This is a genomic window from Streptomyces lucensis JCM 4490, from assembly GCF_014650035.1.
In the GTDB taxonomy this organism is placed as follows: Bacteria; Actinomycetota; Actinomycetes; order Streptomycetales; family Streptomycetaceae; genus Streptomyces; species Streptomyces lucensis.
Genome location: NZ_BMUE01000001.1, coordinates 286,687 through 398,291, shown reverse-complemented (window position 1 = coordinate 398,291; position 111,605 = coordinate 286,687). Strand labels below are relative to the sequence as shown.

Annotated in this window: 112 protein-coding genes, 1 pseudogene and 1 riboswitch (2 of these 114 only partly in view); of the genes and pseudogenes, 51 read left to right on the top strand and 62 right to left on the bottom strand. The window is 71.5% G+C overall.

From position 1 onward, the window contains the following. Both IE177_RS01800 and IE177_RS01795 read right to left on the bottom strand, forming a co-directional pair. Positions 1-732, bottom strand: partial view of a L,D-transpeptidase gene (locus IE177_RS01800; protein ID WP_190012891.1) — the 5' portion only. It extends 531 nt beyond the left edge of the window; 732 of the gene's 1,263 nt are visible here — the first part of the coding sequence; the start codon lies at positions 730-732; its stop codon lies off the left edge, out of view. A gap of 203 nt (positions 733-935) precedes the next feature. Beyond that, on the bottom strand, positions 936-1,277 hold the full coding sequence (locus tag IE177_RS01795) for a hypothetical protein (protein WP_190012890.1): 342 nt from the start codon (positions 1,275-1,277) through the stop codon (positions 936-938). A 109-nt stretch (positions 1,278-1,386) separates the two neighbouring features. On the opposite strand from IE177_RS01795, the gene IE177_RS01790 reads away from it, so the two are divergent. Next, positions 1,387-1,725, top strand: coding sequence for an LAETG motif-containing sortase-dependent surface protein (locus IE177_RS01790; RefSeq protein WP_190012889.1), 339 nt, complete (start codon positions 1,387-1,389; stop codon positions 1,723-1,725). Between the two features lie 42 nt (positions 1,726-1,767). Continuing rightward, positions 1,768-2,550 carry a hypothetical protein gene (locus IE177_RS01785; RefSeq protein ID WP_229815851.1) on the top strand — a complete coding sequence of 261 codons (783 nt, stop codon included), beginning with the start codon at positions 1,768-1,770 and terminating at the stop codon, positions 2,548-2,550. Between the two features lie 55 nt (positions 2,551-2,605). Here IE177_RS01785 and hutH read toward each other — a convergent pair whose 3' ends face one another. From hutH to IE177_RS01770, 3 genes are all read right to left on the bottom strand, one after another. Next, positions 2,606-4,144 carry a histidine ammonia-lyase gene (gene hutH, locus IE177_RS01780; protein ID WP_190013336.1) on the bottom strand — a complete coding sequence of 513 codons (1,539 nt, stop codon included), beginning with the start codon at positions 4,142-4,144 and terminating at the stop codon, positions 2,606-2,608. 88 nt (positions 4,145-4,232) lie between these two features. Further along, positions 4,233-5,375: a GGDEF domain-containing protein gene (locus tag IE177_RS01775; protein WP_190012888.1), complete on the bottom strand. Its 1,143-nt coding sequence runs from the start codon at positions 5,373-5,375 to the stop codon at positions 4,233-4,235. Positions 5,376-5,450: 75 nt separating this feature from the next. Beyond that, positions 5,451-6,245 (bottom strand): enoyl-CoA hydratase/isomerase family protein, encoded by a 795-nt coding sequence (locus tag IE177_RS01770; RefSeq protein WP_190012887.1) that lies wholly within the window; start codon positions 6,243-6,245, stop codon positions 5,451-5,453. A 190-nt stretch (positions 6,246-6,435) separates the two neighbouring features. Here IE177_RS01770 and IE177_RS01765 point away from each other — a divergent pair, with 190 nt between their 5' ends. Continuing rightward, positions 6,436-7,056, top strand: coding sequence for a hypothetical protein (locus IE177_RS01765; RefSeq protein WP_229815850.1), 621 nt, complete (start codon positions 6,436-6,438; stop codon positions 7,054-7,056). Between the two features lie 46 nt (positions 7,057-7,102). Here IE177_RS01765 and IE177_RS01760 read toward each other — a convergent pair whose 3' ends face one another. Together IE177_RS01760 and IE177_RS01755 are read right to left on the bottom strand one after the other, a co-directional pair. Further along, positions 7,103-8,230 carry an adenylate/guanylate cyclase domain-containing protein gene (locus IE177_RS01760; protein WP_190012886.1) on the bottom strand — a complete coding sequence of 376 codons (1,128 nt, stop codon included), beginning with the start codon at positions 8,228-8,230 and terminating at the stop codon, positions 7,103-7,105. A 572-nt stretch (positions 8,231-8,802) separates the two neighbouring features. Then, a complete protein-coding gene (locus IE177_RS01755) occupies positions 8,803-9,669 on the bottom strand; it encodes a biotin--[acetyl-CoA-carboxylase] ligase (protein WP_190012885.1) in 867 nt (288 codons plus the stop codon). Positions 9,670-9,779: 110 nt separating this feature from the next. Here IE177_RS01755 and IE177_RS01750 point away from each other — a divergent pair, with 110 nt between their 5' ends. The 4 genes from IE177_RS01750 to IE177_RS01740 all read left to right on the top strand — a co-directional run bounded on the left by IE177_RS01750 (position 9,780) and on the right by IE177_RS01740 (position 12,519). Further along, on the top strand, positions 9,780-11,393 hold the full coding sequence (locus IE177_RS01750; protein WP_190012884.1) for an acyl-CoA carboxylase subunit beta: 1,614 nt from the start codon (positions 9,780-9,782) through the stop codon (positions 11,391-11,393). A 25-nt stretch (positions 11,394-11,418) separates the two neighbouring features. Further along, positions 11,419-11,628: an acyl-CoA carboxylase epsilon subunit gene (locus IE177_RS01745; RefSeq protein WP_190012883.1), complete on the top strand. Its 210-nt coding sequence runs from the start codon at positions 11,419-11,421 to the stop codon at positions 11,626-11,628. Between the two features lie 112 nt (positions 11,629-11,740). Beyond that, complete coding sequence (gene mmpB, locus IE177_RS35355; RefSeq protein WP_268253150.1) at positions 11,741-11,869, top strand: morphogenic membrane protein MmpB; 129 nt, start codon at positions 11,741-11,743, stop codon at positions 11,867-11,869. A gap of 32 nt (positions 11,870-11,901) precedes the next feature. Further along, positions 11,902-12,519: a Maf family protein gene (locus IE177_RS01740; protein ID WP_190012882.1), complete on the top strand. Its 618-nt coding sequence runs from the start codon at positions 11,902-11,904 to the stop codon at positions 12,517-12,519. Here the strand turns inward: IE177_RS01740 and IE177_RS01735 are convergent. Beyond that, entirely contained in the window at positions 12,491-13,084 is a 594-nt protein-coding gene (locus IE177_RS01735) for a hypothetical protein (protein WP_190012881.1), read from the bottom strand. The genes IE177_RS01740 and IE177_RS01735 overlap by 29 nt on opposite strands. Positions 13,085-13,447: 363 nt before the next feature. Here IE177_RS01735 and IE177_RS01730 point away from each other — a divergent pair, with 363 nt between their 5' ends. After that, positions 13,448-15,223: an acetyl/propionyl/methylcrotonyl-CoA carboxylase subunit alpha gene (locus IE177_RS01730; RefSeq protein ID WP_190012880.1), complete on the top strand. Its 1,776-nt coding sequence runs from the start codon at positions 13,448-13,450 to the stop codon at positions 15,221-15,223. Positions 15,224-15,564: 341 nt separating this feature from the next. On the opposite strand, the gene IE177_RS01725 is transcribed toward IE177_RS01730, so the two are convergent. Then, positions 15,565-16,506: a DeoR/GlpR family DNA-binding transcription regulator gene (locus tag IE177_RS01725; protein ID WP_190012879.1), complete on the bottom strand. Its 942-nt coding sequence runs from the start codon at positions 16,504-16,506 to the stop codon at positions 15,565-15,567. Positions 16,507-16,676: 170 nt separating this feature from the next. Then, the gene (locus IE177_RS01720) at positions 16,677-18,125 is read right to left on the bottom strand and encodes an NAD(P)H-quinone dehydrogenase (protein WP_190012878.1); all 1,449 of its coding nucleotides are present in this window, start codon (positions 18,123-18,125) and stop codon (positions 16,677-16,679) included. A gap of 126 nt (positions 18,126-18,251) precedes the next feature. Between IE177_RS01720 and IE177_RS01715 the strand changes: the two genes are divergently transcribed. From IE177_RS01715 to IE177_RS01705, 3 genes are all read left to right on the top strand, one after another. Continuing rightward, entirely contained in the window at positions 18,252-18,689 is a 438-nt protein-coding gene (locus IE177_RS01715) for a gamma-glutamylcyclotransferase family protein (protein WP_190012877.1), read from the top strand. Positions 18,690-18,824: 135 nt separating this feature from the next. Continuing rightward, positions 18,825-19,649, top strand: a complete 825-nt coding sequence (locus IE177_RS01710; RefSeq protein WP_190012876.1) for a purine-nucleoside phosphorylase — start codon at positions 18,825-18,827, stop codon at positions 19,647-19,649. A 275-nt stretch (positions 19,650-19,924) separates the two neighbouring features. Further along, positions 19,925-21,571: a phospho-sugar mutase gene (locus IE177_RS01705; protein WP_190012875.1), complete on the top strand. Its 1,647-nt coding sequence runs from the start codon at positions 19,925-19,927 to the stop codon at positions 21,569-21,571. A gap of 268 nt (positions 21,572-21,839) precedes the next feature. Here IE177_RS01705 and IE177_RS01700 read toward each other — a convergent pair whose 3' ends face one another. Further along, positions 21,840-22,541: a PH domain-containing protein gene (locus IE177_RS01700; RefSeq protein WP_190012874.1), complete on the bottom strand. Its 702-nt coding sequence runs from the start codon at positions 22,539-22,541 to the stop codon at positions 21,840-21,842. A gap of 137 nt (positions 22,542-22,678) precedes the next feature. On the opposite strand from IE177_RS01700, the gene deoC reads away from it, so the two are divergent. From deoC to IE177_RS01685, 3 genes are read left to right on the top strand one after another with little or no spacing between them, the layout of a single operon-like run. Next, complete coding sequence (gene deoC, locus IE177_RS01695) at positions 22,679-23,638, top strand: deoxyribose-phosphate aldolase (protein ID WP_190013334.1); 960 nt, start codon at positions 22,679-22,681, stop codon at positions 23,636-23,638. A 5-nt stretch (positions 23,639-23,643) separates the two neighbouring features. Next, positions 23,644-25,080: an aldehyde dehydrogenase family protein gene (locus IE177_RS01690; protein WP_190012873.1), complete on the top strand. Its 1,437-nt coding sequence runs from the start codon at positions 23,644-23,646 to the stop codon at positions 25,078-25,080. Continuing rightward, positions 25,073-25,987, top strand: coding sequence for an aldehyde dehydrogenase family protein (locus IE177_RS01685; RefSeq protein ID WP_190012872.1), 915 nt, complete (start codon positions 25,073-25,075; stop codon positions 25,985-25,987). The genes IE177_RS01690 and IE177_RS01685 overlap by 8 nt, the downstream gene beginning before the upstream one ends. Positions 25,988-26,057: 70 nt before the next feature. On the opposite strand, the gene IE177_RS01680 is transcribed toward IE177_RS01685, so the two are convergent. Beyond that, positions 26,058-26,453 carry a hypothetical protein gene (locus tag IE177_RS01680; protein ID WP_190012871.1) on the bottom strand — a complete coding sequence of 132 codons (396 nt, stop codon included), beginning with the start codon at positions 26,451-26,453 and terminating at the stop codon, positions 26,058-26,060. 160 nt (positions 26,454-26,613) lie between these two features. Here IE177_RS01680 and IE177_RS01675 point away from each other — a divergent pair, with 160 nt between their 5' ends. Then, entirely contained in the window at positions 26,614-27,216 is a 603-nt protein-coding gene (locus IE177_RS01675) for a uridine kinase family protein (protein WP_190013333.1), read from the top strand. Positions 27,217-27,443: 227 nt separating this feature from the next. On the opposite strand, the gene IE177_RS01670 is transcribed toward IE177_RS01675, so the two are convergent. Further along, complete coding sequence (locus IE177_RS01670; RefSeq protein ID WP_190012870.1) at positions 27,444-28,217, bottom strand: SigE family RNA polymerase sigma factor; 774 nt, start codon at positions 28,215-28,217, stop codon at positions 27,444-27,446. A gap of 242 nt (positions 28,218-28,459) precedes the next feature. On the opposite strand from IE177_RS01670, the gene afsQ1 reads away from it, so the two are divergent. From afsQ1 to IE177_RS01645, 5 genes are all read left to right on the top strand, one after another. Next, complete coding sequence (gene afsQ1, locus IE177_RS01665) at positions 28,460-29,137, top strand: two-component system response regulator AfsQ1 (protein WP_190012869.1); 678 nt, start codon at positions 28,460-28,462, stop codon at positions 29,135-29,137. Further along, complete coding sequence (locus IE177_RS01660) at positions 29,134-30,726, top strand: ATP-binding protein (RefSeq protein ID WP_190012868.1); 1,593 nt, start codon at positions 29,134-29,136, stop codon at positions 30,724-30,726. The genes afsQ1 and IE177_RS01660 overlap by 4 nt, the downstream gene beginning before the upstream one ends. Continuing rightward, positions 30,723-31,328, top strand: a complete 606-nt coding sequence (locus IE177_RS01655) for a hypothetical protein (RefSeq protein ID WP_190012867.1) — start codon at positions 30,723-30,725, stop codon at positions 31,326-31,328. The genes IE177_RS01660 and IE177_RS01655 overlap by 4 nt, the downstream gene beginning before the upstream one ends. A gap of 260 nt (positions 31,329-31,588) precedes the next feature. Further along, complete coding sequence (locus IE177_RS01650; RefSeq protein WP_190012866.1) at positions 31,589-32,152, top strand: VanZ family protein; 564 nt, start codon at positions 31,589-31,591, stop codon at positions 32,150-32,152. A gap of 111 nt (positions 32,153-32,263) precedes the next feature. Beyond that, on the top strand, positions 32,264-32,464 hold the full coding sequence (locus IE177_RS01645; protein ID WP_190012865.1) for a PspC domain-containing protein: 201 nt from the start codon (positions 32,264-32,266) through the stop codon (positions 32,462-32,464). A 6-nt stretch (positions 32,465-32,470) separates the two neighbouring features. Here the strand turns inward: IE177_RS01645 and IE177_RS01640 are convergent, their stop codons facing one another. After that, positions 32,471-32,851 (bottom strand): ATP-binding protein, encoded by a 381-nt coding sequence (locus tag IE177_RS01640; RefSeq protein ID WP_190012864.1) that lies wholly within the window; start codon positions 32,849-32,851, stop codon positions 32,471-32,473. A gap of 148 nt (positions 32,852-32,999) precedes the next feature. Continuing rightward, complete coding sequence (locus tag IE177_RS01635) at positions 33,000-34,187, bottom strand: adenosine deaminase (RefSeq protein WP_190012863.1); 1,188 nt, start codon at positions 34,185-34,187, stop codon at positions 33,000-33,002. Between the two features lie 133 nt (positions 34,188-34,320). Here IE177_RS01635 and IE177_RS01630 point away from each other — a divergent pair, with 133 nt between their 5' ends. Beyond that, positions 34,321-35,082, top strand: a complete 762-nt coding sequence (locus tag IE177_RS01630) for an alpha/beta hydrolase (protein ID WP_190012862.1) — start codon at positions 34,321-34,323, stop codon at positions 35,080-35,082. A gap of 4 nt (positions 35,083-35,086) precedes the next feature. Here the strand turns inward: IE177_RS01630 and IE177_RS01625 are convergent, their stop codons facing one another. Beyond that, positions 35,087-36,046: a LysR family transcriptional regulator gene (locus tag IE177_RS01625; protein WP_190012861.1), complete on the bottom strand. Its 960-nt coding sequence runs from the start codon at positions 36,044-36,046 to the stop codon at positions 35,087-35,089. 62 nt (positions 36,047-36,108) lie between these two features. Here IE177_RS01625 and IE177_RS01620 point away from each other — a divergent pair, with 62 nt between their 5' ends. Continuing rightward, the gene (locus IE177_RS01620) at positions 36,109-37,398 is read left to right on the top strand and encodes an MFS transporter (RefSeq protein WP_190012860.1); all 1,290 of its coding nucleotides are present in this window, start codon (positions 36,109-36,111) and stop codon (positions 37,396-37,398) included. Positions 37,399-37,541: 143 nt separating this feature from the next. Beyond that, a complete protein-coding gene (locus IE177_RS01615; RefSeq protein WP_190012859.1) occupies positions 37,542-38,555 on the top strand; it encodes a sigma-70 family RNA polymerase sigma factor in 1,014 nt (337 codons plus the stop codon). Here the strand turns inward: IE177_RS01615 and IE177_RS01610 are convergent. Continuing rightward, positions 38,439-38,825: an STAS domain-containing protein gene (locus IE177_RS01610; protein WP_190013332.1), complete on the bottom strand. Its 387-nt coding sequence runs from the start codon at positions 38,823-38,825 to the stop codon at positions 38,439-38,441. The genes IE177_RS01615 and IE177_RS01610 overlap by 117 nt on opposite strands. A gap of 82 nt (positions 38,826-38,907) precedes the next feature. Here IE177_RS01610 and IE177_RS01605 point away from each other — a divergent pair, with 82 nt between their 5' ends. Both IE177_RS01605 and IE177_RS01600 read left to right on the top strand, forming a co-directional pair. Further along, complete coding sequence (locus IE177_RS01605; RefSeq protein WP_190012858.1) at positions 38,908-39,564, top strand: hypothetical protein; 657 nt, start codon at positions 38,908-38,910, stop codon at positions 39,562-39,564. Positions 39,565-39,637: 73 nt separating this feature from the next. Beyond that, positions 39,638-40,558: an AEC family transporter gene (locus IE177_RS01600; protein WP_190012857.1), complete on the top strand. Its 921-nt coding sequence runs from the start codon at positions 39,638-39,640 to the stop codon at positions 40,556-40,558. A gap of 7 nt (positions 40,559-40,565) precedes the next feature. Here the strand turns inward: IE177_RS01600 and IE177_RS01595 are convergent, their stop codons facing one another. From IE177_RS01595 to IE177_RS01560, 8 genes are all read right to left on the bottom strand, one after another. Further along, the gene (locus IE177_RS01595; protein WP_190012856.1) at positions 40,566-41,150 is read right to left on the bottom strand and encodes a Uma2 family endonuclease; all 585 of its coding nucleotides are present in this window, start codon (positions 41,148-41,150) and stop codon (positions 40,566-40,568) included. A 95-nt stretch (positions 41,151-41,245) separates the two neighbouring features. Then, entirely contained in the window at positions 41,246-42,523 is a 1,278-nt protein-coding gene (locus tag IE177_RS01590) for a thymidine phosphorylase (RefSeq protein ID WP_190013331.1), read from the bottom strand. A 76-nt stretch (positions 42,524-42,599) separates the two neighbouring features. Next, on the bottom strand, positions 42,600-43,007 hold the full coding sequence (locus tag IE177_RS01585; protein WP_190012855.1) for a cytidine deaminase: 408 nt from the start codon (positions 43,005-43,007) through the stop codon (positions 42,600-42,602). Then, entirely contained in the window at positions 43,004-44,290 is a 1,287-nt protein-coding gene (locus tag IE177_RS01580; RefSeq protein ID WP_190012854.1) for an ABC transporter permease, read from the bottom strand. Before IE177_RS01580 ends, IE177_RS01585 begins: the two co-directional genes overlap by 4 nt. Continuing rightward, positions 44,290-45,417 carry an ABC transporter permease gene (locus IE177_RS01575; protein WP_190012853.1) on the bottom strand — a complete coding sequence of 376 codons (1,128 nt, stop codon included), beginning with the start codon at positions 45,415-45,417 and terminating at the stop codon, positions 44,290-44,292. Before IE177_RS01575 ends, IE177_RS01580 begins: the two co-directional genes overlap by 1 nt. Further along, the gene (locus IE177_RS01570; protein ID WP_373305014.1) at positions 45,414-46,973 is read right to left on the bottom strand and encodes an ABC transporter ATP-binding protein; all 1,560 of its coding nucleotides are present in this window, start codon (positions 46,971-46,973) and stop codon (positions 45,414-45,416) included. The genes IE177_RS01575 and IE177_RS01570 overlap by 4 nt, the downstream gene beginning before the upstream one ends. A gap of 167 nt (positions 46,974-47,140) precedes the next feature. After that, the gene (locus IE177_RS01565; RefSeq protein WP_190012852.1) at positions 47,141-48,199 is read right to left on the bottom strand and encodes a BMP family lipoprotein; all 1,059 of its coding nucleotides are present in this window, start codon (positions 48,197-48,199) and stop codon (positions 47,141-47,143) included. Between the two features lie 322 nt (positions 48,200-48,521). Then, a complete protein-coding gene (locus tag IE177_RS01560) occupies positions 48,522-49,757 on the bottom strand; it encodes an amidohydrolase (protein WP_190012851.1) in 1,236 nt (411 codons plus the stop codon). Between the two features lie 234 nt (positions 49,758-49,991). Here IE177_RS01560 and IE177_RS01555 point away from each other — a divergent pair, with 234 nt between their 5' ends. After that, positions 49,992-50,651, top strand: coding sequence for a class I SAM-dependent DNA methyltransferase (locus tag IE177_RS01555; RefSeq protein ID WP_190012850.1), 660 nt, complete (start codon positions 49,992-49,994; stop codon positions 50,649-50,651). A gap of 140 nt (positions 50,652-50,791) precedes the next feature. Here the strand turns inward: IE177_RS01555 and IE177_RS01550 are convergent, their stop codons facing one another. After that, positions 50,792-51,526: an alpha/beta fold hydrolase gene (locus IE177_RS01550; RefSeq protein WP_190012849.1), complete on the bottom strand. Its 735-nt coding sequence runs from the start codon at positions 51,524-51,526 to the stop codon at positions 50,792-50,794. Between the two features lie 101 nt (positions 51,527-51,627). Here IE177_RS01550 and IE177_RS01545 point away from each other — a divergent pair, with 101 nt between their 5' ends. Next, a complete protein-coding gene (locus IE177_RS01545) occupies positions 51,628-52,602 on the top strand; it encodes a helix-turn-helix transcriptional regulator (RefSeq protein ID WP_190012848.1) in 975 nt (324 codons plus the stop codon). A 48-nt stretch (positions 52,603-52,650) separates the two neighbouring features. On the opposite strand, the gene IE177_RS01540 is transcribed toward IE177_RS01545, so the two are convergent. Beyond that, complete coding sequence (locus tag IE177_RS01540; protein WP_190012847.1) at positions 52,651-53,064, bottom strand: ATP-binding protein; 414 nt, start codon at positions 53,062-53,064, stop codon at positions 52,651-52,653. Positions 53,065-53,272: 208 nt separating this feature from the next. Here IE177_RS01540 and IE177_RS01535 point away from each other — a divergent pair, with 208 nt between their 5' ends. Together IE177_RS01535 and IE177_RS01530 are read left to right on the top strand one after the other, a co-directional pair. Next, positions 53,273-54,115 (top strand): helix-turn-helix domain-containing protein, encoded by an 843-nt coding sequence (locus tag IE177_RS01535; RefSeq protein WP_190012846.1) that lies wholly within the window; start codon positions 53,273-53,275, stop codon positions 54,113-54,115. Between the two features lie 8 nt (positions 54,116-54,123). Further along, positions 54,124-54,318, top strand: a complete 195-nt coding sequence (locus IE177_RS01530) for a DUF397 domain-containing protein (protein ID WP_190012845.1) — start codon at positions 54,124-54,126, stop codon at positions 54,316-54,318. Between the two features lie 40 nt (positions 54,319-54,358). Here IE177_RS01530 and IE177_RS01525 read toward each other — a convergent pair whose 3' ends face one another. The 7 genes from IE177_RS01525 to IE177_RS01495 form a co-directional block, all read right to left on the bottom strand. Beyond that, the gene (locus tag IE177_RS01525; RefSeq protein WP_229815847.1) at positions 54,359-55,192 is read right to left on the bottom strand and encodes a hypothetical protein; all 834 of its coding nucleotides are present in this window, start codon (positions 55,190-55,192) and stop codon (positions 54,359-54,361) included. Between the two features lie 116 nt (positions 55,193-55,308). Beyond that, entirely contained in the window at positions 55,309-57,144 is a 1,836-nt protein-coding gene (locus tag IE177_RS01520; RefSeq protein WP_190012843.1) for an alpha/beta hydrolase, read from the bottom strand. A 9-nt stretch (positions 57,145-57,153) separates the two neighbouring features. After that, entirely contained in the window at positions 57,154-57,615 is a 462-nt protein-coding gene (locus IE177_RS01515; protein WP_190012842.1) for a hypothetical protein, read from the bottom strand. Between the two features lie 208 nt (positions 57,616-57,823). After that, positions 57,824-58,975: a hypothetical protein gene (locus IE177_RS01510; RefSeq protein ID WP_190012841.1), complete on the bottom strand. Its 1,152-nt coding sequence runs from the start codon at positions 58,973-58,975 to the stop codon at positions 57,824-57,826. Between the two features lie 153 nt (positions 58,976-59,128). After that, positions 59,129-60,067, bottom strand: a complete 939-nt coding sequence (locus IE177_RS01505) for an N-acetylneuraminate synthase family protein (protein WP_190012840.1) — start codon at positions 60,065-60,067, stop codon at positions 59,129-59,131. Between the two features lie 12 nt (positions 60,068-60,079). Then, positions 60,080-61,318 carry an N-acylneuraminate cytidylyltransferase gene (locus tag IE177_RS01500; RefSeq protein WP_190012839.1) on the bottom strand — a complete coding sequence of 413 codons (1,239 nt, stop codon included), beginning with the start codon at positions 61,316-61,318 and terminating at the stop codon, positions 60,080-60,082. Between the two features lie 83 nt (positions 61,319-61,401). Then, positions 61,402-62,712, bottom strand: a complete 1,311-nt coding sequence (locus IE177_RS01495) for a DUF6716 putative glycosyltransferase (protein ID WP_190012838.1) — start codon at positions 62,710-62,712, stop codon at positions 61,402-61,404. Positions 62,713-62,910: 198 nt separating this feature from the next. Here IE177_RS01495 and IE177_RS01490 point away from each other — a divergent pair, with 198 nt between their 5' ends. Both IE177_RS01490 and IE177_RS01485 read left to right on the top strand, forming a co-directional pair. Continuing rightward, positions 62,911-63,888, top strand: a complete 978-nt coding sequence (locus tag IE177_RS01490; RefSeq protein ID WP_190013329.1) for a glycosyltransferase family 2 protein — start codon at positions 62,911-62,913, stop codon at positions 63,886-63,888. Continuing rightward, a complete protein-coding gene (locus IE177_RS01485) occupies positions 63,885-65,219 on the top strand; it encodes a polysialyltransferase family glycosyltransferase (RefSeq protein WP_190012837.1) in 1,335 nt (444 codons plus the stop codon). The genes IE177_RS01490 and IE177_RS01485 overlap by 4 nt, the downstream gene beginning before the upstream one ends. A gap of 138 nt (positions 65,220-65,357) precedes the next feature. Here the strand turns inward: IE177_RS01485 and IE177_RS01480 are convergent. Then, positions 65,358-65,603 (bottom strand): annotated as a pseudogene (locus IE177_RS01480) (LysE family transporter); the annotation flags it as partial. A 20-nt stretch (positions 65,604-65,623) separates the two neighbouring features. On the opposite strand from IE177_RS01480, the gene IE177_RS01475 reads away from it, so the two are divergent. Then, the gene (locus tag IE177_RS01475; protein WP_229815846.1) at positions 65,624-67,201 is read left to right on the top strand and encodes a recombinase family protein; all 1,578 of its coding nucleotides are present in this window, start codon (positions 65,624-65,626) and stop codon (positions 67,199-67,201) included. A 1,061-nt stretch (positions 67,202-68,262) separates the two neighbouring features. Here IE177_RS01475 and IE177_RS01470 read toward each other — a convergent pair. Further along, the gene (locus IE177_RS01470; RefSeq protein WP_190012836.1) at positions 68,263-69,090 is read right to left on the bottom strand and encodes a hypothetical protein; all 828 of its coding nucleotides are present in this window, start codon (positions 69,088-69,090) and stop codon (positions 68,263-68,265) included. A gap of 509 nt (positions 69,091-69,599) precedes the next feature. Further along, positions 69,600-69,923 (bottom strand): hypothetical protein, encoded by a 324-nt coding sequence (locus IE177_RS01465; protein WP_190012835.1) that lies wholly within the window; start codon positions 69,921-69,923, stop codon positions 69,600-69,602. A 44-nt stretch (positions 69,924-69,967) separates the two neighbouring features. Here IE177_RS01465 and IE177_RS01460 point away from each other — a divergent pair, with 44 nt between their 5' ends. Further along, positions 69,968-70,345: a hypothetical protein gene (locus tag IE177_RS01460; protein ID WP_190012834.1), complete on the top strand. Its 378-nt coding sequence runs from the start codon at positions 69,968-69,970 to the stop codon at positions 70,343-70,345. Between the two features lie 833 nt (positions 70,346-71,178). Here IE177_RS01460 and leuE read toward each other — a convergent pair. Together leuE and IE177_RS01450 are read right to left on the bottom strand one after the other, a co-directional pair. Next, the gene (gene leuE, locus IE177_RS01455) at positions 71,179-71,823 is read right to left on the bottom strand and encodes a leucine efflux protein LeuE (RefSeq protein WP_190012833.1); all 645 of its coding nucleotides are present in this window, start codon (positions 71,821-71,823) and stop codon (positions 71,179-71,181) included. A 66-nt stretch (positions 71,824-71,889) separates the two neighbouring features. Continuing rightward, entirely contained in the window at positions 71,890-73,470 is a 1,581-nt protein-coding gene (locus IE177_RS01450) for an acyl-CoA mutase large subunit family protein (protein ID WP_190012832.1), read from the bottom strand. 91 nt (positions 73,471-73,561) lie between these two features. On the opposite strand from IE177_RS01450, the gene IE177_RS01445 reads away from it, so the two are divergent. Then, positions 73,562-74,380, top strand: coding sequence for a L,D-transpeptidase family protein (locus IE177_RS01445; protein ID WP_190012831.1), 819 nt, complete (start codon positions 73,562-73,564; stop codon positions 74,378-74,380). Positions 74,381-74,596: 216 nt separating this feature from the next. Here IE177_RS01445 and IE177_RS01440 read toward each other — a convergent pair whose 3' ends face one another. The 4 genes from IE177_RS01440 to IE177_RS01425 all read right to left on the bottom strand — a co-directional run bounded on the left by IE177_RS01440 (position 74,597) and on the right by IE177_RS01425 (position 78,270). Then, positions 74,597-75,754, bottom strand: coding sequence for a hypothetical protein (locus tag IE177_RS01440; protein ID WP_190012830.1), 1,158 nt, complete (start codon positions 75,752-75,754; stop codon positions 74,597-74,599). Then, complete coding sequence (locus tag IE177_RS01435; RefSeq protein WP_190012829.1) at positions 75,754-76,416, bottom strand: RNA polymerase sigma factor; 663 nt, start codon at positions 76,414-76,416, stop codon at positions 75,754-75,756. The genes IE177_RS01440 and IE177_RS01435 overlap by 1 nt, the downstream gene beginning before the upstream one ends. Before the next feature lie 316 nt (positions 76,417-76,732). Then, positions 76,733-77,536 (bottom strand): hypothetical protein, encoded by an 804-nt coding sequence (locus IE177_RS01430; RefSeq protein WP_190012828.1) that lies wholly within the window; start codon positions 77,534-77,536, stop codon positions 76,733-76,735. A 101-nt stretch (positions 77,537-77,637) separates the two neighbouring features. Further along, entirely contained in the window at positions 77,638-78,270 is a 633-nt protein-coding gene (locus tag IE177_RS01425; RefSeq protein WP_190012827.1) for an RNA polymerase sigma factor, read from the bottom strand. A 217-nt stretch (positions 78,271-78,487) separates the two neighbouring features. Here IE177_RS01425 and IE177_RS01420 point away from each other — a divergent pair, with 217 nt between their 5' ends. After that, positions 78,488-78,913, top strand: coding sequence for a hypothetical protein (locus IE177_RS01420; RefSeq protein ID WP_190012826.1), 426 nt, complete (start codon positions 78,488-78,490; stop codon positions 78,911-78,913). A gap of 83 nt (positions 78,914-78,996) precedes the next feature. On the opposite strand, the gene IE177_RS01415 is transcribed toward IE177_RS01420, so the two are convergent. The 5 genes from IE177_RS01415 to IE177_RS01395 all read right to left on the bottom strand — a co-directional run bounded on the left by IE177_RS01415 (position 78,997) and on the right by IE177_RS01395 (position 83,014). Next, positions 78,997-79,290 carry a YciI family protein gene (locus IE177_RS01415; protein WP_190012825.1) on the bottom strand — a complete coding sequence of 98 codons (294 nt, stop codon included), beginning with the start codon at positions 79,288-79,290 and terminating at the stop codon, positions 78,997-78,999. Between the two features lie 72 nt (positions 79,291-79,362). Beyond that, positions 79,363-79,749 (bottom strand): hypothetical protein, encoded by a 387-nt coding sequence (locus IE177_RS01410; protein WP_190012824.1) that lies wholly within the window; start codon positions 79,747-79,749, stop codon positions 79,363-79,365. Positions 79,750-79,871: 122 nt separating this feature from the next. After that, positions 79,872-80,441 carry a hypothetical protein gene (locus IE177_RS01405; protein WP_190012823.1) on the bottom strand — a complete coding sequence of 190 codons (570 nt, stop codon included), beginning with the start codon at positions 80,439-80,441 and terminating at the stop codon, positions 79,872-79,874. Positions 80,442-80,533: 92 nt separating this feature from the next. Next, a complete protein-coding gene (locus IE177_RS01400; protein WP_190012822.1) occupies positions 80,534-81,250 on the bottom strand; it encodes a DUF4328 domain-containing protein in 717 nt (238 codons plus the stop codon). Between the two features lie 120 nt (positions 81,251-81,370). Beyond that, positions 81,371-83,014 carry a beta-N-acetylhexosaminidase gene (locus tag IE177_RS01395; protein WP_229815845.1) on the bottom strand — a complete coding sequence of 548 codons (1,644 nt, stop codon included), beginning with the start codon at positions 83,012-83,014 and terminating at the stop codon, positions 81,371-81,373. 154 nt (positions 83,015-83,168) lie between these two features. On the opposite strand from IE177_RS01395, the gene IE177_RS01390 reads away from it, so the two are divergent. From IE177_RS01390 to IE177_RS01350, 9 genes are all read left to right on the top strand, one after another. After that, positions 83,169-83,741: a 2-oxo-4-hydroxy-4-carboxy-5-ureidoimidazoline decarboxylase gene (locus IE177_RS01390; RefSeq protein WP_190012820.1), complete on the top strand. Its 573-nt coding sequence runs from the start codon at positions 83,169-83,171 to the stop codon at positions 83,739-83,741. Between the two features lie 191 nt (positions 83,742-83,932). Continuing rightward, the gene (sdhC, locus tag IE177_RS01385) at positions 83,933-84,313 is read left to right on the top strand and encodes a succinate dehydrogenase, cytochrome b556 subunit (RefSeq protein WP_190012819.1); all 381 of its coding nucleotides are present in this window, start codon (positions 83,933-83,935) and stop codon (positions 84,311-84,313) included. 5 nt (positions 84,314-84,318) lie between these two features. Then, a complete protein-coding gene (locus IE177_RS01380) occupies positions 84,319-84,801 on the top strand; it encodes a succinate dehydrogenase hydrophobic membrane anchor subunit (RefSeq protein WP_190012818.1) in 483 nt (160 codons plus the stop codon). Positions 84,802-84,820: 19 nt separating this feature from the next. Further along, entirely contained in the window at positions 84,821-86,575 is a 1,755-nt protein-coding gene (gene sdhA / locus IE177_RS01375) for a succinate dehydrogenase flavoprotein subunit (protein WP_190012817.1), read from the top strand. Further along, positions 86,575-87,354: a succinate dehydrogenase iron-sulfur subunit gene (locus IE177_RS01370; RefSeq protein ID WP_190012816.1), complete on the top strand. Its 780-nt coding sequence runs from the start codon at positions 86,575-86,577 to the stop codon at positions 87,352-87,354. Before sdhA ends, IE177_RS01370 begins: the two co-directional genes overlap by 1 nt. An 88-nt stretch (positions 87,355-87,442) precedes the next feature. Beyond that, positions 87,443-87,853: a VOC family protein gene (locus IE177_RS01365; RefSeq protein WP_190012815.1), complete on the top strand. Its 411-nt coding sequence runs from the start codon at positions 87,443-87,445 to the stop codon at positions 87,851-87,853. A gap of 121 nt (positions 87,854-87,974) precedes the next feature. Next, positions 87,975-88,382 carry a hypothetical protein gene (locus IE177_RS01360; protein ID WP_190012814.1) on the top strand — a complete coding sequence of 136 codons (408 nt, stop codon included), beginning with the start codon at positions 87,975-87,977 and terminating at the stop codon, positions 88,380-88,382. After that, positions 88,379-88,909 carry a thiol-disulfide oxidoreductase DCC family protein gene (locus IE177_RS01355; RefSeq protein ID WP_229815844.1) on the top strand — a complete coding sequence of 177 codons (531 nt, stop codon included), beginning with the start codon at positions 88,379-88,381 and terminating at the stop codon, positions 88,907-88,909. The genes IE177_RS01360 and IE177_RS01355 overlap by 4 nt, the downstream gene beginning before the upstream one ends. A gap of 11 nt (positions 88,910-88,920) precedes the next feature. Then, positions 88,921-89,664 carry a TetR/AcrR family transcriptional regulator gene (locus IE177_RS01350; protein ID WP_190012813.1) on the top strand — a complete coding sequence of 248 codons (744 nt, stop codon included), beginning with the start codon at positions 88,921-88,923 and terminating at the stop codon, positions 89,662-89,664. 30 nt (positions 89,665-89,694) lie between these two features. Here IE177_RS01350 and IE177_RS01345 read toward each other — a convergent pair whose 3' ends face one another. From IE177_RS01345 to IE177_RS01335, 3 genes are all read right to left on the bottom strand, one after another. Beyond that, positions 89,695-91,239, bottom strand: a complete 1,545-nt coding sequence (locus IE177_RS01345; RefSeq protein WP_229815843.1) for an ABC transporter substrate-binding protein — start codon at positions 91,237-91,239, stop codon at positions 89,695-89,697. 232 nt (positions 91,240-91,471) lie between these two features. Then, the gene (locus IE177_RS01340) at positions 91,472-92,839 is read right to left on the bottom strand and encodes a metallophosphoesterase (protein ID WP_190012811.1); all 1,368 of its coding nucleotides are present in this window, start codon (positions 92,837-92,839) and stop codon (positions 91,472-91,474) included. A gap of 16 nt (positions 92,840-92,855) precedes the next feature. Next, the gene (locus tag IE177_RS01335; RefSeq protein ID WP_190012810.1) at positions 92,856-93,095 is read right to left on the bottom strand and encodes an SCO4848 family membrane protein; all 240 of its coding nucleotides are present in this window, start codon (positions 93,093-93,095) and stop codon (positions 92,856-92,858) included. Between the two features lie 172 nt (positions 93,096-93,267). Here IE177_RS01335 and IE177_RS01330 point away from each other — a divergent pair, with 172 nt between their 5' ends. Then, positions 93,268-94,503 carry a D-alanyl-D-alanine carboxypeptidase family protein gene (locus IE177_RS01330; RefSeq protein ID WP_229815842.1) on the top strand — a complete coding sequence of 412 codons (1,236 nt, stop codon included), beginning with the start codon at positions 93,268-93,270 and terminating at the stop codon, positions 94,501-94,503. Here the strand turns inward: IE177_RS01330 and IE177_RS01325 are convergent. Next, positions 94,451-95,359, bottom strand: coding sequence for a YihY/virulence factor BrkB family protein (locus tag IE177_RS01325; protein ID WP_190012808.1), 909 nt, complete (start codon positions 95,357-95,359; stop codon positions 94,451-94,453). The two genes, IE177_RS01330 and IE177_RS01325, sit on opposite strands and share 53 nt — an antisense overlap. A 144-nt stretch (positions 95,360-95,503) precedes the next feature. Between IE177_RS01325 and dprE2 the strand changes: the two genes are divergently transcribed. Next, entirely contained in the window at positions 95,504-96,259 is a 756-nt protein-coding gene (gene dprE2 / locus IE177_RS01320) for a decaprenylphospho-beta-D-erythro-pentofuranosid-2-ulose 2-reductase (RefSeq protein WP_190012807.1), read from the top strand. A 43-nt stretch (positions 96,260-96,302) separates the two neighbouring features. On the opposite strand, the gene IE177_RS01315 is transcribed toward dprE2, so the two are convergent. Continuing rightward, positions 96,303-96,887, bottom strand: coding sequence for a 2'-5' RNA ligase family protein (locus tag IE177_RS01315; RefSeq protein ID WP_190012806.1), 585 nt, complete (start codon positions 96,885-96,887; stop codon positions 96,303-96,305). Between the two features lie 137 nt (positions 96,888-97,024). Continuing rightward, the gene (trpS, locus tag IE177_RS01310; RefSeq protein ID WP_190012805.1) at positions 97,025-98,038 is read right to left on the bottom strand and encodes a tryptophan--tRNA ligase; all 1,014 of its coding nucleotides are present in this window, start codon (positions 98,036-98,038) and stop codon (positions 97,025-97,027) included. Positions 98,039-98,501: 463 nt separating this feature from the next. Between trpS and IE177_RS35675 the strand changes: the two genes are divergently transcribed. After that, on the top strand, positions 98,502-98,831 hold the full coding sequence (locus IE177_RS35675) for a hypothetical protein (RefSeq protein ID WP_373304986.1): 330 nt from the start codon (positions 98,502-98,504) through the stop codon (positions 98,829-98,831). A 9-nt stretch (positions 98,832-98,840) separates the two neighbouring features. Here the strand turns inward: IE177_RS35675 and IE177_RS01300 are convergent, their stop codons facing one another. Further along, positions 98,841-100,292: a glycine hydroxymethyltransferase gene (locus tag IE177_RS01300; RefSeq protein WP_190012804.1), complete on the bottom strand. Its 1,452-nt coding sequence runs from the start codon at positions 100,290-100,292 to the stop codon at positions 98,841-98,843. Positions 100,293-100,325: 33 nt separating this feature from the next. Then, positions 100,326-100,416, bottom strand: a riboswitch (ZMP/ZTP riboswitch). Between the two features lie 93 nt (positions 100,417-100,509). On the opposite strand from IE177_RS01300, the gene rocD reads away from it, so the two are divergent. Next, positions 100,510-101,715 (top strand): ornithine--oxo-acid transaminase, encoded by a 1,206-nt coding sequence (rocD, locus tag IE177_RS01295; RefSeq protein ID WP_190012803.1) that lies wholly within the window; start codon positions 100,510-100,512, stop codon positions 101,713-101,715. A 20-nt stretch (positions 101,716-101,735) separates the two neighbouring features. Here rocD and IE177_RS01290 read toward each other — a convergent pair whose 3' ends face one another. Then, complete coding sequence (locus IE177_RS01290) at positions 101,736-102,920, bottom strand: glutathionylspermidine synthase family protein (RefSeq protein ID WP_190012802.1); 1,185 nt, start codon at positions 102,918-102,920, stop codon at positions 101,736-101,738. A 14-nt stretch (positions 102,921-102,934) separates the two neighbouring features. After that, the gene (locus IE177_RS01285) at positions 102,935-103,285 is read right to left on the bottom strand and encodes a hypothetical protein (protein WP_190012801.1); all 351 of its coding nucleotides are present in this window, start codon (positions 103,283-103,285) and stop codon (positions 102,935-102,937) included. Positions 103,286-103,410: 125 nt separating this feature from the next. On the opposite strand from IE177_RS01285, the gene IE177_RS01280 reads away from it, so the two are divergent. Next, positions 103,411-104,235: a DMT family transporter gene (locus tag IE177_RS01280; protein ID WP_190013326.1), complete on the top strand. Its 825-nt coding sequence runs from the start codon at positions 103,411-103,413 to the stop codon at positions 104,233-104,235. A gap of 42 nt (positions 104,236-104,277) precedes the next feature. Here IE177_RS01280 and pdxR read toward each other — a convergent pair whose 3' ends face one another. Further along, positions 104,278-105,666, bottom strand: coding sequence for a MocR-like pyridoxine biosynthesis transcription factor PdxR (gene pdxR, locus IE177_RS01275; protein WP_190012800.1), 1,389 nt, complete (start codon positions 105,664-105,666; stop codon positions 104,278-104,280). Positions 105,667-105,712: 46 nt separating this feature from the next. Here pdxR and IE177_RS01270 point away from each other — a divergent pair, with 46 nt between their 5' ends. Both IE177_RS01270 and IE177_RS01265 read left to right on the top strand, forming a co-directional pair. Continuing rightward, positions 105,713-106,213, top strand: coding sequence for a carboxymuconolactone decarboxylase family protein (locus IE177_RS01270; RefSeq protein ID WP_190012799.1), 501 nt, complete (start codon positions 105,713-105,715; stop codon positions 106,211-106,213). 26 nt (positions 106,214-106,239) lie between these two features. After that, positions 106,240-106,962: an isocitrate lyase/PEP mutase family protein gene (locus IE177_RS01265; protein ID WP_190012798.1), complete on the top strand. Its 723-nt coding sequence runs from the start codon at positions 106,240-106,242 to the stop codon at positions 106,960-106,962. Between the two features lie 6 nt (positions 106,963-106,968). Here the strand turns inward: IE177_RS01265 and IE177_RS01260 are convergent, their stop codons facing one another. The 4 genes in view from IE177_RS01260 to IE177_RS01245 are tightly spaced (at most 1 nt apart) and all read right to left on the bottom strand, a layout consistent with a single transcriptional unit that may run on beyond the window. Beyond that, a complete protein-coding gene (locus IE177_RS01260) occupies positions 106,969-107,928 on the bottom strand; it encodes an ABC transporter substrate-binding protein (protein WP_190012797.1) in 960 nt (319 codons plus the stop codon). 1 nt (position 107,929) lies between these two features. Next, positions 107,930-109,891, bottom strand: coding sequence for an ABC transporter permease (locus IE177_RS01255; protein ID WP_190012796.1), 1,962 nt, complete (start codon positions 109,889-109,891; stop codon positions 107,930-107,932). Continuing rightward, positions 109,891-111,090: a quaternary amine ABC transporter ATP-binding protein gene (locus IE177_RS01250; RefSeq protein ID WP_190012795.1), complete on the bottom strand. Its 1,200-nt coding sequence runs from the start codon at positions 111,088-111,090 to the stop codon at positions 109,891-109,893. The genes IE177_RS01255 and IE177_RS01250 overlap by 1 nt, the downstream gene beginning before the upstream one ends. Next, positions 111,087-111,605, bottom strand: the final stretch of a protein-coding gene (locus IE177_RS01245) for a GMC family oxidoreductase (protein WP_190012794.1). Its footprint extends 1,014 nt past the window's final position; 519 of the gene's 1,533 nt are visible here — the last part of the coding sequence; its start codon lies off the right edge, out of view; the stop codon is at positions 111,087-111,089. Before IE177_RS01245 ends, IE177_RS01250 begins: the two co-directional genes overlap by 4 nt.

The following is a 111,605-nucleotide window of genomic DNA, read 5'->3' as shown; positions in this document are numbered from 1 at the left end:
CTGCTGCACGCCGTAGACGCCGTTCGCGCCCTGGACGCCGTCCAGGTTCAGCTTCAGCGTGACGGTGGAGTTCGCCTTCCAGTACGTCTCCGGGCGGAAGTCGATGCGGTTGGCGTTGAACCAGTGGCCCACGACCTCCTGACCGCTGCTGGAGGAGACCGTGATGCCCTTCTGGACGGCGGCCTTGTTGGTGATCGCCTTGTCGAAGCTGATCGACACCGGCATGCCGACACCCACGGTGGAGCCGTTCTCGGGCGTGAAGTTGCCTATGAAGCTGTTGGCCGGGGCGACCGTGGTGAACGAGGCGTTCTCGTGCGCGATCCGGCCGGCTGAGTCCTTCGCCTCGGCGGAGACCTTGTAGGTGGTCGAGCGCTCCAGCTGGGCGCTGGGCTTCCAGCTGGTCTTGTCCGCGGACAGCGCGCCGGAGACGGCCTTGCCGTCGGCGGTGGTCATGGAGACGTCGGTCAGCGTGCCCTTGGTGACCCTGACCGCGGCCGAGTTGTTGATGGAGGCGTTGTTCGAGCCGTCCTTCGGCGTGATCGCGATCTGCGCCTCGGAGGACTTCTCGGCCGCCGCCTCGTCGGCCTTGGCCTGCGAGGTGTCGCCGCTGCCGTCCGCCTTGGCGTCGCCGCCGCCGGAACAGCCCGTGAGCACGAGCACACCACCGAGCAGTGCGGACGCGACCGCCAGGCCCCTGCGCCGCTTCCTGTCCGTCATCAATCGCTTCTCCATCGTCGCGCGTCCACGAAACGCCGAAGGTCCCTGTTCGGAACCTTCCACGCTACGGACCATTCGTCCCTTTTCACATGGCTCGCCGTGTGGGGCTTCCCACGTCCGCCCCGGGCAGGGCGGTGTGCGAGCGCCCCATGCGCCCCCTGGGACGACGAAGCCCCGGACGGCGGTTGCCGTCCGGGATCATGGGTGCCCCGGGACGCTCAGCCGATGCCGTCCTCTTCGTCGTCCTGCCCATCATCCTCGCCCAGGTCCCACTCGGGTGAGTCGGGGTCGTAGTCGATCCGTTCGCTGGACCAGGACGCCTGCTGGAGTTCCACGCCGGGCACCTCGTTGACCAGGTCGAACGGGTCGACGAGGTAGGCGAGGGCCTCCGCGGTGTCTTCCGTCACAGCGCTCTCGGCCTGGGCCCGTTCCTCCTGCGGGAGCTCCGTGTCGGCGGCGAGGCGGCGCAGCGCGGCCTTGGTCACCTCGTCCTCGTCCTCCACCTCGAGGACCAGCTCGACGCGAAGCCGTACAAAACGTGATGTCTCTTCAGTGCTCATGGCGCGAGCGTACGACTGAAACCTCCCGTGACTTTCCTGTGACCCTCGCCTTTCACTAACATCGCCCCACACGGCCAATTCACCAGCGTCACAAGGGGATCGATATTCCGTGTCATCCGCTCGCCGCCCGCTGCTGACCGCCACCGCCGCGGGCACTCTGCTCTGCGCGCTGTGGTTCGTCCCGTCCGCACACGCCTCGCAGGACTCCTCGGCGAGCGGTACGACGGCGGGATCCGTCACGTCGTACTCCCCGGGGCCCGTCACCCAGCAGGCCAGAGCGGTGTCGGCGGTGAGCGCCGAGGGCGCGCAGGAGGCGGCGGACGGCACCGAACTCGCCGACACGGGCAGCCCCGACACCACGCCGTACATCGTGGGCGGCACCCTCTTCCTCGCGGTGGGCGCCGGTTTCGTGGTGTATTCGGTACGCCGCGAGCGCCTGGGGTTTTAATCGACCTTGACTAATCTTTGACAGCCCGCACATAGTTCGCGCATGAAGAGATCATCGGGTGTGCGGCTGTGCGCCACCGCAGCTGTGAGCGCACTGTCGCTCGCCCTTGTCACGGGCTGTTCCGGCACTGGGTCGAAGGACTCCGCGGACGGCACGAACGCGGCGAAGCCCGCCGCGAAGGCGCTGAGCGCCGCGGAGTTGAAGAAGCTGATCATCGCTCAGGGCGACGTGCCCGGGCACAAGGTGGGCCCCGTCGAAGGCGGCCTCCCCAGCAAGGACAAGGTCAAGGCGGACGACGCCCAGTGCGACCCGCTGGTGCGGGCCCTCACCGGCATCGCGCCCGGCGGCCCGGCGGCGACCACCAGCCGTATGGCCACGGAGAAGCCCCCCACCGCCCACGCCACGTCCGAGGACGACCTGGCCGACGGCAAGTTCGAGGACGCGCTCAAGAAGTCCATGGACCTCGACGTCACCGTCGTCACCCTCGCCTCGTACGACGGGGACGGCGCCGAGCAGGCCCTGAAGTCGCTGTCCGGCGCGGTGAAGGCGTGCGCGAACGGCTTCTCGGGCGAGCAGGACGGCGAGAAGGGCAAGTTCACCAAGGTCACCGAGGAGAAGTCCTCGGGCACCGGTGACGAGTCGGTCGCCTACACCGCGACCAACGACGCGGGCAAGGACGGCGCCCTGCCGCTGCACGGCGAGGCCGTCCGGCACGGCAACACCCTCGCCGTGTACACCACCATCAACATCGGCGCCATGATGGGCAAGAAGGCCTACACGGTCTCCGCCCCGGTCATCAAGGCCCAGACGACCAAGCTGAAGTGACGCGGAGAGGGGGCGCCGTCCGGCCGGACGGCGCCCCCTCCTGCCGTGCCGCCGTCTACCGCAGCGGGCCGGTGACCGACTCCGCGGCGGCCACGAGGTGCCCGCCGCGCACGAACGCGTCGGCGGCGGCCAGGTCCGGCGCGAGGAACCGGTCGGGGCCGGGGCCCCGCACACCGGCCGCGCGCACGGCCTCGATGACGGCCCGCGAGGCCGGCGCCGGGGTGAGGCCCTCGCGCAGCTCGACGGCGCGGGTCGCGGCGTACAGCTCGACGGCGATGATCCGGGTGAGGTTGTCCACGGCGGTGCGCAGCTTGCGCGCGGCCGACCAGCCCATGGACACGTGGTCCTCCTGCATGGCGGAGGACGGGATCGAGTCCGCGGAGGCGGGCACGGCGAGCCGCTTCATCTCGCTGACCAGCGCGGCCTGCGTGTACTGGGCGATCATCAGGCCGGAGTCGACGCCCGCGTCGTCGGCGAGGAACGGCGGCAGGCCGTGGCTGCGGTTCTTGTCCAGCAGCCGGTCGGTGCGGCGCTCGGCGATGGAGCCGAGGTCGGCGGCGGCGATGGCGAGGAAGTCCAGCACGTAGGCCACGGGCGCGCCGTGGAAGTTGCCGTTGGACTCCACACGCCCGTCGGGCAGTACGACCGGGTTGTCGACGGCGGAGGCCAGCTCGCGCTCGGCGACCAGGCGTGCGTGCGCGAGGGTGTCACGGCCGGCGCCGGCGACCTGCGGGGCGCAGCGCACCGAGTAGGCGTCCTGGACGCGGGGCGCGTCGTCCTGGTGGTGCCCGGTGAGGCCGGAGCCCTTGAGCACGGCGAGCATGTTTGCGGCGCTGGCGCCCTGCCCCGGGTGGGGCCGGATGGCGTGCAGTTCGGGGGCGAGGACCTTGTCCGTGCCGAGCAGTCCCTCCAGGCTGAGGGCGGCGGTGATGTCGGCGGACTTGTACAGGGTGTCCAGGTCGGCGAGGGCCATGACCAGCATGCCGAGCATGCCGTCGGTGCCGTTGAGGAGGGCGAGCCCCTCCTTCTCGCGCAGTTCGACGGGGGTGATCCCGTGCTCGGCGAGCAGTTCGCCGGCGGGCCGCACCCGGCCGTCGGGGCCCTCGGCCTCCCCCTCCCCCATGAGGGCGAGGGCGCAGTGGGACAGCGGGGCCAGGTCACCGGAGCAGCCGAGCGAGCCGTACTCGTGGACGACCGGGGTGATCCCGGCGTTGAGCACGTCGGCCATGGTCTGGGCGACCTCGGGCCGGACGCCGGTGTGCCCGGAGCAGACGGTCTTCAGCCGCAGGAACATCAGGGCGCGTACGACCTCGCGCTCCACGCGGGGGCCCATCCCGGCGGCGTGCGAGCGGACGATGTTGCGCTGCAGCTGGGCGCGCAGGTCCTGGCTGATGTGCCGGGTCGCCAGGGCTCCGAAGCCGGTGGAGACGCCGTAGACCGGGTCGGGCTTGGCCGCCAGCGCGTCCACGATCTCCCGGGCCGCCGCGAGGGCAGCCACCGCCTGTGCCGACAGCTCGATGCGGGCACCGCCGCGCGCCACGGCGAGAACGTCGGACGCCGTGACACCGGACGTCCCCACCACCACAGTGTGCATATCCATATTCAGGAGCGTACGCATTGAATGCGGTGATGTCACTAGTGGGGAGCGGCAGCGCCCCTTACCCCTCGGTGTGGGCTTCACCTCACGGGCGGCGCCCCCGGAAACGGCGGCGTTCGGCCCGGGAGGGGGGCGGCTGGTCGGCCAGTCGTACCACGGGGTCGTCCGGGCCCTCCCGGCCCGCCACCACCGGCCGGTTCGCGCGTTCGGCCTTGGCCCGGTACTGCGCGGCGTCCGCCAGCCGGAACAGCCGGCGCGCGTCCCGGACCGGCCCGATCGGGTCCTCGGTCGAGGCGACCCCGCAGGCGACGCCCTCCCCGGGCTCCAGCTCGGCGGCCCTGCGGCACAGTTCGTCGGCCGACTTCACCACGTCGTCGGCGGGCGGACCGGCCGCGAGCAGGCAGAACTCGTCCCCACCGAGCCGCGCGACCAGCGCGCCCGGCACCATCGCCCCGCACAGCGACAGCACCGAGCCGAAGCGCTCCAGCAGACGGTCGCCGACGGCGTGCCCGAGCGTGTCGTTGACCCGCTTGAGGCCGTTGAGGTCGCAGACCACCAGACTGACCACCACGCCCTGTGCGCGGTGGAGTTCGACGGCCTCCTCCAGGCGTATGTCCACCGCACGGCGGTTGGCGAGTCCGGTGAGGGCGTCGGTGTACGCGAGGCGGCGGGCCTCCTCCAGGCGTTCGGTCTGTGCGAGGCCCGCGGCGACTACGGCGGCCAGCACGGTGGCGAAGTCGGCGTCGGCCCGCCCGAACACGGGCCGCCCGGCCGCGCGGGCCACGTACAGCTCGCCCCAGGCCCGTCCGTGCAGCACCACGGGGGCGACGACGCAGCAGCCACGGCCCCTGCGGCGCAGGGCGGCGACACGCTGGTGGATGTAGCCGGGGTCGCCGGCGGCCGCCCCGTCGGCGGTCTCCACCCAGGCGTTCGGGCCCCGTCCGCCGGCCCACCGCTCGTGCAAGAACTCGGTGATCTCCGGGAACATGTGCACCGGGTAGGCCTCGGCCTCGGGAAACTCCTCCTCGTCCGGCGCGCGGTACCCCACGTTCGCGAGGACCCGCAGCCGGCCCAGTTCACGTTCCCACACGGACAGTGCCGCGAAGCTGCCGTCCAGCGCCCGGCAGGCACCGAGCGCCGCGGCCCGCCACGACTCCCGCGGGGTGTGCGCCGCCGCCATGCCCTGCGCCAGCGCCACCACAGCGGCGAGCCGGTCGTCCTCACCCATTACTCCAGGTTAGGGAGGAATGGGCGGATAAGAGACATGGGTGCGGCGATCAGGTGGCGCGAACGCGCGCTCCCGCTACTCCCCCGGCCACTCGGGCTTCCGCTTCTCGTTGAACGCCGCGACCCCCTCCGCACGGTCCCCCGAGAACGCCACCGACCGCCACGCCGCGTCCTCGACCTCCAGCCCGGCCCGCAGGTCCAGCCCGTGCCCCAGCCGCAGCGCCCGCTTGGCGGCGCGCAGGCCGACCGGCGAGTTCCCGGCGATCCGGGCGGCCAGCTCCAGCGCCTCCTCCCGGTCCCGGCCCGCCTCGACCAACCGGTCCACCAGCCCGAGCCCGGCCGCCTCCGCCGCCTCCAGCCGCCGCGCGGTGAAGATCAGCTCGGCGGCGCGCGCCGCACCGACCCGCCGCGGCAGCAGCTGCGTACCGCCGCCGCCCGGGATCACCCCCACCGACACCTCCGGCAGCCCCAGCACGGCCGTGCCGTCGGCCACGATCAGGTCGCAGGACAGGGCCAGCTCGAACCCGCCGCCCAGCGCGAACCCGTGCACCGCGGCGATCGTCGGCATCGGAAGCTCCAGCACCCCGGTGTACGCCCCGCGGGCCACCGGCCGCTGCCGCACCAGGTCGGCGTCGCTGAAGGAGTTGCGTTCCTTCAGGTCGGCCCCGACGCAGAACGCCCGCTCGTGGGAGGAGGTCAGGACGACCACGCGCGCGTCCCGGTCGGCGGCGAGCGCCGTGCAGGCCGCCGCGATCGAGCGGGCCATCTCCGTCGAGACGGCGTTCATGGCCTTGGGCCGGTCCAGCACCAGCTCCGCAACGTGTCCGTGCCGCCGTACCAGCACGAACTCGCCGAACCGCTCCTCGCTCATGACGCCCTCCGGTTAACGCGGGTTAACTCACTGTCGGCCTGATCATCGCAGCCGTACCCGCTCGCGTGAAGTCCGGGGGGCTACGCCCGTTCGAGTGACATCCCGGCTTTCTGCACGCACACCGCCCACAGCAGCGCATAGCGTGCGCTCCGCCATGGCGCGCCCCGGGCGCGCGGCCGGGAGGGAACCCATGACGACACCGATACGCGCGCAGTCCCGTACGGCACAGGGGCGCGAGCCGGGCGGCGGGGGCATATCCGTCCTGCGGCGCGGGCGGCACCGCAAGCCCCGTCCCCGCAAGGCGCTGCTCGCCGCCGGCGGTCTCGCCCTCGCCGCCGGGGTGCTCGGCCTGGTCCGGGTCGCCCCGGAGCCGGGCGCCGGCGCCCCGGGCACGGCGCGGGCGGAGCCCCGCCCGGACGCGGGCGGCGTCCCGGGCGGCTCGGCGGACACCGCCGCCACCGTCACGGACGCCCCGAGCGCGCCGCCCTCGGCGACCACCCCCATGGGCGGCGGCGGTTCCGCGCCGGCCGGCACCGGGGAACCGGCCCCCACCGACCGGGACACCGCCGCGGATGCCCCGTCCGGCGAGCCGCCCGCCGCACCGACCGCCATTCCGACCGGGGCCGGGACCCCCTCGGCACCGCGCGCCACACCGCGGCCCTCGACGACGCCCTCCACCCCGCGTCCGGCACCGGCGACTCCCACGCCCACGCCCACTCCGGGCCACGGCACGGCGGAGCCCGACCCGGGAGGGGTGTGCCTGCCGGTCATCGGCCTGTGCGTGGACGTGCTCGGGGTGCCTGAGCGGTAGGCGAAGTGGTCAGTGCGCGGTCAGGACCGGCCGTCCCGGCGTGCGGTCAGGACTGGCCGTCCCGGCGTGCGAGCAGCCACGGCTCGACCACGCCGAGGCCGCGCACCGGGCGCTGCCACATCGGCTGGAGCGCGAAGCGGTACACCGGCGGCTCCTCGCCCTCCTTCTCGGCGGCCGCGGCTGCCTCCGCCGCCTCCGCCTCGGACGCGGGCGCCTCACCGGTGCGGATCAGCTCCTCCGCGAAGGCGCTGTCCACCAGGACGGCGTCCCGGGGCGCTATGGAGGTCAGCCGGGAGGCCAGGTTCACCGTCGTGCCGAACACATCGCCCATCCGGGTGGTCACCGTGCCGAACGCCATGCCGACCCGCAGCTCCGGCATCGTCTCGTCGTTCGCCATCGTCTCGACCAGCCGCAGCGCGATGTCCGCGGCGATGCCGGCGTCGTCCGCCGCGTACAGCACCTCGTCACCGAGGGTCTTGATGAGCCGCCCGCCGCGCGCGGCCACCAGGTCGGCGGCGGTCGTCTCGAAGGCCTCGACGAGTTCGCCGAGTTCCTCCTCCTCCATGCGGCGGGTCAACCGGGTGAAGCCGACCAGGTCGGCGAAGCCGACGGCGAGCCGACGGTCGACCATCTCCTCGTCGTCGCCGGTCTGCACGACCCGGCCGGCGGAGGCGGCGAGCTGGCGCCGCCACACGTAGACGAGGAACTCCTCCAGCTCGGGCAGGAGCAGCTCGACGATCGGGTACGTCACCTCGGTGCGGGTCATGCCCGGCTCCGGGGGCTCGGTCAGGCCCTCCAGGAAGGAATCGATCTGCCATTCCGCCAACCGGGCGGTGGTCTGCCCCGTGGACCGGGCGACCTGCACCGCCATGGCCTCGCTGAGCAGCCCCGCCTCGACCAGGCCGGCGAGCCGCCGCAGGGCCAGTACGTCGGCCTCGGTGAGCGCCTTGGCCTGCCCGATGTCGGCGAAGCCCATGGCCCGCCAGAAGCGGGAGGCCAGCTCCATGGAGACGCCGGCACTGCGGGCCGCCTGGAAGGGGGTGTAGCGGCGCTCGGCGCCCAGAATGAGCTGTTCGAGGCGCAGGGCGAGCGGGTCTTCGCCGGTGTCGGCCGCGGCCTCCGGGTCCACCCGGCCGTCCGCGTCCGCGCCGGAGCCCGTGTCGTCGACGGTCACGCCTGCTGCCCTTCCGATCTGCCACGGTCAGGTATCGACCGGCCTCAACTCTACGGCAGGTGTGCGCCAGCTCACTCCGTCGGGCCGGGCCGGCTGCCGGTCACCTCGCCCGGGCGCGCCACCATCGCAGCCGGTCACGCAGTTCCCCGCGCCCCTTCAAGCGCGTAGCCGCGGGCAGTCGTGCCGCTGGGGGCGGCACGGGTGGGCACGGCGGCACCCCGCACGCGCGGGCGAGCGACCCCACCACCGCCCCTGTCCGGCGCGTCGTGGCGTATCGCGCAGTTCCCCGCGCGTAGCCGCGGGCAGTCGTGCCGCTGGGGCGGCACGGGTGGGCGCGGCGGCACCCCGCACGCGCGGGCGAGCGACCCCACCACCGCCGCCCCTGTCCGGCGCGGCACCGTCGTGGCCGGTCGCGCAGTTCCCCGCGCCCCTGAGGGGTTGCAGTACCGCCTGCTGACACGCCCCGCGCACGCCCGCGCCCCTGAGGGGTTGCGGGGCCGCCTGCTGACACGCCCGCGGGCGCCCCGCCCCCGGGGGATCGCAGTTCCGCCTGCCGCCCCGCACCGCCCCGCCTACGCCGGCCTCAGGTGCACGATGTCGCCCGCGCCCACCGGCTCCTGCACGCCCTCCTCCGTCGCGATGACCAGCCGCCCGTCACCGTCCACGGCGACCGCCTCGCCCACGACCGACCGGTCCCCCGGCAGTTCCGCCCGCACCACCCGGCCGAGCGTCGCGCACCCCGCCGCGTACGTCTCCTGCAGCCCGCTGGCGCCGGGGTCGCCCCCCGCCGCCCGCCACCGCCCGTACCAGTCCTCCAGCGACCGCAGCACGGCCCGCAGCAGCGGGTCGCGGTCCGTGCCCCGCGCTCCGGCCAGCGCCAGCGAACCCGCCTGCGGCACCGGCAGTTCGTCCGCCCGCAGCGTGACGTTGACGCCGACACCGATGACGATCCCGTTGCCGCCCGCCCGCTCGGCCAGGATGCCGCCCGCCTTGCGTTCCTCCCCGCCGACGGTCACCAGCAGGTCGTTCGGCCATTTGAGTGCCGTGTCGACGCCAGCGGCCCGGGACAGGCCGGTCGCCACCGCCACCCCGGTCAGCAGCGGCAGCCACCCCCAGCGGGCCACCGGCACCTCGGCCGGGTCGAGCAGCACGGAGAAGAACAGGCCCGAGCGCGGCGGCGCCGTCCACCGGCGGTCCAGGCGGCCCCGGCCCGACGTCTGCTCCTCGGCCACCAGCACCGCGCCCTCCGCCGCCTTGCCGGCGGCGGCCAGCGCGACCAGGTCGTTGTTGGTGGAGCCGGTGCGCCCGGTCACCTCCAGGGACGACCACAGCCCGCCCTCGCGCACCAGCGCCCGCCGCAGCGCGGTCGCGTTCAGGGGCGGGCGGTCGAGGTCGGACCAGCGGCTGCCGTTGTCGTCTGCTGCATCTCGGGGCGTCATGCAAGCCACCCTAGGTGTGGTAAACGACGCAGTGCTGATCGGTAGGCCCGCCACTACTCTACGGATGAGTAACCGTCCCCCCTTTTGAGCAGGCAGGGAGCCGTATCCCGATGTCCGAGCCGGAAGAGCGTCACGAGATCCAAGGGATCGACATCCACACGACCGCGGGCAAACTCGCGGATCTCCAGCGCCGCATCCACGAAGCGACGCACGCCGGCTCGGAACGCGCCGTCGAGAAGCAGCACGCGAAGGGCAAGCTGACGGCCCGTGAGCGGATCGAACTGCTGCTGGACGAGGGTTCGTTCGTAGAGCTGGACGAGTTCGCCCGACACCGCTCCACCAACTTCGGGCTGGAGAGGAACCGCCCGTACGGCGACGGCGTCGTCACCGGGTACGGCACGGTGGACGGCCGGCCCGTCGCCGTGTTCTCGCAGGACTTCACCGTCTTCGGCGGCGCGCTCGGCGAGGTCTACGGGCAGAAGATCGTCAAGGTGATGGACTTCGCGCTGAAGACCGGCTGCCCCGTCGTCGGCATCAACGACTCCGGTGGCGCGCGGATCCAGGAGGGCGTCGCCTCCCTCGGCGCATACGGCGAGATCTTCCGCCGCAACACCCACGCCTCCGGCGTGATCCCGCAGATCAGCCTGGTCGTCGGGCCGTGTGCGGGCGGTGCCGTCTACTCCCCGGCGATCACCGACTTCACGGTCATGGTCGACCAGACGTCGCACATGTTCATCACCGGCCCGGACGTCATCAAGACCGTCACCGGCGAGGACGTCGGCTTCGAGGAGCTGGGAGGCGCGCGCACCCACAACTCGGCCTCCGGTGTGGCGCACCACATGGCCGGGGACGAGAAGGACGCCATCGAGTACGTCAAGCAGCTGCTGTCGTACCTGCCGTCCAACAACCTCTCCGAGGCGCCGGTCTTCCCGGAGGACGCGGACCTCTCCGTCAGCGCCGAGGACCTGGAGCTGGACACGCTCGTCCCGGACAGCGCGAACCAGCCGTACGACATCCGCACGGTCATCGAGCACGTCCTGGACGACGCCGAGTTCTTCGAGACCCAGGCGCTGTTCGCGCCGAACATCGTCACCGGCTTCGGCCGGGTCGAGGGCCACCCGGTCGGCGTGGTCGCCAACCAGCCGATGCAGTTCGCCGGCTGCCTCGACATCGACGCCTCCGAGAAGGCGGCCCGTTTCGTGCGGACCTGCGACGCCTTCAACGTCCCGGTGCTCACCTTCGTGGACGTGCCCGGCTTCCTGCCCGGCGTCGGCCAGGAGCACACCGGCATCATCCGCCGCGGCGCCAAGCTGATCTACGCCTACGCCGAGGCCACCGTCCCGCTGATCACCGTGATCACCCGCAAGGCGTTCGGCGGCGCCTACGACGTCATGGGCTCCAAGCACCTGGGCGCCGACCTCAACCTGGCCTGGCCGACCGCCCAGATCGCCGTGATGGGCGCCCAGGGCGCGGTCAACATCCTGCACCGCCGCACCCTCGCCGAGGCGGAGGCGAGCGGGGAGGACGTCGAGGCCGTGCGGGCCCGGCTCATCCAGGAGTACGAGGACACCCTCCTCAACCCCTACGTCGCGGCCGAGCGCGGCTACATCGACGCGGTGATCATGCCGTCCGACACCCGTGCCCACATCGTCCGCGGCCTGCGTCAGCTGCGCACGAAGCGGGAATCCCTGCCGCCGAAGAAGCACGGGAACATCCCCCTGTAGGCCGGTGCGAGCGTAAGGAGCCGTCATGACGATCAAGGTCGTACGAGGCAATCCGACCCCGGAGGAGCTGGCCGCCGCCCTGGCGGTGGTCCGAGCCCGCGCCGCGGTGGCGGCGGCCCTGCCGTCCGGCGCGGAGGGCCCGAAGGACGCGTGGGCCGACCCGTCCCGCATCGCCTCGGCGCGTGTGCCGCGTCCGGGCCCGGCGTCCTGGACCCGGACCTTCTGGCCGAGCTGAGGGCGGCCCGGGCCGCGGGTGCCGGAAACCGCGCAGGTCGGGGCGGTACCGGGCGCCGACTTGAGTACCCGTACTCAGGCGCCCGGGCCGCGGCCCGGCGCACGCTGGGACCATGCTGTGGTCAGACCCCGAGAACGAGCCGCCCGACGAACTGCGCGAGATGCAGGACATGCTGCGGCGGCTCGGTGTCTTCATGGCTCTGGCGATGGTGCTGGCGATGGTCGTGATCGGTCTGAGGTGAGTCCACCGGCACCACGCGTCTAACCTGAACGCATGACCGCTGAGCGCCACAGGCGACTTGTGCTCGCCTCCCAGTCCCCCGCCCGGCTCGGCCTGCTCCGGCAGGCCGGCTTCGCGCCCGAGGTGATCGTGAGCGGGGTCGACGAGGACGCCGTCTCCGCGCCCACCCCGGCCGAGCTGGCGCTCGCGCTGGCCGAGGCGAAGGCCTCGGTGGTGGCGGCGAAGCCGGAGGTGCAGGGCGCCCTGGTGATCGGCTGCGACTCGGTGCTGGAGCTGGACGGACAGGCGCTCGGCAAGCCCGCCGACGCCGAGGAGGCCACCGCCCGCTGGAAGGCGATGCGCGGACGCGCCGGAGTGCTCCAGACGGGTCACTGCGTCTGGGACACGGAGGCCAAGCGGTACGTCTCGGCGACCGCCTCCACCGTCGTCCGTTTCGGCGAGCCCAGTGACCAGGAGATCGCCGCCTACGTGGCCTCCGGCGAACCGCTCCACGTCGCCGGGGCGTTCACCCTGGACGGCCGTTCGGCGCCGTTCATCGAGGGCATCGACGGCGACCACGGCAACGTGATCGGCATCAGCCTGCCCTTGGTGCGCAAGCTCCTCGCGGAACTGGGTGTAGGCATCACGGAGTTGTGGGCGCCGACCCGGTGACCTGGGCGGGGGCGGGGTCCTGCGGCTCCGCCTCCCCGTCCCGCGGCGCGCCGCGCTGCTCCGGTATCTGCACCGGCCCCGGCGCGGTGGCCGGAGCGGCCTCGGGCCCGGCCTGTGCCCGCGGGTCACCGCCCTCGCCGGCCCCGCCCCCGCCGGCCGCCTGCTCCGGGCCGTCCGCGCGGTCGTAGGTCATCAGCAGCAGGACGATGAGCGCGAGCACCACCACCATGAACGCGAAGGCGTTCCAGCCGATCAGACCCCAGGCGAAGGCGCCCAGCAGGCCGTGCACCACGGCCGCGCTGATGAGCAGGACGCGGCCGAAGCCCGCCGGGGCCCGGTTGCGGATCCCGACCAGCAGGGCCACCAGGGCGCACAGGGCGAAGTAGAGGCCGAAGACGACGCCGCCGACCTTCGAGGACGTCGACATGACGTCCGGGTCGAGGCCGGCCAGGGACATCTTCTGCCGGTCCACGACCATGCCGAGGAACCAGTTCACCGCGGCGATGCCGAACGCCTCGGCGAGCAGGACGACCGCCACGATCCACGCCACCGGTCTGCGCACCACCGGTCCCCACCCACTTCCAGCCAGCGTTCTGTTACCCCAGGTACGTTCGAGCCATCGCGAACGCTACTAACGGGTATACGCGGGGACAAGGGTTCGTGCGGCGGCAAAGAATCATTGGGCCATTCGTAGGGACTCGACAAAGAAACTGAGTGGGCCGCAGCACGCCACTACAGAGACCTTGACCACATGAGGGGGCTAGGGTTTCCCGGAGGAGTCCTGCGTACTGCGGTGCGACAAGGACTTTCGCGGGTCGAGCGGGCCTCGAATCACGCTCCGTGTGGGCAAGCTCACCATTGGGGACGGGTCGAAGTGTCGTGTCGGCAGTCCCTAAACTCGGCTTGTTTCAAGGAGGGAGCCTCAATCGTGCGCAAGGTGCTCATCGCCAACCGTGGCGAAATCGCTGTCCGCGTGGCCCGGGCCTGCCGGGACGCCGGGATCGCGAGCGTGGCCGTCTACGCCGACCCGGACCGGGACGCTCTGCATGTCCGCGCCGCGGATGAGGCGTTCGCCCTGGGCGGTGACACTCCGGCCACCAGTTATCTGGACTTCGAGAAGGTGCTGAACGCGGCCCGGGAGTCCGGCGCGGACGCCGTCCATCCGGGTTACGGCTTCCTCTCGGAGAACGCCGACTTCGCCCAGGCGGTCCTGGACGCGGGCCTGATCTGGATCGGCCCGCCCCCGCAGGCCATCCGCGACCTGGGTGACAAGGTCGCGGCCCGGCACATCGCCCAGCGTGCCGGCGCCCCGCTGGTGGCCGGCACGCCCGATCCGGTGAGCGGTGCAGAGGAGGTCGTCGCCTTCGCGCAGGAGCACGGCCTGCCCATCGCCATCAAGGCCGCCTTCGGCGGCGGCGGCCGCGGCCTGAAGGTCGCCCGCACCCTCGAAGAGGTCCCGGAGCTGTACGACTCCGCGGTGCGCGAGGCGGTCGCCGCCTTCGGCCGCGGCGAGTGCTTCGTGGAGCGCTACCTGGACCGTCCGCGGCACGTGGAGACCCAGTGCCTGGCGGACAAGCACGGCAACGTGGTCGTCGTCTCCACCCGTGACTGCTCGCTGCAGCGCCGCCACCAGAAGCTGGTGGAGGAGGCTCCGGCGCCGTTCCTGTCCGACGAGCAGGTCGCCGAGCTGTACCGCGCCTCGAAGGCCATCCTGAAGGAGGCCGGCTACGAGGGCGCCGGCACCTGTGAGTTCCTGGTCGGCCAGGACGGCACGATCTCCTTCCTCGAGGTGAACACCCGCCTCCAGGTGGAGCACCCGGTGACCGAGGAGGTCGCCGGCATCGACCTGGTGCGCGAGATGTTCCGCATCGCCGACGGCGAGGAGCTGGGTTACGACGACCCGACGCTGCGCGGTCACTCGTTCGAGTTCCGCATCAACGGCGAGGACCCGGGCCGCAACTTCCTCCCCGCCCCCGGCACGGTCACGAAGTTCGACGCGCCGTCCGGCCCCGGTGTCCGTCTGGACGCGGGCGTGGAGGCCGGCTCGGTGATCGGCCCGGCGTGGGACTCGCTGCTGGCCAAGCTGATCGTGACGGGCCGCACCCGCAAGGAGGCCCTGGAGCGGGCCGCCCGTGCGCTGGACGAGTTCCAGGTCGAGGGCATGGCCACGGCCATCCCCTTCCACCGCGTGGTGGTCAGGGACCCGGCGTTCGCGCCGGAGCTGACCGGCACGACGGATCCGTTCACGGTCCACACCCGCTGGATCGAGACCGAGTTCGTCAACGAGATCAAGCCGTTCGCCGCCCCCGCCGACACCGAGGCGGACGAGGACGCGGGCACCCGCGAGACGGTCGTCGTCGAGGTGGGCGGCAAGCGCCTCGAGGTCTCCCTGCCGGCCTCGCTCGGCATGTCCCTGGCCCGCACCGGCCTCGCGGCGGGCGCCAAGCCCAAGCGCCGCGCGGCGAAGAAGTCCGGCCCCGTCGCCTCCGGCGACACCCTCGCCTCGCCGATGCAGGGCACGATCGTGAAGATCGCGGTCGAGGAGGGCCAGGAGGTCCAGGAGGGCGACCTGATCGTCGTCCTGGAGGCCATGAAGATGGAGCAGCCGCTGAACGCGCACAAGGCCGGCACCATCAAGGGCCTGTCCGCCGAGGTCGGCGCGTCCGTCACGTCGGGCGCGGCGATCTGCGAGATCAAGGACTGACGCCCACCACAGGGCAACGACGCCCGGCAGGCCTCCAGGCCTGCCGGGCGTCACCGTTCACGGGGAACGCAGGGGCGCGGGCTGCGCGACCAGCCAACTCGAACTGGTCCCACCCAGGGGCGCGGGCTGCGCGACCAGCCACAACACACCCGCGGCAAACCGACGGCCCCCCGCCCCACGGCGAGATGGCACCATCCCCCCAGCCGCCCAACGCCACCACATAGCCGACCCGACCCCAGCCAACCCAGGGGCGCGGGGAACTGCGCGACCAGCCACAACGCACCCGCGGCGAACCACGAACCCCAGACCCCACGGCGACAAGGCCCCGTCCCCCCAGCGGCCTAGCGCCGCCGCAGGTCCGCCACCCGCCCCCGCTCGGCCCCGCTCGGCTGCTCCCCCATGACCCCGCGCAGCCCACTCCCACCGGGCACCCCCCGCCGAGGCCCCGGCAAGGGAGACCGCTGGCGCGCCGTGGGCCCCGGATCACCCCCCGGGCTCCCGTTCGCCCCGGGGACGGCGATCTGCACCCCCTGGTCGGCGAGGGCCTGCAGCTCGGTGGCGGCACGGTCGTCGTGCGCGGGCGGCTCGTCGGTGACCAGGCGGGTGATGAGATCCGTCGGCACCGTCTGGAACATCGTGTCCATGCCCAGCTTGGAGTGGTCGGCGAGGACCACGACCTCCGCGGCGGCCTGCACCAGCGCCCGGTCGACGGACGCCGAGAGCATGTTGGACGTGGACAGCCCGCGCTCGGCGGTGAGCCCGCTCCCGGACAGGAAGGCCTTGGACACGCGCAGCCCCTGCAGGGACTGTTCGGCGCCGGAGCCGACGAGGGCGTAGTTGGAGCCGCGCAGGGTGCCGCCGGTCATCACGACCTCCACCCGGTTGGCGTGGGCCAGCGCCTGTGCCACCAGCAGCGAGTTGGTGACGACGGTCAGTCCGGGCACCCGCGCGAGCCGGCGGGCCAGCTCCTGCGTCGTGGTGCCCGCGCCGACCACGATGGCCTCGCCCTCTTCGACGAGCCCCGCGGCGAGGTCGGCGATGGCCGTCTTCTCGGCGGTCGCGAGATGAGACTTCTGCGGAAAGCCGGACTCCCGCGTGAACCCGCCCGGCAGTACCGCACCGCCGTGCCGGCGGTCGAGGAGTCCTTCTGCCTCCAGTGCGCGCACGTCCCGCCGTACGGTCACTTCGGAGGTCTGGACGACGCGGGCGAGTTCACGGAGCGACACGGCACCGTTCGCTCGCACCATTTCGAGGATCAATTGGCGACGTTCAGCAGCGAACACGAAACTGACAGTAACCCCAGCGACCGTCTGCTTTCAGCAGTTTGCGCCGAATAACAGATGTTGTTCGCATGGCAGGGCGCGAGGTGGTATAGGGCCTAGCCGCCCTGACTATGCCGCACGCACACGCCGCGACTCCCCGTGACCAGCGGGGAGCCGGGCGAGGGACCGGGCTAGGCCTCGGCGCTCGCCTTGCGGGTGTGCAGCTGGCGGGCGACCTCGGCGATCGACCCGGACAGGGACGGGTACACGGTGAAGGCGTTCGCGATCTGCTCGACCGTCAGATTGTTGTCGACGGCGATCGAGATGGGGTGGATCAGTTCCGAGGCGCGGGGCGCGACGACCACACCGCCGACGACGATCCCGGTGCCCGGACGGCAGAAGATCTTCACGAAGCCGTCCCGGATGCCCTGCATCTTGGCGCGCGGGTTGCGCAGCAGCGGCAGTTTCACGACCCGGGCGTCGATCTTGCCCCCGTCCACGTCCGCCTGCGAGTAGCCGACGGTGGCGATCTCGGGGTCGGTGAAGACGTTGGAGGAGACCGTCTTCAGGTTGAGCGGGGCCACCGCGTCGCCGAGGAAGTGGTACATGGCGATGCGCCCCTGCATGGCGGCGACGGACGCGAGCGCGAAGACACCGGTCACGTCGCCGGCCGCGTAGACGCCGGGAGCGGTCGTGCGGGACACCTTGTCGGTCCAGATGTGACCCGACTCGCGCAGCCTGACGCCGGCCTCCTCCAGGCCGAGGCCCGCGCTGTTCGGGATGGCGCCGACGGCCATGAGGCAGTGCGAGCCGGTGATGACGCGCCCGTCGGCCAGGGTGACCTCCACCCGGTCGCCGACCCGCTTGGCGGACTGCGCGCGGGAGCGGGCCATCACGTTCATGCCGCGGCGCCGGAAGACGTCCTCCAGGACGGCGGCGGCGTCGGGGTCCTCGCCGGGCAGCACGCGGTCGCGCGAGGACACGAGGGTGACCTTGGACCCGAGCGCCTGGTAGGCGCCGGCGAACTCGGCACCGGTCACACCGGAGCCGACCACGATCAGCTCCTCCGGCAACTCGGTGAGGTCGTAGACCTGGGTCCAGTTGAGGATGCGCTCGCCGTCGGGCTGGGCGTCGGGCAGCTCGCGCGGGTGACCGCCGGTGGCGATGAGGACGGCGTCGGCGGTGAGGGTCTCCTCGGTGCCGTCGGCGGCGGTGACGACGACCTTGCGGGAACCGTCGAGGGCCTGCATGCCGTCCAGCCGGCCGCGGCCGCGCATGACCCGGGCGCCGGCCCGTGTGACGGACGCGGTGATGTCGTGCGACTGCGCGAGCGCCAGCCGCTTCACCCGGCGGTTGACCTTGCCGAGGTCCACGCCGACCACCCGGGCCGCCTGCTCCAGCGGCGGGGTGTCGTCGGCGACGATGATCCCCAGCTCCTCGTAGGAGGAGTCGAAGGTGGTCATCACCTCGGCCGTGGCGATGAGGGTCTTCGACGGCACGCAGTCGGTCAGTACCGACGCTCCGCCCAGACCGTCGCAGTCGACGACGGTCACCTCCGCGCCGAGCTGAGCGGCGACCAGCGCCGCTTCGTATCCGCCTGGTCCGCCACCGATGATCACGATCCGAGTCACGTACCCCATTGTCCCGCACCCTTCAAGGTGCTACTGCCCGGGGGGCGCACCGAAGGGGCACGGGTGACACCCGTGGGACCGGAGTGACCTTCTGGGGCCGGAGTGACCCGCGTGTCACTGCCGTACCCTTCCCCCATGGCGCTCTATGCCGCGTACGCCGGCAACCTCGACGCGCGGCTGATGTCCCGCCGCGCCCCGCACTCCCCGCTGCGCGCCACCGGCTGGCTGAACGGCTGGCGGCTGACCTTCGGCGGCGAGCAGCTGGGCTGGGAGGGCGCGCTCGCGACGATCGTGGAGGACCCGCCGGCACAGGTCTTCGTGGGCCTGTACGACATCGCACCCATGGACGAGGAGTCGCTCGACCGGTGGGAGGGCGTGGGCCTCGGCATCTACCGGCGCGTGCGGGTGCGCGTGCACACCCTGGACGGCGAGGAGCCGGCCTGGGCGTACGTCCTCAACGGCTACGAGGGCGGCCTGCCCTCGGCCCGGTACCTGGGCGAGGTCGCCGACGCGGCGGAGTCCGCGGGGGCGCCGCACGACTACGTGATGGAACTGCGCAAGCGCCCCTGCTGAGCGGATCCCTGCCCCCTCCGCCGCGGCTTTCCCGCCCTTGTGCCCACCCTCAGCGGAATACGACAAGACAACGATCTCATTCACGTGTGACTTGTCATCTACGCGCGTAGGCGAGAACCGGCTACCCTCATCGGCGTGAACGCATCTCTTCTTCCGGACGACATCCAGGGCGACCCCTACGCCGCCGCCGACGCCGCCGCCGCGCGCCTGCGCGAACTCACCGGCGCCGAGACCCACGACGTCGCCCTGGTGATGGGCTCCGGCTGGGCCCCGGCCGTCGACGCACTGGGCGCACCCGACGCCGAGTTCCAGGTCACCGAGCTGCCCGGCTTCCCGCCGCCGGCCGTGGAGGGCCACGGCGGCAAGGTCCGCTCGTACTCCTTCGGTGACAAGCGCGCCCTGGTCTTCCTGGGCCGCACCCACTACTACGAGGGCCGTGGTGTCGCCGCCGTCGCCCACGGCGTACGCACCGCCGTCGCCGCCGGCTGCAAGACCGTGGTCCTCACCAACGGCTGCGGCGGCCTGCGCGAGGGCATGCGCCCCGGCCAGCCCGTCCTGATCAGCGACCACATCAACCTGACGGCCACGTCCCCGATCGTCGGCGCCAACTTCGTCGACCTGACGGACCTGTACTCGCCGCGCCTGCGCGCCCTGTGCAAGGAGATCGACTCCTCCCTGGAGGAGGGCGTCTACGCGCAGTTCCCCGGCCCGCACTACGAGACCCCGGCCGAGATCCGCATGGCCCGCGTCATCGGCGCGGACCTGGTCGGCATGTCCACGGTCCTGGAGGCGATCGCCGCCCGCGAGGCCGGCGCCGAGGTGCTGGGCATCTCCCTGGTCACCAACCTGGCCGCGGGCATGACCGGCGAGCCCCTCAACCACGAGGAGGTCCTCCAGGCTGGCCGCGACTCGGCGGCGCGGATGGGCCAGCTGCTGGCGCAGGTGCTGGGCCGGATCTGAGCCGGCCGCGCTCCGGCGGACCGGCCGGGCCGCCGCCGCGGGACGCTCCGGCCGGCCGGGCCCCCGCCGCCTCGCGTTCCCGTCGCCCGTCCGGACCCCCGCCCTCGCGTCCCCGTCGCCCGCCCTCAGGACCGGTGCGTGACGACGGGGCACGTGAGCCGGGCGTGGCGCCGCCGTCGTACGGGCCGGGCGCGGATGCTGTCCGCACAGGTGCGATCCCGCACGGGCGGAACCCCGGGCGGGACCAGGCAAACACAGGAGAGGTTGATCCCAAGGTGCACGACGATCTCATCGCCCGGGCGCGCGTATGGCTCGCCGAGGACCCCGACACGGAGACCCGTGCCGAACTCGCCGGGCTGATCGACGCCGGTGACGTGAAGGAGCTGTCGGCCCGCTTCTCGGGCACCCTGCAGTTCGGCACCGCCGGCCTGCGCGGCGAACTCGGCGCCGGCCCGATGCGCATGAACCGCGGCGTCGTCATCCGCGCCGCCGCCGGCCTCGCCGCGTACCTGAAGAAGAACGGCACCCCCCACGGGGGCCAGGACGCCGGTCTGGTCGTCATCGGCTACGACGCCCGCCACAAGTCCGCCGACTTCGCCCGGGACACCGCCGCCGTGATGACCGGCGCCGGACTGCGCGCGGCGGTGCTCCCGCGGCCCCTGCCCACCCCCGTGCTGGCCTTCGCCATAAGGCACCTGGGCGCGGTCGCGGGCGTGGAGGTCACCGCCAGCCACAACCCGCCCCGCGACAACGGCTACAAGGTCTACCTCGGCGACGGCTCCCAGATCGTCCCGCCCGCCGACGCGGGGATCGCCGCCGAGATCGACGCGATCGCCTCCCTGCACGACGTGCCGCGCCCGGACGCCGGCTGGGAGACCCTGGACGACGCCGTCCTGGATGCCTACCTCGCCCGTACGGACGCTGTCCTGGCAGCGGGCTCCCCGCGGACGGCCCGCACCGTCTACACGGCGATGCACGGCGTCGGCAGGGACGTGCTGCTGGCCGCCTTCGCCCGCGCGGGCTTCCCCGAGCCGGTGCTGGTGGCCGAGCAGGCCGACCCGGACCCGGACTTCCCGACGGTCGCCTTCCCCAACCCGGAGGAGCCGGGCGCGATGGACCTGGCGTTCGCCCGGGCCCGCGCCACCCGCCCGGACCTGGTCATCGCCAACGACCCGGACGCGGACCGCTGCGCGGTGGCGGTGCCGGACGGCGGCGACTGGCGGATGCTGCGCGGCGACGAGGTCGGGTCCCTGCTCGCCGCCCATCTGGTGCGGCGCGGTGTCAGCGGCACCTTCGCGGAGTCGATCGTCTCCTCCTCCCTGCTCGGCCGGATCGCCGGGAAGGCGGGCCTGCCGTACGAGGAGACGCTGACCGGCTTCAAGTGGATCGCCCGCGTCGACGGCCTGCGCTACGGCTACGAGGAGGCCCTCGGCTACTGCGTGGACCCCGAGGGCGTGCGCGACAAGGACGGCATCACGGCCGCCCTGCTGATCACGGAACTCGCCTCGGAGCTCAAGGAGGAGGGCCGTACCCTCCTCGACCTGCTGGACGACCTCGCCGTCGAGCACGGCCTGCACGCGACCGACCAGCTGTCGGTCCGGGTGCAGGACCTGTCGCTCATCGCGGACGCCATGCGCCGCCTGCGCGAGCGGCCGCCGGCCGAGCTGGCCGGGCTGCCCGTCACCCGCGCCGAGGACCTCACCCGGGGCACGGACCGGCTGCCGCCCACCGACGGCCTGCGCTACACCCTGGACGGCGCCCGCGTCATCGTCCGCCCGAGCGGCACCGAGCCCAAACTCAAGTGCTACCTGGAGGTCGTCGTGCCGGTCGCGCACCGCGCCGGCCTCCCGTCCGCCCGCACCCGCGCGACCGAGCTGCTGACCGCCATCAAGCACGACCTGTCGACGGCCGCCGGCATCTGAATCCCACCGGGGTGCCCCGCCCGGGGGCGCCCCGGACCAGGCCGCAGCGACCGCCTACCCGCACGTACGAAGTACCGCCGCGCCCACCCTGCAGCCCCAGCGACACGACTGCCCGCGGCTGGGGTGCGGGGCGCCCCAGGACCTGACAGCCGACGGCACCACACCCCCCTCGGGGGCGCGAGGAAGTGCACGACCAGCCACAACGGCGCCGCACCCGAACCAGGCCGCAACGGCCACCCACCCGCACGTGCGGGGGCACCGCCGACGCTCAGCCCGTCGCCAGCAGGATCGCCAGCAGGATCGCGCCCGCCACCGCCGGTGCGGCGACCTCGTACGCCCAGCGGACCGTCGGCTCGCCCTGGGCCGTCTCCGCGTCGCCGCGCCGCTCCAGGAGTTCACGCAGGTCGTCCATGACCCGGTCGCCCTCCGCCCGGGCCGGTCCGACGTCCGCGCCACGCAGGCCGAACCCGCCGAAGCCGAGGCCGCTGGAGCCGAGGCCTCCGGTGCGTCCGCCCGGCGTCACGCCGCGGGCCGCGTCCACCGCCGCCCGTTCCTGCCGGCGCGTCGCCTTCTTGCGGGCCCGCAGCGAGACGGGGACGGCCCACAGCTGGTACTTGGTGCCGGACCTGGCGACGACCTCGTTGGAGTAGCCGGAGCGCAGGGCGCCGATCTGGCCCCAGGGCAGTGTGATCACCCGGAAGGGGTTGCGGATGCGCAGCCGGTCCTCGTTGGCGAAGACGGCCGGGCGCAGTGTGAAGGCCACCACCAGCGGCACCGCCAGGATCATCCCGGCGAGCGCCAGCCACGGGGTGCGGCCGTGGCCCTTGAAGAGCGCGTCGAAGCCCAGCCAGCCGACGACCACGAGCAGCAGCACACCGCCCGCCAGCGCCATGGGAGCGCGGTAGATGCGGTCCTTGGCGGGTGACGCCGGAGGCTGTGACGCGGGAGACGGGTGGTCCGGGGTGGTCATGGGTCCGATTCTGCCCGACACCGGCGGCGGTGCCCCCGGGTACCCCGCAACCGGCGCTCATCCGTGATCTGCGGAGGTGCGATGAGCGGCCGGGGGTGTACAGCCGCTACGCGCGTAGATATGCTCGTCTGGTGACCATGCCCACTACCGCACCCACAGCTCACGCTCTCGCCGACGTCACCGCGTCCGACAGCACGCTGCGCCGCTTCCTGCACGGGCTGCCCGGCGTCGACGCGGTCGGCCTGGAGGCGCGCGCCGCGTCTCTCGGCACCCGTTCCATCAAGACCACCGCGAAGGCGTACGCCATCGACCTCGCCATCTCGATGGTCGACCTGACGACGCTGGAAGGCGCGGACACCCCGGGCAAGGTCCGGGCGCTCGGCGCCAAGGCGGTCCGTCCCGACCCGACCGACCGCACCACCCCGGCCACCGCCGCCGTCTGCGTCTACCCCGACATGGTGGCCGTCGCCAAGGAGGCCGTCGCCGGCTCCGGTGTGAAGGTCGCCTCGGTCGCCACCGCCTTCCCGGCCGGACGCGCCGCCCTGGAGGTGAAGCTGGCCGACGTGCGCGACGCCGTCGCCGCCGGCGCCGACGAGATCGACATGGTGATCGACCGGGGCGCGTTCCTCGCCGGCAAGTACCTCAAGGTGTACGACGAGATCGTCGCCGTGAAGGAGGCCTGCGGCACGAGCGCCCGGCTGAAGGTCATCTTCGAGACCGGCGAGCTGTCGACGTACGACAACATCCGCCGCGCCTCCTGGCTCGGCATGCTGGCCGGCGCCGACTTCATCAAGACCTCCACCGGCAAGGTCGCCGTCAACGCCACCCCGGCGAACACCCTGCTGATGCTGGAGGCGGTGCGCGACTTCCGCGCCCAGACCGGCGTCCAGGTCGGCGTGAAGCCCGCCGGCGGCATCCGCACCACCAAGGACGCCGTCAAGTTCCTCGTCCTGGTCAACGAGACCGCCGGCGCGGACTGGCTGGACAACCACTGGTTCCGCTTCGGCGCCTCCTCGCTCCTGAACGACCTGCTGATGCAGCGGCAGAAGCTGGCCACCGGCCGCTACTCCGGCCCCGACTACGTGACGGTGGACTGATCCTCATGGCTTCCGTATTCGAGTACGCCCCGGCGCCCGAGTCCCGCTCGGTCGTCGACATCGCCCCCTCCTACGGCCTGTTCATCGACGGCGAGTTCGTCGAGGCGGCCGACGGCAAGGTCTTCAAGACGGTCAGCCCGTCGACCGAGGAGGTCCTCTCCGAGGTCGCGCAGGCCGGCGCCGAGGACGTCGAGCGCGCGGTGAAGGCCGCCCGCAAGGCGTTCGGGAAGTGGTCGGCGCTGCCCGGTTCCGAGCGCGCCAAGTACCTGTTCCGCATCGCCCGGATCATCCAGGAGCGCAGCCGCGAGCTGGCCGTCCTGGAGACGCTGGACAACGGCAAGCCGATCAAGGAGACCCGCGACGCCGACCTGCCGCTGGTCGCCGCGCACTTCTTCTACTACGCGGGCTGGGCCGACAAGCTGGACCACGCCGGTTTCGGCGCCGATCCGAAGCCCCTCGGCGTCGCCGGCCAGGTCATCCCCTGGAACTTCCCGCTGCTGATGCTGGCGTGGAAGATCGCCCCGGCCCTCGCGACCGGCAACACGGTCGTGCTGAAGCCGGCGGAGACCACGCCCCTGTCGGCGCTCTTCTTCGCGGACATCTGCCGTCAGGCGGGCCTGCCCAAGGGCGTCGTCAACATCCTTCCCGGCTACGGCGACGCGGGCGCCGCGCTCGTCGCGCACCCGGACGTGAACAAGGTCGCCTTCACCGGCTCCACGGCCGTCGGCAAGGAGATCGCCCGCACGGTCGCGGGCACGAGGAAGAAGCTCACCCTCGAACTGGGCGGCAAGGGCGCGAACATCGTCTTCGACGACGCGCCGATCGACCAGGCCGTCGAGGGCATCGTGACCGGCATCTTCTTCAACCAGGGCCAGGTCTGCTGCGCCGGTTCCCGCCTTCTGGTCCAGGAGTCGGTCCAGGACGAGCTGCTGGACTCCCTCAAGCGCCGCCTGTCCACCCTGCGCCTCGGTGACCCGCTGGACAAGAACACCGACATCGGCGCGATCAACTCCGCCGAGCAGCTGGCCCGGATCACCGCGCTCACCGAGCGCGGCGAGGCGGAGGGCGCCGAGCGCTGGTCCCCGGCCTGCGAACTGCCCTCCTCCGGTTACTGGTTCGCCCCGACGCTCTTCACGAACGTCACCCAGGCGCACACCATCGCCCGCGACGAGATCTTCGGCCCGGTGCTGTCGGTCCTCACCTTCCGCACGCCCGACGAGGCGGTCGCCAAGGCCAACAACACCCAGTACGGCCTGTCGGCGGGCATCTGGACCGAGAAGGGCTCGCGGATCCTGGCCGTCGCGAACAAGCTGCGCGCCGGTGTCGTCTGGTCCAACACGTTCAACAAGTTCGACCCGACCTCGCCGTTCGGCGGCTACAAGGAGTCGGGCTTCGGCCGCGAGGGCGGCCGCCACGGCCTGGAGGCGTACCTCGATGTCTGATGAGCAGCGGCTTTCCGTCTTCAAGACCTACAAGCTGTACGTGGGCGGCAAGTTCCCGCGTTCCGAGAGCGGCCGGGTGTACGAGGTGACGGCTAGGACGTCAGCCGCTGAGGCGGCGGGCAAGGGCAAGTGGCTGGCCAACGCGCCGCAGTCGTCCCGCAAGGACGCCCGTGACGCGGTGGTCGCCGCGCGCAAGGCGTTCGGCGGCTGGTCGGGCGCGACCGCCTACAACCGCGGCCAGGTCCTCTACCGCGTCGCGGAGATGCTGGAGGGCCGCCGCGAGCAGTTCGTGCGCGAGGTGGCCGACGCGGAGGGCCTGTCGAAGTCCAAGGCGGCCGCGGTCGTGGACGCCGCGATCGACCGCTGGGTCTGGTACGCGGGCTGGACGGACAAGATCGCCCAGGTGATCGGCGGCGCCAACCCGGTCGCGGGCCCGTTCTTCAACCTGTCCTCGCCCGAGCCGACCGGCGTGGTCGCCGTCCTCGCCCCGCAGGAGTCGTCCTTCCTGGGCCTCGTCTCGGTCGTCGCCCCGGTGATCGCCACCGGCAACACGGCCGTCGTGGTGGCCTCCGAGAAGGCCCCGCTGCCGGCCCTGTCCCTGGGCGAGGTGCTGGCCACCTCCGACGTGCCGGGCGGCGTGGTCAACATCCTGTCCGGCCGTACGGCGGAGATCGCCGCGCCGCTGGCCGCGCACCAGGACGTCAACGCGATCGACCTCGCGGGCGCCGACGAGACGCTGGCGAAGGAACTGGAGATCGCGGCGGCGGACAACCTCAAGCGCGTTCTGCGTCCACAGGCTGTGGATTACTTCCGGACGCCGGACACCGACCGGATGACGGCGTTCCTGGAGACGAAGACCGTGTGGCACCCGACGGGGTCGCTGGGAGCGTCCGGGTCGTCGTACTGACCCGTCTCGCACGCGAAGGGCGCGGGGACGTCCCCGCGCCCTTCGCGTGCGCCGTACCGCCGGCGGCCCGTCAGCGGCCCACCGCGGTGAGGGCCTGACCGGCCACCGGCACGCTCCCCACGGACTCCGCCTGCGCCACGGGCCCCGTCAGCATCCGCGAGCCGACCGGCTTGAAGTCGCCCACCTGCGTACCCACTCCGTTGTCGAGGGGATCCACACCGGTGCCCGCGAGCGGGTTCGGCTTGAGTCCGGCCACCGTGCCGGTCGCGTGTCCCACCGAGCCGGTCAGGGCCCGCACGCCCGACTGGGCGTCGACGCCGCCGGCGTCCAGCGGCCGCTGGTCCGGCGCCGGCACCGAGTGGGCCGACGCCGTGGCCGCCCCCGCGCCGAGGGCCGCTCCGGCGGCCGCAAGGGCGATCAGGGCGCGCCGCGCGGCCGGGTGCGTGGAGAGGGTGTGTCGGGCCATCGATGGTGCCACCTTCTGGTGCGCAGGGTGATGAGTACAGCACACAGGGTAGTTGAGTCGCGAGTCACGCTCAAAAGCCGACCCGCGGGGTCGGCAGGGGGCCCGCCATGCGTCAAACTGGTGTTCCGTGAGCCTCCTTACCCCGTCCCCCGCCCGTGTCGTGCTGCTGTGCGGCCCCTCGGGCTCGGGCAAGTCCCTCGTCGCCGCCCGCTCCGGGCTTCCCGTCCTGCGTCTGGACGACTTCTACAAGGAGGCCTGCGATCCGACTCTGCCCCTGGTGGAGGGCAGTTCGGACATCGACTGGGACCACCCCGCGTCGTGGGACGCCGAGGTCGCGGTCGAGGCCATCACCCGGCTGTGCGCGACCAGGTCGGCGCCGGTGCCGGTGTACGACCTCTCGCTGAGCGCCCGTACCGGCGAGGACACGCTGGACATCGGCCGGACGCCGCTGTTCATCGCCGAGGGCGTCTTCGCCGCGGAGATCGTCGGACGCTGCCGGGAGCTGGGGGTGCTCGCGGACGCGCTCTGCCTGACCCGCGGGCCGGTGACCACCTTCCGGCGGCGCTTCCTGCGGGACCTGAAGGAGGGCCGCAAGTCGGTGCCGTTCCTGCTGCGCCGCGGCTGGCGGCTGATGCGCGCGGAACGCTCGATCGTGGCCCGCCAGGTGTCGCTGGGCGCACACCCCTGCGACCGGGACGAGGCGCTGGGCCGGCTGGCGGCAGCGACGGCGGGCCGGCAGGCGCGCCACGAGACGGTGGCCTGACGGCGGCCTGACGGCGGACGCGGGTGCGCCCGCTGACGAGGGCGTGCTCACGGACGGTCGCGTGGCCGCCGTCCGGACATGCGAAACGGGACTGGCCGGACCCCCCGGTCCTCCAGTCCCGCTCCTCTTGCTCCCCCGTGCTGTTCCCCCGTGTCCCCCCGTTTTCCCCGTTCTCCCCCGTGGGACCGCCCCCCAGCGGTCCCCGTCCTCCCCCGTCCCCCCTGACCTCAGGCGACCAGTTCGCCGAAGGCGTTCTCCTCGTCACGGCCGAAGCTGAGGACCTCGTCCTCACGCAGCCGGCGCAGCGAGCGCCAGATGCTGGACTTCACCGTGCCGACGCTGATGCCGAGGATGTCCGCGATCTCCGGGTCCGTGCGGCCCTCGTAGTAGCGCAGGACCAGCATGGTGCGCTGCAGTTCGGGCAGCCGGGCCAGCGCCTGCCACAGGACCGCGCGCAGCTCGGTGCCGCGCATCGCGTCCGTCTCGCCGGGCGTCTCCGGAAGTTCCTCGGTCGGGTACTCGTTGAGCTTGCGGCGCCGCCAGGCGCTGATGTGCAGGTTCGTCATGGTGCGGCGGAGGTAGCCGCCCACGGCCGCCTTGTCGCTGATCCGCTCCCAGGCCCGGTACGTCGAGAACAGCGCGCTCTGCAGCAGGTCCTCGGCCTCGAAGCGGTCACCGGTCAGGTGGTAGGCGGTGGCGTACAGGGAGGCGCGGCGCTCCTGGACGTAGGCGGTGAACTCCGCCTCCGTCAGCGAGGGGCGCTCCCCCGAGTCCTCCCTGTACGCGGTTCCCCCGTGCGTGTCCCCCGTGCGGGCGTCAACCACCGTCATGTAGGCGCTGTGCTGACGCCCGGCACCGCGGGCGCACCCCCGTCCTCCCCCACGCTCGAACGCGCTCGCGCGGGAGGTGCCCCCATCGGCACCGGACTTCTCCGAACCCCGGTGCACGTCGTGCAGACGCGTGACCACTGCGCTGGTGCTGATGCTGTGCAGCGTGTTCATCTCGCGCTCCCCGTGGTGGACTTCCGGTGATTCGGTCGTGCTCCGGGCCGATTTCCGGATCACCGCCGGCCCGTGTCCAAAAGACTGCCGGGATCACTTCATCGCCGTGTCCGTCGACTGTCACAGACCTGTCACAGGGGCCCGGCACACGCCTGTCACACTGGGCACACAGGTGGTGGCGGTACGCGGGGATCGGTCCCACAGGTCGTCCGGCGCCCCCTCCATGGGCCAGAATGAGCCCCGTGCCTTCCCTGTTGCTGATCGAGGACGACGACGCCATCCGCACGGCCCTGGAGCTCTCCCTGACGCGCCAGGGACACCGGGTGGCCACCGCTGCCAGCGGCGAGGACGGTCTGAAGCTGCTGCGCGAGCAGCGGCCGGACCTGATCGTGCTGGACGTCATGCTGCCCGGCATCGACGGGTTCGAGGTGTGCCGGCGCATCCGGCGCACCGACCAGCTGCCGATCATCCTGCTGACCGCGCGCAGCGACGACATCGACGTGGTGGTCGGGCTGGAGTCCGGCGCCGACGACTATGTGGTCAAGCCGGTGCAGGGGCGGGTGCTGGACGCCCGGATCCGGGCCGTGCTGCGGCGCGGGGAGCGGGAGTCCAGCGACTCGGCGACGTTCGGCAGCCTGGTCATCGACCGTTCGGCGATGACCGTGACGAAGAACGGCGAGGACCTGCAGCTGACCCCGACCGAGCTGCGGCTGCTGCTGGAACTGAGCCGGCGGCCCGGTCAGGCCCTGTCCCGGCAGCAGCTGCTGCGGCTGGTCTGGGAGCACGACTACCTGGGCGACTCCCGCCTGGTGGACGCGTGCGTGCAGCGGCTGCGCGCCAAGGTGGAGGACGTCCCCTCGTCCCCGACGCTGATCCGTACCGTCCGTGGTGTCGGCTACCGCCTGGACACTCCTCAGTGACCGACACGCGAGGGGGGCTGCGCGGCTGGGCCGTGGGGCGCAGGGGAAGTCTGTCGCGGCTCAGGTTCACCAGCCTGCGGCTGCGGCTGGTGCTGGTCTTCGCGCTGGTCGCGCTCACCGCCGCGGTGTCGGCGTCGGGCATCGCCTACTGGCTCAACCGGGAGGCCGTGCTCACCCGCGCCCAGGACGCGGTGCTGCGCGACTTCCGGCAGGAGATGCAGAACCGCGTGGGGGCGCTGCCCGAACACCCCACGCAGGACGCGCTGCAGCGCGCCGCGGGCCAGATGGCCGCCGGCGGCCAGCACTTCAGCGTGCTGCTGGTCGGGCAGGACGCGGACGGCAAGACGGTGTACGGCAGTTCGGGCGGCATCAACGGCTTCCAGCTGGAGGACGTGCCGAAGTCGCTGCGCGCGGCCGTGAACAAGCGGCAGAAGGTGACCGACTCCAACGAGGACCCGTACCACCTCTACTGGCAGCGGGTCACGGACCACGACACGCCCTATCTGGTGGCCGGCACGCGGGTGATCGGCGGCGGGCCGACGGGCTACATGGCGAAGTCCCTGGAGCCGGAGGCCAAGGACCTCAACTCGCTGGCCTGGTCGCTGGGCATCGCCACCGGTCTGGCGCTGATCGGTGCCGCGCTGCTCGCGCAGGCCGCCGCGACGACCGTGCTGAAGCCGGTGCACCGGCTGGGCGTGGCCGCCCGGCGACTGGGCGAGGGCAGGCTCGACACCCGGCTGCGGGTGTCCGGCACGGACGAACTCGCCGATCTGTCGCGGACGTTCAACAACGCGGCCGAGGCGCTGGAGCAACGGGTCGCGGAGATGGCCGCCCGGGACGAGGCCTCGCGCCGGTTCGTGGCCGACATGTCGCACGAGCTGCGGACCCCGCTGACCGCCATCACCGCCGTCACGGAGGTGCTGGAGGAGGAGCTGGAGTCGGAGGCCGGCGGCATCGACCCCATGGTCGAGCCCGCGGTCCGGCTCGTGGTCAGCGAGACCCGGCGGCTGAACGACCTGGTCGAGAACCTGATGGAGGTCACCCGCTTCGACGCGGGCACGGCCCGGCTGGTCCTCGACGACGTCGACCTCGCCGACCAGATCACCGCCTGCATCGACGCCCGCGCCTGGCTGGACGCGGTCGAACTGGACACCGAGCGCGGCGTCCACGCCCTGCTGGACCCGCGCCGCCTGGACGTCATACTCGCCAACCTGATCGGCAACGCGCTCAAGCACGGCGGATCGCCGGTGCGCGTGTCGGTGCGGGAGGCGGAGGACGAAGTGGTGATCCGGGTCCGCGACCACGGCCCCGGCATCCCCGAGGACGTCCTCCCGCACGTCTTCGACCGCTTCTACAAGGCGAGCGCCTCCCGGCCACGCTCCGAGGGCAGCGGTCTCGGCCTTTCCATCGCCCTGGAGAACGCCCACATCCACGGCGGTGAGATCACCGCCGAGAACTCCCCGGACGGCGGCGCGGTGTTCACGCTGCGCCTGCCACGGGACGCCTCGCGGCTGACCGAGGAGGCGGCGCAGGGCGAGGGCGGCAGGAGCGGTGACGGTGACGGTGGTTCTGGAAAGGAGGGGTCATGACCGTACGACGCCTGATGCTGGCCCTGCCCCTTCTGGGCGTGCTGCTCACCGGCTGTGGCATCCGGGCCACGGAGGTGCCGACCGACTTCGGGGCGGCGCCCTCCCGCGTGCCGTGCTCGCTGGCCGGCCCCGACCTGTCGACACAGTCCGCGCACGGAGTGCCCGTGCAGGTCTTCCTGCTGTGCCGGGCGTCCCTGGTGGCCGTCGACCGGACCGTGCGCGTGCCGGAGGGCACCCCGGACGCCCGGCGCCGGGTGATCGTGGCGCAGGGGCTGCTGGACCAGCTGGCCGCGGCGCCGTCGGCCTCGGAGAAGGCGGCGGGGTACGCGACGTACGTGCCGGGCGGCCTGAGCGTGTCCGGGCCCGGCGGGCACGACCCCGAGGACGCGCTCCGGCTGAGCGCCGCCCCGAGCCGGCTCAGCTCGTACGCCCTCGCGCAGCTGGTGTGCACCCTGTCCGACTCGGCGGCCACCGAGGGGGACGGGTCGGTGATCCTGGGCGGCCCCGGCGGTCTGCCGCTGCGCCGCTACGACTGCACCGACGACGTCCGCAACGCTCCGGGCTCTACGCAGCCGCCGTCGAGCCCGGTCTCTGCCGTGTAGGGCTCGGCCGACGCCGTTGCCCGTAGGGCCGCCCTTCGTCCGCGGGCCGGTCGTGACCGGTCGCGCAGTTCCCCGCGCCCCTGGGGAGTTGCGGGAACCGGCGCCTGTACGCCGCCGCAGCCGCGGGCAGTCGTGCCGCTGGGGCGGCACGGGTGGGCGCGGCGGCACCCGGTGAGCGCCGGTGAGCGAGAAGGGCCCCAGATCCGCCGAGGAAAGTTCCACGCGGAACCGATCGGGCCCGGCACCGCGTCTACGGGGGCGTGCAGCGTCAAGGCTCCATCGGCGGCAGCGCCGCGATCCGCATACGTGTGACAGGAGGTGTCCTCCTCGTCGCACACCTGGCCCTCGTCGCCTGGCTGACGCTGCGACCCCTGGACGTCCCCTGGGTGATGCCCCCCAACCTGCGCCCCCTGGCCGGCATCCGCGCCGACCTGGCGCTGGGCTGGCCGCGGGCGGTCAGACCCCTCGGCGAGGGACTCGCGCTCCTCGCGCCGCTGGGCATCCTGCTGCCCATGGCGCACGGCAGACTCACCGTCTCCCCGCTCGCCTCCCTCCTCAGGTCCGCGGCCACCGGCGCCCTGCTCTCGCTGGGCATCGCACTCCTGCAGACCGGTGTGCCGGGCCGGGTCGTGGACATCGACTCCCTGCTGCTGAACACCCTCGGGGTGATCGTGGCCCACCTCGCCGTCGTGCCGGCCGCCCGCGCGAGACTGCGACGGCTGGAAGCGGCCGAGGACGGCACGGCCGGACAGCCCCTCACCCTGCACGGGGAGTTGTCTCAGGGTCGCACCCCGACGATTCCCAGGGTGGGGATCGCCCCGTAGAGCGACGCTTCGTCCCCTTCGTCTCCGTACCGTGGAAGACAGCTGGGGACGCCGTCCGGGCGGCCCCGACCACCGGCCCGTGACCGGGCCGGCGACCACGGAGGAGCCGTCATGACCGCCCTTGCCCGCCCCACCCACGGCCGCGTGATCGGCGGAGTGTGCGCCGCGCTGGCCCGGCGCTTCGGCACTTCGGCGACCACGATGCGCGTGATCTTCCTGGTGTCCTGCCTGCTGCCGGGCCCGCAGTTCCTGCTCTACATAGCGCTGTGGATCCTGCTGCCCGCCGAGGACAAGGCCCGCACCGCCTGGTGAGCGGTGTCAGCCGACCGGGACGCCGTTCACCGCCACGCCCTGCGTGGGCAGACCGTGCACCGGGAGCCCGCCGAGGAGACCGGCGACCGGGGCCGTCGGGCCCTGCGCGAGGACGCTTCCGACGGCCGGCTGCGCCGCGGCGAGATCCCTGGCGGCCGGCATCGCGGTGGCGACACCGGGCTCGGCCATCGACCCGACCTGCTGCGGCGTGCCGTCGCCGGACAGCGTGCCGGCGACCTGCTGGGCGGGCAGCGCGTCGGTGACGGTGCCGAGGGTCTGCGCGGCGTCCGGGACGGCCGGGGCCGCGCTGGCCATGCCCGCCCCGGCGGCGGCGAAGGCGGCACCGAGGGCGGCGACACCGAGGGTCTTGGCAGCAGACTGCTTCATTGTGGATGCGTCCTTGAATGCGGAGACGGAGATCGAACGATCTGAGCGGTCCCCGACCGTAAACACGCCGGACCACCCGCCGCAAACACCGAAATGCGGACGCCCTGTGAAAGCGTGTCCGCGTTCCGCGCCGGGGCGGGCTCCGCGTCTAGGCGTGCGGATCAGCGAAGCCGCTGGTGGTGGCCGTCTGCTGGAACAGCCATTCGGACTTCAGCTCCGCGTATCCGGGTTTGATGACGTCATTGATCATCGCGAGCCGTTCATCGAAAGGAATGAACGCCGACTTCATTCCATTGACGGTGAACCATTGCAGGTCGTCGAGCGTGTAACCGAATGCCTCGACGAGGTGCTCGAATTCCCGGCTCATGGTGGTGTCCGACATCAGCCGGTTGTCGGTGCTCACGGTGGCCCGGAAGTGCAGCCGGCGCAGCAGCCCGATCGGGTGCTCGGCGTAGGAGGACGCGGCCCCGGTCTGGAGGTTGGAGGTGGGGCACAGCTCCAGCGGGATCCGCTTGTCGCGGACGTACGACGCCAGCCTGCCGAGCTTCACCGAGCCGTCCTCGCGGACCTCGATGTCGTCGATGATCCGCACCCCGTGCCCGAGCCGGTCGGCCCCGCACCACTGCAGCGCCTGCCAGATGGACGGCAGGCCGAACGCCTCGCCCGCGTGGATGGTGAAGTGGAAGTTCGCGCGCTTGAGGTACTCGAAGGCGTCGAGGTGCCGGGTGGGCGGGTGGCCCGCCTCGGCCCCGGCGATGTCGAAGCCCACCACGCCGGAGTCCCGGTAGCGGTTGGCGAGTTCGGCGATCTCCAGTGAGCGGGCGGCGTGCCGCATCGCCGTCAGCAGCGCGCCGACCCGGATGCGGTGGCCGTTTCGCCGGGCGAGCCGTTCGCCCTGCCGGAACCCCTCGTCGACGGCCTCGACCACCTGCTCCAGGGTCAGGCCGCGTTCGAGGTGCTGCTCCGGCGCGTACCGCACCTCGGCGTAGACCACCCCGTCCGCGGCGAGGTCCTCGGCGCACTCGCGGGCGACCCGGACGAGCGCCTCGCGGGTCTGCATCACGCCGACGGTGTGCCTGAAGGTCTCCAGGTACCGTTCCAGCGAGCCGGAGTCGGCGGCCTCGTGGAACCACACGCCCAGCTTGCCGGGATCGGTCTCGGGGAGTTCCGGGTAGCCCGTCTCGCGGGCGAGCTCGACGACGGTGCCCGGGCGGAGACCGCCGTCGAGATGATCGTGCAGCAGAACCTTGGGCGCGCGGCGGATCTGGTCCGGCGTCGGAACGTGCGCCGGCACGGTCGCCGGGACGGGCCCGGTCGGTGCAGTCTGGCTCGTCATCTCCGCACTCTAACGCCTACGCGCGTAGAGAACCCGGAGGACGCGACGCTCACTCCCGGCACTTTTCCGTCGATACGCAATGGTGACCGCACGTACGGGTTTCGTACGCCGCGCCTTCTGACACTGTTCTGCCATGGGACAGCAAGCGGCGCCGGTCCGAACGGCCGGTCTGGGGAAGGCAGTCGGCCCGGCGCCGACGGCGGTCAGCGGAGCGGTGCTGCTGCTCCCCGGCGGGGCGGAGGTCTCCGCGCGCCGGCCGTCCCCCGTATGGGTGACGGTCTTCGTCCGCTCCCTGAGCCGCGCGCTCGCCCGCGCGGGCCGCGCCGAGGGCCTGGCCGTGCACCCCGTCCGCTACCGGTACCGGGGCTGGAACGGGAACCAGGCGCACCCGGCGGCGGACGCGGAGTGGGCGGCCGACGAGGTCGTGCGGCGGTACGGGGACGTGCCGGTCTGCCTGGTGGGGTTCGGCATGGGCGGGCGGGCGGCGCTGCGGGCCGGCGGGCACGAGGCGGTCGACTCCGTGGTCGCGCTGGCCCCCTGTCTGCCGGAGGAGGACGTGGCCGCCCCCGCCGAGCCGGTCAGGCAGCTGGCGGGGCGCAGGGTGCTGATCGTGCACGGCACGAACGACGAACGCAGCGACCCCGAGCTCTCGTTCAGGTACGCGGAGCGGGCGAAGAAGGCCAACCGGGAGGTCTGCCGGTTCGAAGTGCACTCCGACGGACACGCGTTGCACGGGCACCGGCACGAGGTGACCGCCCTGGCGGTCGACTTCGTCATGGGCGCCCTGTTCGGGCACGCGGTGTCGCGGCCGGTGGAGGACGCGCTCGCCGCCCCGCCGCCGATCGGGCTGCGGATGCCGCTGGCCGCCGGATTCGGGAAGTCGTTGCGGCGGTAGGCCCTCAGGGGAGCAGGCTCCCCCTCCTGGAGAGCAGGAACTTCTTGAAGGCGGCCACCGGCGGGGTGTCCGGCCGGTCGGCCAGCCAGGCGACGCCGATCTCGCGCGCGGCCCTGGGGGCCGTGACCGTCAGTTCCACCACGCCCGGTCTGGGAACGGTCGGCGGAGGCAGGAGGGCGACTCCGAGGCCGGCCGCGACCAGGCCCCGCAGGGTCTCCGCCTCCTCGCCCTCGAAGGCGACGTTCGGCCGGAACCCCGCCTGCCGGCACAGGTCGTCCGTGATGCGCCGCAGGCCGTAGCCCGGCTCGAGGGTGACGAAGGTTTCCTCGGACGCCTCGGCCAGCCGGATGCGGCGGCGGACCGCCAGGGGGTGGTCGGCGGGGACGACCAGGCGCAGCTTCTGCTCGTCCAGGCGGCGGGCGACCAGGTCGGGCGCGTCGGGGACCGGGGAGGTCAGGCACAGGTCCAGCTCGCCCGCCCGCAGCCCCTCCAGCATCGCCTCGCCGTAGTTCTGCACCAGGCTGAAGCGGACGCGCGGATGGTCGGCGCGGAAGGCGTGCAGCAGGCCCGGTACGGTCTCGGCGCCCATGGTGTGCAGGAAGCCGAAGGCGACCTTGCCGGTGGCCGGGTCGGCGTCCGCGCGGACCTCCTCGGCGGCGCGGTCGATCTCGGCGAGGGCGCGCTCGACGGAGGCGAGGAAGGTGCGGCCGGCGGTGGTGAGGGAGACCGTGCGGCCGTGGCGCGCGAACAGGTCGACGCCCAGGTCCTGCTCCAGGCGGGCCATCGCGCGGGACAGGGTGGACTGGGGGACGTTCATCTCCCGGGCGGCCCGGGTGACGTGCTCGGTGCGGGCCACGCCGGCGAAGTACGTGAGGCGCGGCGCGAGCAGCATCGACGTCTCGCCCATGTCTTTCATGTCACTGGACGGTGACAGCCGCGGCTGTGACCTCTGCTCATGCGCCATGGGAACGATTATGACGATTCCATGCATTGGACGGATGAGTGGGCCGTGCCTACGGTCGAGGCATGTCTCCCGCCAGTACCGGGGCGTCCACCGCCGTGGACGCCGTCATGTCCGTCCCCTCCTCCGGCTCCCCGGCCGACACCCGGATGACTCCGGGCGCCCCCGGCTACCGCCGGATGAGTCTCGCCCTCTTCCTCGCCGGTGTCGCGACCTTCGCCCTCCTCTACTCCACGCAGGCCCTGCTGCCGCTGATCTCGGGCGAGTTCGGGGTGGCGGCGAGCGAGGCGAGCTGGACGGTGGCGGCCGCGACCGGCGGACTGGCCCTGTTCGTGCTGCCCATGAGCGCCCTGTCGGAGCGCTTCGGCCGCCGCGCGGTGATGACCGGCTCGCTGGCCGTCGCGGTCACGGTCGGGATGCTGGTGCCCTTCGCGCCGTCGATCGGCGTGCTGGTGGTGCTGCGGGCGGTGCAGGGTGCGGCCCTGGCCGGGCTGCCGGCCTCGGCCCAGGCGTACCTCGCCGAGGAGGTCCGGCCGAAGGCGCTGGTCACGGCGATCGGGCTGTTCGTCGCGGGCAACAGCGTGGGCGGCATGAGCGGCCGGGTGATCACCGGCTGGGTGGCCCAGGAATGGGGCTGGCGGGTCTCGGTGGGGGTGATCGGCGCGATCGCGGTGGCGTGCGCGGTGGCGTTCCGGCTGCTGCTGCCGGCCCCGCGGCACTTCGAGGCGGGCTCGCTCCGGCCGCGCGTGCTGCTCGGCACGGTCCGCGGCCACCTCTCCGACCCGCTGCTGCGCCGCCTCTACGCGATCGGCGCGCTGTTCATGACGGTGTTCGGCGGCGTGTACACGGTGATCGGCTACCGCCTGACCGGGGCCCCGTTCGGGCTGCCGCAGGGCATCGTCGGCTCGATCTTCCTGGTGTACCTGGTGGGCACGGTGTCGGCCTCCGCGGCGGGCCGCCTGGTGGGCCGCCTCGGCCGCCGGGGCGCGCTGTACCTGGCGGGCGGCACGACGGCGGCGGGCCTGCTGCTCTCCCTGGCCGACACCCTCCCGCTGGTCCTGCTGGGCCTGGTGCTGATCACCGCCGGGTTCTTCGCCGGGCACGCGGTCGCCTCCTCGGCGGTCAGCAAGACGGCCACGCGCGGCCGTGCCCAGGCCTCGGCGCTCTACCAGTCCGCCTACTACATCGGCTCCAGCGCCGGCAGCACGGTCGGCGCGATCGCCTTCCACGCGAGCGGCTGGGCGGGCACGGTCACCGTCGGCGTCCTCGCCGTCCTCGGCGTCGTCACGATCACCGTCCTCGGCACGCGCGCGGCCCGGGTGGCGGCCCGGCGGGAACCGGCCGCGGCGCACTGACGATCCCGTCGCGCCCATGCCGCACACGCCCCCCGAGCTGGGCCTTCGCCCGCTCGGGGGGCCGTTGTCAGCGGGCTGCGGTAGCTTCCGGAGTGCTGGGCGCGAAGGCGCGCTGACACTGAGGCCGCAGGGGTGGGTGGACGATGGGCGACAGCACGGCGACGGCGGATCTCGACGTCGCACTGGAGAAGCACCGGACCGAACTGACCGGGTACTGCTACCGGATGCTCGGCTCGTCCTCCGAGGCCGAGGACGCGGTGCAGGACACCCTCGTGCGTGCCTGGCGGAGCCACGACCGGTTCGAGGGCCGGTCCTCCCTGCGCTCCTGGCTGTACCGGATCGCGACGAACGTGTGCCTGGACATGCTGTCGGCCGGGAACAAGCGGGCGCGTCCGATGGACCTCACCGAGTCGACGCCGCTCGCCCGGGCGGCCCTCGCCCCCCGCCCGGACAGCACGTGGCTGGAGCCGATGCCGGACGCGCGCGTGCTGCCGACGGTCGGTGACCCGGCGGAGGCGGCGGTCGCCAAGGAGTCGGTCCGGCTGGCGTTCATGGCGGCCCTGCAGCAGCTTCCGCCCAAGCAGCGGGCGGTGCTGATCCTGCGGGAGGTGCTGGCCTGGAGGGCGAGCGAGGTCGCCGAACTGCTGGACACGACGGTGGCTTCGGTCAACAGCGCGCTGCAGCGGGCCCGGGCGACGCTCGCCGAGCGCCGGGAGTCGGGACCCGAGGGCGCGGTCTCCGACCCGCTGGACGAGGAGCAGCGCAAGCTGCTGGAGCGCTACGTCGCGGCGTTCGAAGACTACGACATGACCGCGCTGACGGCGTTGCTGCACGAGGACGCGGTCATGACGATGCCGCCGTTCGACCTGTGGCTGCGCGGCACGGCCGACATCACGGGATTCATGACCACCCTGGGCGCCTCCTGCGCCGGCTCCCGTCTGCTGCCCGTCCACGCCAACGGTCTGCCGGGGTTCGCCCACTACAAGCCGGACGAGGACAACGGCGGCTTCACCCCCTGGGCGGTGCAGATCCTGGAGATCTCACAGGGCCGCATCACCGGTTTCCACTGCTTCCTCGACACCAGGCGCTGGTTCCCCCTCTTCGACCTGCCCCTCCACCTCGAACCGGAGGCCGACGAGGCCGAGCAGGGACGGTAGCGCCGGATCGGGGTCCCGCAGCCGGATCCGTCCGCCGGCCCGGCGGGCGGTCAGCGCGAGCCGGGCGAGCAGGTCCACGGCGCCGAGCCCGGGCGGCCCGAGGCCGGCCGCGTCGCAGACGACGATGCCGGCCCCGCTCCCCTCCAGCAGCGTCCGTACGGCGTCGCACAGCGCGGCCACCTGGTCCCGGGCGACGGGACCGGGCAGCACGAGCACGGGCGGTGTCCTGGCATCCACGTGCGGTAGACCGGCGCGGCGGGCGGAACTCATCGGGCGGGGCGGGGGCGTTGAGTACGTCCGCTGAGTAGGAGCGCTCATGTCCGCACCGGCGGGCGGCGGCAGGATGCCGGTCATGACACGAGCAGCGCCCGCCCCGACCGCTCCGCGGCCCTACGGCAAGGTCCGCGCCTTCTGTGCCCTGGCACTGGCCGTGACCGCCCTCGCCGCCGTCGGCCTCTGGCTGAAGTGGGCCTGGGAGGGCGACTCCTTCCCGGTCGCCGACCCGGCCGTGACCGCCGACCGGCTGGACGGCCGCGCCGGGGAGGTCTACGACGCGCTCGGACTGCCGGACGCCCACCTGGACCGGGAGTGGCCGGGCAGCGGCGTGGAGGCCGAGGAGGACTGTTACTGGACCAGCGGGCTGAGCCATCTCGGCGACCAGCTCAGCGACTCGCCCCCGCACGTGAAGGGGGTCGTCACCGTCCGCACCGAGTGGGCCCTGAAGGGGATCACGGCCGAGGCCGGGCAGTCGGCGCTGCGGCGGGCCCGGACCCGGCTGGAGCGGCAGGGCTGGGACGCGACCACGTCCACGGCGGCCGGCAAAGTCGTCTCGCTGGAGGCGACCCCGCCCGGCGGCGGTGCGACCGTACACGTCAGGACGTACCCGCGAGGCCGTCTCGAAGTGTTCGCCACCGCGGGCTGCACCCGCCTCCCCGAAGGCGTCACCACCGACACCCTCGGCCGGGTCGACCTCCCGCCCCAGCGGCTGCCGGGACGACTGCGCGGTTGACGCGGGCCGCGGGGCACGGGTCCGGCGAAGATCACATTGACCGGCTCGCGCCCTCCCCCGGAGGGTGGTCCCCGTGCAGGGGGTGCTTAGCGGGTTCGCGGTGATCGCGGTCGTCATCGGTGTGGGCTACGTGCTCGGGCGGCGCGGGACGCTCGGCGAGCAGGGCGGCGAGGTGCTGACGAGGCTGGCCTTCACCGTGGCCGGTCCCGCGCTGCTGTTCACCACCCTGGCGAAGGCCGACCTGACGCTGCTGTTCTCCAGCCGCCTGCTGGTGACGGCGCTGAGCACCGGCGCGGTGGCCGGGGTCTTCGTCGCGGTGGGCACCGTACGGCACTGGGGTGTGGGCCGCACCACGATCGGCGCCCTGTGCGCCGGTTACGTCAACTCGGGCAACCTGGGCATCCCGATCGCGGCGTACGTCCTCGGGGACGCGTCCCTGGTGGCACCGGTGCTGCTGTTCCAGGTCGTGCTGGTCACGCCGGTCGCACTCACGATCCTCGACCTGTCGGGCGCCGGCGAGAAGGGCACGGTGTGGCAGCGGCTGCTCACCCCACTGCGCAACCCCATCGCGGTCGGCTCCCTGTCGGGCGTGGTGGTGTCGGCGGCCGGTCTGCGGCTTCCCGGTCCGCTGCTGAACCCGCTCACCCTGATCGGCAACATGTCCGTACCGGCCGCCCTGCTGGTCTTCGGCATGGCCCTGCACGGCAGTACGGCCCCCGGCCGGGGACGGGACCGCCACCCGGTCCTGCTGGCGGTGGCGCTGAAGTCACTGGGCCAGCCCGCGGTCGCCTGGGTCCTGGCCGCGCCCCTCTTCGGCCTCCACGGCGCACCCCTGCTGGACGTGGTGGTCACCTCGGCGCTCCCGGCCGCCCAGAACCTGTTCACCTACGCCAGCCGCTACCGCGTCGCCGAGTCCCTGGCCCGCGAGTCGGTCCTGCTGTCGACGGTGGTCTCGGTGCCGGTGCTGGTGGGGGTGGCGGCGGTGCTCGGGTGACGCGTGATCAGCCGACGGGGAACTCGCCGGTGTCGATCGTCACGCCGAACGGCTCGGGCAGCCTGATGGGATCACCGAACTTCACCGCGCTCAGGACCCGGTAGACGTCTCCCTTGGGTTCCCCGTAGAGCGTCGCCGTGGGGCCTCCGGGGGCCCAGGGGTCGATGAGGAGATACAGCGGGATCCCGGCGGTGGCGTAGGCGGCGGGCTTGCTGACGCGGTCGTGGCGGGCGTTGGACTTGGACGTCACCTCGACGACGAGTTCGGCGAGGGCGGCGGGGATGTGGGTGTCCGATTCTGCGCACTCGGGCAACGGAACGACCACAAGGTCCGGGATGAGCATTCCCAGTCGAGAGGGCACGGCGATGCCCAGTGTCTGATAAATCCCCCAGTCGTCGGGGATCACAGAGTAGAGGCGACGCTGAATTCGCTCCGCGATGACGTTGTGGCGGAATGCCGGAGCAGGTGACACGGTGACGATCCCCTCGATGATCTCCACCTTGCTGCCCTCGGGCCAGTCCATCTCCTCCCAGAACCGGACGAGGTCGTCCCAGCTCTGCTCGGGGTCCTGGCTCACGGTGAGTGCGCTCATGGCGGTCTCCTATCGGTGCGTCACCGATCCCAGCATGCCGAACGGGACCGGTGGGGGTCCACCGGTCCCGTTCACCCGATCGAGGAAACCGCAGGTCAGGCGATACGTTCCAGCACAACCGGCGTGGCCTTGAAGCCGGTTCCCTCCGCCTCGATGTCGTAGGCGCCCTGGACCGCCTGGAGGGCGTACTCGAAGCGCTCGGGGGTGTCGGTGTGCAGGGTCAGCAGGGGCTGGCCCTCCGTCACCGGGTCGCCCGGCTTGGCGTGCATCTCGACGCCCGCCGCCGCCTGCACCGGGTCCTCCTTGCGGGCGCGGCCGGCGCCCAGGCGCCAGGCGGCGACGCCGATGTCGTAGGCGTCGAGCCGGGTCAGCACGCCGGAGGACGGGGCCGTGATGACGTGCTGCTCCCGGGACGTGGGCAGCGCCGCGTCCGGGTCGCCGCCCTGGGCCGCGATCATCCGGCGCCACACGTCCATCGCCGAGCCGTCGGCCAGCGCCTTCGCCGGGTCGGCGTCCTTGATGCCGGCCGCGTCGAGCATCTCGCGGGCGAGGGCGATCGTCAGCTCGACCACGTCCGCCGGGCCGCCGCCCGCCAGGACCTCCACCGACTCGCGGATCTCCAGGGCGTTGCCCGCGGTGAGGCCGAGCGGGGTGGACATGTCGGTCAGCAGCGCGACGGTCTTCACGCCGTGGTCCGTGCCGAGGCCGACCATGGTCGACGCCAGTTCACGGGCGTCCTCGATCGTCTTCATGAAGGCGCCGGTGCCGACCTTCACGTCCAGGACCAGGGAGCCGGTGCCCTCGGCGATCTTCTTCGACATGATCGAGGACGCGATCAGCGGGATCGCCTCGACCGTGCCGGTGACGTCGCGCAGGGCGTAGAGCTTCTTGTCGGCGGGGGCCAGGCCGTCGCCCGCCGCGCAGATCACCGCGCCCGTGGTGTCGAGGACGTCCAGCATCTCCTCGTTGGAGAGCAGGGCGCGCCAGCCGGGGATCGACTCCAGCTTGTCCAGGGTGCCGCCGGTGTGGCCGAGGCCCCGGCCGGAGAGCTGCGGGACGGCCGCGCCGCAGGCCGCGACGAGCGGGGCCAGCGGCAGGGTGATCTTGTCGCCGACGCCGCCGGTGGAGTGCTTGTCGGCCGTCGGGCGGGACAGCGCCGAGAAGTCCATGCGCTCGCCGGAGGCGATCATGGCCGCCGTCCAGCGGGCGATCTCGCGGCGGTTCATGCCGTTGAGCAGGATCGCCATGGCGAGCGCGGACATCTGCTCGTCGGCGACCTCGCCACGGGTGTACGCGTCGATGACCCAGTCGATCTGCTCGTCGGTCAGCTCGCCGCGGTCCCGCTTGGTGCGGATGACGGAGATGGCGTCCATGGCCATGGCTATGGCTTCCTTCCGAAGGTGCGAAGTGCACGGCCCCCCTGAGCGGGTCAGGGGGGCCGTACGGGAGTTACTTGGTGAGATGGCCCGGGCCGAAGGCCTGGGGCAGCATCTCGGAGAGCGTCAGTACGCCCTCGGGCGTGTCCAGCAGCAGGCCGGGGCCGCCGAACTCGTACAGCAGCTGGCGGCAGCGGCCGCACGGCACGAGCAGGGCGCCCTCGCCGTCCACGCAGGTGAAGTGCGTCAGGCGGCCGCCGCCCGTGCGCTGCAGCTGGGAGACCAGCCCGCACTCGGCGCACAGACCGAGGCCGTAGGAGGCGTTCTCGACGTTGCAGCCGGAGACCGTGCGCCCGTCGTCGACCAGGGCGGCCGCGCCGACCCGGTACTTCGAGTAGGGGACGTAGGCGTGGGTCATGGCCTCCCGGGCCTCGGCGCGCAGCGGCTCCCAGTCGAAGCCGGCGTCCGGGCGCGCCGTCACTTGCCCTGTCCCTTCCGGTAGCGCATGCCGTCCGCCTTCGGCATCCGCAGGCGCTGCGCGGACAGCGACAGCACGAGCAGCGTGACGACGTACGGGGTGGCGCCCACGAAGTCGCTCGGGACCTCGTCGGTGAGCAGGTACCAGGCCAGCACGAGCCCGCCCACGATGAGGCTGATCGCGCCCTGCCAGACGGCGGTGCGGTACAGCTTCCAGCCGGCGAGGACCACGAGCAGGACGACCAGCAGGAGCAGCAGCGCGTGCACGGTCGTGCCGCCGTTGCGCAGCTGGAGCGCGTCGGAGTAGCCGAACAGGCCCGCACCCATGGCGAGACCGCCCGGACGCCAGTTGCCGAAGATCATCGCCGCGAGGCCGATGTAGCCGCGGCCGCCGGTCTGGCCCTCCAGGTAGGTGTGGGAGGTGACCAGCGCGAGGAAGGCGCCGCCGAGACCGGCGAGGCCGCCGGAGACGGCCACGGCCGCGTACTTGTAGCGGTAGACGTCGACGCCCAGGGACTCGGCGGCGGTCGGGTTCTCACCGCAGGACCGCAGCCGCAGGCCGAACGGCGTGCGCCACAGCAGCCACCAGCTGGCGACGAACAGCACCACGGCCAGGATCGTGATCACCGACAGGTTGGTGATCAGGCCGCCGACGATGCCGGCGAGGTCGGAGACCAGGAACCAGTGGTGCTTCTCCAGCGAGGAGAGGCCGTCCGAGAGACCGGGGACGGTGACGTGGGGCAGCGAGTCCACCGGCGGGGACTGCTTGGGGTTGCCGCCCGCCTCCGCGGGCTTGCCGTCGGCGAAGAACAGCTTGGCGAGGTACTGGGTGGTACCGAGCGCGAGCAGGTTGACCGCGACGCCGGAGACGATGTGGTCGACACCGAAGGTGATGGTGGCGACGGCGTGCACCAGGCCGCCGAGGACACCGAAGCCGATGCCGCACAGCAGGCCGAGCCAGGGGCTGGACTGCCAGCCGATCCAGCCGGCGCCGAAGGTGCCGAGGATCATCATGCCTTCGAGGCCGATGTTGACCACGCCGGCCCGCTCGGACCACAGGCCGGCGAGACCCGCGAGGCCGATCGGCACGGCGAGGCCGAGGGCGGCGCCGACCTGTCCGGCGGAGTCGAGCTGGTTGGCGCCGGTGATCACGCGGACCGCCGCCAGGAGCAGCAGGGCGCCCGCGACGATCATGAGGACCTGGCCGGTGGAGCGGCCGGAGCGCTGCGGCGCGCCCGCCGCCTTGGGGGCCGCCGGCGGCGGCGCGTCGGTCATCGTGGCAGTCATCACGCCACCTCCTGCTTCTTCGTCGCGGCGGCGGCCTGGGCGGCGAGTTCGGCGCCGACCTTCTGCTGCTGGCGCTTCAGGCCGTAGCGGCGCACGACCTCGTAGGCAATGACGACGCACAGGACGATGACGCCCTGGATGACGCCGAGGATTTCCTTGTCGTAACCCTGGAATTCCAGGTGGTTCGTGGTGCGCTCCAGGAAGCCCCAGAGCAGGGCGCCGAGCGCGATGCCGATCGGGTTGTTGCGGCCGAGCAGCGCGATGGCGATACCGGTGAAGCCGATACCCGCCGGGAAGTCGTTGCTGAACTGGTGGCTGTCGTTGAGCAGGGTCGGCATGCCGATCAGGCCGGCCACCGCACCCGAGATGATCATGCTGGTGGCGACCATCTTCTTCACCGACACGCCGCTCGCGCTCGCGGCGCTCTCGGACTGGCCGACGGTGCGCAGGTCGAAGCCGAAGCGGGTGCGGCCGAGGACGAACCAGTACGCGATGCCGACGAGCACGGCGACGACGACGAAGCCCCACAGCACACCGGCCGGGCCGGTGTCGAAGCTGAAGAAGTACGAGGACGCCGGCAGCGGCTTGGTGGAGACGAGGGTGCCCGCCTGGTCCAGCTGGCCGAGCTTCCCGGGCTGGAGCAGGTAGGCGATGATCGCGGTGGCGATCGAGTTCAGCATGATCGTCGAGATGACCTCGCTGACGCCCCGGGTCACCTTGAGGATGCCGGCGATGGCCGCCCACAGGGCACCGGTCGCCATCGCGCACAGGATGATCAGCGGGATGGCGATCCAGCCGGGCGCGGTGAGCGCCCCGCCGAGGACGGCGGCGATGAACGCGGCGAGCCGGTACTGGCCGTCGACGCCGATGTTGAACAGGTTCATGCGGAAGCCGATGGCCACCGCGACACCCGCCAGGTAGTACGTCGTCGCCTTGTTCAGGATGTAGACCTGGCTGTCGCTGGCGAAGCCGTACGTCACCATGTCGCTGAACGCGTCGCCGGGGTTCTTGCCGGTCGCGAGGATCACCAGGGCGGTGACGACGAGCGCGGCGACGACCGCCAGCAGCGGCGCGGCGATGCCGAGGAGCAGCCGCTCCTTGTCGATGCGTTGGGTCAGCTTCTTCATCGCTCGTCGTCCTCTGTGCTCTCCAGGTGGCCGGTGGCCGCACCCGTCATGGCGGAGCCCAGCTCCTCGGGGGTGATCGTGGCGGGGTCGGCGTCGGCGACCAGGCGGCCGCGGTACATCACCCGCAGAGTGTCGGAGAGCCCGATCAGCTCGTCCAGGTCGGCCGAGATCAGCAGCACGGCAAGGCCCTCGCGGCGGGCCTGGCGGATGTGGTCCCAGATCGCGGCCTGTGCGCCGACGTCCACACCGCGGGTGGGGTGGGCGGCGATGAGCAGCTTGGGCTCGTGGCTCATCTCGCGGCCGACGATCAGCTTCTGCTGGTTGCCGCCGGACAGCGAGGCAGCGGTCACGTCGATACCGGGGGTGCGGACGTCGTAGGCCTCGACGATGCGCTGGGTGTCGGCGCGGGCGCCCTTGAGGTCGAGCAGTCCGCCGCGCGAGTTGGGCTTCTCGGTGACGTGGCCGAGGATGCGGTTCTCCCAGAGCGGCGCTTCCAGCAGCAGGCCGTGGCGGTGGCGGTCCTCGGGGATGTAGCCGATGCCGGACTCGCGGCGGTCGCGGGTGGGGGTGTGGGAGATGTCGGCGCCGTCGAGGGTGACGACGCCGGCGTCGGGCCGGCGCATGCCCATGATCGCCTCGACCAGCTCGGACTGGCCGTTGCCCTCCACACCGGCGATGCCGAGGACCTCGCCCTTGTGGATGGTGAAGGAGATCTCGTCCAGGATGATCCGCTCGACGCCGTCGAGGTCGGTCTGCGACAGGTGCACACCGTCCAGCTGGAGCATCGGGACGTCCGTGACGGTGGACTCCTCGGTCTCCGGCGTGGGCAGCTCGCTGCCGACCATCAGCTCGGCGAGCTGCTTGGGGGTGGTGCCCCGCGGCTCGACCGTGCCGACGGTGGTGCCGCGCCGGATGACGGTGATCTCGTCGGCGACGGACAGCACCTCGCCCAGCTTGTGGGAGATGAAGATGACGGTGAGGCCCTCGGCCTTCAGCTCGCGCAGGTTGTCGAAGAGCGCGTCGACCTCCTGCGGCACGAGCACGGCGGTCGGCTCGTCCAGGATGAGGGTCCTGGCGCCGCGGTAGAGGACCTTGAGGATCTCCACGCGCTGGCGGTCGGCGACGCCGAGCTCCTCCACGAGGACGTCGGGCCGGATGCCCAGGCCGTACGCGTCGGAGATCTCCCTGATCTTCGTGCGCGCCTTGCCGCCGATGCCGTACAGCTTCTCCGCGCCGAGGACGACGTTCTCGAGGACGGTGAGGTTGTCGGCGAGCATGAAGTGCTGGTGCACCATGCCGATGCCGCGGGCGATGGCGTCACCGGGGTTGTGGAAGGTGACCTGTTCGCCGTTGACCGTGATGGTGCCCTCGTCCGGCTGCTGCATGCCGTAGAGGATCTTCATCAGGGTCGACTTGCCGGCGCCGTTCTCGCCGCAGAGGGCGTGTACGGTGCCCGTGCGGACCGTGATGTCGATGTCGCGGTTGGCGACGACGCCGGGGAAACGCTTGGTGATGCCGCGCAGTTCGACGGCAGCGGGAGGGCTGGACGCGTTGATGGCGCACTCTCCTCGGGGAAAAGGGGATGCGGGGAGGGGGCAGGCGTCGGCGACGCTAGCGCGGCAACTCAATGCTACACGCGTAGAGTTGACACATTGTTATGGCTCGGCGGGGAGCTGCGGAAGCCGCTCCCGCGCCGAGCCCAGGTCCGACGGGACCCGTCAGGTCACGGGGTGGTCTTGACCTTGACGGAGCCGTCGACGATCTTCTTCTTCGCCGCGTCCAGCTTGCCCTGGATGTCGTCGATGAAGCCGCCGCTGGTGGACAGCGAGACGCCGTCCTTGCTGAGCGAGTAGCTGTTGGTGCCGGTCAGCGGCTTGCCGCCGTGGACGGACTTGACGAAGTCGTAGACACCGAGGTCGACGTTCTTGACCATCGAGGTCAGGATCGAGTTCTTGTACTTGGCCAGACCCGGGATGCTGTACTGGTCCGAGTCGACGCCGATGGCCCAGGCGCCCTTCTTGCCGTTGACGGCCTCGATCGCACCGTTGCCGGAGGAGCCGGCCGCGGAGTAGATCACGTCGGCGCCGTTGTCCAGCATGCCGGCCGCGGCCTCCTTGCCCTTGTCGGGGCTGGCGAAGCCGGAGGTGTCCGAGCCGTGGCTCAGGTACTGGGTGTCGACCTTGATCTTCGGGTTGGTGTCCTTGACGCCCTGGACGTAGCCCGCCTCGAACTTCTTGATCAGCGGGACGTCGACACCGCCGATGAAGCCGACGTGCTTCGTCTTGGACTTCAGCGCGGCGGCGACGCCGGCCAGGTAGGAGCCCTGCTCCTCGGTGAAGGTGATGCTGTCGACGTTCTTGGCGTCCACCACCGAGTCGACGATGCCGAAGTTGGTCTTCGGGTACTTCGCCGCGACCTTGCCCATCGAGGCGGCGTAGGCGTAGCCGACACCGATGATCGGGTTGTACCCGGCCTCGGCCAGGTCGGACAGGCGCTGCTCGCGGTCGGCCTCGGTGTCCGAGGTCTTCGCGGTCAGCTCCTTGATCTCGCCGCCGAACTCCTTCTTGGCCTTGTCGGCACCGCGGGCGGCGGAGTCGTTGAAGGAGCGGTCGCCACGACCGCCGACGTCGAAGGCGAGACCGATCTTGACGCCCTTGCCGCCACCCGAGGAGGAGGGCGAGCTGGACTCGTTGTCGGAGGAGGTGCTGCCACAGGCAGTGGCAGTCACGGCGAGAGCTGCGGTCGCGATACACGCAGCGGAAAGCTTGGCTACCCGGCGCACGGGAGGCTCCTTCACCTGACCTGAGCGCCGTGTCGGCGCTTGATGTGAGCACCATGTCAGTGCCTCAGCCGAGGCGCCCCCATTGGCGTCGGCTTCGCGGCATCGTAACGCGCGTAGATGTCGCAAAAAACCCTCTCGCGACTCCGTTATCGATTCGAGGCAAACACCATCTGAACTCGGACTCCGAGCCCTCTCACGGCGATGTTGCACACCGTGTGCGAATGGCTTGCGACTGTGTTGCGCCGGCCGGTGAAAGGGTGCACGCGCGAGGGTCCCGCCCGGCGCGGGAGGCCCGCGCCGGGGTCCACACCCGAGTGCTCCGTCACCTCTCCGTCGCGTCCGCCTCCAGGAAGGCGGCCGCGGTGAACATCTCCACGCCGACCGTGATCGCACTCTCGTCCGCGTCGAAGTCACCCTGGTGCAGGTCGCGCACCGTGCGGTCGCCGGGCCGGCGCACTCCGAGGCGGGCCATCGCGCCGGGCACCTCCTCCAGGTACCAGGAGAAGTCCTCGCCGCCGAGGCTCTGCTCCGTGCTCTCCACGGAGCCCATGCCCCGCCGGGCGACCATGGCCCGGCGCAGCAGCTCGGTGGACTCCCGGTCGTTGACCACGGGCGGCACGCCGCGCATGTAGTTGATCTCCGACTTGGCGCGGTGCAGCGTGGCGACCTCGTCGATGGCCGCGTGCACGATGTCGGGGGCGTCCCGCCAGGCGTTGATGTCCAGGCAGCGCACGGTGCCGGACAGCTCGGCGTGCTGCGGGACGACGTTGGGCGCGTGGCCGGACTCGATCCGGCCCCAGGTCACGGCGAGTCCGGCGCGGGTGTCGACGCGCCGGGCGACGAGCGCGGGCACGTCGATGGCGACGCGGGCGGCGGCGGTGACCAGGTCGGTGGTCAGGTGGGGGCGGGCGGTGTGCCCGCCGGGCCCGTCCAGGGCGATCTCCAGACGGTCGCAGGCGCTGGTGATCGGCCCGTGCCGCAGCCCGACCTTCCCGGCGTCCACCCTGGGGTCGCAGTGCACGGCGAGGATCCGGCCGACGCCCTCGAGCGCCCCGTCGGCGATGGCCCCGATGGCCCCGCCGGGCAGCACCTCCTCGGCGGGCTGGAAGATCAGCCGGACCGGCCGGGACAGCAGCCCCTTGGCGTGCAGGTCGGCGAGGACCAGCCCGGTGCCGAGCACGACGGTCGTGTGGACGTCGTGACCGCACGCGTGCGCACGGTCGGGCACGGTCGACCGGTAGGGGCAGTCCGTCTTCATGTCGGGGATGGGCAGGGCGTCGATGTCCGCCCGCAGCGCCAGCATCGGCACGGCCGGGCGCTCACCCTCCGCGATCCCGATGTCACAGACGAGTCCGGTCCCGATGGCGAGGACGCGGGGCTTGAGCCCGGCCCGCTCCAGCCGCTCCTTGATCGCGGCGGTCGTACGGAACTCCTGGTTGCCCAGCTCTGGGTGCATGTGCAAGTCGCGGCGGAAGGCGACGAGTTCGGCGTGCAGGGACTCGCTCAGCGCGCCGGGGAGCACATCCCCCGCGAGGCCGGCCTCGGACTCTAGGGACATCAATTGCTTCACCCTCTGAAGGGTAGGACGCCCGGCTGGTCAACTACCCCTCGATCAACAAAAGTTCAGCCCGTTAGGGGAAGAAATTCTGACCGGCGGACGCATGGCGGCGGACTCTGATGGGTAAAACCTCTGTTTCCTCACTCCACGCATACCACGCATCACCGCCCTCACGCGCGCCGTGTCCGGGAACCGGACGCCGAAACGACCCCCCTGCCGGTAGGGTCCGCAGCCGTGAGCGACTCATCGGCGGACTTCCTGCAGACCACCCGCGCCTCCTACGACGCGATCGCCAAGGACTACGCGGCCCGCTTTCCGACCGGCCTCACCCACCCCCTGGACCGCACGCTGGTCATCGCCTTCGCCGACCTGGTCACGGCGAACGGCACGGCACCCGTGGCCGACCTGGGCAGCGGCCCCGGCGACGTCACCGCACTGCTCCACGAGAGGGGCGTACCGGCCTTCGGGGTGGACGTCTCCCCCACCATGGTGGCCCTGGCCCGTGAAACCCACCCCGGCCTGCGCTTCCACGTCGGCACGATGACGTCCCTGGACCTCCCCGACGCCACGCTGGGCGGCATCCTCGCCCTGTACTCCACGATCCACGTCCCCGACGACCACCTCCCGACAGCCTTCGCCGAGTTCCACCGCACGCTGCTCCCGGGCGCCCCCGTCCTCCTGTCCTTCCAGTCCGGCACGGAACCGGGCCGCCTCCACCTGTCCGAACGCTTCGGCCACGAGATCGCCCTCGACTACCACTGGCGCACGCCGGACCAGATGAGGGCGCTGCTCACGGCCGCGTCCCTGGAACCGGTGGCCACGCTCCTGCGCGAACCCCAGGACACGGAAACCCGCCCCCGCGCATTCCTCCTGTACCGCAAGCCACTGCCCTGACGGCTCCTCCCCGCCCCGAGACACAACTGGCAGACCGGGGCCCACACCCCCACCTCGACCAGCCAGCTCATCGAGCCCCCGGGCCCAAACCCACCAATCACCTCTCGCGACCGGACCGTGCCTCTCGCGAGCCGGCGCGATCAGGAGACGGCCGTGTCGAGAACGCCGGCGAGTTCGGCGGGCGCGGACAGCATCGGCCAGTGCCCGGTGAGCAGGTCGAAGCGCCGCCACGGCGGCTGGTTCACGAAGGCCAGCATCGGCACCCCGGCATCCAGCAGTCCCGTGAAGTCGTGGCAGGCGACCAGGACACGGTCCACACCGCTGCCGGGCTCGACCGGGCCGGCCAGGCGCTGGGTGTAGGTACCGAACGGCTGAGGGGTGGCACGCGCGCGCAGAACGGCCCGCTGGTCCTCGTCGAGCCCGTCGAGGCTGCTGGACAAGCCCAGGAACTCGAAGGACGGCATCGGCAGCCGCCACCCGTCGCCGGAAGCGGAAACCTGCTGGCGCAGCTGGTCCGCCGCCTGCGGTGGCATGAGGTCGAGCATGCACATGCCCGCGGCGAACGGGGCGCTGTCCACGTAGACCACGCGCTCCAGCCGGTCACCGAGACGTCCGGCCGCCCCAGTGACGGGGGCAGCCGCGTAGCTGTGGGCGACCAGCGTGACGTCGCGCAGATCGTTCCGCTCGACGAATCCGGTGATGTCCGCGATGTGCGTGTCCAGGTCCGTCCGGGGTCCGCCCCGATCGGTGAGCTCGGCCAGGCCCGTGAGGGTCAGCGGCAGCGCCGTGTGGCCGCGCTCCCGCAGCGCACGGGCCGTGTCTTCCCAGGCCCATGCCCCGAGCCAGGCGCCGGGAACCAGTACGTAAGTGGCCATGTGGTCGGTCTCCCCAGAAGTACCAGAAGTGCCAGAACTAGGTGCTGCGGGGAGCGTAGGGTCGATACAGGACAGAATCCGCCCTGATATATCGAGTGATCATGTCGCATCCTCTGACCCGCGTGCTGACCCTGCTGGAACTGCTCCAGTCCAACGCCCAGCTCACCGGGGCGGAGCTGGCCGACCGCCTGGACACCGACGTGCGCACGGTGCGCCGGTACACCGCCCACCTGCGGGAACTGGGCATCCCCGTCCAGGCGGAGCGGGGCCGCTACGGCGGCTACCGGCTGGCCCGCGGTTACCGGATGCCGCCCTTGGTCCTCACCAACGACGAGGCTCTCGCCGTCGTCCTCGGCCTGCTCGCGGCGGAACGTCTGGGCATGGGCACGGCCGCGCCGGCCACTGCCGGTGCCCTGGCCAAGATCGAGCGGGTCCTGCCGCACGCACTGCGCGAACCGCTCGCCGCCATGCGGGAAACCCTGTCGTTCACCGCCGGCGCCGTGACCGGGCAGGCCCCCGGAACCGGCGTCCTGCTCTCCCTGGCGCAGGCTTCCCGCTCCCGGACGACCGTCGGCATCAGCCACCGGTCCTGGCGCGAGGAACACACCGAACGCGACGTCGACCCCTACGGCGTCGTCTTCCACACCGGCCGCTGGTACGTCGTCGGCCACGACCACCTCCGCGACGGCCTGCGTACCTTCCGCATCGACCGCATCGCCTCCGTCACCTCCCGGGCCGGCGGCTTCACCACACCCGACGGCTTCGACCCCGTGGCCCACCTGACCTCGACCCTGGCCCAGGGGCCCTATCGCTGGCAGGTCGAGGTCACCATCCAAGGCCCCCTCGGTGAGATCACCCGCCGGCTGCCGCGCTCCGCGGCGACCCTCACCGCCCGGCCCGACGGCGTCCTCATGCGCGCGAGGGCGGAACGGCTGGACGGCATGGCACACCTGCTGGCCTCCCTGGAATGGCCCTTCACCATCCACCGCCCCGACGAACTACGGCAGTCGCTCAAGGACCTGGCCGCCCGGCTGGCCGCGACCGCGGACCGAGCACCGGGAGGACCCCCACGCTAACGGCACGCGGCCGCCATCGCGCTCACTCCCTGCCTGCGCCGCGTGCCGCTATCCCGCCGCGAGCTCGCACCACACGAACTTCCCCCGGTCCCCGAAACGCGCCGACGGCTGCCAGCCCCACCCATCGGCACATGCCCTCACCAACCCCAGACCTCGCCCTCCCTCCTCCAACCCGACGGACTGCCCCCATCCCGGCGACGGAGGCGGCGGTGCCGGGTCCGTGTCCCACGCCCCGATCCACACCACCCCCTCCCGGGACCGGCGCACCCTCAGCGCCGCCGGCCCCTTCGTGTGCCGCACGGCGTTCGACACCAGCTCCGTCGCAAGCAGCTCCGCCGTGTCCACGAGGCCGATCAACCCGTGCATCGTGAGGATGAGGCGCAGGGTGCGACGGCACACGGTCACCGCTCTGAGGTCGTTGGGGATGTAGAGGTTGTAGTCCCAGGGCTCGTTTTCGGGCATGCGAAATCGACTCCGTCGGTGTTGGGGTGAGGGAGATGCGCAAGCGGTGGCTTCACCGCAGCCGTCGTGGCACGACGGAGCAACGCACTCCCGCTACGTGTGCATCACGTCACCGACGGTAGGGATAAACATTTATGTTTGGCAAGCCGGTCCCGTAACCTGACACTCGAACGAGTCGCGCGCACCGGCGCGTTGGGAGGACCAGTCGATGGCACTGAGGGCCGAGCCGACAGCACGTCAGGTGCGCTTGGCAGTCGAGTTGCGCAGACTGCGCGACGCGGCGGGCCTGACGGCCAGGGAGGCGGCAACGCTCCTCGACGTGAGTGCTCCGCAGATCAGCCAGATCGAGTCAGGCCTCGCGGGCGTGAGCGAGAAGCGGCTGCGCCGCCTCGTCTCGAACTACTCGTGCACGGACGACGCACTGATCGACGCCCTGGTAGCCATGGCGACCGACCGCACACGTGGCTGGTGGGAGGAGTACCGGGAGCTGTTGCCCACCCCGTTTCTCGATCTCGCCGAGCTGGAACACCACGCGACCTTCCTGCGAGAGGTCCAGTTCCTCTTCGTTCCCGGCCCCCTCCAGACGGAGGATTATGCACGCGCCGTCTTCTCGTACCGGGTTCCCGAGTTGCCCGCCGAAGACATCGAACTGCGGGTACGCCACAGGATGCAGCGCAAGGCAGCTGTCGCAGGGACCCCGTACGAGGTGATCGTCCACGAGGCGGCGCTGCGCATCATGGTCGGCGACCGGAACGCCTCGCGAGTCCAACTCGCACACATTCTGGAACGTTCGGCGGAGCAGCACGCCACCGTGCGCGTCATCCCCATGCGCCTTGAGGGATTCGCAGGCGCCGCAAGCGCCATGACGTACGCCGGAGGAGCCGTCTCAAAGCTGGACACCGTCGTACGCGACGGACCTCATGGAGCGGCGTTCATCGACTCCGAAGCCCAGCTGGTCGCCTATCGAACACTCTTTCATAAAGTGGAGGCCGCGTCGCTCGACCCCGAGCGCTCGCGCGACCTCATCCACAGGCTGGCGAAAGAGCTGTGAGGCATCCCATGGAGACGCCCGACAATTGGCGGAAGTCGTCCTACTCAGGGCCTGGCGACGGCGACTCCTGCGTGGAGATCGCGAACTCACCCACCCACATAGCCATACGCGACTCCAAGGACCGATCCGCGGGCATCCTCACCTTCCCAGCCGCGGTCTTCGCCCCCTTCATCGCATCTCTGAGACTTGACCAGCGCCCCTGAACGACCTGAGCCGATCGACGCCCGCCGCACGATCGCGACGTCACGCCGTCGTGACACCGGGGCCCACGACGGGAGTCGTCACTCCAACCCGCAGCGTGCCATCAACGGACGGCGCCAGTTGGGACACCGTCCCGTCTGCCGCGTTCCGGGCCAGGAGTGCGGGAGCACCAGTCGCCGTCGGGACATGGCGTACCGCCCAGCCGGCGCTCTCGAAGTAGGCCTGCGCCCGCTCCAGCGCCTGAACCGTCTTGTCGCTCCCCGCTGGCTGGGTCGACCAGGCGTGGTGGGCGTAGGTGTCTCCACCCTCCTGGTAGGTGGCGAGGCCCTCTCCCTCCCTCGCCGGTGCATGTTGCAACCGGAGTACGTCATAGATGCGGCTGGAGTGGCCGAGCGCCCGTCGCTCGGCCTGCTCATCTGCGGGAAGGGGAACACGCTGAAAGGAGGCCGGGTCGGCCGAGGAGGCAGCACTCGGCGTGAAACAAGGTGAGGTCACACCGATAGAGGCAAGGCCTTCACCCTTTTCCTTGTCCACAACACCGGTGATGGCGTCCATCCAGAAGTCGTCGCGATCAGTACGCATGCTCACCGTGGGGAAAGGATCGGACCAGTCGGCGTCTGATGACTGGAACTTGTAACCCTTCTTCACCCAGGCGTCCCGCGCTTGCCGCACCAGGTTCTTGGCCTGAGTGCCCGGTACGCCGGTGAGCTGGTATGTGAGGCTGACCTGTTGACGCCCGCCAGAGCTGTGGTCGTCCGCAAGGCAGGCTCCAACAGGTACAGGACCGACCCGTTTGAGAGTCGGCTTCGGCGACATGCCATCCACCGCCTGCCGAATGATCTGCTCGGCGCGTTTCATTGCTTGCTGCTCATCCATGGCACCCTGCTTCGACGTAGTCGTACTCGTTCCGCCCTCGTCCTGATTCGACCCGCAAGCAACTACCGCGCCTGTGGTGATCAGCATTGCGGCAACCGATACCGCTCTACCCAGTTTCACGGCTTTCCTCCGGTTACGATCTTCGCCATGTTGTTCAAGGAGTCTCCCTCCCAGTACTGGGAGTGCGCAGGCATCAACCCATCCGAGAGCGGCAACTTCCCATCGGCAACGTGGAAGGTCTGACCGCCAAACTCGTCCGATGTCGGATCATTGCCGTACATGACCGAATGGTCGTTGAAAAGGCGCCAGTATGCCATCGGGTTCAGGGGTGCCAGTGTTCCGGAGGGCGGCGGAGCGAGATTAACCAGATCGTTCTTGGCAGTGGCCGCCCAGACGCGGTCGGATCCGATGTTCAAGTCCTTGGCGTGTCCGACGCCCACGCCAGGGCTGCCCACGAGGATGGCGTTGTCGACGGGCAGGTCGGGGTGGTCCCGCATGGTTTCACCGGCGACAAGGGTGCCATAGCTGTGTCCCAATAGCGTGGAGTTGACCGATCCCTGATGAGAGGTATCGATTCCCGTCAGAAACTCAGTCAGTGGCTCACGGGCAGCATCAGCGTACTTGGCATCCGTCGCGTCACCGAGGAGGCTCTGTGGGGCGTCATACCCGAGCCATGCGATCGATGCGGTGGAGTGCGCGGGGTCCATGCGTTCCGCTTTTACTTGAAGCGCTAAGGCATGATTAATGTCGCCGTCGATGCCATTCAGAGTGGAACCGGTTCCAGGCACATAGGTGACCACGTTGTCCGCGGTGTCAGGATTGCCGATCGACACGATGGCATGCCCCCGGTTCCTGGTGTCGAACCCGAGCAGATAGGGCCGGGTTTCTTCGCCAGTACTGGTGTCGAAACGCTGCTGGATCGCCTCCATGCCGTCGAGCCCTCCGCGCGCGCCTTTCCGTGCCTTCTCCCAGTCCTTCCACTCCTGGCTTTCGACCATCGCGCCCTTCACCTCGGTGCCCGTTAGCGGATTGATGTAGGGCGTGTACCGCTTGGGTTCGGGATGGTCCTTCAACCAGGCGTCGTAGTCCAGTTGCGCCTCGGAGCGTGCCTCATCGAGCACTGTACGGTTGGCTTGGTCCCGTGCGGCGGCCGGAAGTCCGTCCATCGCGCCGATCGAGTCCGGATGCACGGCCAGGTAGTCCGACTGTTGCTCCGGAGTGAGCCCCTTCCACCAAGCCGCATTGCCCTTTGGGCTGCCGTCCTTCGGTGGATGCGGCAGGGAGCCGAGGTAGCCCTTGCTTGCGGTGCGGACACCATCGGTGTCGGACTTGACGTCCGTCCAGTCCCGAGCGGATACCACCAGGTCGTCGTCGGCCTTGAGCGCACGCAGTTTCGGTGCCCACTTGTGGTCGGCTTCCTCGGCCTCCTGCAGTGCGTCGCCGATGCGGTTCGCCAAGTCCTGGGCCTTGCCGAAATTCGGATTGGGGTGCATGTTGGCCGCCGTGCGTTCCAGCGACGCCGAGGTCGGGTTCGTCGGGCTGGTCCCCGGCGGCATGGTGCCGCCCTCTGGTGCTTTGCCGTCGACTTCCTTGCCGCCCGCCGGGTAGGTGACCGATCCATCCGTGCCCACGGTGCAACTGGCCGCGTGTGCGTCCGCCAGCGCTGCCTCCAACTTCCGCTTCGCGGCACCCATGTCGAAGGCGAATCCATTCAGCGCGGTGCTGGCCAGAGCGCACTCTGTCTGAACGTAGTGGAAGTTCTTGGACAGCTTTCGAAGTTCTCCGAGAACCGCCTTCGCTGCCTCACCCCTGAGCTGATTGCGAATTCCGGCAGAGATCTGGTTATCTACCGCGTCCATGGACGAGCCAGCCATATCGCTTATGGCCCGGTACCCGTCAGCCGCTTCCTCGTACTCGGACGGCTTGAAATCCTTCAGCGTCGCGATATCCATGACCACCGATCACTTGCCCTTCGAGTGGCCGCCGAGCGGATCGGTGTCCTGATATTTGATGCTGATTTTGTCCAGTTGAGCCTTGACGTCCGAGTCGAGCATCCAGAACTCATGCCCCGACCGCTCCATCAGACCGCCCAGGTCACCGCAACGGCCGCTCACATCATGGACGTACCTTCTCCAGGAGTCGAATAACTCCTTCTGCGCCGTTGCCGACTGTAATCCGGTCGTATCACCCAGGCCCGACTGCCCTTCCTCCAGCTTTGTCAGCGCCTTGCCGATGTCGTCCTTCAGCCCTTTGGTGTCCCCACCGGCCTTAATCCACGCCTGCTTCTTGGACTTCAACTGTGGCGAGAGTCCACCGCCGGATGAAGATCCCCCCGGATCGGCCGGGATGCTGTTGAGCCGCATCTGAGTGGAGGCACGCGCCGCCGCATCCGCCTTAAGCTGTTCCCACTCTGCCCAGGACATGCCTGATTCCCTCCCCGTATCCCCGTTGCCGGCAGCCCGGCCGACGCGGCATGGTCCGTGCACACGTCGTGAAGCAGAAAAGACCCTATCTGGAGGGAACTTACGGGCTCTGCATTCCGGCCACATCCGTACCCGCCGCCACAGTGGCTGAGTATCCGTACTCATGCCGGCGGCAGTGAGGCACCGGTGTGTGGTCGCCGTGCGCCCGTTACGCCAGCGCCGCCACCGACGTCAGCCGGTGTACGTCCCGTGCCGTTCCCGTCACCCCGGACAGGAAGCCCTGGGCGCGGGGTGACGCCGTTTCCGTCAGCCAGGACGGGTCGATGTCGCAGACCGCCACGCGGACTCCAGTGCCGGCCAGGGCCAGGGGGAGGGTGTGGACGACCGTGGAGGGGAAGCTGAGGATCGTGCGTCCGATCGGGCCGCGGCGGGCGATGAGTTCCAGCGGGAGGTCCGGGCGGACTATCTCCAGGCCGGTCTCGGCGGCCAGGCGGTGGAGCTTGTCGGTGCTCTCGCGGCGGTGGGCGAAGTACCGGGTCGTGCCGTGGACCTCGGCCAGGCCGCGGACGGCCTCCAGGTAGCGGTCGCCGTCGACGACCCCGGTCTCCACCAGGGACGTGCCGACCATGTCCGCGCCCTTGGTGATGCGCGGGGGTCCGAAGCGGGAGCGGGTCCAGGCGAAGTCGTTGGCGGTGACCGTGACGCCGTCCGGGGTCTCCGTCACCGGCATGGAGGAGAAGACCTCCACCCGGCGGCCCTCGGCCGGGGTGAGGCGGCGGCGGGCCGAGGCGGAGACCGGGGCGAAGAGCAGGTCAAGCGGGCCGCGGCGGCCGCCCTTGCGGTGCCAGCGGACCAGGCGTTCGCCGCGGGCCAGCTGGGCGACGAACTCCATCGTCGCCGTGCCGTCGTCGACCACGACCAGGTCGCGGGCGCGGGTGATGGTCAGCAGCAGCTGTACGTAGCGGGAGAACGGGTCCCCCATGACGATCCGGTCGGCGCGGCGCAGCGAGCCGGCCAGGCCGCCGATCGTGTGGAAGGGCGCGGTGGTGCCACCCCGCGCCTCCTCCCAGCGCACCCGGTGCCCCTCGTCCCGGGCCAGGTCGGCCATGCGGCGCAGCTGGCCCCGGGTCATGGGGTCGGTCGGGGACAGGACGACGACCGTGAGCTCCGCGCCTGCCGGTGGCGTCCCACCGGCCACCGTCCGCCGTTTCTGGGCGGGCACGGACGGCAGGGCGTCCGGCCGCGCGCCCTGCAGGCCGTGCAGGTGCGCCCACTCCAGCACGTTGAGCAGCTGGACCGGGCTCTCCACGAAGGCGAGCGTGCGGGGAGGGTGGCCGGTGTGACCGGCGCGGGGGCTCATCGGCGTACGACCGTCCCGTCGTAGGGCATTCCGTCGGGCATTGCGTCGAGCGGTGCGTCGAGTAGTGCGGTATGGAGTTCGGTGCGTGATTCGTCAGCGGACCGGCGGGCCGGCGGGCCGGCGGGCCGGCGGGCCGCCCGACGGTCCGGTCGGTCAGACCGCGACCGGCTCGCCCGCGGCCGCCGCGATCTCCTCCTCGGCGACGACGCCGGTGACGCGGCGCAGCTTCTTCATCGGGCCCATCTCGGAGTCGTAGACCTTCTTCACGCCGTCACCGAGGGAGGCCTCGATGGTGCGGATGTCCCGGACCAGGCGGGTGAGGCCCTGCGGCTCCACCGAAGCGGCCTGGTCGGAGCCCCACATGGCGCGGTCGAGGGTGATGTGGCGCTCGACGAACACCGCGCCCAGCGCGACCGCCGCGAGGGTGGTCTGCAGGCCGGTCTCGTGGCCGGAGTAGCCGATCGGGACGTTCGGGTACTCCTTCTCCAGCGTGTTGATCACGCGGAGGTTCAGCTCCTCGGCCTTGGCCGGGTAGGTGGAGGTGGCGTGGCACATGAGGATGTTGTCCGAGCCGAGGACCTCGACCGCGTGGCGGATCTGGCGCGGGGTGGACATGCCCGTGGAGAGGATGACCGAGCGGCCCGTGGCGCGCAGGGCGCGCAGCAGCTCGTCGTCCGTGAGGGAGGCGGAGGCCACCTTGTGGGCGGGGAGGTCGAACTTCTCCAGGAAGGCGACGGCCTCGGTGTCCCACGGAGAGGCGAACCAGTCGATTCCCTTCTCCTTGCAGTACTCGTCGATCCGGCGGTACTCGTCCTCGCCGAACTCCACGCGGTGGCGGTAGTCGATGTAGGTCATCCGGCCCCAGGGGGTGTCGCGCTCGATGTCCCACTGGTCGCGCGGGGTGCAGATCTCCGGGGTGCGCTTCTGGAACTTCACGGCGTCGCAGCCGGCCTCGGCGGCCACGTCGATCAGCTTGAGGGCGTTCTCCAGCTCACCGTTGTGGTTGATGCCGATCTCGCCGCAGACGTAGACGGGGCGGCCGGGGCCGACCTCGCGGGAACCGAACTGGCGCAGACGGGAGTTGGTGCTCATCAGGAGATGTCCTTACTTGGGGAGGGAATCGAGAGAGGGGCCGAGGATCCAGCTGGCGATCTCTCGGATCGCGCCGTCACCGCCGGGGACGGTGGTGACCGCGCGTGCGGCGCCGCGTACGACGTCGTGGGCGCTCGCGACCGCCACGGGCCAGCCGACGAGGGCGAAGCACGGGAGGTCGTTGACGTCGTTGCCGACGTAGAGCACGCGCTCCGGCGCGATGCCCTGCTCCTCGCACCACTGCTTGAGGGCGAGGTCCTTGCGGTCGACGCCGTGCAGCACCGGGAGCCTGAGCTTGCGAGCGCGGGCGGCGACCACCGGGTTCTGTTCCGTGGACAGGATCAGCATCCGCAGGCCGCTCCTGCGGAGGGCCGCGATGCCGAGTCCGTCGCCGCGGTGCACTGAGACGAACTCCCGTCCGTCGGAGTCGATCAGCACCCGGTCGTCGGTCTGGGTGCCGTCGAAGTCGAGGACTACGGCGTCGACGTCGTCGTAGGCCGGGAGGGCGCCGGGGCGGTCCGCGTCGAAGAGCGGAGCGAGGGCCCGGGCACGGGCCAGGTCGTGCGGATCGTCGATCTCCAGCACACGGGCCGGGTCGGTGCGGACCGGCTCGGTGCGGCCGAAGAAGCGGTGCCGGTGCTCACGGAAGCCGGCCGCGTCCATCGCGTAGGCGGCACCGGTCTCCAGCAGGTCCTGGGGGCGGTCCTGGCGGCGGGGGCGGAAGGACTTGTCGTGGTTGACGCCGTAGCCGCCGGCGGACGGCGCGAGGTCGTCGCTCCCGTCCCGCCAGAGGAAGCCGTGGAAGGGGGCGACCGTCAGCGCGCTGTCCGCGCCGTGCTCGATCACCGCTGCCGTGACCCCGTCTATGTCCTCGCGGAGGATGAACGGGCTGGTGCACTGCACCAGCAGCACCACGTCGACAGCGGTGCCGTGCAGGGCCTCGTGGGCGTCCATGGCGTGCAGGACCGCGGCCTCCGAGGTCGCCGTGTCACCGGCGATGGCGGCCGGCCGCAGCACGACCTCGGCCCCGGCCTCCCGCGCGGCGGCCGCGATGGCCTGGTCGTCGGTGGAGACGACGACGTCGGTCACCAGCCGGGACGCCCGGCACTCGCGTACCGCGCGCGCCACCAGCGGGACGCCGCCCACGGGTGCGAGGTTCTTCGCGGGTACGCCCTTGGAGCCGCCGCGGGCGGGGATCACCGCCAGCACCCGGCGCACCGAAGCACCGTGGCCGGCTTCCGGGTCGGACATGGGTTCCACTCCTTGGGGTCGGTTCACGGCTCGCCCGTCCGCCTTCGTCTCGTTCACGGCTCGCCCGTCCACCTGGCTCTGGTTCACAGCTCGCCCATCCGCCGGATCACCGGGGCGACCCGCTGCACGCCGTGCCGGTAGGCGCCGCGCGCGGCGCGGCGCACGATCTGGCGGACGGGGCCGGGCGCCTTGTCGGCGGCGGGCGCGCCGGGCAGCGGGGCGCCGTCCGGGCCGAGGTGGTGGCGGGCGAGGATGCCGGGCAGGTAGCCGGGCGCTGTCCGGGGGGTGTAGTAGGGGTCGAGGGGAGGCAGGCCGCCGGGGCGGTCCAGCAGCACGGCGATGCGGTCGCGGGCGGTGTCGAACGCGGTGGCGTACGACCCGTCGGCGGCGACGCCCTGCCGGGCCACCCACTCCTCGTCCGGCACCGGGCGGTGCCCGGCGTCCAGCTGGTCCCAGGAGGCGAGGCACCCGGAGCCGGTGAAATGGTGGTTGCCGAGCGCCTCGCGCACACCGAGGTCGGTCAGGACGACCGTCGGGACCCGCCGGTGCAGGGCCTCCAGGGCGGCCGTGGAGCTGACCGTGACCAGCAGGTCGGTGCGGTCGAGCACCTCGCCCATGTGCCCGTACACGAGGCGGAAGTTGGGCGGCGCGTCCATGCCCTGGACCAGCTTCTGGTACGGCAGTTCCTCGATGTGCGTGGTGTGCTCGCCGGGCTTGGAGCGCAGCTTGAGCAGCACCTCGCGCCCGGGGTGCCGGCGGGCGTGCCCGATCAGCCGGTCGAGCAGGTACGCGCGGTCCCTGCGGCTGTCCGGGACGGACGGCTGGGCGGCGAACACCACGGTGTAGGGGTCGTGTTCGCCGGTGTACGCCTCCCCGCCCAGGAAGGGCAGGGCGACCTCGGTCACCGCGGAGGCGTCGGCGCCCACCCCCTCGTACACGGCCCGGAACCGGTCCGCGTCGTGCCGGGAGTTGGCGAGGACGAGGTCCGCGCCGTGCCGCAGCAGCAGCCCGTCGGCGAGCTTCTCGTAGACGACGCCGACGTAGCCGGTGACGACGACGGGCCGCCTGCCCGAGGCCCAGGCGTTGCGCAGCCCGTGCAGCATCGCCTGGACCCCGCCGCCGACCAGGGCGAGGACGAGGACGTCGTACGACGTCGTGCTCATCTCGCGCAGGAACTCGACGCCGGTGACCTCGCGCAGGGAGTCCGCCGGGACGCCGACTTCCTGGAGCTGGCGGGGTGTCGGGGTGGCGCGTCCCCGCAGGAGGTAGCCGTCGAGCCGTACTCCGGCAGCCGCGGGGGCGAGGCGGCGCGCGGTGAGCGCGCCCCACTTCCACCGGGTGTCGGAGTCCGCGAGGACGGCGATCCGCAGGGACTTCGTTGCACTTGCTGGCACGCCGAAGACGCTAGGAAGCGATTCCTAGGTTCCGCCCAACCGGAATGCAACAAACGGTTAACAGCACACCGCCGGATGGCGAATCGGGTCGCGATCGCAAGCGAAAAAGGCCTGGTTCACAGCTTCGCCACGTGCCGTTCACCCGGCATCAAGCAAGGCGTCAAGACTAATGACGGGCTTCGCCCTAACGTCCGTGACGTGGTCAAGCTCTCCGTCATCGTGCCGTTCTACAACGTCCGGCAATACGCGCCCGACACGCTCAGGAGCCTGCAGGCGAACGCGCGTGAGGACTTCGAATTCATTCTCGTCGACGACTGTTCCCGCGACGGAACGGCAGACATTCTCGCGCGCGCGGAGCGCGAGCTGCCGGGCGCGGTCCTCGTCCGGCACGAACAGAACGGAGGACTGGCGACCGCGCGCAACACCGGTATCGACCGGGCGCGCGGCCGGTACCTCACGTTCCTGGACGGCGACGACTGGACCGCCCCGGGCTACTACGGGCGGCTGGTCGCGGCCATGGAGGGTCTGGACTGCGACTTCCTGCGCACCGACCATGTGCAGTGCACGGCGCGCGCCCGCAGCGTGCACCGGGTGCCCGTCGGCCGGCGGGACACGGTGCTGAACCCGCGTGAGGCGATACTTCCCGCGGACCGCTCGACCTCCGTGGACTACGCCTTCGCCTGGGCGGGCGTCTACCACCGCCGGCTGGTCGAAAAGGGGCTGCTGCACTTCACCGACGGGCTCCGCACCGCCGAGGACCGTCCCTGGATCTGGAAGCTGCACCGCGAGGCGGAATCCTTCGCCGTGGTCAGCCTGCTCGGAGTTTTCTACCGGCGCGGGGTGGCCTCGTCACTCACCCAGATCGGCGATGTGCGGCAGCTCGATTTCATTCGCGCATTCGACCAGGTCATCGCGGAAACCGCCCGGGATCACGAGGCAGCCCTGCTGTTGCCGAAGGCGGTCCGTACCTATTGCGCGATCATTTCCCATCATCTGGGTTCCATCGAAAGGTTCGAGCCGGCTGTGGCAAGGCAATTGAGGTCCCTGAGTGCCGCCGCCCTGCGGCGCATGCCGCAGGACGTGCTGAACGAGGCGCTGGACTCCATGGACGTCCAGCGGGCGACCCGGCTGCGCCGGCTGCGCCGCCGTACGACCGCCACGGGGGCCGCCGCGTGACCACCCAGATCTTCCAGGCGTCGACGCTGTACGGCACGGCCACGCTCGCCGCCGCCCTGGACTCCGGTTGTTTCCGTCCGGCCGACCGGCGGATCCTGCTCGTCTGCAACAACTCGGTCACCCCGGAGACGTCGCCGGGCCTGGACGCGATGCCCGGCTTCGAGCGGCTGCGTGACCGGTTCGACGACGTGGTGTCGTACAACGCGGCGATCTTCCCGTTCCACCCGGGCGGCTGGGCCCCCCGCAGGGACGATCTGCCGCTGTGGGAACGGTATCTGCGCCACGAGTGGCGACTGGGCGATGACGACGTTGAGCTGGCCGTGGAGTCCATCCAGGTCAATCCGTCGCTCAGTCTCGCGCAGATCTTCACCGGCGCTCCGGTCACCGTGTACGCCGACGGCCTGATGAGCTACGGCCCCACCCGCAACAAGATCGACCCCTTGGTCGGCACCCGGGTGGACCGGGTGCTTCACCTGGACCTGCTGCCGGGTCTGAAGCCGCTGCTGCTCACCGAGTTCTCCGTACCCGGCGAGATCGTCCCGACGCCCGCCTTCACCAAGGCACTCGCGGAACTCGCCGCGGTCGGCGACGAGCTGCCGGCGCTGGAGGAGCCCGCGCTGCTGCTCGGCCAGTACCTCTCCGCCCTCGGCATCCTCTCCGTCGAGCAGGAGGAGGAGCTGCATGTGCGGATGCTCAGGGGGGCGGCAGATCTCGGTCACCGCACCGTGGTGTTCAAACCGCACCCGTCCGCGCCGGCCCACTTCGCCCAGTCGCTGGAGAGGGAGGCGGAGGCGCTGGAGGTCGAGCTGACCGTGCTGGACACACCAGTGCTGGCGGAGGTGCTGTACCAGCGGATGCGTCCCGCGCTGGTCGTGGGCTGCTTCTCCACCGCGCTGCTCACGGCCACGGCGCTGTACGGTCTGCCGGTCGCCCGGGTCGGCACCGATCTGCTGCTGGAGCGGTTGACGCCGTTCGAGAACAGCAACCGCGTCCCGGTCACCATCGTCGACGCCCTGCTGCCCGATCTGGGTGACCGCGCCGCGGTCACCGGGCAGCGCCGGGGCATGGACGTGGAGGCGCTGGGCGCGCTGTTGTCCGCGCTGGGCTTCGCGATGCAGCCGAAGATCCTGCCGGGGCTGCGCGCGCAGGCCGAAAGCTATCTGGCGAGGAACCTGGACGACCGGGTCCTGCGCTACTTCAAGCGCAGGCGTCTGACCGCGCTCGCGCTTCCCGGCGGGGTGCCGGTTCAGCTGGCGTTCATTCCGCGCAACGCGACTGTCCGCCGGGTGGCCCGCAAGGCCCGCAGCCTGCGCCGGGGCGTACGCCGCTGATCGCCCGTCTCAATCCCCGTCGTCCACGGGCCCACTCGTCGCGGGCCCACTCGCCACGGGCCCACTCGTCACGGACCTGCCCCCGCCGTTCGCCACAGGCCCGTCACCCCTGCGGGAGTCGTCCGGCTGCGCACCGGGTTACGCGCTGGCCAGCGACAGCTTCACCGCGAACCCCAGGAACAGTGCGCCCGCCGCCGAGGTGGCCGTCGCCGACAGCCGCTTGCGGCGGCGGAAGGCGGCGGCGAGGCGGGTGCCGCCGAATATCAGGGCGCTGAGGTAGAGCACGCTGGCGAGCTGGGCGAACGCGCCGAGGACCACGAAGGACAGGGCCGGGTAGGCGTAGCCCGGGTCGACGAACTGCATGAAGAAGGCGCCAAAATCCAACTGCCTGTACGCTCGCGCCCGTGATCGCTACGAAGGCTGCTCCCGAGTGGACCGCCGAGGAACTGGCAGAGCTGGCCGAACTTCAGGCCAGGAACGAGGCGCTTCCGGAGGCCGCGCCCCGTGGACTCCTGTCGGTGCGACTGTCGATCCTCACGGAGGACACCACCAGCCCAGCGCGACAGGAACTTGACCTTCGCCGCCATGCCATCCGAGAGGGCGTCAGGGTTGTCGGCGTGGCCAGGGACCTCGGAGTGTCTGCGACCAAGAAGGCGCCCTGGGAACGGAAGGAACTCGGGGACTGGCTCAACAATCGCATACCAGAGTTTGACCTCATCCTGTTCTGGAAGTTGGACCGGTTCATCAGGCGCATTTCTGACCTGCACGAAGTCATCAAGTGGTGCGAGAAGTTCGGAAAGAACCTAATCTCCCTGAATGACACGCTGGACTTGTCATCTCCCGTGGCTCAGGCCATGGTGACGTTCGTTGCGGCAGTCGCAGAGATTGAAGCCGCCAACACTAAGACCCGCGTTTCATCCCACTGGGAATACACTAAGCAGCAGGACCAATGGCGTATTGGTAAGCCATCCTATGGCTACAAGACTGCCAAGGTGGGCGGGAAAATCCGCCTAGTACAAGATCCCAGGCAGGCACGGGCAGTGCGCTACATGTACCAAGCCGCAATGCGAGGGGTTCCGGCAAACCGAATTGCCAAGGTCCTAGATAGAGCCAAGGTTCCGACCTACAGCAACGGGAAATGGAACAACCAGCAGATTCTCAGAACTCTTAGGAATCCTGCCGTTAAGGGGGTTCGCACCGAAGGAGGCACGAAAGCGACTACCTACAAGTCTACGCCGGTCCTAGACAGGAAGGGCCTGGAAATCAGGGTCACGGATGAACCGATCCTGACTGATGAAGAATTCGAGGGCGTACAAGCAGCACTTGCCACCCGCTCGAAGAACAAGCGTCATCATGAGAAGAACCGCCGCCCCACCAGGTTTCTCGGCGTCATGAAACACGAATGCGGAAGAAACGTTAACGAAACGAACAACTACAAAACGCTTTCTACTGGAGAAGTGAAAGAGTACCGATATTTGCGGTGCCCCGAGTGCCGGAAGCCCGGATTCGTAACACCCGATCCTGAGCATGTGTACTCAGCTCTGGCGCAGGCCGTCTTTCAGGCCCTGGGTGATTTCGAGGTGATCCGGCGAGAGTACGCCCGAGGCGACGAGAACAGGCGCGAGCGGAAGCGACTGGAAGATTCCATCGCCTACTACATGTCTGGGCTGGAGCCTGGCGGAAGGTTCGATAAGGCCGGATTCATTCGCGAGAAGGCAGAGACCACGCTAGACGCTCTCATGATCGAATTGACGAAGATCGACCCGGAGTCCACGAAAGATAGGTGGATCTACGAAGGCACCGGCATGACCTACAGCCAACATTGGAAGGCCGGTGGCGTAGAGGCCATGGAGAAGGATCTACTGAGCGCCGGAATAACTTTCGAACTTGGGAAACAGGACGATGGGGAACTGTTGGGGCGGTTGATCATTCCGCACGATGTCGAGCAGCGACTGATCAGGATGGACAACAACTGGAGTTGACCACACCGGCGCACCCCGTGAAAAAAATGCCCCCTCTGGACGGAGGGGGCATTATTCATGTCAACTCTAGGAAGGGTAGATCACATCAGCAACGACTCTCCAGTTACCGTCCTGATCCTGGATCAGGGTTACAACACGCATATTCCCCCCGTCGTTGCGGTCAGCGGCGCCGAGGCCGTGTGCCGGGCGCTGGTAGCGAAGAAAGTTTGCGGTGCTACCCCCTGGCGAAATCAAAGGGAACCGTTTAAACGCCTCTACTTGAATCAGCCAGGGATAGTGCGGTAAATCTGAGCCGCGCACCCGCGCCACACGCCCTCACGACTCGGAGGCACCCCCCAAGGTGAGCACCCGCATAGATCACGACCTTTGGCGCCGATGCATAGCCCACGACCCGCGCATCCGACAGAACACCTTCGCCGTGGGAATGGCCTTCTAGATGTTCGGTGACTACACGGACGGGACGGACGTGTTCCCGTCCACGGCGACCATTGCCGAGATCGTCGGGCTATCCAACGCGACGAAGGTGCACCCGCACCGCAGGAAGCTCGTCGAGTGCGGCTACCTCGCCGACACTGGCGCCCGTTCCGGCGCCGATACCGTCGTCTACTGCCTCACTGCGCCGGTCGAAGTGGTTGCGGCCGTCAAGGCCGGGCGGGAAGGCCGCTCGCGCAAGCTTCAGAAGGGCTCTCAGAGAGCCGCTACCTTTCCTGCCGACCAGTCGGACCAGAGGCCGGCAGAACGGTCTTCTACGGCCCTTACGGGGCCAATTGAACTAACCTTGGACCAGAAGACTTGGTTCCTCGGCGGTGGTGACCCGAATTCCTGGCCGTGGGGTGTACCTCTTCGAGTACACCTGCCTTGGCCGAAGAATGTAAGAGATAGACAGGCAGCCTGGCGGAGCCTGTCTCTGGCCTAGGCCGGTAGCTCGAAGCTGCGGAGCATGGCTGAGAGCTGAAGAACAAGACTCCTTCGATACTCGGAGTCTCTGTAGCCAAGGGCATAGCGACGACTCCCTCGCGGGAGTCGAAGTGGCTGAATTTAGTTGATCGAGGTGTAGCGCTCTACCGCTTCAACGACCAGATGCCGAAGCTGTCTGCCGCTGCAAAGCACGAAGTAGGTAGCGTATTTTCATGCTTCTGCTGAGCACGAACCATGCAGAGACCTAGAGTATGCCCGGATCTTTGCAGCTCGTCGTTTTGTTCACGCTGCTTCGCGTTGTCGGTCATCGTGTTCCCAAAAACAATGAGAGTGGACATCATGGAAACCGCCAGAACGAAAACTGCAGCAGCGGGAAGCCGAACGCCCTTCCTGTTTGGATCTGTGGTGGGTACGTTTCTGGGGGAAACCCCAGAAAGGGGCGCGATGAAGCGAAATTTGGACTCATCCCCGGGTCCGTCAACAATCACCGAGAAAGACACTTCTTGTCTTCCTACCAGGAGGCTCGGTGCAATCAGCAACCGGTCTTGGCTCGGCGAAATCGACCAACTGGGTGCGGCGCTAGTGTCAGGTGCATTGTCGACACCTTTGACCTCAATGATCTTCGAGTCAAGCTTTACTTCAATCGACGCGCCTCCGTGAAACGAATCAGCGGTGATATCTTTTTTGCCCGCATTTCGAATGAAGAAGTCGATGATGCGGGGCTCCGTGAGCGCGCTACCGCTGTGGGAGACGGCGAGGGCGCTAGCGCCAGACGCCGCTTCGAGAAGTGCCGTGTTCTTTCGCCACTGAAACTCCAGCTGCTGTTTGGGGTTTGAGTATCTGTGACTTAGCCACGCCCCCACCACGGCGCCAACCAGAGTTGTTACAGCACCAACAAAGACGGTCCAAAAGGTTGCTGATTCGAGAAGGGATGCGGCCATGAAGGCCGCCTTGGCGTCGTTCTTGATCACTCTCAGCCCCCGACATGTGTCCCACCTGTGGCACCAAGCCTAGGGCTACGGCGCTGGGTACGGGGCCAGTTGGCCAACCTCGGACCACCAAGGCTGACTAGCCCGCTGACCCCTACGTTCTGGACCACTGACCACAGCACGCCATGCCTCGACGACGCCCCCTTGGAGAGGGGGACTTCGAAACTTTCCGGGGCCCGTTCCGGGCACCCGCGCCCTTCCCTTCGCTTGAACGCGCGGGGGTTAGCTCGGATTGGTGGGAATGGGGCCGTGTCCTCACGTACCCCTGCGCATCCTTATGGATGACCGGGTGTCACGACGCGTTGGGTCGTCGGGGTTGACTAGTACTGGGTTAGGTGTGTGGTTTCAAGTCGCATAACGGGTCTATAGCTAGTGAAGGAAAGAACTTCGGTTCCCAGAGTGCGCTACGTGGAACAAGCCGAGACTCGCCGCAGGTCCCGTAATTCGCCGTTCTAAGACCGGTATTCGTTCCGCCCTGATCTAGGCCGCCCTCACCCATTCGGGTGTCCGGCGGTTTTCGCATGGCCGCTACCCGGCCCGGACCCAAAGAAGGAAAAATGACCACTGTTGAGACCTACGAGAAGCAGGCTAAGGCTGCGCTCGAAGAGCGAGCGCAGCTCATCGCCGACCTTCGCACCGTTGAAGCCGATAGCAGGATGACTGCGGCCGAGAAGCGAGAGCGTGACGAGAATATCGACCGTGACGTTATGCGGCTGGAGGCCGAGGCCCGAGACGCTGTTGAGCGTGGCGAGCGTGAGGCCGAGGTTCGGTCCCTGCTCAAGCGTTCCGGTGCTCCGGGCTTCCTGACTGCTCATCCGTCCTGGACGACTCGGACGGTTGGCGCGGACTCATACCGTCCATGAACGAGTACCGGACGCTGATCGCTGAGGGCACCCCCGGTGCTGGCGGCTACACGGTGCCGAGCAACGTTTCCGCTCAGTACATCGACGCGCTGAAGGCTCAAAGCACGTTCTTTCGTGCTCTCCCTGCCGGAAACGTTCTCTCCTTCGATACGGACGCTCTGAGCATCCCTCAGCTTGTTGAGTCCGATGGTGAGGACTACACGGGCCGCCATGGCCGTGTGATCCCGAGCGACGGCCAGGCCGAGGTTCACCCCAGTCGAGTGTGCGTGTGGCTCCGCCTCGAGGGCGAAGAGCGGGGCCTTGAGTGGCTAGCCGAGATCGAGGATCTAGAACCGCCCCGAGGGGCCACCGCGGAACCCGTAGAAGGCCCGTAGAGACGACGGATGCCCCCGGGCACCCAAGGGTGCCGGGGGGTTCGTCTTGCCCGTGTGAGGCAGGGCGTGTAAACGCTTCGTCGAGCGGCGTTACGGCGTCTTACGTCGCGTGTGACCAGTCGCCACAACGGTCGTGCCGGGCTGAAGCTTCAGCCAGTCCTCATACAGGTCGATAGCACGGGCGACGGCTTCCGTCGTCGTCTCAGCGTCCGTCACACGCATGATGTGGGACAGGGCGGCGTCTATGGCCGGCGTCTTACGGACGGACAGGGTGCGAGACATAAGTCTCCTAAGGAAACACGTTCGTTGTGGGACGCGCTTACGCCTGGACGGTGGCGAAGCGGCGACGGGAACCCCGGACGGTTCCGGCGGATCAACGCTGGCGAATCTGCTCGATCAGGGAAGCCGCTTCAGTGGCCACGCCGACCGAGGGCCGCTCGCCATCGGCGGACCGCTCTACGTCCGCACACTGGCCGCAGATGCCCTGAGACTGGCCGAGGGGCAGAGGGCGCCCGCACTCGCCGCATTCGGCCCGTACGGCGACGGCAGGGGCCGCAGGATCGGCCACGCGGCAACGCCAATATTCGCGTGGCCGGGTATACCGAGGGTCAGGACGCCTCGGGGCTACGCACGGCCCTCACGGTGAGTGGCTGCCGCTTCCGCCTACTGGGCGTGCTGACGAGGGCAGAGAACGGGGTGGCCTTGGAGGGCTCCTGAGACTCCTTCGGCAACCTCTCAGGCAGGCCGAGGGCTCCTAGCGCCTCGCGCTGCTCCTGGAGGCTCATGCGGGCGAACAGGGCCGCAGCATCGTCAAGGTGAGACACGCCAGCCCCCTACACGCTTGCCAGAGACAGCTTGACGGCGAACCCCAGGAAGAGCGCCCCGGCGGCCGAGGTGGCCCCTGCGCTGAGCGTCCTCCGCCGACGGAACGCAGCAGCTAGACGAGACCCGCCGAAGATGAGCGCAGACAGGTACAACACGCTTGCCAACTGGGCGAGTACGCCTAGAGTCACGAACCCCACGACTGGGTTGGACTCTGACACGAACTGCACGAAGAAGGCGACGAAGAACAGGATCGCCTTGGGGTTGAACAGGCTGACCACGAAGGCCCGGCGGAAGGGGCGCTCGTCGGTCGCGCGGGCGGGCTCGACGGCCTCGGCGGTCCTGTCCCGCCGGGTGCGCCACATCCCCCACGCGGCCCGCATCATGCCGATCGCGAGCCAGGTCAGGTATCCGGCCCCGGCGTACTTCACGATCCCGAACAGCAGGGCGTTGGCCTGGAGCAGCGAGGCCACCCCGGCGGCGGACAGCGTCATCAGCACGGTGTCCCCGCACCACACCCCGGCGGCGGCGGTGTACCCGGCGCGCACACCTCGGCGTGCGGCCACGGAGAGGACGTAGAGGGAGTTGGGACCGGGCAGCAGGACGATGAGGACGAGTCCCGCCAGGTAGGTGGGGAGATCGATGACGCCGAACATGGCAAGGAGTGTCGCACGGGGGTACGACACCGCGGCCGGGGATTTCGGAGGACGGGACGGTCCCGCTCAGAACGCGTCCGACGGCACGTACCTCCCCCACACGTCCCGGAGGGCGTCGCAGACCTCGCCCACCGTCGCCCGGGCCCGCAGGGCCTCCTTCATGGGGGGAAGGACGTTGTCCGTGCCCTGCGCCGCCTTCCGCAGTGCGTCCAGGGCCGTGTCCACCGCGGCCCGGTCGCGTCCGGCCCGGAGTTCGGCCAGCCGCCGCGCCTGCCGGGCCTCGATCGCCGGGTCCACGCGGAGCGGCTCGTACGGTTCCTCCTCGTCCAGCCGGAAGCGGTTGACGCCCACGACCACCCGGTCGCCGGAGTCCGTCTCCTGGGCGATGCGGTACGCGTTCCGCTCGATCTCGGCCTTCTGGAAGCCCCGCTCGATGGCGGCCTCCGCCCCGCCCATGTCCTCGACCCTGCGCATCAGGTCCAGCGCGGCCTCCTCGACGTCGTCCGTCATCCGCTCGACCGCGTAGCTGCCGGCGAAGGGGTCCACCGTCGCCGTCACGTCCGTCTCGTGGGCGAGGACCTGCTGTGTCCGCAGTGCCAGCCGCGCGCTCTTGTCCGTGGGCAGCGCGATCGCCTCGTCGAAGGAGTTGGTGTGCAGGGACTGGGTGCCGCCGAACACCGCGCCCAGGGCCTGCACGGCGACCCGGACGAGGTTGACCTCCGGCTGCTGCGCGGTCAGTTGGACGCCCGCCGTCTGGGTGTGGAAGCGCAGCATCCAGGACCTGGGGTCGCGCGCCCCGAAGTCCTCCCTCATCACGCGCGCCCAGATGCGGCGGGCCGCCCGGAACTTGGCGACCTCCTCCAGCAGCGTCGTGCGGGCCACGAAGAAGAACGACAGCCGCGGGGCGAAGTCGTCCACGTCCATGCCCGCCGCCAGCGCCGTGCGGACGTACTCGACGCCGTCGGCGAGCGTGAAGGCGATCTCCTGGGCGGGGGAGGCGCCCGCTTCCGCCATGTGGTAGCCGGAGATCGAGATCGTGTTCCACTTCGGGATCTCGGCGGTGCAGTACTCGAAGATGTCGGCGGTCAGCCGCAGGGAGGGCTTCGGCGGGAAGATGTAGGTACCCCGGGCGATGTACTCCTTGAGGACGTCGTTCTGGATCGTGCCGGTCAGGCGGTCCGCGGGCACCCCCTGCTCCTCCGCCACCAGCTGGTACAGCAGCAGGAGCAGGGCGGCGGGCGCGTTGATCGTCATCGACGTCGAGACCTTGTCCAGCGGGATGCCGTCGAACAGCACCCGCATGTCCTCGATGGAGTCGATCGCCACGCCGACCTTGCCGACCTCGCCGTGCGCGAGGGGCGCGTCGGAGTCGTGGCCCATCTGGGTGGGCAGGTCGAAGGCGACGGACAGACCCGTGGTGCCGTGGGCGATCAGCCGGCGGTAGCGGGCGTTGGACTCGGCCGCCGTGCCGAACCCGGCGTACTGGCGCATGGTCCAGGGGCGGCCCGTGTACATGGTCGGGTACACCCCGCGGGTGTACGGGTACGCCCCCGGTCCGCCCAGCTTCCCGGCCGGGTCCCAGCCGGTCAGGTCGTCCGGCCCGTAGACCGGCTCGATCGGCAGGCCCGACTCCGACTGACGCGCCATGGATGCCTCCGCAGTACGTTCCCGTGCGTTTCGCTCCCCCCTCACCATGCCCCGGAGTTCGACGGCGGTCACGCGGGGAAGCATCCTCCGCATGAGGATCCCGGGGAGACCCGCAGCCGCACTCGCCTCGGCCGCCGCTCTCGCGGCCCTCTGCGGCTGCACCGTGCAGCCCACGGACGCCGACGGCAAGCGCGGACTGCCGGTGCACGTCCAGCTGCCGTCGGGCCGCAGCACCCAGCCCGGCCGGACGGCGCCGGGCACGCCCGCGACGCCGGCGTCGGGCATCCTGTGGTCGCGCGGCGACAGCGGGCCGGGCGTGCGGGAACTCCAGGCGCGGCTGCGCCAGGTGGAGTGGCTGTTCGACGGGCCGACGGGCTCGTACGACGATCTGACCGAGCGGGCCGTCAAGGGCTTCCAGGGGAAGCGCGGGCTGCCGCCGACCGGTGAGACGGACGCCGTGACCTGGCGGCGGCTGCTGGCGATGACACGTCCGCCGGGCAAGTGGGAGCTGTACCTGATGGGCGGTCAGCCGGCCGCCGCCCCCGATCCGCGCTGTCTGACCGGGCGGGTGCTGTGCATCAGCAAGACGAGCCGGACGCTGCGCTGGATGGTCGGCGGACGGACGCTGTCGACCGTGGCCGTGCGCTTCGGCACGCAGTACTCCCCCACCCGCGAAGGTGTGTTCCACATCTACTGGAAGTCACGGCACCATGTGTCGACCCTCTACGACTCGCCGATGCCGTACGCGATGTTCTTCAGTGGCGGCCAGGCGGTGCACTTCTCGTACGACTTCGCGGCGCGCGGTTACGCCGGGGGCTCGCACGGGTGTGTGAACGTCCGGGACGAGGCGGCGATCGCCGCGCTGTTCGCCCAGGCGCGGATCGGCGACAAGGTCGTCGTGTACCGGTGAGGCGGAAGTGCTGCGGGGCGCGGGCGGGACCGGGGGAACGTGTCCCGCCCGCGCCAGGTGCACGAGCCGTGGGTACGGGGGGAACCCCGGCTCAGTGCGACAGCCGATGACCAGTCGGCTCACTTATTACTGCGTCGCGGGCTCCGGAAACGTCACACCTGCCGCGGAAAAATCTTCGCGCCTTACAAAAGCGCAGGTCACAGCGGTCTGTGCAGTTCAGAGGGCGGTGTACCTCGGGCTCACCGACGGGACCGGCCGGGGGTGGCCCGGACGGCCGGCGGGCGTCGGGGCGTAGGCCGAGGGTGAGGACGCGGGTGCGGCGCCCCTGCGGTGCCGGTCCTTGCCGGCGCCCCGGTCCTTGCCGGGGTCCCGGTCCCTGCCGGGGTCCCGGTCCCTGCCGCCGCCGTGGTGCCTGCCGGGGTTGCCGTCGTCGTCGCCCTGGCCGTTGCCCTTCTCGCCGCCCTTGCCGTTCCCCTTGCCCTTGCCCCCGGCGTCGTTCCCGGTGCCGCCGGTGTCCCCCTCGCCGGTACCGCCGTTCGTGGCGCCGGAGACGGTGCTTCCGACGGTCAGGAAGACCTTGCAGTACTTGCCGACGCGCGACGGGCCGCCCGCCAGGTGCTCCAGCGCGCGCCTGCGGCCGGCGTCCAGTTCCCTGCCGTCCCGGATGACGCGGCACGCCGCGGCGACGTCGTTCCAGCCGCCGCCGGGGGTCGCCGAGGGGGCGTGGGAGCCGGTGGTGGCGCTCGTGTCCGTGTCGTCGTCGCCCGGTGCGAGGGCCCCCGCGGAGGCGCTGCCGGGAGCCGGGTCCGTGCCACCGCCCGGCGTGCCGGTGCCGGGCGTCGCCCGCGGGGACGCGGAGGCCACCGGCCGTCTGGAGGATCCCTCGGTGACGGAAACGGTGGGGCCGGGGCGGTCGTTCCGGAACGGGGTGGGCAGCATCCCGCTGCCCGCCGCCACGGCGACCCCGCCGAGCGTGCCCGCGGCCACGGCGGCCGCGAGGGCGAACCGCACCGGCCGGGCCCAGCGGGGGCGGACGGCGATTCCGCTACGGGCGGCGGCGCCGATGCGCACCAGACCGGCGTCGGCGTGGCGGGCGGGCGCGGCGGAGCGCCGGCCCGCGGTGCCGCCGGCGAGGGCGGCGGTGGCGGGCTCGGCCCCGGCGGCCTCGCGGGCCTTGCGGAACGCGGCCAGAGCGGCCTGCTCGCCGGGGAGTTCGCCGGCGCCGGGGGCCGCCTGCGAAGACAGCTCGCCGAGCGTCTGCGACAGGCGTTCCGCCTGGTCACGGGCGTCGGCGTCGACGGCTTCCAACGGCTCCCCGCGCAACAGGCGTTCCGCCGTCTCACGATTCAGCCACTTGTACTGCTCGTCGGCCATCACATGTCCTTCTGCGTCCGCGCACGCGTATGCGTCACAGTTGCGGACGTCACCGCGCGGCGGCGCGGTTCTCGCTGGGGCGGCAGCGCGTCGAGCCCGGTCGTCGATTCCGGATCGGCGCCGAGCAGCTCCGCGAGCCGTTTCAGGCCCCGGTGGGCGGCGGTGCGTACGGCACCCGCGCGTTTGCCGAGCGTCTCGGCGGCGGTCTTGGCGTCCAGGCCCACCACCACGCGCAGGACGACCGCCTCGGCCTGGTCCTGCGGGAGCCGGGCGATGAGGGAGAGGGTGCTGCCGGTGGCCAGGGACTCGATCGCCTCGCCGGCCGTGTCGGACTCCGCGGCCCGGCCGGTCAGCTCCGTCTCGTCGCCGCCTATGGCCGGGCGCCGGCCGCGCATGCGTATGTGGTCCAGGGCGCGGTTGCGGGCGATCCGGGCGGCCCAGCCGCGGAACCGGTCGGCGTCGCCGCTGAACCGGTCGAGGTCCCGGGCGATCTGCAGCCAGGCCTCGGACGTCACGTCCTCGGCGTCCGGATCCCCGACCAGCGTGCGCACGTACCCGAGCAGCCGGGGATGCACCGCGCGGTACACCGTACGGAACGCGGTCTCATCACCGTTCTGTGCTGCACGTACTGCGGCGGTCAGCTCCGCGTCGTCCCCCAGCACCGCACTCCCTCTACGCCTGTCATTCGGTCCGGCGCGAATGGCACGTTACGGCGTGAAACAGCTCGACGTCCATGTTTGTGAAAGATGCAACTAACTCGTGACCGGGTAGGGATGTGCGCAGGGTGAGGGCCGATCGTGGCGGGGTGTGACAGAAAACGCACTCACGGCGCTGTAGGGAGTACGGGCCCGCACGCGGCCTGTGAGCGCGACGGCCGGGGCCTCTCCTGTGGGGGGTGGCGGCCCCGGCCGTTGCCCTGACGCCCGGTCACGGGCGCCGGAGGTCACTTCTTCCCGGGGGCCTCGCCGGACCCGGAGGTCACTTCTTCCCGGCGGCCCCGCCGCCCGCCCTGCCGCTGCCGCCGGCCTTGCCCGCCTCACCAGTGTTGCCAGCGTTACCGGTGCTGCCCGCGTTGCCTGTGTTGCTGTTGCCGCTGTTGCCGTTGTTGCCGCTCTCGCCCGTCTTGCCTTCGCCGCCCGTGCTGCCCGTGCCCGGCCCGTGCGTGGGCGTGGTCCGCGCGGCGCAGTAGGCGGCGACCTCGTCCTCGCCGCCCGCGGCCGTGACGAGCCGCTGCCAGGCCGTGGCGTCCAGCGCCGTGCCCCGGCCCCCGACCCGCTCGTAGGCCCGGCAGTGGGCCAGGGTGTCCCGGGCGGTGGCCGGGTGCCCGGGGCGTGACGGGCGGGCGCCGGGCGTGGTGGGGGCCGACTCGGTGTCCGGCTGCCGCGGGGCGCTCACCGCGGGGCGGGCCGCTCGCCGCTCACCGCCGTCGGCGTGCTTCTGCGGTCCGTCGGAGCCGACCGCCGCGAAGGCGACGCCGCCCAGCGTGAGGCTCGCGAGGACGACGGAGAGCGTGATCCTGGGCGGCAGTGCCGCCCGGCGCCCCGGCCGCCAGTCGTCCCGGCGCCGGGTCCGCGTGCGGAGCGCCCCGGAGTCCCGGGCGGCGCGGAAGGCGGCCACGGCGCGCTCCTCGGCCGTGCGGTCGACACCGCCGGGCCGGAGCACGGCGGCGACAGCGGCCTCGAACCCGGCGTCCCCGTCGGCGTCCTCCGGTCCTTCGAGCACGCCGCCAGGGTGCGCGTGCCGGCGCCCGGGCAGCCCGTCGCCGCTGTGCCGTTCGCCCATGTCCGTTCCCGTTCCTGGCCCGCCGTGCCCGGCCCCTCGGCTCCGTCGCGGGCCGCGGCCCACCGTTGTCATGGACGTATACGGCCGGTGGCCGTCGCCGTTCATTCCGACTCCCCCAGCGTGCGGGGGCCGTCATCCGTCACACCGGCGTCCGCCGTGCCCGCGGCGCCCAGCTGGCGGGCGAGGCGCTTCAGCCCGCGGTACGCGGCCGTGCGGACCGCGCCGGGGCGCTTGCCGAGGACCCGGGCGACGGCGGGGCCGTCGAGGCCGACGACCACCCGCAGCAGGACGGCCTCGGCCTGGTCGCGCGGCAGTGCGCGGACCAGTTCCAGGGCGCGCTCGGTCGAGAGGGACTCGAGCGCCTGCTCGTGGGTGCTGTGCGGCCCCGGCAGATCGAGCACGTCCTGTTCCAGCGTGGTCGACCGCGGCCGTATCCGCTGTCTGCGCAGCAGGTCCAGCGCCCGGTGCCGGGCGATGGTCGCGGTCCAGCCGCGGAAGCCGGCGCCGTCCCCCCGGAACCTGCCGAGGTCGCGGGCTATCTCCAGCCAGGCGTCGGCGGCCACGTCCTCCGCCTCCTCGCCGACCAGGCCCCGCAGGTAGCCGAGCAGGCCCGGCTGCACGATCCGGTAGGCCACCGCGAAGGCGGTCTCGTCACCGTCCTGGGCCCGCGCGACGGCCGCGCCCAGTTCCCCGTCGCGTGCCCGCAAGCGACGGGACTCCCCTCCCTGGCCCAAGACAGTCCTCGTTCATGCCGGGTTCGTGGCCACCACGATCGGCGCGTCCCCGGCGGGGGACACACTCCCGCCACGGCCACGCCGTCCAAGGTCATCAGCGCCGGACCGCACGGAAATGTCACAGTCCCGGCGGCCCGACGACCACCGGCGCGACTGTCGGTGCCGCCCCCTAGGCTGCCCCCGCACCGACCGGAGAGCACGGAGGGAAGGCATCCGCATGGGTGGCAATGGCTGGACGCAGACGGGCCCCTACCAGCGTGACCTGGAGGCGGCCTTCCGCCGCGCCCAGGAGGCGGAACTGGCACAGGACGACCACGGATTCGGCCCGGGCCGGACGGTGGAGGAGCTGTGGCTGGACCCGGCCTGGCACGAGTACATCTTCACCGGGGGCACCGGCTCGGTCCTGGACTTCCCGGCGATGACCGACCCGTCGGACACCGACGACGGCCCCTTCATGCGTCCGCTTTCGGAGGCCGAGATCCGCGCCTTCGCGCCCGACGGACGCCCCACCTACGCCGACTGGGACGAAGCGCTGGACTCCGAGCGGCTGGACTTCCCGGACCGCGCGCAGGGCAGGTGCACGGTGCTCTACACGGACGGCGAGCCGACGCACATCGGCTACTGGGGCGTCACGGCGGACTAGGCCGACGCACATCGGCTACTGGGGCGTCACGGCGGGCCAGGCCGTGACGCCCGGCGAGCGGTGCCGGAGCCGGCGGCACCCGTTCATCCCGGGGACTTGAGGTCCTCGAGACCGGGCGCGACCAGCAGGGGCGTGAACTCCACGACGCTGTGCGCGGCGACGCCGCTGCGGAGGTACGGGTCGGTGGCGAGCAGACGGCCGAGTTCCTCGGCGGGCATCGGCGGAACGAGGTACACGCCGCCGGCCAGGGGCACCTGGCGCCCGGCCACCAGGAGCAACCGCCGCGACATGAGGTCGTTCAGCCAGTCGCCGTGCGCCGGCCTCCACCGGTCCACTTCGTCCAGCGGTGCCGTGTAGGTCACTGTCACGAGGAACATGCCCGGACCGTAGTGGAACGCCCATGCCCGCCGCGATCCCATTTCGCGGCCCGGCCGCGTGCGTCGGCGCTCTCAGCCGCGGGCGGTCGCGTCCCGGCACAGCAGGCGCAGTGAGCCCTGGCCGCCGAAGCAGCGGCGGGCCTCGTCGATGGGATCCCACAGCCGGCCGTCCGGGGTGCGCACCCAGTGCTCGCCGCCGGTCGCCCACCACTCGGCACCGGTCTCGCGGACGAGGACCTCGCCGGCGTAGGCCCCGAGGCCGCGCAGCACGTGCTCCACCGCCACGTACGGCGGCCCCTCCCGGCTTATCTCCTCGATCATCCGGTCGACGCGCCACAGGCTGCGCGCCGAGTAGTCGAGCCGTACCCGCGCGCCCTCGCGCATGGTCGCGACCGCGTCCGCCGCCCACCGCACGGGCTTCGCCGCGGCGTGCGGCCTGGTCTCCTGGTGTGCTGTCACGTACTGGGCTGTCACATAAGGAAGAGCGGGCCGGGCGGGCCATCCGTCACCGGGATCCGAAACGTTTCACCGACTGTCGCAGGACCGGCGCACCTCCACCGCACGACGCTCACACGGCGAACTCACTCACCCGGTGCGCCGGTGCCACGGGCCCGGCGGGAGACCACCGCGCGCAGGACCCGGCGGCCCTCGACCGAGACGTCCAGGGCCCGGCGCAGGCCCTGTGCGCCGTGTTCGGCGAGCAGTTCCAGGACGGTGATCTGACGGCGCAGCTCGGCGGCGACGAGCGGGGACTGCTCCGCGCCGCCCCCCGTACGGCCGGCCGCCACGCCGGACGCGTCGTCCGTGCCGTCGGCCGCGGGGTCGAGCAGCCGGTGGATGCGCAGGGAGGCGAGCGAGCAGGCGTCGGCCCACTGCCGCAGCGCGTCGGCGGTGCGCTCGGCCGGGGCCTCGTCCAGCATGCGCCGGGCCAGCTGTGCGGCCTCGTCCTCGGCGGGCTGCGCGGAGCCGAGGGCGGCACGGGCCTTCTCCAGGCCGGCGTCCCACCCGGAGCCGTCGGCGAGGTTCGCCCAGAGGGGGCGCAGCAGTTCGTCGTCGCCGCCCAGCAGGGGCAGGCACCGATCCAAACAAGCCAGCCCGCCGGCGGCCAGCCCGCGCTCGTCGGCCTGCTCGATCAGTTCCACCAGGCTCATGAAAGCCTCCCTCGCCAGGGCGCCGCCCGGTACGGAGCCCGCACTCTCCCTTACTGCGTGCGACGGCGCGGGAGTGTCACAGCCGGAACGTTTCAGCCAAAAGCCGGAGTCAGCAGCTCGCCCGAGAGGACCTTGCGGTTCTGCAGCCGGGTCATGTGCACGACGACCACGGCGGCGAGGACGGCGGCCGCGATGTCGAGGCCGTCGGAGAACAGCATGAGCCGCGAGGCGTCGCGCAGTTCGGCCGGCGTGCCGGCATGGTCGTACTGCGTGTACGCGGCCCGGCCGACGAGGAGGCTGCCGATCCACACCGACCACCAGGCGTTGACCGGCGCGTGCCCGCCCCGCGCGCCCCAGGGAGCGCTGGCCTCCCAGCAGTCCAGGACGATCCGGCGCGGGAACCAGAGGTTCACCACGGGGCAGAACCAGCCGCCGATCACCCAGCCGCGCTTCATGCTGTGGCGGGAGGCGTCGAACACCTCGGCGTTCACCCGCACCCGCCACAGCCAGCACAGGTAGACGACGGCCGTGGCCACCAGCGCGGCCCCCTGGGCGACACCGGCCGTGGCGTAGAGCGTGTCGGCGCGGTCGGCCCGGTGAGCCAGGTCGGCGTCGAGGGCGCCGTCGGCGGCGTCACCGGCGACGCTCATCACCAGGAAGTCGGCGAAGCAGGCGAACAGGTCGGTGGCGACGACCAGCCCGAGCAGTACGGCGGTGGCGCGGCCGAGCCCGGCCGGTGAACGCAGCCAGGCACCGGAGGGCGCGGGTTGCGGCGGTGCGGGCATGGGCGCGGGCATGGGTGAAGTCATGCTGAGGTTCCCCCGGGACTCACGGTGACGGCAGGCGTGCGGCCTCCCCGGCCGGACACGCGAAACACCGGAACATACGGTCCCGGACCGTCGCACGTCCATTCCGCTCCCGGCGGCCGCTCAGCCCAGCCGGTCCGCCAGCTTCCGGAACTCGGCCCAGGTGAGCGCGGGCCGCCCCGGGTCCCAGAGCTTCTGCACGGTGGCCCGCAGCGGCATCCGGATGCCGGCGGCGACCTGCGCCTCGGTCTGGGCGTTGGGGAAGTCGCTCCACACCGCGAACGAGCCGCCGGGGATCTGGCCGTCGTAGCGCGCCGGCACGGCGGTCGTGCCGCGCAGCACGCGCGGGTTCCACTGCTCGTAGATGCGCTGTCCCGTCGGGTAGACGAAGGTCTGCGGCTGGCCGAGCACGTAGTAGAGGAACTCGTCGTTGTAGTTGAGCACCTTCCGGCCCGCGCCCAGGTACTCGGCCGGCTGCCGGGCGCCGATCTCCTTGCCGGTCCAGTAGGCGACCCGCAGGTCCTTGGCGGGCTGCACGGAGGTGCCCCGGAAGAAGCCGTCGTTCCACGCCCGCACGGTCCTGCCGTGGGCGCGGACGGTGGCGGCGCGGTCGTTGAGCCAGCCGGTGGTGAGGTCGGCGACGGTGGCACCGGCGCCGAACCGCTGCCGGGCGGTGGCGGCCAGCTGCGGGTACGAGGCCTGCGGGTTCTTCACGGTCAGCGCCTGGTACTCGTCGCCGCCCAGGTGCCACTGGCTGCCGGGGAAGAGCCCCGCGTACTCGTTCAGCAGGTCGTCCACGAGCTTGGCGGAGGCGTCCTTGGAGATGTCGACGGCGCCCCTGGTGGCGACCCCGCTCGCGTTGCGCAGCTGCAGGTCGGGGTGGGCGGCGATGACGGCGCCCAGGTGCCCGGGCGAGTCGATCTCCGGCACCACGGTGATGTGCCGGCTGTTCGCCAGGTCGACGATCCTCTTGACCTGCGCCTTGGTCAGGTGGTCCCGGGAGACGATCTCCGGGTGGCTGCTGGACTCGATCCGGAAGGCCTGGTCGTCGGAGAAGTGCAGCCCCAGCTCGTTGAACTTCAGGTCCCCCAGTTCGCGTATGCGGTCCTCGATCCATGACTCGCTGTACGGCTTGCGCGCGATGTCCAGCATGAAGCCGCGCACCGGCTTGGCCGGGCCGTCCCGGACGACCCCCTCCGGCGCCGTACCGCCTCCGTGGACCTCCTGCTTCAGCGTGCGGGTGCCGTAGAAGACCCCCGCCTCGCCGGGGCCGCTGATGTCGACCCGCCCACCGCGGACGGTCATGGTGTACGACTCGCGGTCCCCGCCGCCGCCGAGCGCGAGCCGCACGTCGCCGGCCCGTACGTCCTTCTTCTGCCCCGCGTAGGCCAGCCCCAGCTCCTTGGCGACCAGCCGCCCCTCGTCGGCCAGTCCCGCGTCGGCCACCACCACCCGCTCGCCGCCGCGCGGCTTCCAGCCGGGGCCGCGGGCCGCGGTGTGGGTCCGCACCGCGGGTATCGTGCGCGGCGCCTGCGACAGCGGGTAGGACCGGCTCGGACTGGGGCTCGGGGTCTGCGCGGCCGGCCCTCCGGAGACGTGGCGGGACGCCTCGGCGGACGACTGCCGCGCCGGTCCGCCGCCCCCGTCGGCCGAGGCCCATACGGCGACGCCCGTGCCGAGCGCCACCGTCCCGGCGAACGCGGCGGCCACCACCGCCCGCTTCCGTATCCCCTGCTGTGCCGAGCCCCGGCGCCTGTGCTGGTTCACCCTGCCAACGTACGACCACCGCCCGGCCGACCCGTCATCCGAACGTTCCGAAACTCTGCCGTTCGGGTGAAATTCACGCATCGCACGTACACACAGTGATCACTATCGATAACCTGGCGACACATCCTTCACGGCATCCCCTGCCACACCACCTGTGACGCGAGGACCCACGCTGCCCGCCCACCGTCTCCCCTGCCTGCCCAGGCCCCTCGACGCCTTCAACGCCGCCGCCGGCGACGAGGCCCGCGCCCTGCTGCTGACCTGCATGCGCAGCCGGCGCTGGGCCCGCCGGATGGCCGACCACCGCCCCTACCCCGACCTGGACGCCCTGCTGGCCGCCGCGGACGAGGCGGCGTACGACCTGCCCCCGGCCGACCTCTCGGAGGCCCTCGCGGGCGAGTCGTTCCCCGAGCTGCCCTACGGGACGTACTTCGCGGCCCACACGGCGCTGAGCGCGGCACACGCCGCGTACGAGGCCCGCTTCGGGCACGCGTTCGTCATCTATCTGGGCGACGTCCACCCGGACGAGGCGATCGACCGCATCCTCGAGGGAATCCGGTCCCGGCTGGCGAACGATCCCGAGGAGGAGCGGGTGACGGCGGCGGACGAACTGCGGCGCCTCGCGAAAGGGCGGCTGACCGCGTTCCTGAGCGGCGCGAGGCCCCCGAAACCGGCGGCTTCCCCACGGGGCGCGGCCGGTCGCGATGCGCCCGTACGCCGGGCGTAACCGGACGAACCGCCCCGGCAGCCGCTCCGGCTAGCCCGTCCGGTGCCAATTTGATCACACAAGGTAGGCCCCCCGTAAACCTCGCCGGGGCGGCTCGATACGATGCTGAGGGCCGGTGGACCGTACCCGGCCGGGCCCGACCGACAGTGAAGCCGGCGCGGCCCTAGTCCCCGCTCCCGGAGGGTTCTTCCGTGCCGGCTGGAACGCTGTACCGCGGCCGGGAAGGAATGTGGTCCTGGGTGGCTCACCGAGTCACCGGCGTCCTCATCTTCTTCTTCCTGTTCGTTCACGTGCTGGACACCGCTCTCGTGCGTGTCTCCCCCGAGGACTACGACAAGGTCGTAGCCACGTACAAGACGCCGATCGTCGCGCTGCTGGAGTACGGCCTCGTCGCCGCCATCCTCTTCCACGCGCTCAACGGCCTGCGCGTCATCGCCGTCGACTTCTGGTCGCAGGGCCCGCGCTACCAGAAGCAGATGTTCTGGGCCGTGATGGGTGTCTGGGTCGTCCTGATGGCCGGCGCGGTCTACCCCGTGCTCGGTCACGCCGCTCGTGTCCTGTTCGGGAGCTGACGCCGATGTCCACGACTGAAACCGCCGCGTCCGGCGTGGGCCCCGTCGAGGGCGCCCCCGTCTACGGCGTCGACAACCCCGCCCCGCTGATCGAGGCGCCGCGCAAGCGCACCAAGAAGTCCCCGAAGTCCACCCGGGGCAACTTCGAGCTGGCCGCCTGGCTGTTCATGCGCCTGTCCGGCATCGTGCTGGTCGTCCTCGTCATCGGCCACCTGCTGATCCAGCTGGTGCTCGACGGCGGCGTCTCCAAGATCGGCTTCGCCTTCGTGGCCGGCCGCTGGGCGTCCCCGTTCTGGCAGGTCTGGGACCTGCTGATGCTGTGGCTCGCGATGCTGCACGGCGCCAACGGTCTGCGCACGGTCATCAACGACTACGCCGAGCGCCCGAACAGCCGCCTGTGGCTGAAGGCCCTGCTCTACACGGCCACGGTGTTCACCATCCTGCTCGGCACGCTGGTGATCTTCACCTTCGACCCGAACATCCGCTAGGCACGGGGCTGCGAGAATCATGAAGATCCACAAGTACGACACCGTCATCGTCGGCGCCGGCGGCGCGGGCATGCGCGCCGCGATCGAGGCGACGAAGCGCAGCCGCACCGCGGTCCTGACCAAGCTCTACCCCACCCGCTCCCACACGGGCGCCGCGCAGGGCGGCATGGCCGCCGCGCTGGCCAACGTGGAGGAGGACAACTGGGAGTGGCACACCTTCGACACGGTCAAGGGCGGTGACTACCTGGTCGACCAGGACGCCGCCGAGATCCTGGCGAAGGAGGCCATCGACGCCGTCCTCGACCTGGAGAAGATGGGTCTGCCGTTCAACCGGACCCCGAACGGCACCATCGACCAGCGCCGCTTCGGCGGCCACTCCCGCAACCACGGTGAGGCCCCGGTCCGCCGCTCCTGCTACGCGGCCGACCGCACCGGCCACATGATCCTCCAGACGCTGTACCAGAACTGCGTCAAGGAGGGCGTGGAGTTCTTCAACGAGTTCTACGTCCTGGACCAGCTGGTCACCGAGGTCGACGGCGTCAAGAAGTCGGCCGGTGTCGTGGCGTACGAGCTGGCGACCGGTGAGATCCACATCTTCCAGGCGAAGGCCGTGATCTACGCCTCCGGCGGCACCGGCAAGTTCTTCAAGGTGACGTCGAACGCCCACACGCTGACCGGTGACGGCCAGGCGGCGGTCTACCGGCGCGGGCTCCCGCTGGAGGACATGGAGTTCTTCCAGTTCCACCCGACCGGCATCTGGCGCATGGGCATCCTGCTGACGGAGGGCGCCCGCGGTGAGGGCGGCATCCTGCGCAACAAGGACGGCGAGCGCTTCATGGAGAAGTACGCGCCGGTCATGAAGGACCTGGCGTCCCGTGACGTCGTCTCGCGCTCCATCTACACGGAGATCCGCGAGGGCCGCGGCTGCGGTCCCGAGGGCGACCACGTCTACCTGGACCTCACCCACCTGCCGCCGGAGCAGCTGGACGCCAAGCTGCCGGACATCACCGAGTTCGCGCGCACCTACCTGGGTATCGAGCCGTACACGGACCCGATCCCGATCCAGCCGACCGCGCACTACGCGATGGGCGGCATCCCGACGAACGTCGAGGGTGAGGTCCTGTCGGACAACACCACCGTCGTCCCGGGCCTGTACGCGGCCGGCGAGGTCGCCTGCGTCTCCGTGCACGGCGCCAACCGCCTGGGCACCAACTCGCTGCTGGACATCAACGTCTTCGGCCGCCGCGCGGGCATCGCCGCCGCCGAGTACGCCCACAAGGCGGACTTCGTGGAGCTGCCGGAGAACCCGGAGGCGTTCGTCGTCGAGCAGATCGAGCGGCTGCGCACCTCCACCGGCAACGAGCGGGTGGCCACGCTCCGCCGCGAGCTGCAGGAGACCATGGACGCGAACGTCATGGTGTTCCGCACCGAGCAGACGATCAAGACGGCGGTCGAGAAGATCGCCGAGCTTCGGGAGCGCTACAGGAACGTGGCGATCCAGGACAAGGGCAAGCGCTTCAACACGGACCTCCTGGAGGCGATCGAGCTGGGCAACCTGCTCGACCTGGCCGAGGTCATGGCGGTCTCGGCCCTCGCCCGCAAGGAGTCCCGCGGCGGTCACTACCGCGAGGACTACCCGAACCGCGACGACGTCAACTTCATGCGCCACACCATGGCGTACCGCGAGGTCGGCGCCGACGGCTCGGAAACCGTCCGTCTCGACTACAAGCCGGTCGTCCAGACCCGCTACCAGCCGATGGAGCGTAAGTACTGATGGCTACCCCTGTTCTGGACAAGGCGGACGCGGCCGGCCGGCCCGAGCCCGGTTTCGCCGACTCCCCCTACATCACCGTCACCTTCCGGATCCGCCGCTTCAACCCGGAGGTCTCGGCCGAGGCGGCCTGGGAAGACTTCCAGCTGGAGATCGACCCCAAGGAGCGCGTCCTCGACGGTCTGCACAAGATCAAGTGGGACATCGACGGCACCCTGACCTTCCGCCGTTCCTGCGCCCACGGCATCTGCGGCTCCGACGCCATGCGGATCAACGGCAAGAACCGCCTGGCGTGCAAGACGCTGATCAAGGACATCAACCCCGAGAAGCCGATCACGGTCGAGCCCATCAAGGGCCTCACGGTCCTGAAGGACCTGGTCGTGGACATGGAGCCGTTCTTCCAGGCGTACCGGGACGTCATGCCGTTCCTGGTCACCAAGGAGACGAACGAGCCGACGCGCGAGCGTCTGCAGTCCGCCGAGGACCGCGAGCGCTTCGACGACACGACGAAGTGCATCCTCTGCGCGGCGTGCACGTCCTCCTGCCCGGTGTTCTGGAACGACGGCCAGTACTTCGGTCCGGCCGCGATCGTGAACGCCCACCGCTTCATCTTCGACAGCCGTGACGAGGCGGGCGAGCAGCGTCTGGAGATCCTCAACGACCGCGACGGCGTGTGGCGCTGCCGCACGACCTTCAACTGCACGGACGCCTGCCCGCGCGGTATCGAGGTCACGAAGGCGATCCAGGAGGTCAAGCGAGCGCTGATCACGCGCCGCTACTGATCCCCGGCGAACGCACGAAGGAGCCCCACCGGAATCCGTTCCGGTGGGGCTCCTCGCTTCCGGGGAGACCAGCTCCTAATCTGACGACATGTCAGACGAAGAGTCGTACGAACTGCTCGGCTTCGACAATGTGCTGCTCCCCGTCGGCGACCTCGCCGAGGCGGTCGGCTTCTACGAGCGGGCCGGGTTCACCGTTGGGTTCCGCTTCGACGAGGCCGGTATCGCGCTGCTGAAGGTCGGCGGGGAGACGCCCGGCATCCTGCTGCGCACCGAGGAGGCGCTGGGGCACCGGACGCCGCCCTGGCCCTCGCCCCGCGTCTGGCTGGAGGTGCCGGACGCGCGGGTGGCGGCGCGGGAGCTGGCCGCCGCCGGGATCGAGCCGATCGACGAGGTGGTCCAGGGGGCCACCGGCTGGGCCGTGGAGATCGCCGACCCGTGGGGGAACGTCCTCGGCCTCACGGACTACACCAAGCGCCCGGAGCTGGGCCGCAGGAACTGAGGCTCCGCCCAGGCCGTGCGCCCGCTCCCGGGATGCGTCCACCCTTGAGTTGAACACGTTCAAAAAGAGGTCTACAGTCATCCCTGTCAGCGTTTTGAACGCGTTCAAGAAGGGGTGGGGCATGGACCGCACCGTCATCGCCTACGTCATCTACCTGGTCGTGAGCATCGCTCTGACCGTCTGGGTGGCCCGCACGCTCAGCCACAACGGCCGGATCTTCCTCGCCGACGTCCTGCACGGCAACGAGAAGCTCGCGGATGCCGTCAACCACCTCCTGGTGGTCGGCTTCTACCTCGTCAACCTCGGCTTCGTGGCGCTCTACCTGAGCGACGACGAGACGATCGAGAACACCCGCGGCATCTTCGAGGCCCTGTCGACCAAGCTGGGTGTGGTCCTGCTGGTGCTCGGCGTGATGCACCTGGGCAACGTGTACGTGCTCAACAAGATCCGCCGGCGCGGAGTGATGGAGCGGGAGCAGCTGCCCCCGGTCACCCCGCAGGAGTGGGTCGCCCCGACGGCCGGCGCGTGACCGCCGTGGCCATCGTGTCCACCGCCCAGGGCCGGGTCGCCGCGAGCGCCCCGGTCCGCGGGCTGACCGTCCTGTACGACGCCGAGTGCGCCCTGTGCACCCACCTGCGCGGCTGGCTGGCACGGCAGCCGCAGCTGGTGCCGCTGACCCTGGTCCCGGCGGGCTCGGCCGAGGCGCGCGCCCGCTTCCCGGGACTCGACCACGCCGCCACCCTCGACGAGGTCACCGCCGTCGGCGACTCCGGGCAGGTCTACCGGGGCTCCCGCGCCTGGATCGTCGTCCTGTGGGCGCTGCGCGAGCACCGCCCGCTCGCCCACCGGCTGTGCACCCCCGCCGGCGCGAAGCTGGCCCGGGGCGCGGTGCTGGCCGCGGCGAAGTGGCGGGGCGCGCAGTGGCAGGGGCAGCGGGGGAACGGGCAGTGGGGCGGCGGGTCGTACCGGCGCGCCGACGGATGGTCGTACCACCCGTGGAGCGGCTGGACGTTCGGGCCGCCGTCCTGCTCCGACGGCGCCTGCGACAGTCGTTAGGCTCTTCTACCGTGCCCGCGAAGAACGACGGCCCCGAGGCGGCCGGCCCCCAGAGCAGCAAGTCCGAGCAGACCCGCGCGCTGATCCTGGAGACCGCGATGCGGTTGTTCCAGGAGCGTGGGTACGACAAGACGACCATGCGGGCCATCGCCAAGGAGGCCGGGGTCTCCGTGGGCAACGCCTACTACTACTTCGAGGGCAAGGAACACCTGATCCAGGGCTTCTACGACCGGATCGCCGCCGAGCACCGGGCGGCGGTCCGGGAGGTCCTGGACCGCGAGAGCGACCTGGAGGCGCGGCTCGCGGGCGTGCTGACCGCGTGGCTGGACGTCGCCAGGCCGTACCACGAGTTCGCCGTGCAGTTCTTCAAGAACGCGGCCGATCCCGACAGCCCGCTCAGCCCCTTCTCACCGGAGAGCGAGCACGCTCGCGAGCTGGCCATCAGCGTCCACCGGGAGGTGCTGGCCGGCTCCAGATCCAAGGTGGCGCCCGAACTGCGGGACATCCTGCCGGAGTTGATGTGGCTGTCGCAGATGGGCCTGGTCCTGTACTGGATCTTCGACCGCACGGAGGGCCGGGAGCGCAGCTACCGGCTGGCCCGGCGCGGAGCCCGGCTCACCGCGCGCGGCGTCTCCCTGGCCCGCTTCCGCGTCCTGCGCCCACTGGTCCTGGAGGTCCACGAGCTGTTCACGGACTTCCTGCCGGGCATGACGAAGGTCCTGCCGGATCCGGGACGCGGCGGCCGGACGCCCTGACGGCCTCCGGCGCCCGGCCCCGGCGGTCAGTCAGATCCACTCCAGCCGCCACAGGCGGAACACGCCCGTGCCGTCCGACAGGTACTGGCCGCCGCCCACGTCCTCGGTGGAGACCACGTACTCCTTGCGCTGCCACAGCGGGATCAGCGGCACGTCGTGGGCGACGTCGGCCTGGATGTCGCGGAAGTCGTTCGCGACGCGGCTGCGGTCGGCGAACTGCTGGCTGTCCTGGATGAGATGGTCGACCAGCTTGCTGCTGTACCCGGTGCTCATCGTGGAGCCGGTGCCGACGAGCGGGGCGCCGAAGGTGTCCGGGTCCGGGTAGTCGGCCACCCAGCCGACCGCCCAGGCGTCCATCTTCCCGGCGGCCCAGCGCTTCTGGAAGTCGGTCCACTCGTAGCCCTTGACGTCCACCTTGAACAGGCCGCTCGCCTCCAGCTGCTTCTTCAGCACGGCGGCCTCCTCCTTCCCCGAGCCCCGCCCGATGCCGTAGCCGAAGGTGAACCGCACGGGAGCCGTCACGCCCGCCTCGGTGAGCAGCTCGCGCGCCTTCCCGGTGCTCTGCTTCGGGTAGTTGTCGAAGAACGACGTGGTGTGGCCCGTGATGCCGGTCGGGATCAGCGAGTACAGCGGGTCGACCGTGCCCTTGTAGACCTTCAGGGCCAGCTCATCGCGGTCGACCAGCCAGGCCAGCGCACGGCGCACCCGTGCGTCGTGCAGCGGTGAGCGAGCGCGGGTGTTGAGGTACAGGTTGCGGGTCTCGGCGCTGTCGGACTCGGTGACGCGCTGCTTGGGGTCGCTCGGGTTCAGCTCCGCGAGCATGTCCGGCGGCAGGGTGCGGGTGGCGACGTCCACCTGCCCGGCCTGCCAGGCGCCGTCGAGCTTCTTCGAGTCGGCGTAGTACCGCAGCTCGATCGGGCGGCCGGTGCCGCTGAGGTAGCCCTTGTAGTGCTCGTTGGGCTCCAGGTCGGCCTTGCGGTTCTTGACGAAGTCCGTCAGCGTGTACGGTCCGGTGCCGTCGACCGCGGAGCCGGTGCGCAGGCTGGTGGCCGGGTACCTCTCCCTGTCCACGATGGCGCCGGCGCCGGTGGCGACCTTCTGCGGGAAGGTGGCGTCCGGGGACGACAGGTGGAAGGTGACGGTGTCGGCGCTGTCGGCGGTGACCGAGCCGAGCGTCTCGAAGAGGGACGCCGGGCCGACCGTGGAGTTGATCTTCTTGACCCGGTCGAAGGAGAACTTCACGTCGCCGGCCGTCATCGCGCGCCCGCTCGGGAACGTGATCCCGTCGCGCAGCTTGCACCGGTACGTCTTGAGGCCGCCGCCCTGGAACGAACAGCTCTCCGCCGCGTCCGGGACCGGCTCGACGCCACCCGGCTCGAACGTCAGCAGCGTCTGGAAGACATTGCTGAACAGGGCCCAGGAACCGGCGTCGTACGCGCCGGCCGGGTCGAGCGCGGTGACGGCGTCCGTCGTGCCCACCGCGATGGCCTTGTCCTGGCCCCCTTCCGACGGAAGCAGTTGCCAGCCGCCGATGCCCACGACGGCGAGCACGATCAGCGTCACGATTATTCGCATGCGAACAGATCGCATGGTGGTGCCCTCCCCAGGCCTTCTGCAGGCCCTACCCCTGGCCAGCACGAATTCGCCACTCCCCTAAGCGGCGCCGCTCACCTAATCACACCTGTTTCGCCTGGGGGAAGGGCTTTCTGACCAGATGAGCAAGAACTTACCCAGACGTTGGTTTTCCCGTCTTTCACAGCTCTTTCACAGCCGTGCGGACGATTTCCGGTCACACGCGCGGCGGCTCTCACGCGCGCGTGGCGGCCAGCTCGATCACCGTGACGTCCGACGGCGCCCCCACGCGCGTGGGCGGGCCCCAGGCGCCCGCGCCCCGGGTGACGTACAACTGCGTGTCGCCGTAGCGGTCGAGGCCGGCGACGGTCGGGTTGGCGGCGGCCGCGACGATGCTGCCCGGCCAGAGCTGGCCGCCGTGGGTGTGGCCGGAGAGCTGGAGGTCGACGCCGTGCCGGACGGCCTCGTGGATCTGCACCGGCTGGTGGGCGAGCAGCACGCACGCGCGTGCCGCGTCCCGGCCGGCGAGGGCCTTGTCGAAGTCCGGCCCCCGTCCCTCGCTCTCGCCCTGGAGGTCGTTCACCCCGGCCAGGTCGAAGTACGGCAGTTCGGTGCGCGCGTTCTCCAGGGGACGCAGGCCGAGGGTGCGCACCTGGGCGACCCACTGCTCGGCGCCGGAGAAGTACTCGTGGTTGCCGGTGACGAAGTAGGCGCCGTGCCGCGCGGAGAGCCGCGCGAGGGGTGCGGCGGCCGGGCCGAGGTCCTTGACGCTGCCGTCCACCAGGTCGCCGACGACCGCGATCAGATCGGGCTGGGTGGCGTTCACCGTGTCGACGACCCGCTGTGCGAAGTCCCGGCCGAGGATCGGGCCGAGGTGGATGTCGCTGACCACCGCGATCCGGAAACCGTGCGCGGCGCGCGGGAGTCTGGTGAGCGGCACGGTGACCCGCTTCACGCGCGGGCCGCGCAGGACGCCGTACGTGCCGTGGCCGACGGCCGCCACGGCGGCGGTGGCCGCGGCGCCCGCGACGATCCGGGAGACGACGAGGCGGCGGGTGGGGGCGGGGTTCCCGGCGGGCGCGGCGGGTGCGGCGGGTGCGGTCGGACGGCCTTCCGCCGCCAGGGTGGGTGTGCCGGGGGGCTTCGTCCCCCGGGTCTCCGGCGGCCGGCCGTCCGCCACCCGGCCCGGCGGGCCGAGCGGCGGCCCCACGGGACTCCGGCGCGGCGGGGCGGGGCTCTCCTCCCCGGAGTCCTCCCCGACACGGTCCCCGCCCGCCCGGTCCCGGCGCCTCAGCGCGCGGTGCAGCAGGGGGCGCACCGCCTCGCCCGCCAGCACCGCCAGCAGCAGGTACAGGGCGAGGGGCATCCACAGGAAGCCCGGCCAGGCCAGGGTGCGCTGGAGCCAGAAGGGAGCGCCGGAGCGTTCCGCCACCAGGGCGGCGGTCATCAGGGCCGGGCCGGCGAGGAACACCGCCGTACCGGCGCGGCGGGCGGTGCCCCCGGCGCGCGTGGTGTCGCGGACCAGGCGCCGCCAGACGTACCAGTGCAGGGCCGCCACGACGGCCAGGACGGCCACGGCGACGAGCGCGAAGACGATGACCACCGCGACCTGTCCCCCGTTATGACGTCCGGCGCAGCGCGCGCAGCCCGCGCAACCCGATGACCCCGATGACCGTCCCCAATACGAAGGAGACGACCGCCAGCAGCAGGTGCACCCAGAAGTACGCGGTCGGGTGACCGTCGTCGAAGGCGAGCCCGCTGCCGTCCTTGACCAGGTTCTTGACGAAAGTGACCCAGATGACCCAGCTCCACACCCCGAAGGCGAGCAGGAACCAGGACACGGGACGGCTGAGTTTCACAGGGACTGACCTTTCCGCACAACGCCGGGCACCCGCGGGCGGCCGGGGGTCCGGGGGTTGCCCCCCGGATGGGCACAGCATGTCCCCAGTATCGCCGTCCCGTGCCCGGTCCCGTGCCGGGGGTGGGACGGGGGCCGGGAATCCGCGGTGCGCCCGGGGTACGTTCTCGGTCGTGCCCGCACCCAAGCAGACCGTCAGGCGTTCCCTGCTGGTCACCTCCGCCACCCTGCTGTCCCTGTCCGTCGCCGGGCCCGCCGCGCTCGCCGCGCCGGCCCCCACGGCGAGCGCGACGGCCGCACCGCCGGCCCGGATGTCGGCCGTGGGGGGCGCCCGGCTCGCGCTGCCCGGCACCCAGGTCGACCTCGCGCCGGGGGTGCCGGTGCTGCCCAAGGACCTGACCGCCCGTTCGTGGATCGTCTCCGACGCCGAGTCCGGCGAGGTCCTCGCCGCGCACAACGCGCACTGGCGGCTGCCCCCGGCGAGCACCCTGAAGATGCTGTTCGCGGACACCGTGCTGCCCCGCTTCCCCAAGGGCACCCGGCACGAGGTGGTGCCGGCGGACCTGGCCGGCATGGGCGCCGGCTCCAGCGTGGTCGGGATAAGGGCGGGGCACACGTACACCGTTCGCGACCTGTGGCTGGGCGTCTTCCTGCGCTCGGGCAACGACGCCGTGCACGTGCTGTCCCGGATGAACGGCGGCGTCGACCGGACGGTCGCCGACATGCAGGCCCACGCCGAGGAACTGCAGGCCCTGGACACCACCGTGGTCTCCCCCGACGGCTACGACGAGCCGCGGCAGGTGTCGTCGGCGTACGACCTGACGCTGTTCGCCCGCTCCGGGCTGCAGAAGAAGGACTTCCGCGAGTACTGCTCGACGGTGCGGGCGCACTTCGGGTCCGCCGTGATCCAGAACACCAACCGGCTGCTGAGCGGCGACACCGACGTGCCCGTGTACCAGGGCATCGCGGGCGTGAAGAACGGCAACACCACCCATGCGGGGGCCACGTTCACCGGGGTCGCCGAGCGGGGCGGCAAGGTGCTGCTCGTCACGGTGATGAACCCGGAGAAGCACGACCACAACGAGGTCTACAAGGAGACCGCGAAGCTGTTCGACTGGGGTTTCCAGGCCGCCGGCAAGGTCACCCCGGTGGGCGAACTGGTGCCGCCGAAGAGCGTCGCGCCGAGCCCCGCGGATCCGGCTCCCAGTGCCTCCGCCGCGCAGGCGACCGCGGGAACGGGCAGGTCCGGCGCCAGGCCGGCGGTGAGCGCCGGAGCCGGGCCGGGTTCCGGCGTCGGCACCGCCCTGGCCATCGCGGGCGGGGTGCTGGCGCTGCTCGCGGGTGGGGGGTTCCTGATCAACCGCCGGTGGCCGCTACCGGATCTGATGCGCCGTCGGGCACGTCCCTGAGCTCGGTCTCCTTGCTGCCCGTCGCCGTCCAGGAAGCGCAGAACAGGACCAGTTTCGCGGTGAAGTTGATCCACAGCAGCAGCGCGACGGGGACGCCGAACGCGCCGTACATGCTCTTCGCGGCGACGCCCTGGATGTAGCCGCTGAGCAGCAGCTTGAGCAGTTCGAAGCCGACCGCGCCGAGCAGCGCGGCCACCAGCAGGCGGCGGCGCGGCGGTTCCACGCCGGGCAGCAGCGTCAGCACGTAGAGCAGGACGAGGAAGTCGGCCAGGACGGCGACGGCGAACGCGGCGACGTGCAGCAGCAGGCTGCCCCAGCCGTGTTCGTCCAGACCGAGCCGGTCCGCCAGCCCGCCGACGGCCGCCGAGGCGAGCGTGGACGCGGCGAGGGTGACCAGCAGCGCGCCGCCGAAGCCGAGCAGGATGCCGGCGTCCTTCGCCTTGGTGACCACCATGTTCTCGTCGTGGTCGGGGAGTTCCCAGACCACGCGCAGGCAGTCGCGCACCTGGCCGACCCACCCGATGCCGGTGAACAGCAGCAGGGCGCCCGCGATGACGCCGACGGTGCCGGCGTTGTCCACCAGGGAACTGATGTCCAACTGCTGGGAGAGGCCCGGGAACTGTTCGCCGATCTTGTGCTCGACGGTCTTCTGGCGGGCCGGGTTCAGCGTGGCGGCGGTGATGGCGGCGGCCACGGTCAGCAGCGGGAACAGCGCGACGAAGCTGACGAACGTCATGGCGGCGGCCAGCCGGGTCCACTTCACGCGGTCCAGCCGCTCGTAACTCCGCCACGCGTGCGTGGTCATCAGCCGTGTGACGAGCGGCCCGATGCCCGGCAGTCTCTTCAGCCAGTCCATGACCCGCCTCTGCCCCCGCGTCCCTTCTCCACACCGCTCAGAATGCCGCCAATATCAGAGGACATCCCATTAATCACCCGTTTTGAGGATCAAGGGAATGTTCCGTGACGACACTACGCACATGCGGGCGATACGGTCTCGGGCATGAAGGACGCTTCCGGCCTCCCCCAGTCCCTGCTCGTCCTCGGCGGCACGTCCGAGATCGCGCTGGCCACCACGCGCCGTCTGATCGCCCGCCGCGCCCGCACGGTGTGGCTGGCGGGCCGCCCTTCCCCAGCCCTGGAACAGGCGGCCGAGAGCCTGCGCGCCCTCGGCGCGGACGTCCGTACGGCCGCCTTCGACGCCCTCGACCCCGCATCCCACGAGGCGGCGCTCGGGAAGGTCTTCGCCGAGGGCGACATCGACCTGGTGCTCCTCGCCTTCGGCGTGCTCGGCGACCAGGCCCACGACGAGCGCGACCCGGTACGCGCGGTGCGGGTCGCCGGGACCAACTACACCGGGGCCGTCTCCGCCGGGCTGGTCGCCGGCCGCGCCCTGCAGACGCAGGGCCACGGCTGCCTGGTCGTCCTGTCCTCCGTGGCCGGCGAGCGCGCCCGCCGCGACGACTTCATCTACGGCTCCAGCAAGGCCGGCCTGGACGCCTTCGCGCAGGGCCTCGGCGACGCGCTGCACGGCACGGGCGCGCACGTGATGGTCGTGCGCCCCGGATTCGTCCGTAAGGGGGGAACGGCCGGCCGGGAGCGGATCCCGTTCGCCACCACTCCCGAGGCGGTGGCCACGGCGGTCGAGCTGGGCCTGCGCCGCCGCTCCGGCATCGTGTGGGTACCCGGCGTCCTGCGCCTGGTGATGTCGGTGCTGCGGCACGTGCCACGCGCGGTCTACCGCCGGCTGCCGGTCTGATCCGGCCGCACCGGAGGCCGGCTCGCGGGAACGCCCGCGCGGGTCACCGGCTGGCGATCGTCCCGCGCCCCACGTCGGCGTGGCCCGCCTGCGGCGGCACCACGGCCCCGCCGAACGTGAACTCCCGCAGTTTGCGCCACACACCGTCGGCGCCCTGCTCGTGGAGCGCGAACCCCGTGCAGGGCCAGCGGGCCTCGAAGCCCGCCAGCTCCTCGAACGCGCGGTCCATGGCCGCGTCGTCGATGCCGTGCGCGACGGTGACGTGCGGGTGGTAGGGGAACTGCAGTTCGCGGTCCATCGGACCGGAGGCGTCGCGCACCCGCTGCTGGAGCCAGGCGCAGGCGTCGGCGCCCTCGACGACGCGGACGTAGACCACCGGCGACAGCGGACGGAAGGTGCCCGTGCCGGACAGCCGCATCGGGAACGACCGGCCGGCCGCGGCGACCGCCGCGAGGTGCGCCTCGACGGCCGGCAGGTCCGACGCGTCGACCTCGGTGGGCGGCAGCAGGGTGACGTGCGTGGGGATGCCATGGGCCGCGGCGTCACCGAAGCCCGCGCGCCGCTCCTGGAGCAGGCTGCCGTGAGGCTCCGGGACCGCGATCGACACGCCGATCGTTACGGTCCGCACGTCGTCTCCTGTCATCACGTCTGTTGTGTTCTCAGTCGTCCGGGTATCGACTGTACGGCCATGGCGGTCCTGTCGGCAGGCGCAGCGGAAGTGATGTGCAGCGCTCTGTCCACAGGACCTGTGTGCCGTCGTACGCCTCAGTGCTTCGCGGGCAGGAAACCCACCCGTTCGTACGCCTGCGCAAGGGTCTCGGCGGCCACCGCACGGGCCTTCTCCGCGCCCTTGGCCAGGACCGCGTCGAGGCTCTCCGGGTCGTCCAGGTACTGCTGGGTGCGCTCGCGGAACGGCGTCACGAACTCGACCATGACCTCGGCGAGGTCCGTCTTGAGCGCGCCGTACATCTTGCCCTCGTAGTCCCGCTCCAGCTCGGCGACCGGCTTGCCGGTGAGCACGGAGTAGATGGTGAGCAGGTTCGACACGCCCGGCTTGTTCTCGGTGTCGAAGCGGATCACCGTGTCGGTGTCCGTGACGGCGCTCTTGACCTTCTTCGCCGTCGCCTTCGGCTCGTCGAGCAGGTTGACGAGGCCCTTCGGCGTGGACGCCGACTTGCTCATCTTGACCGTCGGGTCCTGAAGGTCGTAGATCTTCGCCGTCTCCTTGAGGATGTACGGCTTCGGGATGGTGAAGGTCTGGCCGAAGCGGCCGTTGAAGCGCTCGGCGAGGTCGCGGGTCAGCTCGATGTGCTGGCGCTGGTCCTCGCCGACCGGCACCTCGTTGGCCTGGTACAGCAGGATGTCCGCGACCTGCAGGATCGGGTAGGTGAACAGGCCGACGGAGGCGCGGTCGGCGCCCTGCTTGGCGGACTTGTCCTTGAACTGGGTCATGCGGGAGGCCTCGCCGAACCCGGTGAGGCAGTTCATGACCCAGGCGAGCTGGGCGTGCTCCGGGACGTGGCTCTGCACGAAGAGGGTGCAGCGGTCCGGGTCGAGGCCGGCGGCCAGCAGCTGGGCGGCGGCGAGCCGGGTGTTGGCACGCAGCTCGGCCGGATCCTGCGGGACCGTGATCGCGTGCAGGTCGACGACCATGTAGAACGCGTCGTGGGACTCCTGCAGGGCCACCCACTGGCGGACGGCGCCGAGGTAGTTGCCGAGGTGGAACGAGCCTGCGGTGGGCTGGATTCCGGAGAGCACGCGGGGTCGGTCGTTGGCCATGTTCACCATTCTCTCAGGTGCCGGGCGGAGATCCGGAACGGGTGGGAAACGGGTGTGGTGCGATCGGTTCCGCGGGGTGTGACAGGGGCGGGACACCGGAGGGGGAGCCGATGGGCGGACGGGCCTCGCGGGGCGGGCGGGGATGGACGGCGGGGGCGGTGGCGCTGGCGGCGGTGCTCACCGTGGCCGGGGCGTCCGGGGCACGGGCGGCGGACGACGCACCCGACGCGGCGGTGATCGTCCCGGGCGGCGGCGGTGCCCCCAGGGCGGTGCGGTCCGGCGAACCCGCCTTCGACCGGCTCCGGGAGCTGCTGCGGCCGGAGTACACCGGGACGCGTCCGGTGCCTCGGGTCTGGACGCGGGGGCGGTTCCCGCGGGTGCGGGTCACCGTGGTCTGGGGGCTGTCGGGCGTGGGCGGCTGGCCGCGGACCGGCCGGGCGCCGGGCGGGCGCCGGCCGGGGACGTGGCCGTCGAGCGGCTGGACCAGCTGTTCCTGGCCGCGGACGGCACTGTCTGGGTACGCACGGATCCCGCGCCGGACGTGGAGGACGACGACATCCGGTGGCACCGGGCACGCCGGGACGTCTACGACCGTGCGGAGCGCGAGGGGCTGCTGGGGGCGCCCGGCCGGCCCGTCACCCGTGAGGTGCGCGGGTCCGGAGTCCCGCTGTCGTGGGCGGCGGGGGCTCCCGCCGCCGGCGTCGCCGGCACCCTCCTGGCCCGCCGCGCGGTGGCCCGGCGTCGCACCGGGCCACCGCGACGGGAACCTCGTCAGGAACTGATCGACCTGTGACCGGCCGGCTCAGCCGAGGTCGACCTCGGGGTAGAGCGGGAAGCCCGCGACCAGGTCGGTCGCGCGGTGGGAGATCTCGTCCGCGATCTTGGGGTCGAGGACGTGCTGGGCCTTGGAGGGGGCGCCCGACTTGGTGGTGCCCGGCTCGGTGGTGGTGAGGACGCGGTCGATCAGGCCGGCGACCTCGTCCATCTCGGCGGTGCCGAGGCCCCGGGTGGTCAGGGCGGGGGTGCCGACGCGGATGCCGGAGGTGTACCAGGCGCCGTTGGGGTCGGCCGGGATGGCGTTGCGGTTGGTGACGATGCCGGAGTCCAGCAGGGCCGCCTCGGCCTGGCGGCCGGTGAGGCCGTAGGAGGTGGCGACGTCGATCAGGTTGAGGTGGTTGTCCGTGCCGCCGGTCACCAGCGCGGCGCCGCGGCGCGTCAGGCCCTCGGCCAGGGCGCGCGCGTTGTCGACGATGCGGCGGGCGTAGTCCTGGAAGGCGGGCTGCCGGGCCTCGGCGAGGGCGACCGCCTTGGCGGCCATGACGTGCGGGAGCGGGCCGCCGAGGACCATCGGGCAGCCGCGGTCGACCTGGTCCTTGAGGGAGTCGTCGCACAGGACCATGCCGCCGCGCGGGCCGCGCAGGGACTTGTGGGTGGTCGTGGTGACGATCTGGGCGTGCGGGACCGGGTCGAAGTCGCCGGTGAGGACCTTGCCGGCGACCAGGCCCGCGAAGTGGGCCATGTCGACCATCAGGGTCGCCCCGACCTCGTCGGCGATCTCGCGCATGATGCGGAAGTTCACCAGGCGCGGGTAGGCGGAGTAGCCGGCGACCAGGATCAGCGGCTTGAACTCGCGGGCCTGGGCGCGCAGGGCCTCGTAGTCGATGAGGCCGGTGGCGGGGTCGGTGCCGTAGGAGCGCTGGTCGAACATCTTCCCGGAGATGTTCGGGCGGAAGCCGTGGGTGAGGTGGCCGCCCGCGTCCAGGGACATGCCGAGCATGCGCTGGTTGCCGAAGGCCTGGCGCAGCTCGGCCCAGTCGGCGTCGGTGAGGTCGTTGACCTGGCGGGCGCCGGTCTTCTCCAGGAACGGGACCTCGACGCGGTCGGCGAGCACCGCCCAGAAGGCGACGAGGTTGGCGTCGATGCCGGAGTGCGGCTGGACGTAGGCGTGGCGGGCGCCGAAGAGCTCGCGGGCGTGCTCGGCGGCCAGGGACTCCACGGTGTCGACGTTGCGGCAGCCGGCGTAGAAGCGGCGGCCGACCGTGCCCTCGGCGTACTTGTCGCTGAACCAGTTGCCCATCGCCAGCAGGGTGGCCGGGGAGGCGTAGTTCTCGGAGGCGATCAGCTTGAGCATCTCGCGCTGGTCGGCGACCTCCTGGCCGATGGCGTCGGCGACCCGCGGCTCGACGGCGCGGATGACGTCGAGAGCCGCCCGGAAGGCGGTGGACTCGGTGGAGAGGGGCTGCTGCTCTGGCATGGGGACCTCCGGACGGCGTGCGTTTCAGCGTTCACGTTCGGCCCAGGCGCACGGCACTGATTTCCCGCTCGGGCCGCTCCCCGATGGTCCGTCCCATCCCAGCGCGCCAGTCACGACCCGTCCGCCAGCCTACCGGGCGCGCCGGTCGGCGCAGGTCCCGCGTCCACCATGCGAGCGAGCGTAAGAAGGAGGTGGACTTCGCACCCCGGGAGAGGCCGTGACCACTGCTGACGACCTGATCGCCGCCGCCGCGGCGCACTGCGCGCCCACCTACGACCCGCTGCCGCTCGTCGTGGCCACGGCCGAGGGGGCGTGGCTGACGGATGTGGCGGGCCGCCGCTACCTGGACCTGCTGGCCGGGTACTCGGCGCTGAACTTCGGGCACCGCAACCGGCGGCTGGTGGAGGCGGCGCGGGCGCAGCTGGAGCGGGTGACGCTGACGTCCCGGGCGGTGCACCACGACCGGTTCGCCGCGTTCTGCGCCCGGCTGGCGGAGCTGTGCGGGATGGAGATGGTGCTGCCGGCGAACAGCGGGGCGGAGGCGGTGGAGAGCGCGGTGAAGACGGCCCGCAAGTGGGGCTACCGGGTGAAGGGGGTGCCCGCGGAGATGGCGAAGATCGTGGTCGCGGGCGGCAACTTCCACGGGCGCACGACGACGGTCATCAGCTTCTCGACCGATCCGGAGGCCAGGGCGGATTTCGGCCCCTACACGCCGGGGTTCCAGATCGTGCCGTACGGCGACCTGACCGCGATGCGTCAGGCGCTGACGGAGAACACGGTCGCCGTGCTGCTGGAGCCGATCCAGGGCGAGTCCGGGGTGATCGTGCCGCCGGCCGGCTACCTGGCGGGGGTGCGGGAGCTGACGCGCGAGCGGAACGTGCTGTTCGTCGCCGACGAGATCCAGTCGGGTCTCGGCCGTACGGGCCGGACCTTCGCGTGCGAGCACGAGGGCGTGGTCCCGGACGTGTACGTGCTGGGCAAGGCGCTGGGCGGCGGCATCCTGCCGGTGTCGGCGGTGGTGTCGAGCGCGGAGGTGCTCGGCGTGTTCCGGCCCGGCGAGCACGGCTCGACGTTCGGCGGCAATCCGCTGGCCTGCGCGGTGGCGCTGGAGGTGATCGCGATGCTGCGCACGGGCGAGTTCCAGGAGCGGGCGGCCCGGCTGGGCGAGCGGATGCACGGGGCGCTGGCGGCGCTCCGGGCCACGGGCGGGGTGACCGCGGTGCGCGGGCGCGGCCTGTGGGCGGGTGTGGACATCGCGCCCGGGACCGGCACGGGCCGGGACGTGTCGCGGCGGCTGCTGGACCGCGGGGTGCTGGTCAAGGACACCCACGGCCACACGGTGCGGCTCGCCCCGCCGCTGGTGATCGGCGAGGAGGACCTGGACTGGGGGCTGGAGCGGTTGCGGGAGGTGGTGGGCGGCTGAGCGGGCCGCGGGGAGGACGTCTACAGGATGACGTGGGGCAGGAAGCGGGCGTACTCGTCGGTGATCAGGCCGGAGGACTCGCGGATGCCGAGGCCGGCCGACTCGTCGCGGACCACCCAGGCGCCGAGGACGACGTGGTTGCCGTCGAAGGCGGGGAGCGGCGCGAACTGCTGGTAGCAGCAGGGTTCGTCGCGGAGTACGGCCGGGGTGCCCGGCTCGTGGACGGTGACGCCCTCGCCCTCGCGGCCGAGCAGGGGCTTGGCGACGTACCCGGTGGTGCGCGCCAGCTCGTGGGGGCCGTCCAGGTGGGCCGGCAGCAGGTTCGGGTGGCCGGGGTAGAGCTCCCAGAGGACGGCCAGCAGTGCCTTGTTGCTCAGGAGCATCTTCCAGGCGGGTTCGATCCACAGGGTGCTGCCGGTGCCGCCGCCGTTGTCGAGGGTGTCGAGGACGTGCCCGGCGAAGGCGTCGGTGGTGAGCCACTCCCAGGGGTAGAGCTTGAAGATGCCGCGGATGAAGCGGAGCCGGTTGTCGACGAAGCGGCCGGAGAGGGTGTCCCAGCCGATCTCCTCCATGGAGAGCCAGTCGGTGGCCAGGCCGGCCTGCTCGGCGGTCTCCTTCAGGTAGGCGACCGTCATCAGGTCCTCGCCGAGTTCGTCGGCGCTGGAGTGCGCGAAGTGCAGGGGGCTGCCGGGCGGGAGCAGGGCGGCCTGTGCGCGCCAGGCGTCGACGAGGCGTTCGTGCAGGGAGTTCCACTGGTCGGCGCCGGGGAAACGATCCTCCATCCAGAACCACTGGGGGGACGCGGCCTCGACCAGCGAGGTCGGGGTGTCGGCGTTGTACTCCAGCAGCTTGGCCGGGCCGGTGCCGTCGTAGCGGAGGTCGAAGCGACCGTAGAGGGAGGGGAGTTCGGCGCGCCGCCGCCAGGACTCGGTGACCGCGGCGGCCACGCGCGGGTCGGTGATGCCGAGGTCGGCGAGGCGGTCCTCGGCCACGATGTGCTCCGCTGCGGCGAGGCACATGCGGTGCAGTTCCTCGACGGTCTCCTCCAGCGCCTCGACCTCGTCGAGGGTGAAGACGTAGTAGGCGCTCTCGTCCCAGTAGGGGCGCAGTGAGCCGTCGGGGTGGCGGGTGAGCGGATAGACGAGACCCTGCTCCTCGACGGTCTGCTGCCAGCCGGGGCGTGGGGTGGTCGTGCGGCGTTCCATGACGGGTCCGGCGGTCAGCCGCCGGAGCCTCCCTTGCCGCCGCCGAAGCCGCCGCGGTGGACCCCGCGCCCGGAGGAGCCGCCCGAGCCCTTGCCGGGCTTGGTGAGGGAACCGCCGCTGACCCAGGAGCCCTTCTTCTTGCCGCCGTAGTACCAGATGCCGTGCGTCGAGGACTTGGCGGACTCGCAGTTCTTGTCGGACACCACCTTGTAGCCCTTGGCGTACGTGTAGCTGTCGCGGTCGACGCAGCGCTTGTCCGGGTCGGAGGAGCAGGCGGTGAGGGCGGTGGCCAGGAGGCCCATGCCGCCGAGGACGACCGTGGTGGAGCGCAGTTGCCTGCGCGTCCGTGGGCGTGCGTTCGCCATGGTGGTGTCTCCCCCGCTTGCGTTCGTGACGTGTTGCCGGCGGCCAGCCTAGAGAGCGGCCGGGGCGTGACCCGAGGCGGGTGGCCGGATTCGCTCTCGCCTAGAGTCGCTTCGTGCTCTTTGGAATGGTGTGCGCCCTGGGGGCGGCGGTCTGTTTCGGTACGGCGACGGTGCTGCAGGCGGTCGCCGCGCGACAGGCCGGTGCGGGCGGAGGCGGCGAGGCGGCGCTGCTGCTGCGGGCGATGCAGCAGTGGCGGTATCTGGCCGGACTGGCGCTGGACGGGCTGGGGTTCGTGTTCCAGATCGCGGCCCTGCGCTCGATCCCGATCTACGCGGTCGGTGCGGCCCTGGCGTCGAGTCTCGCGGTGACGGCGGTGGTCGCGGCGCGGCTGCTGCGGGTGCGGCTGAGCCGCACGGAGTGGCGCGCGGTGGGTGTGGTGTGCGCCGGGCTCGCGATGCTGGGGCTGGCCTCGGGGCCGGAGGGCGAGCAGGGCGGGCCGGACGCCCTGGGCTGGGTGATGCTCGCGACGGCGGTCGGCATGCTGGTGCTCGCGCTGCTGGGCGGGCGGCTGTCCGGGCGGATGCGGGCGCTGGTGCTGGGGCTGGGGGCCGGGTTCGGCTTCGGCGTGGTGGAGGTCTCCGTCCGGCTGATCGACGACCTGGCGCCGGCGGCCCTGCTCACCGACCCGGCGCTCTACGCGCTGCTGATCGGCGGGGGCGCCGCCTTCATCCTGCTGACCTCGGCCCTGCAGCGCGGCTCGGTGACGACGGCGACGGCCGGGATAGTGATCGGCGAGACGATCGGCCCGGCGGCGGTGGGCGTCGTCTGGCTCGGCGACCGCACCCGCGAGGGCCTGGCCTGGCTGGCGGTCCTCGGGTTCGCGGTGGCGGTGGCGGGGGCACTGGCGCTGGCGCGGTTCGGGGAGGCGCCGGTCGCCGACGAGGCGTGAGCCCTCCGGCGGCGCTCGACGACGGGGCCTCGGCCCCTCGCCTCACGGCAGCACCCTGCACAGCGCCTCCAGCGCCCCCGCCCACGCGCTGTCCGGCGGCGTCCCGTACCCGACGACCAGCGCGTCGACCGGTTCGGCGACGGCGTGGGGGTGCCGGTGGAAGGACAGTCCGTGCAGGGCCAGGCCCTGCCAGTTCGCGGCCTGCACCACCGCCTGTTCGGTGCCCGGCGGCAACCGCAGCACCGCGTGCAGACCGGCCGCGATCCCGGTGACCCGGACGCCGGGCGCGCTCTCGGCCACGGCGGCGGCGAGGGCGTCACGGCGGCGCCGGTAGCGCAGCCGGGCGGAGCGGACGTGGCGGTCGTAGGCGCCGCAGGTGAGGAACTCGGCCAGCGTGAGCTGGTCCAGCACGCCGACGGTGTCGCTGCGGCCCTTGGCCGCGACCGCCTCCTCCATGAGGGAGGGAGGCAGGACCATCCAGCCCAGTCTGAGACCGGGGGCGAGGGACTTGCTGGTGGTGCCGAGGTGGACGACCCGGTCGGGGTCGAGGCCCTGCAGGGCGCCGACGGGCTGACGGTCGTAGCGGAACTCGCCGTCGTAGTCGTCCTCCAGGACCAGGGCGCCGGTGCGTCGCGCCCATTCCACCACCGCCGTCCGCCGGTCGGGGTGCAGGGCCGTGCCCATGGGGAACTGGTGGGCGGGTGTCAGCAGGACCGCGCCCTCGTCGTCCAACGCGCCCGTGTCCGTGCCCAGTTCGCCGTACGGCAGGGCCGGTGTGGCCAGTCCCGCGTCCCGCAGCAGGTCCCGGTGGACGTCGAGCCCGTACGACTCCACCGCCACCGGCCTCGCCCCGCGCGCCCGGAGCACCGCGCCGATGACGCGCAGGGCGTGCGAGAAGCCGGCGGTGATCAGGATCGTCCCGGGGTGGGCGCGGACACCCCGGGCGCGGGCGAGGTAGCCGGCGAGGGCGGTGCGCAGTTCGGGGCGGCCGCGCGGGTCTCCGTAGCCGAGGGCGTCGAGGGGGGCGGCGGCCAGGGCGCGGCGGGCGGCCTTGAGCCACTCGGCGCGCGGGAAGGCGGCGAGGTCGGGGGTGCCGGGCACGAGGCTGTACTCCGGACGGCCCGGGGTACGGCGTGGGGGAGCGGTGGCCGCGGGCGGGACCACCGGGCGTTCCGCCACCCGGGTGCCGGAGCCCTGGCGGGCGGTGAGCCAGCCCTCGGCGACCAGGTCGGCGTAGGCCTCGGCGACGGTGTTGCGGGCGATGCCGAGGTCGGCGGCGAGCGAGCGCGAGGACGGCAGCCGGGTGCCGGGGGCGAGGCGGCCGGTGCGGACAGCGTCCCGCAGCGCGTCGGTCAGGCCGCGGCGCAGCCCGCTGGTCCCGGCCGGCTCCAGATGCAGGTCGATGCCCAGAGTGGCCCAAGGATTCGCCATGGAAATGGACCATACCCCTGGGCTGCCCGGCTCCTAGGGTCGAAGCATGAGCACTGCACAGGAAAACGCCGAGTACGCCGCGGAACAGGCCCCGCGGCTGAAGTGGGCCGAGCACGCGCCCGAGGTCTACAAGGCGATGGTCCGTCTGGACGCCTCCGCCAAGCAGGGGCTGGACCCGGCGCTGTACGGGCTGGTGAAGATCCGCGCCTCGCAGATCAACCACTGCGCGTTCTGCCTCGACATGCACACCAAGGACGCGCTCGCGGCCGGTGAGAGCGTCGAGCGGATCGTCCAGCTCAGCGCGTGGGAGGAGTCGCGGCACTTCTACACGGAGAAGGAGCTGGCGGCGATCGAGCTGACCGAGGCGATCACCGTGCTGACGGACGGCTTCGTGCCGGACGAGGTGTACGACAGGGCCGCGAAGCACTTCGAGGAGGCCGAGCTGGCCCGGCTGATCGCCGCGATCACGGTGATCAACGCGTGGAACCGGTTCGGCGTGACCACCCGCATGACCCCGGGCCACTACCAGCCGGGGCAGCACGCGTGAGCCGTCCCGCCGAGGGAGCGCCGGCCGTGACCGGGGCGGAGCTGTTCCGCGCCCTGCACCGCCCGCGTCCGCAGGGCGACCCGCTGGTGCTGCCCGGCCCGTGGGACGCGGCGAGCGCCCGGGCGTGCGTGGCGGCCGGGTTCGAGGCGCTGGCCACGCCCAGTGCCGGGGTCGCCGCCTCGCTGGGCTACGAGGACGGCGCCACCCCGGCCGACGAGATGTTCGCGGCGGTCGCCCGGATCGCCCGGGCGGTGGACGTACCGGTGTCGGCGGACGTCGAGGGCGGGTACGGGCTCGCGCCCGAGGAGCTGGTGGAGCGGCTCCTGGAGGCGGGGGCGGTGGGATGCAACATCGAGGACTCGGGCGAGGGCGGCGTCCTCAAGGACCCGCACGAGCACGCCGAGTACCTCGCCCGCGTCCGCTCGGCGGCCGCCGGCCGGCTGTTCGTCAACGCCCGGATCGACACCTTCGTCCACGGCGACGGCGACCCCGAGCAGGCGATGGCGCGGGCCGCGTCGTACGTGGCGGCGGGCGCGGACTGCGTGTACCCGATCCTCGCCCCTGCCGGGCTGCTGCCGCTGCTGCGGTCGGCCATCCAGGGTCCGCTGAACATGCTGGCCCGGCTGGACGGCGAGGGCCCCTCGCCCGCCGAACTCGGCGAACTGGGGGCCACTCGCGTCACGTTCGGGCCGGGACTCCAGCGACGGGCCGCGGCCGTGCTGCGCGAGATCGCCGCCGCACTGCGCTGAGCCCGCTCAGGACAGCCACTTCTTCCAGACGGACGGGTGGCTGTCCACCCACTTCTCCGCCGCCTCCTGCGGGCTCAGCTTCTGGTCGGCGATCATCAGCGAGACCTCGTTCTGGTCCTCCGTCGTCCACCTGAACTTCTTCAGGAAGGCCGCCGCCGCGCCGCCCGACTTCGCGAAGCCGGAGTTGAGGTACTTCTGCAGCGGGGTGTGCGGGTAGGCGCAGGCGACCTTGGCCGCGTCGGCGTCGCAGCCCTCCTTGTACGGCGGCAGCTTCACCTCCGTCATGGGGACCTTCCTGAACAGCCACTGGGGCGCGTACCAGTACGTCAGGAACGGCTTCTTCTCCTTGGCGAACTGCTTGATCTGGGTGATCTGCGCCGCCTCGGAGCCGGCGAAGACGACCTGGTAGTCCAGCTTCAGGTTCTTCACCAGCGCCTTGTCGTTGGTGACGTAGGACGGGGAGCCGTCCATCAGCTGGCCCTCGCCGCCGCTCTCCGCGGTGCGGAAGAGGGAGGCGTACTTGTTCAGGTTGTGCCAGTCGGTGATGTCCGGGTGCTGCCTGACCAGGTAGGTGGGGACGTACCAGCCGATGTGCCCGGTCACCCCGAGGCCGCCGCCGCGGGCGATCGTCGCCTTGTCGTCGATGTACCGCTTCTCCTGGTCCGGGTGGCCCCAGTCCTCCAGGATCGCGTCGACGCGGCCCTGGCTGAGCGCGTCCCAGGCCGGCACCTCGTCGACCTGGACGGTGTCGACGCGGTAGCCCAGCTTGTGCTCCAGCAGGTACTGGGCGACGGCCACGTTGGACTGGGCGCCCACCCAGGACTGCACGGAAAGGGTGACGGTCTTCGAGCCCCGCGCGTTGGCGAAGGGGCTGGCCTGCTTGGTCATGTCGGCGGCGCCGCAGCCGGTCAGCAGCGCGAGTGCGGACGCGCCGGCGGCCACCGTGAGGGTCGTACGGAATCGCATGTCACGCTCCCTTCTTCGCGGACCGCCGGGTCGGCTGGGTCACCCGGTCGAGCATCAGGCCCAGGCAGACGATGGCCGCGCCGGCCACCAGGCCGGTCGCCAGGTCGCCCTGGGCGAGGCCGAAGGCGACGTCGTAGCCGAGGGCGCCGCCGCCCACCAGACCGCCGATGATGACGACGGCGAGGACCAGGACCACGCCCTGGTTGACGGCGAGCAGCAGCGCGCGCCGGGCGAGCGGGATCTGGACCTGCCACAGCTGCTGCCGTCCGGTCGCGCCGAGCGAGCGGGCGGACTCCAGCGCCGCCTGGTCGACCTGGCGCAGGCCCTGGGTGGTGATCCGGACGACGGCCGGGAGGGCGTAGACGACGGCCGCGGCGACGGCGGGGGCGCGGCCGACGCCGAAGAGGGCGACGACCGGGATCAGGTACACGAACTGCGGCATCGTCTGGCAGACGTCCAGGACCGGGCGCAGGGCGCGTTCGACGCGGTCGCTGCGGGCGGCCGCGATGCCGGTCGCGAAGCCGAGGACGAGGGTCACGGCGACGGCGGCCATCACCTGGGAGAGGGTGTCGAGGGACGGCTCCCAGACGCCGAGCACGCCGATGGCGGCCATGGCGAGGACGGCGGTCAGGGCGGTGCGCCAGGTGCCGATCAGCCAGGACAGGGCGGCCACCACCAGCAGCACCGACCACCAGGGCAGCCACTGCAGGCCGTCGCGGACCGGGTCGAGGACCCAGGTGGTGAAGTGGCCCGCCCAGTCGGCGGTGCCGCCGACGACCGGGACTCCCGAGTACAGGTGGGCGGTCATCCAGTCGACGGCGCGGTTGACCGGCTCGGCGATGTCCAGCGTGGCGCCGGACGGCCACTCCAGGGCGCCGAGCAGCCGCGTGGCCAGCGCCACGGCGACGGTGACGCCGAGGGTGACGGCGAGGGCGTACGGCCGGCCGATCGTCCGGTGGCGGGTGCCCGCGTCCCCGGTGCCGCTTCCGGCGGCCGCGGTCACGCGGTCCAGGACCACGGCGAGCAGCACGATCGGGATGCCGGCCGCGAGGGCGGCGCCGACGTCGACCGAGGCGAGGGCCTGGTAGACGCGGTCGCCGAGGCCGCCGGCGCCGATGACCGAGGCGATGACGGCCATGGACAGCGCCATCATGATCGTCTGGTTGAGGCCGAGGAGGAGTTCCTTGCGGGCCAGCGGGATGCGGGCGGTCAGCAGCCGCTGGCGGCGGGTGGCGCCGAGTGACTCCACGGCCTCCAGGACTTCGGGGTCGGCGCCGCGCAGGCCCAGCGCGGTGAGGCGGGCCATCGGCGGGGCGGCGTACACGACGGTGGCGAGGACGGCCGCGGGGACGCCGATGCCGAAGACCAGGACGACGGGGAGGAGGTAGGCGAACGCCGGGAGCACCTGCATGGTGTCCAGGACCGGGCGCAGGGCGCGGTCGAGGCGGTCGGACAGCCCGGCGGCGAGACCGAGGAGCGCGCCCACGGCCACGGAGGCGAGGACGGCCACCACCATGAGGGCCAGGGTCTGCATCGTCGGCACCCACATGCCGAGGGCTCCGCAGGCCAGCAGGGCGGCCGCCGTGCCGGCGGCCAGCCGGACACCGGCGACCCGCCAGGCGACCAGGGCCCCGAACGCGGTGACGCCTGCCCAGCCCGCGGCGAGGAGGGTGAGGTAGACGGCGCGCACGAGGAGGACGACGGCGTTGCTGATGTAGCCGAAGAAGTAGAGGAACAGGGGGTGGCTGTCCCGGTTGTCGATCACCCAGTCGCTGGCGGAGGCCAGGGGCTTGGAGAGGTCGACGGTGAGGGCGTGGGGCCAGGAGCCGCTGCCCCAGCGGGCGTTGAGCAGCGGGGCGAGGAGCGCGGCCACGGCGGCCAGGGTGAGCAGCTTGGCCGTGGCACGGCTTCTCAGGAAGCCGGGGAGGGCCGTGCGGGGGGCTGTTGCGGTGACCGTTGCCATCAGACGGCCTCCGGGCTGGTGCGGGGGGCGGGCGGGGTCGCCTGCCGGCGCTTGCGGGGTGCCGCCTTCCGCGGGGCGGGAGCCGCCCCGGGGGCACGATCGGGCGCGGCGGGGGCGGAGCCGGCGTCCGTGGGTATCCCCGCCACCACGCCCAGGAGCTGTTCGTGGCCGACCACGCCCAGGCACCTGCCGTCGTCCATCACGCGGGCCGGGGCGCCGGCGCGGGCCACCGCCTCGATGGCCTCGGCGATCGTGGCCTCGGGGCGGAGGGCCGGGCCGTTGCCGGTCTCCTGCGCGGACGCGGGGCGCATGGCGGTGCGGACGGTCATGACCTGTTCGCGCGGCACGTCGCGGACGAACTCGCGGACGTAGTCGTCGGCCGGGGAGCCGACGATCTCCTCGGGGGTGCCGAGCTGGACCACCTGGCCGTCGCGCATCAGGGCGATGCGGTCGCCGAGTTTCAGCGCCTCGCTCAGGTCGTGGGTGATGAAGACCATCGTGCGGCCCTCCTCGCTGTGCAGGCGGGCCACCTCTTCCTGCATGTCGCGCCGGATGAGCGGGTCGAGCGCGCTGAACGGCTCGTCGAACAGCAGGACCTCGGGGTCGACGGCGAGGGCGCGGGCCAGGCCCACACGCTGTCGCTGGCCTCCGGAGAGCTGGCCGGGGCGACGCTTCTCCATGCCTTCGAGGCCGACCTTGGCGACGACCTCGGCCGCCCGCTCGCGCCGCTCGGACCTGCCGACGCCCTGGATCTCCAGGCCGTAGGCGACGTTGTCGAGGACGGTGCGGTGCGGGAGCAGGCCGAAGTGCTGGAAGACCATCGCGGCACGGTGCCGGCGCAGTTCGCGCAGGCGGCCCTTGTCCATCGCACGGACGTCCTCGCCGTCGATGGCGATGGCGCCGGCGGTCGGCTCGATCAGCCGGGTCAGACAGCGCACCAGGGTGGACTTGCCGGAGCCGGACAGGCCCATGACGACGAAGACCTCGCCCTTGCGGACGTCGAAGGAGACGTCGCGGACGGCGGCCGTGCAGCCGGTGCGGGAGCGGAGTTCGGCGGCGGGCAGCGCGGCCAGCTCGGGGTCGGCCGGGACGCGGCCGGCCTTCGGGCCGAAGACCTTCCACAGGCCGTCGACGGAGAAGACGGGTGTGCCGGGCTCGTCGGCGGTGGGCGGTTTGCGGGTGGGGACGGGGAGCGTCATCGAATCTCGCCTCCGATCAGGTCGACGGCCTTCTCCCCGACCATGAGCACCCCGATCATCGGGTTCACGGCGGTCATGGTCGGGAAGACGGACGCGTCGGCAATGCGGATGCCGTCGAGGCCCCGGATCCTGAGTTCCGGGTCCACCACGGCGAGTTCGTCGTCGGCGGCGCCCATCCTGCAGGTGCCGGCCGGGTGGTAGACGGTGTGCGCGACCTTGCGGGCGTACTCGCTCAGTTCGGCGTCGCCCTGGATCTCGGGGCCGGGGCAGACCTCGCGCTTGAGCCAGCCCGCCAGCGGTTCGGCCGCGGCGATCTCGCGGGCGATGCGGATGCCGTCGACGAGGGTCCGGGCGTCGTAGTCGTCCTCGTCGGTGAAGTAACGGAAGTCCAGGGCGGGCTTCACGGACGGGTCGGCGCTGGTGAGGTAGAGGCGGCCGCGGCTCCTGGGCTTGGGGATGTTGGGGGTCATCGAGACGCCGTACGCCGGCCGCTGGTACCCCAGTCGCTCCGGGTT

Coding starts and splice junctions, on each gene's coding strand:
- IE177_RS01795 (WP_190012890.1), bottom strand. CDS start 1,277: ATGAGCACTGAAGAGACATCACGTTTTGTACGGCTTCGCGTCGAGCTG.
- IE177_RS01785 (WP_229815851.1), top strand. CDS start 1,768: ATGAAGAGATCATCGGGTGTGCGGCTGTGCGCCACCGCAGCTGTGAGC.
- hutH (WP_190013336.1), bottom strand. CDS start 4,144: ATGCACACTGTGGTGGTGGGGACGTCCGGTGTCACGGCGTCCGACGTT.
- IE177_RS01775 (WP_190012888.1), bottom strand. CDS start 5,375: ATGGGTGAGGACGACCGGCTCGCCGCTGTGGTGGCGCTGGCGCAGGGC.
- IE177_RS01770 (WP_190012887.1), bottom strand. CDS start 6,245: ATGAGCGAGGAGCGGTTCGGCGAGTTCGTGCTGGTACGGCGGCACGGA.
- IE177_RS01765 (WP_229815850.1), top strand. CDS start 6,436: ATGACGACACCGATACGCGCGCAGTCCCGTACGGCACAGGGGCGCGAG.
- IE177_RS01755 (WP_190012885.1), bottom strand. CDS start 9,669: ATGACGCCCCGAGATGCAGCAGACGACAACGGCAGCCGCTGGTCCGAC.
- IE177_RS01750 (WP_190012884.1), top strand. CDS start 9,780: ATGTCCGAGCCGGAAGAGCGTCACGAGATCCAAGGGATCGACATCCAC.
- IE177_RS01745 (WP_190012883.1), top strand. CDS start 11,419: ATGACGATCAAGGTCGTACGAGGCAATCCGACCCCGGAGGAGCTGGCC.
- mmpB (WP_268253150.1), top strand. CDS start 11,741: ATGCTGTGGTCAGACCCCGAGAACGAGCCGCCCGACGAACTGCGCGAG.
- IE177_RS01740 (WP_190012882.1), top strand. CDS start 11,902: ATGACCGCTGAGCGCCACAGGCGACTTGTGCTCGCCTCCCAGTCCCCC.
- IE177_RS01720 (WP_190012878.1), bottom strand. CDS start 18,125: ATGGGGTACGTGACTCGGATCGTGATCATCGGTGGCGGACCAGGCGGA.
- IE177_RS01715 (WP_190012877.1), top strand. CDS start 18,252: ATGGCGCTCTATGCCGCGTACGCCGGCAACCTCGACGCGCGGCTGATG.
- IE177_RS01700 (WP_190012874.1), bottom strand. CDS start 22,541: ATGACCACCCCGGACCACCCGTCTCCCGCGTCACAGCCTCCGGCGTCA.
- deoC (WP_190013334.1), top strand. CDS start 22,679: ATGCCCACTACCGCACCCACAGCTCACGCTCTCGCCGACGTCACCGCG.
- IE177_RS01690 (WP_190012873.1), top strand. CDS start 23,644: ATGGCTTCCGTATTCGAGTACGCCCCGGCGCCCGAGTCCCGCTCGGTC.
- IE177_RS01685 (WP_190012872.1), top strand. CDS start 25,073: ATGTCTGATGAGCAGCGGCTTTCCGTCTTCAAGACCTACAAGCTGTAC.
- IE177_RS01680 (WP_190012871.1), bottom strand. CDS start 26,453: ATGGCCCGACACACCCTCTCCACGCACCCGGCCGCGCGGCGCGCCCTG.
- IE177_RS01670 (WP_190012870.1), bottom strand. CDS start 28,217: ATGAACACGCTGCACAGCATCAGCACCAGCGCAGTGGTCACGCGTCTG.
- IE177_RS01655 (WP_190012867.1), top strand. CDS start 30,723: ATGACCGTACGACGCCTGATGCTGGCCCTGCCCCTTCTGGGCGTGCTG.
- IE177_RS01645 (WP_190012865.1), top strand. CDS start 32,264: ATGACCGCCCTTGCCCGCCCCACCCACGGCCGCGTGATCGGCGGAGTG.
- IE177_RS01640 (WP_190012864.1), bottom strand. CDS start 32,851: ATGAAGCAGTCTGCTGCCAAGACCCTCGGTGTCGCCGCCCTCGGTGCC.
- IE177_RS01635 (WP_190012863.1), bottom strand. CDS start 34,187: ATGACGAGCCAGACTGCACCGACCGGGCCCGTCCCGGCGACCGTGCCG.
- IE177_RS01630 (WP_190012862.1), top strand. CDS start 34,321: ATGGGACAGCAAGCGGCGCCGGTCCGAACGGCCGGTCTGGGGAAGGCA.
- IE177_RS01625 (WP_190012861.1), bottom strand. CDS start 36,046: ATGGCGCATGAGCAGAGGTCACAGCCGCGGCTGTCACCGTCCAGTGAC.
- IE177_RS01620 (WP_190012860.1), top strand. CDS start 36,109: ATGTCTCCCGCCAGTACCGGGGCGTCCACCGCCGTGGACGCCGTCATG.
- IE177_RS01615 (WP_190012859.1), top strand. CDS start 37,542: ATGGGCGACAGCACGGCGACGGCGGATCTCGACGTCGCACTGGAGAAG.
- IE177_RS01610 (WP_190013332.1), bottom strand. CDS start 38,825: ATGAGTTCCGCCCGCCGCGCCGGTCTACCGCACGTGGATGCCAGGACA.
- IE177_RS01605 (WP_190012858.1), top strand. CDS start 38,908: ATGACACGAGCAGCGCCCGCCCCGACCGCTCCGCGGCCCTACGGCAAG.
- IE177_RS01595 (WP_190012856.1), bottom strand. CDS start 41,150: ATGAGCGCACTCACCGTGAGCCAGGACCCCGAGCAGAGCTGGGACGAC.
- IE177_RS01590 (WP_190013331.1), bottom strand. CDS start 42,523: ATGGACGCCATCTCCGTCATCCGCACCAAGCGGGACCGCGGCGAGCTG.
- IE177_RS01580 (WP_190012854.1), bottom strand. CDS start 44,290: ATGACTGCCACGATGACCGACGCGCCGCCGCCGGCGGCCCCCAAGGCG.
- IE177_RS01575 (WP_190012853.1), bottom strand. CDS start 45,417: ATGAAGAAGCTGACCCAACGCATCGACAAGGAGCGGCTGCTCCTCGGC.
- IE177_RS01560 (WP_190012851.1), bottom strand. CDS start 49,757: ATGTCCCTAGAGTCCGAGGCCGGCCTCGCGGGGGATGTGCTCCCCGGC.
- IE177_RS01550 (WP_190012849.1), bottom strand. CDS start 51,526: ATGGCCACTTACGTACTGGTTCCCGGCGCCTGGCTCGGGGCATGGGCC.
- IE177_RS01545 (WP_190012848.1), top strand. CDS start 51,628: ATGTCGCATCCTCTGACCCGCGTGCTGACCCTGCTGGAACTGCTCCAG.
- IE177_RS01540 (WP_190012847.1), bottom strand. CDS start 53,064: ATGCCCGAAAACGAGCCCTGGGACTACAACCTCTACATCCCCAACGAC.
- IE177_RS01535 (WP_190012846.1), top strand. CDS start 53,273: ATGGCACTGAGGGCCGAGCCGACAGCACGTCAGGTGCGCTTGGCAGTC.
- IE177_RS01530 (WP_190012845.1), top strand. CDS start 54,124: ATGGAGACGCCCGACAATTGGCGGAAGTCGTCCTACTCAGGGCCTGGC.
- IE177_RS01525 (WP_229815847.1), bottom strand. CDS start 55,192: ATGGATGAGCAGCAAGCAATGAAACGCGCCGAGCAGATCATTCGGCAG.
- IE177_RS01520 (WP_190012843.1), bottom strand. CDS start 57,144: ATGGATATCGCGACGCTGAAGGATTTCAAGCCGTCCGAGTACGAGGAA.
- IE177_RS01515 (WP_190012842.1), bottom strand. CDS start 57,615: ATGTCCTGGGCAGAGTGGGAACAGCTTAAGGCGGATGCGGCGGCGCGT.
- IE177_RS01510 (WP_190012841.1), bottom strand. CDS start 58,975: ATGAGCCCCCGCGCCGGTCACACCGGCCACCCTCCCCGCACGCTCGCC.
- IE177_RS01505 (WP_190012840.1), bottom strand. CDS start 60,067: ATGAGCACCAACTCCCGTCTGCGCCAGTTCGGTTCCCGCGAGGTCGGC.
- IE177_RS01500 (WP_190012839.1), bottom strand. CDS start 61,318: ATGTCCGACCCGGAAGCCGGCCACGGTGCTTCGGTGCGCCGGGTGCTG.
- IE177_RS01465 (WP_190012835.1), bottom strand. CDS start 69,923: ATGAGCAGTCAGGAAGCCCGGAGCACCGGAACGCTTGAGCAGGGACCG.
- IE177_RS01460 (WP_190012834.1), top strand. CDS start 69,968: ATGAACGAGTACCGGACGCTGATCGCTGAGGGCACCCCCGGTGCTGGC.
- leuE (WP_190012833.1), bottom strand. CDS start 71,823: ATGTTCGGCGTCATCGATCTCCCCACCTACCTGGCGGGACTCGTCCTC.
- IE177_RS01450 (WP_190012832.1), bottom strand. CDS start 73,470: ATGGCGCGTCAGTCGGAGTCGGGCCTGCCGATCGAGCCGGTCTACGGG.
- IE177_RS01445 (WP_190012831.1), top strand. CDS start 73,562: ATGAGGATCCCGGGGAGACCCGCAGCCGCACTCGCCTCGGCCGCCGCT.
- IE177_RS01440 (WP_190012830.1), bottom strand. CDS start 75,754: ATGGCCGACGAGCAGTACAAGTGGCTGAATCGTGAGACGGCGGAACGC.
- IE177_RS01430 (WP_190012828.1), bottom strand. CDS start 77,536: ATGGGCGAACGGCACAGCGGCGACGGGCTGCCCGGGCGCCGGCACGCG.
- IE177_RS01420 (WP_190012826.1), top strand. CDS start 78,488: ATGGGTGGCAATGGCTGGACGCAGACGGGCCCCTACCAGCGTGACCTG.
- IE177_RS01415 (WP_190012825.1), bottom strand. CDS start 79,290: ATGTTCCTCGTGACAGTGACCTACACGGCACCGCTGGACGAAGTGGAC.
- IE177_RS01405 (WP_190012823.1), bottom strand. CDS start 80,441: ATGAGCCTGGTGGAACTGATCGAGCAGGCCGACGAGCGCGGGCTGGCC.
- IE177_RS01400 (WP_190012822.1), bottom strand. CDS start 81,250: ATGACTTCACCCATGCCCGCGCCCATGCCCGCACCGCCGCAACCCGCG.
- IE177_RS01380 (WP_190012818.1), top strand. CDS start 84,319: ATGTCCACGACTGAAACCGCCGCGTCCGGCGTGGGCCCCGTCGAGGGC.
- sdhA (WP_190012817.1), top strand. CDS start 84,821: ATGAAGATCCACAAGTACGACACCGTCATCGTCGGCGCCGGCGGCGCG.
- IE177_RS01370 (WP_190012816.1), top strand. CDS start 86,575: ATGGCTACCCCTGTTCTGGACAAGGCGGACGCGGCCGGCCGGCCCGAG.
- IE177_RS01365 (WP_190012815.1), top strand. CDS start 87,443: ATGTCAGACGAAGAGTCGTACGAACTGCTCGGCTTCGACAATGTGCTG.
- IE177_RS01360 (WP_190012814.1), top strand. CDS start 87,975: ATGGACCGCACCGTCATCGCCTACGTCATCTACCTGGTCGTGAGCATC.
- IE177_RS01345 (WP_229815843.1), bottom strand. CDS start 91,239: ATGCGAATAATCGTGACGCTGATCGTGCTCGCCGTCGTGGGCATCGGC.
- IE177_RS01325 (WP_190012808.1), bottom strand. CDS start 95,359: ATGGACTGGCTGAAGAGACTGCCGGGCATCGGGCCGCTCGTCACACGG.
- dprE2 (WP_190012807.1), top strand. CDS start 95,504: ATGAAGGACGCTTCCGGCCTCCCCCAGTCCCTGCTCGTCCTCGGCGGC.
- trpS (WP_190012805.1), bottom strand. CDS start 98,038: ATGGCCAACGACCGACCCCGCGTGCTCTCCGGAATCCAGCCCACCGCA.
- IE177_RS01300 (WP_190012804.1), bottom strand. CDS start 100,292: ATGCCAGAGCAGCAGCCCCTCTCCACCGAGTCCACCGCCTTCCGGGCG.
- IE177_RS01290 (WP_190012802.1), bottom strand. CDS start 102,920: ATGGAACGCCGCACGACCACCCCACGCCCCGGCTGGCAGCAGACCGTC.
- IE177_RS01285 (WP_190012801.1), bottom strand. CDS start 103,285: ATGGCGAACGCACGCCCACGGACGCGCAGGCAACTGCGCTCCACCACG.
- IE177_RS01280 (WP_190013326.1), top strand. CDS start 103,411: ATGGTGTGCGCCCTGGGGGCGGCGGTCTGTTTCGGTACGGCGACGGTG.
- pdxR (WP_190012800.1), bottom strand. CDS start 105,666: ATGGCGAATCCTTGGGCCACTCTGGGCATCGACCTGCATCTGGAGCCG.
- IE177_RS01270 (WP_190012799.1), top strand. CDS start 105,713: ATGAGCACTGCACAGGAAAACGCCGAGTACGCCGCGGAACAGGCCCCG.
- IE177_RS01260 (WP_190012797.1), bottom strand. CDS start 107,928: ATGCGATTCCGTACGACCCTCACGGTGGCCGCCGGCGCGTCCGCACTC.
- IE177_RS01255 (WP_190012796.1), bottom strand. CDS start 109,891: ATGGCAACGGTCACCGCAACAGCCCCCCGCACGGCCCTCCCCGGCTTC.
- IE177_RS01250 (WP_190012795.1), bottom strand. CDS start 111,090: ATGACGCTCCCCGTCCCCACCCGCAAACCGCCCACCGCCGACGAGCCC.